General features: G+C 68.2%; 112 protein-coding genes, 4 tRNA genes, 1 other RNA gene and 1 pseudogene. 50 read left to right on the forward strand and 68 right to left on the reverse strand.

Annotated elements, in window-relative coordinates; genetic code table 11:
- The 3 genes and pseudogenes from BLT27_RS10185 to BLT27_RS19105 form a co-directional block, all read right to left on the reverse strand.
- A pseudogene (locus tag BLT27_RS10185) lies at positions 1-254 on the reverse strand (IS5/IS1182 family transposase); the annotation flags it as partial.
- A gap of 45 nt (positions 255-299) precedes the next feature.
- On the reverse strand, positions 300-1,358 hold the full coding sequence (locus tag BLT27_RS19100; RefSeq protein ID WP_139172300.1) for a hypothetical protein: 1,059 nt from the start codon (positions 1,356-1,358) through the stop codon (positions 300-302).
- An 87-nt stretch (positions 1,359-1,445) separates the two neighbouring features.
- Positions 1,446-1,931, reverse strand: a complete 486-nt coding sequence (locus BLT27_RS19105) for a hypothetical protein (RefSeq protein WP_217639127.1) — start codon at positions 1,929-1,931, stop codon at positions 1,446-1,448.
- A gap of 211 nt (positions 1,932-2,142) precedes the next feature.
- Here BLT27_RS19105 and BLT27_RS19110 point away from each other — a divergent pair, with 211 nt between their 5' ends.
- On the forward strand, positions 2,143-2,829 hold the full coding sequence (locus BLT27_RS19110; RefSeq protein WP_139172302.1) for a hypothetical protein: 687 nt from the start codon (positions 2,143-2,145) through the stop codon (positions 2,827-2,829).
- A 177-nt stretch (positions 2,830-3,006) separates the two neighbouring features.
- On the opposite strand, the gene BLT27_RS10195 is transcribed toward BLT27_RS19110, so the two are convergent.
- Positions 3,007-3,264: a DUF7692 domain-containing protein gene (locus BLT27_RS10195; protein ID WP_089733507.1), complete on the reverse strand. Its 258-nt coding sequence runs from the start codon at positions 3,262-3,264 to the stop codon at positions 3,007-3,009.
- Between the two features lie 342 nt (positions 3,265-3,606).
- Here BLT27_RS10195 and BLT27_RS19115 point away from each other — a divergent pair, with 342 nt between their 5' ends.
- On the forward strand, positions 3,607-4,479 hold the full coding sequence (locus tag BLT27_RS19115; RefSeq protein WP_139172303.1) for a hypothetical protein: 873 nt from the start codon (positions 3,607-3,609) through the stop codon (positions 4,477-4,479).
- A gap of 278 nt (positions 4,480-4,757) precedes the next feature.
- Here BLT27_RS19115 and BLT27_RS10200 read toward each other — a convergent pair whose 3' ends face one another.
- From BLT27_RS10200 to BLT27_RS10215, 4 genes are all read right to left on the reverse strand, one after another.
- Positions 4,758-6,374, reverse strand: a complete 1,617-nt coding sequence (locus BLT27_RS10200) for a DUF7845 domain-containing protein (RefSeq protein ID WP_089733509.1) — start codon at positions 6,372-6,374, stop codon at positions 4,758-4,760.
- A 91-nt stretch (positions 6,375-6,465) separates the two neighbouring features.
- Positions 6,466-6,705 (reverse strand): hypothetical protein, encoded by a 240-nt coding sequence (locus tag BLT27_RS10205; RefSeq protein WP_089733511.1) that lies wholly within the window; start codon positions 6,703-6,705, stop codon positions 6,466-6,468.
- Positions 6,706-6,876: 171 nt separating this feature from the next.
- Positions 6,877-6,987: transfer RNA gene (locus BLT27_RS10210), tRNA-Ile, on the reverse strand.
- Between the two features lie 362 nt (positions 6,988-7,349).
- A tRNA-Asn gene (locus BLT27_RS10215) sits at positions 7,350-7,422 on the reverse strand.
- A gap of 118 nt (positions 7,423-7,540) precedes the next feature.
- Between BLT27_RS10215 and cca the strand changes: the two genes are divergently transcribed.
- The gene (cca, locus tag BLT27_RS10220) at positions 7,541-8,908 is read left to right on the forward strand and encodes a CCA tRNA nucleotidyltransferase (RefSeq protein ID WP_089733513.1); all 1,368 of its coding nucleotides are present in this window, start codon (positions 7,541-7,543) and stop codon (positions 8,906-8,908) included.
- Between the two features lie 30 nt (positions 8,909-8,938).
- On the opposite strand, the gene BLT27_RS10225 is transcribed toward cca, so the two are convergent.
- Together BLT27_RS10225 and BLT27_RS10230 are read right to left on the reverse strand one after the other, a co-directional pair.
- Positions 8,939-9,946 carry a histone deacetylase family protein gene (locus BLT27_RS10225; protein WP_089733515.1) on the reverse strand — a complete coding sequence of 336 codons (1,008 nt, stop codon included), beginning with the start codon at positions 9,944-9,946 and terminating at the stop codon, positions 8,939-8,941.
- Between the two features lies 1 nt (position 9,947).
- Positions 9,948-10,379, reverse strand: coding sequence for a histone (locus tag BLT27_RS10230; protein ID WP_089733516.1), 432 nt, complete (start codon positions 10,377-10,379; stop codon positions 9,948-9,950).
- A 274-nt stretch (positions 10,380-10,653) separates the two neighbouring features.
- Here BLT27_RS10230 and BLT27_RS10235 point away from each other — a divergent pair, with 274 nt between their 5' ends.
- A complete protein-coding gene (locus tag BLT27_RS10235) occupies positions 10,654-11,034 on the forward strand; it encodes a truncated hemoglobin (RefSeq protein WP_089733519.1) in 381 nt (126 codons plus the stop codon).
- A gap of 157 nt (positions 11,035-11,191) precedes the next feature.
- On the opposite strand, the gene BLT27_RS10240 is transcribed toward BLT27_RS10235, so the two are convergent.
- Both BLT27_RS10240 and BLT27_RS10245 read right to left on the reverse strand, forming a co-directional pair.
- Positions 11,192-12,646: a single-stranded DNA binding protein gene (locus tag BLT27_RS10240; protein WP_089733521.1), complete on the reverse strand. Its 1,455-nt coding sequence runs from the start codon at positions 12,644-12,646 to the stop codon at positions 11,192-11,194.
- Positions 12,647-12,799: 153 nt separating this feature from the next.
- Positions 12,800-13,444, reverse strand: coding sequence for a hypothetical protein (locus BLT27_RS10245; protein WP_089733524.1), 645 nt, complete (start codon positions 13,442-13,444; stop codon positions 12,800-12,802).
- Positions 13,445-13,601: 157 nt separating this feature from the next.
- Here BLT27_RS10245 and BLT27_RS10250 point away from each other — a divergent pair.
- Positions 13,602-13,674, forward strand: a tRNA-Arg gene (locus tag BLT27_RS10250).
- A gap of 420 nt (positions 13,675-14,094) precedes the next feature.
- Positions 14,095-14,712, forward strand: coding sequence for a DUF309 domain-containing protein (locus BLT27_RS10255; protein ID WP_089733526.1), 618 nt, complete (start codon positions 14,095-14,097; stop codon positions 14,710-14,712).
- Between the two features lie 6 nt (positions 14,713-14,718).
- On the opposite strand, the gene BLT27_RS10260 is transcribed toward BLT27_RS10255, so the two are convergent.
- The 8 genes from BLT27_RS10260 to BLT27_RS10295 all read right to left on the reverse strand — a co-directional run bounded on the left by BLT27_RS10260 (position 14,719) and on the right by BLT27_RS10295 (position 22,391).
- Entirely contained in the window at positions 14,719-15,624 is a 906-nt protein-coding gene (locus BLT27_RS10260) for a diacylglycerol/lipid kinase family protein (protein ID WP_089733528.1), read from the reverse strand.
- A gap of 60 nt (positions 15,625-15,684) precedes the next feature.
- Complete coding sequence (locus BLT27_RS10265) at positions 15,685-16,350, reverse strand: HD domain-containing protein (RefSeq protein ID WP_089733530.1); 666 nt, start codon at positions 16,348-16,350, stop codon at positions 15,685-15,687.
- 185 nt (positions 16,351-16,535) lie between these two features.
- Entirely contained in the window at positions 16,536-16,772 is a 237-nt protein-coding gene (locus BLT27_RS10270) for a hypothetical protein (protein WP_089733532.1), read from the reverse strand.
- 139 nt (positions 16,773-16,911) lie between these two features.
- Positions 16,912-17,664 (reverse strand): NAD-dependent glucose-6-phosphate dehydrogenase Azf, encoded by a 753-nt coding sequence (azf, locus tag BLT27_RS10275; protein WP_089733534.1) that lies wholly within the window; start codon positions 17,662-17,664, stop codon positions 16,912-16,914.
- Between the two features lie 54 nt (positions 17,665-17,718).
- A complete protein-coding gene (locus BLT27_RS10280) occupies positions 17,719-18,030 on the reverse strand; it encodes a DUF8106 domain-containing protein (RefSeq protein WP_089733536.1) in 312 nt (103 codons plus the stop codon).
- A gap of 95 nt (positions 18,031-18,125) precedes the next feature.
- Positions 18,126-18,968: a ZIP family metal transporter gene (locus BLT27_RS10285; RefSeq protein ID WP_089733539.1), complete on the reverse strand. Its 843-nt coding sequence runs from the start codon at positions 18,966-18,968 to the stop codon at positions 18,126-18,128.
- A 414-nt stretch (positions 18,969-19,382) separates the two neighbouring features.
- Positions 19,383-20,246: an aldo/keto reductase gene (locus BLT27_RS10290; RefSeq protein ID WP_089733541.1), complete on the reverse strand. Its 864-nt coding sequence runs from the start codon at positions 20,244-20,246 to the stop codon at positions 19,383-19,385.
- A 102-nt stretch (positions 20,247-20,348) separates the two neighbouring features.
- A complete protein-coding gene (locus BLT27_RS10295; protein WP_089733544.1) occupies positions 20,349-22,391 on the reverse strand; it encodes a beta-propeller domain-containing protein in 2,043 nt (680 codons plus the stop codon).
- Positions 22,392-22,495: 104 nt separating this feature from the next.
- Between BLT27_RS10295 and BLT27_RS10300 the strand changes: the two genes are divergently transcribed.
- The 3 genes from BLT27_RS10300 to BLT27_RS10310 all read left to right on the forward strand — a co-directional run bounded on the left by BLT27_RS10300 (position 22,496) and on the right by BLT27_RS10310 (position 23,807).
- Positions 22,496-22,864, forward strand: coding sequence for a universal stress protein (locus tag BLT27_RS10300; RefSeq protein ID WP_089733546.1), 369 nt, complete (start codon positions 22,496-22,498; stop codon positions 22,862-22,864).
- Entirely contained in the window at positions 22,861-23,409 is a 549-nt protein-coding gene (locus BLT27_RS10305) for a GNAT family N-acetyltransferase (RefSeq protein WP_089733549.1), read from the forward strand. Before BLT27_RS10300 ends, BLT27_RS10305 begins: the two co-directional genes overlap by 4 nt.
- Positions 23,410-23,483: 74 nt before the next feature.
- Positions 23,484-23,807, forward strand: a complete 324-nt coding sequence (locus BLT27_RS10310) for a hypothetical protein (protein ID WP_089733551.1) — start codon at positions 23,484-23,486, stop codon at positions 23,805-23,807.
- A gap of 25 nt (positions 23,808-23,832) precedes the next feature.
- On the opposite strand, the gene BLT27_RS10315 is transcribed toward BLT27_RS10310, so the two are convergent.
- Positions 23,833-24,285, reverse strand: a complete 453-nt coding sequence (locus tag BLT27_RS10315; RefSeq protein WP_089733553.1) for a universal stress protein — start codon at positions 24,283-24,285, stop codon at positions 23,833-23,835.
- Positions 24,286-24,519: 234 nt separating this feature from the next.
- A complete protein-coding gene (locus tag BLT27_RS10320; RefSeq protein WP_139172304.1) occupies positions 24,520-24,837 on the reverse strand; it encodes a hypothetical protein in 318 nt (105 codons plus the stop codon).
- A 234-nt stretch (positions 24,838-25,071) separates the two neighbouring features.
- On the opposite strand from BLT27_RS10320, the gene BLT27_RS10325 reads away from it, so the two are divergent.
- Both BLT27_RS10325 and BLT27_RS10330 read left to right on the forward strand, forming a co-directional pair.
- A complete protein-coding gene (locus BLT27_RS10325; protein ID WP_089733557.1) occupies positions 25,072-26,154 on the forward strand; it encodes a geranylgeranyl reductase family protein in 1,083 nt (360 codons plus the stop codon).
- Between the two features lie 38 nt (positions 26,155-26,192).
- Positions 26,193-27,092 (forward strand): metallophosphoesterase, encoded by a 900-nt coding sequence (locus BLT27_RS10330; protein ID WP_089733559.1) that lies wholly within the window; start codon positions 26,193-26,195, stop codon positions 27,090-27,092.
- Between the two features lie 21 nt (positions 27,093-27,113).
- Here BLT27_RS10330 and ygfZ read toward each other — a convergent pair whose 3' ends face one another.
- The 3 genes from ygfZ to BLT27_RS10345 all read right to left on the reverse strand — a co-directional run bounded on the left by ygfZ (position 27,114) and on the right by BLT27_RS10345 (position 29,863).
- Positions 27,114-28,205 (reverse strand): CAF17-like 4Fe-4S cluster assembly/insertion protein YgfZ, encoded by a 1,092-nt coding sequence (ygfZ, locus tag BLT27_RS10335; RefSeq protein WP_089733561.1) that lies wholly within the window; start codon positions 28,203-28,205, stop codon positions 27,114-27,116.
- 106 nt (positions 28,206-28,311) lie between these two features.
- Positions 28,312-28,701 carry a DUF5611 family protein gene (locus BLT27_RS10340; RefSeq protein WP_089733564.1) on the reverse strand — a complete coding sequence of 130 codons (390 nt, stop codon included), beginning with the start codon at positions 28,699-28,701 and terminating at the stop codon, positions 28,312-28,314.
- 37 nt (positions 28,702-28,738) lie between these two features.
- The gene (locus BLT27_RS10345; protein ID WP_089733565.1) at positions 28,739-29,863 is read right to left on the reverse strand and encodes a DUF7093 family protein; all 1,125 of its coding nucleotides are present in this window, start codon (positions 29,861-29,863) and stop codon (positions 28,739-28,741) included.
- Positions 29,864-29,989: 126 nt separating this feature from the next.
- Here BLT27_RS10345 and BLT27_RS10350 point away from each other — a divergent pair, with 126 nt between their 5' ends.
- Positions 29,990-30,289, forward strand: coding sequence for a DUF6432 family protein (locus BLT27_RS10350; protein WP_089733568.1), 300 nt, complete (start codon positions 29,990-29,992; stop codon positions 30,287-30,289).
- Here BLT27_RS10350 and BLT27_RS10355 read toward each other — a convergent pair.
- Positions 30,286-31,719, reverse strand: coding sequence for a ribonuclease FAU-1 family protein (locus BLT27_RS10355; protein WP_089733570.1), 1,434 nt, complete (start codon positions 31,717-31,719; stop codon positions 30,286-30,288). The two genes, BLT27_RS10350 and BLT27_RS10355, sit on opposite strands and share 4 nt — an antisense overlap.
- Positions 31,716-32,090, reverse strand: a complete 375-nt coding sequence (locus tag BLT27_RS10360; protein WP_089733572.1) for a DUF7532 family protein — start codon at positions 32,088-32,090, stop codon at positions 31,716-31,718. Before BLT27_RS10360 ends, BLT27_RS10355 begins: the two co-directional genes overlap by 4 nt.
- A gap of 456 nt (positions 32,091-32,546) precedes the next feature.
- Here BLT27_RS10360 and BLT27_RS10365 point away from each other — a divergent pair, with 456 nt between their 5' ends.
- Positions 32,547-33,584, forward strand: a complete 1,038-nt coding sequence (locus BLT27_RS10365; protein ID WP_089733574.1) for a PrsW family intramembrane metalloprotease — start codon at positions 32,547-32,549, stop codon at positions 33,582-33,584.
- Between the two features lies 1 nt (position 33,585).
- On the opposite strand, the gene BLT27_RS10370 is transcribed toward BLT27_RS10365, so the two are convergent.
- From BLT27_RS10370 to BLT27_RS10400, 7 genes are all read right to left on the reverse strand, one after another.
- Positions 33,586-34,179 carry a riboflavin synthase gene (locus tag BLT27_RS10370; RefSeq protein WP_089733576.1) on the reverse strand — a complete coding sequence of 198 codons (594 nt, stop codon included), beginning with the start codon at positions 34,177-34,179 and terminating at the stop codon, positions 33,586-33,588.
- Positions 34,180-34,277: 98 nt separating this feature from the next.
- Complete coding sequence (locus BLT27_RS10375) at positions 34,278-34,868, reverse strand: AsnC family transcriptional regulator (RefSeq protein WP_089733578.1); 591 nt, start codon at positions 34,866-34,868, stop codon at positions 34,278-34,280.
- 95 nt (positions 34,869-34,963) lie between these two features.
- Positions 34,964-35,428 (reverse strand): transporter, encoded by a 465-nt coding sequence (locus BLT27_RS10380; protein ID WP_089733580.1) that lies wholly within the window; start codon positions 35,426-35,428, stop codon positions 34,964-34,966.
- A 78-nt stretch (positions 35,429-35,506) separates the two neighbouring features.
- Complete coding sequence (locus BLT27_RS10385) at positions 35,507-36,046, reverse strand: metalloprotease family protein (RefSeq protein WP_089733581.1); 540 nt, start codon at positions 36,044-36,046, stop codon at positions 35,507-35,509.
- 60 nt (positions 36,047-36,106) lie between these two features.
- On the reverse strand, positions 36,107-36,388 hold the full coding sequence (locus tag BLT27_RS10390; RefSeq protein ID WP_139172305.1) for a hypothetical protein: 282 nt from the start codon (positions 36,386-36,388) through the stop codon (positions 36,107-36,109).
- 64 nt (positions 36,389-36,452) lie between these two features.
- Positions 36,453-37,364, reverse strand: a complete 912-nt coding sequence (locus BLT27_RS10395; protein ID WP_089733587.1) for a winged helix-turn-helix domain-containing protein — start codon at positions 37,362-37,364, stop codon at positions 36,453-36,455.
- 10 nt (positions 37,365-37,374) lie between these two features.
- On the reverse strand, positions 37,375-38,181 hold the full coding sequence (locus BLT27_RS10400) for a hypothetical protein (RefSeq protein WP_089733588.1): 807 nt from the start codon (positions 38,179-38,181) through the stop codon (positions 37,375-37,377).
- Between the two features lie 157 nt (positions 38,182-38,338).
- Here BLT27_RS10400 and BLT27_RS10405 point away from each other — a divergent pair, with 157 nt between their 5' ends.
- Together BLT27_RS10405 and BLT27_RS19740 are read left to right on the forward strand one after the other, a co-directional pair.
- Positions 38,339-39,541: a hypothetical protein gene (locus tag BLT27_RS10405; protein WP_089733590.1), complete on the forward strand. Its 1,203-nt coding sequence runs from the start codon at positions 38,339-38,341 to the stop codon at positions 39,539-39,541.
- Between the two features lie 137 nt (positions 39,542-39,678).
- Positions 39,679-41,352: a hypothetical protein gene (locus BLT27_RS19740; protein ID WP_175526432.1), complete on the forward strand. Its 1,674-nt coding sequence runs from the start codon at positions 39,679-39,681 to the stop codon at positions 41,350-41,352.
- Here the strand turns inward: BLT27_RS19740 and BLT27_RS10415 are convergent, their stop codons facing one another.
- Positions 41,353-41,907 carry a hypothetical protein gene (locus tag BLT27_RS10415; protein WP_089733595.1) on the reverse strand — a complete coding sequence of 185 codons (555 nt, stop codon included), beginning with the start codon at positions 41,905-41,907 and terminating at the stop codon, positions 41,353-41,355.
- A gap of 151 nt (positions 41,908-42,058) precedes the next feature.
- Here BLT27_RS10415 and BLT27_RS10420 point away from each other — a divergent pair, with 151 nt between their 5' ends.
- Positions 42,059-42,301 carry a glutaredoxin family protein gene (locus BLT27_RS10420; RefSeq protein WP_089733597.1) on the forward strand — a complete coding sequence of 81 codons (243 nt, stop codon included), beginning with the start codon at positions 42,059-42,061 and terminating at the stop codon, positions 42,299-42,301.
- Here the strand turns inward: BLT27_RS10420 and BLT27_RS10425 are convergent, their stop codons facing one another.
- The gene (locus BLT27_RS10425) at positions 42,302-44,044 is read right to left on the reverse strand and encodes a MutS-related protein (RefSeq protein ID WP_089733599.1); all 1,743 of its coding nucleotides are present in this window, start codon (positions 44,042-44,044) and stop codon (positions 42,302-42,304) included.
- A gap of 267 nt (positions 44,045-44,311) precedes the next feature.
- On the opposite strand from BLT27_RS10425, the gene BLT27_RS10430 reads away from it, so the two are divergent.
- From BLT27_RS10430 to BLT27_RS10450, 5 genes are all read left to right on the forward strand, one after another.
- Complete coding sequence (locus BLT27_RS10430; protein ID WP_089733600.1) at positions 44,312-46,267, forward strand: hypothetical protein; 1,956 nt, start codon at positions 44,312-44,314, stop codon at positions 46,265-46,267.
- Between the two features lie 75 nt (positions 46,268-46,342).
- The gene (locus BLT27_RS10435) at positions 46,343-47,239 is read left to right on the forward strand and encodes a ribonucleotide-diphosphate reductase subunit beta (RefSeq protein ID WP_089733602.1); all 897 of its coding nucleotides are present in this window, start codon (positions 46,343-46,345) and stop codon (positions 47,237-47,239) included.
- Between the two features lie 171 nt (positions 47,240-47,410).
- The gene (locus tag BLT27_RS10440; RefSeq protein WP_089733605.1) at positions 47,411-47,755 is read left to right on the forward strand and encodes a dihydroneopterin aldolase family protein; all 345 of its coding nucleotides are present in this window, start codon (positions 47,411-47,413) and stop codon (positions 47,753-47,755) included.
- On the forward strand, positions 47,752-48,198 hold the full coding sequence (locus BLT27_RS10445) for a MaoC/PaaZ C-terminal domain-containing protein (protein WP_089733606.1): 447 nt from the start codon (positions 47,752-47,754) through the stop codon (positions 48,196-48,198). Before BLT27_RS10440 ends, BLT27_RS10445 begins: the two co-directional genes overlap by 4 nt.
- 132 nt (positions 48,199-48,330) lie before the next feature.
- On the forward strand, positions 48,331-48,741 hold the full coding sequence (locus BLT27_RS10450; RefSeq protein WP_089733608.1) for a DUF5790 family protein: 411 nt from the start codon (positions 48,331-48,333) through the stop codon (positions 48,739-48,741).
- Positions 48,742-48,746: 5 nt separating this feature from the next.
- Here BLT27_RS10450 and BLT27_RS10455 read toward each other — a convergent pair whose 3' ends face one another.
- The 7 genes from BLT27_RS10455 to BLT27_RS10480 all read right to left on the reverse strand — a co-directional run bounded on the left by BLT27_RS10455 (position 48,747) and on the right by BLT27_RS10480 (position 55,763).
- Positions 48,747-49,469, reverse strand: a complete 723-nt coding sequence (locus BLT27_RS10455) for a creatininase family protein (RefSeq protein ID WP_089733610.1) — start codon at positions 49,467-49,469, stop codon at positions 48,747-48,749.
- Positions 49,470-49,552: 83 nt separating this feature from the next.
- On the reverse strand, positions 49,553-50,203 hold the full coding sequence (locus tag BLT27_RS10460; protein ID WP_089733612.1) for a hypothetical protein: 651 nt from the start codon (positions 50,201-50,203) through the stop codon (positions 49,553-49,555).
- A gap of 206 nt (positions 50,204-50,409) precedes the next feature.
- The gene (locus BLT27_RS19745) at positions 50,410-50,586 is read right to left on the reverse strand and encodes a DUF7501 family protein (protein WP_175526433.1); all 177 of its coding nucleotides are present in this window, start codon (positions 50,584-50,586) and stop codon (positions 50,410-50,412) included.
- Between the two features lie 77 nt (positions 50,587-50,663).
- Complete coding sequence (locus BLT27_RS10465) at positions 50,664-52,373, reverse strand: sensor histidine kinase (RefSeq protein ID WP_089733614.1); 1,710 nt, start codon at positions 52,371-52,373, stop codon at positions 50,664-50,666.
- A 63-nt stretch (positions 52,374-52,436) separates the two neighbouring features.
- Positions 52,437-54,380 (reverse strand): ABC transporter ATP-binding protein, encoded by a 1,944-nt coding sequence (locus tag BLT27_RS10470; protein WP_089733617.1) that lies wholly within the window; start codon positions 54,378-54,380, stop codon positions 52,437-52,439.
- Between the two features lie 558 nt (positions 54,381-54,938).
- Complete coding sequence (locus BLT27_RS10475) at positions 54,939-55,208, reverse strand: DUF7538 family protein (RefSeq protein WP_089733619.1); 270 nt, start codon at positions 55,206-55,208, stop codon at positions 54,939-54,941.
- A 45-nt stretch (positions 55,209-55,253) separates the two neighbouring features.
- Complete coding sequence (locus BLT27_RS10480) at positions 55,254-55,763, reverse strand: DUF192 domain-containing protein (RefSeq protein WP_217639128.1); 510 nt, start codon at positions 55,761-55,763, stop codon at positions 55,254-55,256.
- A 67-nt stretch (positions 55,764-55,830) separates the two neighbouring features.
- Here BLT27_RS10480 and BLT27_RS10485 point away from each other — a divergent pair.
- The 3 genes from BLT27_RS10485 to BLT27_RS10490 all read left to right on the forward strand — a co-directional run bounded on the left by BLT27_RS10485 (position 55,831) and on the right by BLT27_RS10490 (position 57,673).
- Positions 55,831-55,904 (forward strand) — tRNA-Val (locus BLT27_RS10485).
- A gap of 484 nt (positions 55,905-56,388) precedes the next feature.
- Complete coding sequence (locus BLT27_RS20410; RefSeq protein WP_257299722.1) at positions 56,389-56,523, forward strand: hypothetical protein; 135 nt, start codon at positions 56,389-56,391, stop codon at positions 56,521-56,523.
- Positions 56,524-56,578: 55 nt separating this feature from the next.
- Complete coding sequence (locus BLT27_RS10490; RefSeq protein ID WP_089733621.1) at positions 56,579-57,673, forward strand: aminopeptidase; 1,095 nt, start codon at positions 56,579-56,581, stop codon at positions 57,671-57,673.
- A gap of 74 nt (positions 57,674-57,747) precedes the next feature.
- Here the strand turns inward: BLT27_RS10490 and rnpB are convergent.
- An RNA gene (gene rnpB / locus BLT27_RS10495) (RNase P RNA component) lies at positions 57,748-58,171 on the reverse strand.
- Positions 58,172-58,289: 118 nt separating this feature from the next.
- On the opposite strand from rnpB, the gene BLT27_RS10500 reads away from it, so the two are divergent.
- Entirely contained in the window at positions 58,290-58,898 is a 609-nt protein-coding gene (locus tag BLT27_RS10500; RefSeq protein WP_089733623.1) for a TIGR00296 family protein, read from the forward strand.
- Here BLT27_RS10500 and BLT27_RS10505 read toward each other — a convergent pair.
- Genes BLT27_RS10505 through BLT27_RS10515 form a run of 3 tightly spaced genes read right to left on the reverse strand, consistent with a single transcriptional unit; the run spans position 58,895 to position 63,079 of the window.
- On the reverse strand, positions 58,895-60,040 hold the full coding sequence (locus BLT27_RS10505) for a nicotinate phosphoribosyltransferase (protein WP_089733626.1): 1,146 nt from the start codon (positions 60,038-60,040) through the stop codon (positions 58,895-58,897). The two genes, BLT27_RS10500 and BLT27_RS10505, sit on opposite strands and share 4 nt — an antisense overlap.
- Positions 60,041-60,070: 30 nt before the next feature.
- The gene (locus BLT27_RS10510) at positions 60,071-61,504 is read right to left on the reverse strand and encodes an Hvo_1808 family surface protein (RefSeq protein ID WP_175526434.1); all 1,434 of its coding nucleotides are present in this window, start codon (positions 61,502-61,504) and stop codon (positions 60,071-60,073) included.
- Positions 61,505-61,546: 42 nt separating this feature from the next.
- Positions 61,547-63,079, reverse strand: a complete 1,533-nt coding sequence (locus BLT27_RS10515; protein WP_089733628.1) for an Hvo_1808 family surface protein — start codon at positions 63,077-63,079, stop codon at positions 61,547-61,549.
- Between the two features lie 84 nt (positions 63,080-63,163).
- On the opposite strand from BLT27_RS10515, the gene BLT27_RS10520 reads away from it, so the two are divergent.
- Positions 63,164-63,745 carry a cysteine hydrolase family protein gene (locus BLT27_RS10520; protein WP_089733630.1) on the forward strand — a complete coding sequence of 194 codons (582 nt, stop codon included), beginning with the start codon at positions 63,164-63,166 and terminating at the stop codon, positions 63,743-63,745.
- Positions 63,746-63,922: 177 nt separating this feature from the next.
- Here the strand turns inward: BLT27_RS10520 and BLT27_RS10525 are convergent, their stop codons facing one another.
- Positions 63,923-64,825 (reverse strand): DUF8155 domain-containing protein, encoded by a 903-nt coding sequence (locus BLT27_RS10525; protein ID WP_089733632.1) that lies wholly within the window; start codon positions 64,823-64,825, stop codon positions 63,923-63,925.
- A gap of 54 nt (positions 64,826-64,879) precedes the next feature.
- Between BLT27_RS10525 and BLT27_RS10530 the strand changes: the two genes are divergently transcribed.
- Together BLT27_RS10530 and BLT27_RS10535 are read left to right on the forward strand one after the other, a co-directional pair.
- The gene (locus tag BLT27_RS10530) at positions 64,880-65,566 is read left to right on the forward strand and encodes a lipoate--protein ligase family protein (RefSeq protein WP_089733634.1); all 687 of its coding nucleotides are present in this window, start codon (positions 64,880-64,882) and stop codon (positions 65,564-65,566) included.
- Between the two features lie 39 nt (positions 65,567-65,605).
- Positions 65,606-66,892, forward strand: coding sequence for a dihydroorotase (locus tag BLT27_RS10535; RefSeq protein WP_089733636.1), 1,287 nt, complete (start codon positions 65,606-65,608; stop codon positions 66,890-66,892).
- 6 nt (positions 66,893-66,898) lie between these two features.
- Here BLT27_RS10535 and BLT27_RS10540 read toward each other — a convergent pair whose 3' ends face one another.
- From BLT27_RS10540 to BLT27_RS10560, 5 genes are all read right to left on the reverse strand, one after another.
- On the reverse strand, positions 66,899-67,240 hold the full coding sequence (locus tag BLT27_RS10540) for a DUF7268 family protein (RefSeq protein ID WP_089733638.1): 342 nt from the start codon (positions 67,238-67,240) through the stop codon (positions 66,899-66,901).
- Between the two features lies 1 nt (position 67,241).
- A complete protein-coding gene (locus tag BLT27_RS10545; protein WP_089733641.1) occupies positions 67,242-68,210 on the reverse strand; it encodes an ABC transporter permease in 969 nt (322 codons plus the stop codon).
- Positions 68,207-69,217 carry an ABC transporter permease gene (locus BLT27_RS10550; protein ID WP_089733643.1) on the reverse strand — a complete coding sequence of 337 codons (1,011 nt, stop codon included), beginning with the start codon at positions 69,215-69,217 and terminating at the stop codon, positions 68,207-68,209. Before BLT27_RS10550 ends, BLT27_RS10545 begins: the two co-directional genes overlap by 4 nt.
- Positions 69,218-69,235: 18 nt before the next feature.
- A complete protein-coding gene (locus BLT27_RS10555) occupies positions 69,236-70,858 on the reverse strand; it encodes an ABC transporter substrate-binding protein (protein WP_089733645.1) in 1,623 nt (540 codons plus the stop codon).
- An 81-nt stretch (positions 70,859-70,939) separates the two neighbouring features.
- Entirely contained in the window at positions 70,940-73,369 is a 2,430-nt protein-coding gene (locus tag BLT27_RS10560) for an ABC transporter ATP-binding protein (RefSeq protein WP_089733647.1), read from the reverse strand.
- 138 nt (positions 73,370-73,507) lie between these two features.
- Between BLT27_RS10560 and BLT27_RS19750 the strand changes: the two genes are divergently transcribed.
- Entirely contained in the window at positions 73,508-73,987 is a 480-nt protein-coding gene (locus tag BLT27_RS19750) for a DUF7529 family protein (protein WP_089733648.1), read from the forward strand.
- A 6-nt stretch (positions 73,988-73,993) separates the two neighbouring features.
- Here BLT27_RS19750 and BLT27_RS10570 read toward each other — a convergent pair whose 3' ends face one another.
- Genes BLT27_RS10570 through BLT27_RS10595 form a run of 6 tightly spaced genes read right to left on the reverse strand, consistent with a single transcriptional unit; the run spans position 73,994 to position 78,007 of the window.
- On the reverse strand, positions 73,994-74,665 hold the full coding sequence (locus tag BLT27_RS10570) for a DUF5806 family protein (RefSeq protein WP_089733650.1): 672 nt from the start codon (positions 74,663-74,665) through the stop codon (positions 73,994-73,996).
- A 49-nt stretch (positions 74,666-74,714) separates the two neighbouring features.
- Positions 74,715-75,344 (reverse strand): DUF7546 family protein, encoded by a 630-nt coding sequence (locus tag BLT27_RS10575; protein WP_089733652.1) that lies wholly within the window; start codon positions 75,342-75,344, stop codon positions 74,715-74,717.
- A gap of 1 nt (position 75,345) precedes the next feature.
- The gene (locus BLT27_RS10580) at positions 75,346-75,561 is read right to left on the reverse strand and encodes a hypothetical protein (RefSeq protein WP_089733654.1); all 216 of its coding nucleotides are present in this window, start codon (positions 75,559-75,561) and stop codon (positions 75,346-75,348) included.
- Positions 75,558-77,303: a b(o/a)3-type cytochrome-c oxidase subunit 1 gene (locus BLT27_RS10585; protein WP_089733656.1), complete on the reverse strand. Its 1,746-nt coding sequence runs from the start codon at positions 77,301-77,303 to the stop codon at positions 75,558-75,560. The genes BLT27_RS10580 and BLT27_RS10585 overlap by 4 nt, the downstream gene beginning before the upstream one ends.
- The gene (locus tag BLT27_RS10590; RefSeq protein WP_089733658.1) at positions 77,300-77,809 is read right to left on the reverse strand and encodes a cytochrome c oxidase subunit II; all 510 of its coding nucleotides are present in this window, start codon (positions 77,807-77,809) and stop codon (positions 77,300-77,302) included. Before BLT27_RS10590 ends, BLT27_RS10585 begins: the two co-directional genes overlap by 4 nt.
- Before the next feature lie 6 nt (positions 77,810-77,815).
- The gene (locus tag BLT27_RS10595) at positions 77,816-78,007 is read right to left on the reverse strand and encodes a cytochrome oxidase (RefSeq protein ID WP_368086034.1); all 192 of its coding nucleotides are present in this window, start codon (positions 78,005-78,007) and stop codon (positions 77,816-77,818) included.
- A 140-nt stretch (positions 78,008-78,147) separates the two neighbouring features.
- On the opposite strand from BLT27_RS10595, the gene BLT27_RS10600 reads away from it, so the two are divergent.
- From BLT27_RS10600 to BLT27_RS10635, 8 genes are all read left to right on the forward strand, one after another.
- Positions 78,148-78,345 carry a DUF8131 family protein gene (locus tag BLT27_RS10600; protein WP_089733660.1) on the forward strand — a complete coding sequence of 66 codons (198 nt, stop codon included), beginning with the start codon at positions 78,148-78,150 and terminating at the stop codon, positions 78,343-78,345.
- A gap of 3 nt (positions 78,346-78,348) precedes the next feature.
- A complete protein-coding gene (locus BLT27_RS10605; RefSeq protein WP_245707720.1) occupies positions 78,349-79,173 on the forward strand; it encodes a sulfite exporter TauE/SafE family protein in 825 nt (274 codons plus the stop codon).
- A gap of 7 nt (positions 79,174-79,180) precedes the next feature.
- Entirely contained in the window at positions 79,181-81,604 is a 2,424-nt protein-coding gene (locus tag BLT27_RS10610; protein WP_089733662.1) for a heavy metal translocating P-type ATPase, read from the forward strand.
- Between the two features lie 44 nt (positions 81,605-81,648).
- Positions 81,649-81,891 carry a hypothetical protein gene (locus tag BLT27_RS10615; protein WP_089733665.1) on the forward strand — a complete coding sequence of 81 codons (243 nt, stop codon included), beginning with the start codon at positions 81,649-81,651 and terminating at the stop codon, positions 81,889-81,891.
- 60 nt (positions 81,892-81,951) lie between these two features.
- Positions 81,952-82,443 carry a GNAT family N-acetyltransferase gene (locus BLT27_RS10620; RefSeq protein ID WP_089733667.1) on the forward strand — a complete coding sequence of 164 codons (492 nt, stop codon included), beginning with the start codon at positions 81,952-81,954 and terminating at the stop codon, positions 82,441-82,443.
- Between the two features lie 110 nt (positions 82,444-82,553).
- Positions 82,554-83,585 (forward strand): ring-cleaving dioxygenase, encoded by a 1,032-nt coding sequence (locus BLT27_RS10625; protein WP_089733669.1) that lies wholly within the window; start codon positions 82,554-82,556, stop codon positions 83,583-83,585.
- Positions 83,586-83,587: 2 nt separating this feature from the next.
- Positions 83,588-84,238, forward strand: a complete 651-nt coding sequence (locus BLT27_RS10630) for an alpha/beta hydrolase (RefSeq protein WP_089733671.1) — start codon at positions 83,588-83,590, stop codon at positions 84,236-84,238.
- Between the two features lie 46 nt (positions 84,239-84,284).
- Positions 84,285-85,175, forward strand: coding sequence for a winged helix-turn-helix domain-containing protein (locus BLT27_RS10635; protein ID WP_089733673.1), 891 nt, complete (start codon positions 84,285-84,287; stop codon positions 85,173-85,175).
- 30 nt (positions 85,176-85,205) lie between these two features.
- Here BLT27_RS10635 and BLT27_RS10640 read toward each other — a convergent pair whose 3' ends face one another.
- The 3 genes from BLT27_RS10640 to uvrA all read right to left on the reverse strand — a co-directional run bounded on the left by BLT27_RS10640 (position 85,206) and on the right by uvrA (position 91,023).
- On the reverse strand, positions 85,206-86,162 hold the full coding sequence (locus BLT27_RS10640) for a WD40/YVTN/BNR-like repeat-containing protein (RefSeq protein WP_089733675.1): 957 nt from the start codon (positions 86,160-86,162) through the stop codon (positions 85,206-85,208).
- 56 nt (positions 86,163-86,218) lie between these two features.
- Positions 86,219-87,640, reverse strand: a complete 1,422-nt coding sequence (locus BLT27_RS10645; protein WP_089733677.1) for a sulfatase — start codon at positions 87,638-87,640, stop codon at positions 86,219-86,221.
- 392 nt (positions 87,641-88,032) lie between these two features.
- Positions 88,033-91,023: an excinuclease ABC subunit UvrA gene (gene uvrA, locus BLT27_RS10650; protein WP_089733679.1), complete on the reverse strand. Its 2,991-nt coding sequence runs from the start codon at positions 91,021-91,023 to the stop codon at positions 88,033-88,035.
- A 113-nt stretch (positions 91,024-91,136) separates the two neighbouring features.
- Here uvrA and BLT27_RS10655 point away from each other — a divergent pair, with 113 nt between their 5' ends.
- Positions 91,137-91,718 carry an LURP-one-related/scramblase family protein gene (locus BLT27_RS10655; protein WP_089733681.1) on the forward strand — a complete coding sequence of 194 codons (582 nt, stop codon included), beginning with the start codon at positions 91,137-91,139 and terminating at the stop codon, positions 91,716-91,718.
- Positions 91,719-91,736: 18 nt separating this feature from the next.
- Here the strand turns inward: BLT27_RS10655 and BLT27_RS10660 are convergent, their stop codons facing one another.
- Complete coding sequence (locus tag BLT27_RS10660; RefSeq protein ID WP_089733683.1) at positions 91,737-93,932, reverse strand: PAS domain S-box protein; 2,196 nt, start codon at positions 93,930-93,932, stop codon at positions 91,737-91,739.
- A 135-nt stretch (positions 93,933-94,067) separates the two neighbouring features.
- Here BLT27_RS10660 and BLT27_RS10665 point away from each other — a divergent pair, with 135 nt between their 5' ends.
- The 4 genes from BLT27_RS10665 to BLT27_RS10680 all read left to right on the forward strand — a co-directional run bounded on the left by BLT27_RS10665 (position 94,068) and on the right by BLT27_RS10680 (position 98,957).
- A complete protein-coding gene (locus BLT27_RS10665) occupies positions 94,068-95,045 on the forward strand; it encodes an ROK family protein (RefSeq protein WP_089733685.1) in 978 nt (325 codons plus the stop codon).
- Positions 95,046-95,169: 124 nt separating this feature from the next.
- Entirely contained in the window at positions 95,170-96,723 is a 1,554-nt protein-coding gene (locus BLT27_RS20415) for an LVIVD repeat-containing protein (RefSeq protein WP_089733687.1), read from the forward strand.
- A 126-nt stretch (positions 96,724-96,849) separates the two neighbouring features.
- Positions 96,850-98,379: an LVIVD repeat-containing protein gene (locus BLT27_RS10675; RefSeq protein ID WP_089733690.1), complete on the forward strand. Its 1,530-nt coding sequence runs from the start codon at positions 96,850-96,852 to the stop codon at positions 98,377-98,379.
- A 206-nt stretch (positions 98,380-98,585) separates the two neighbouring features.
- Positions 98,586-98,957 carry a NifU family protein gene (locus tag BLT27_RS10680; RefSeq protein WP_089733692.1) on the forward strand — a complete coding sequence of 124 codons (372 nt, stop codon included), beginning with the start codon at positions 98,586-98,588 and terminating at the stop codon, positions 98,955-98,957.
- A 147-nt stretch (positions 98,958-99,104) separates the two neighbouring features.
- Here the strand turns inward: BLT27_RS10680 and BLT27_RS10685 are convergent, their stop codons facing one another.
- Positions 99,105-99,464: a cell division protein SepF gene (locus tag BLT27_RS10685; protein ID WP_089733694.1), complete on the reverse strand. Its 360-nt coding sequence runs from the start codon at positions 99,462-99,464 to the stop codon at positions 99,105-99,107.
- Positions 99,465-99,672: 208 nt separating this feature from the next.
- On the opposite strand from BLT27_RS10685, the gene BLT27_RS10690 reads away from it, so the two are divergent.
- Positions 99,673-101,481, forward strand: coding sequence for a S8 family serine peptidase (locus BLT27_RS10690; protein ID WP_089733696.1), 1,809 nt, complete (start codon positions 99,673-99,675; stop codon positions 101,479-101,481).
- Between the two features lie 84 nt (positions 101,482-101,565).
- Positions 101,566-102,273 carry a DUF1028 domain-containing protein gene (locus tag BLT27_RS10695; protein ID WP_089733698.1) on the forward strand — a complete coding sequence of 236 codons (708 nt, stop codon included), beginning with the start codon at positions 101,566-101,568 and terminating at the stop codon, positions 102,271-102,273.
- On the opposite strand, the gene BLT27_RS10700 is transcribed toward BLT27_RS10695, so the two are convergent.
- Positions 102,270-102,749: an RNA-binding protein gene (locus BLT27_RS10700; protein ID WP_089733700.1), complete on the reverse strand. Its 480-nt coding sequence runs from the start codon at positions 102,747-102,749 to the stop codon at positions 102,270-102,272. The genes BLT27_RS10695 and BLT27_RS10700 overlap by 4 nt on opposite strands.
- 129 nt (positions 102,750-102,878) lie before the next feature.
- Here BLT27_RS10700 and BLT27_RS10705 point away from each other — a divergent pair, with 129 nt between their 5' ends.
- From BLT27_RS10705 to BLT27_RS19755, 3 genes are all read left to right on the forward strand, one after another.
- Positions 102,879-103,169: a DUF7562 family protein gene (locus tag BLT27_RS10705; protein WP_089733702.1), complete on the forward strand. Its 291-nt coding sequence runs from the start codon at positions 102,879-102,881 to the stop codon at positions 103,167-103,169.
- A gap of 63 nt (positions 103,170-103,232) precedes the next feature.
- Complete coding sequence (locus BLT27_RS10710) at positions 103,233-104,528, forward strand: RNB domain-containing ribonuclease (RefSeq protein WP_089733704.1); 1,296 nt, start codon at positions 103,233-103,235, stop codon at positions 104,526-104,528.
- Between the two features lie 82 nt (positions 104,529-104,610).
- Entirely contained in the window at positions 104,611-104,784 is a 174-nt protein-coding gene (locus BLT27_RS19755; RefSeq protein WP_175526435.1) for a hypothetical protein, read from the forward strand.
- A gap of 20 nt (positions 104,785-104,804) precedes the next feature.
- Here the strand turns inward: BLT27_RS19755 and BLT27_RS10715 are convergent, their stop codons facing one another.
- The gene (locus BLT27_RS10715; protein WP_089733706.1) at positions 104,805-105,233 is read right to left on the reverse strand and encodes a DUF8147 domain-containing protein; all 429 of its coding nucleotides are present in this window, start codon (positions 105,231-105,233) and stop codon (positions 104,805-104,807) included.
- Positions 105,234-105,339: 106 nt separating this feature from the next.
- On the opposite strand from BLT27_RS10715, the gene BLT27_RS10720 reads away from it, so the two are divergent.
- Both BLT27_RS10720 and BLT27_RS10725 read left to right on the forward strand, forming a co-directional pair.
- Positions 105,340-105,573 (forward strand): DUF2061 domain-containing protein, encoded by a 234-nt coding sequence (locus BLT27_RS10720; RefSeq protein WP_089733708.1) that lies wholly within the window; start codon positions 105,340-105,342, stop codon positions 105,571-105,573.
- Positions 105,574-106,060: 487 nt separating this feature from the next.
- Positions 106,061-107,536, forward strand: a complete 1,476-nt coding sequence (locus BLT27_RS10725; protein WP_089733710.1) for a SipW-dependent-type signal peptide-containing protein — start codon at positions 106,061-106,063, stop codon at positions 107,534-107,536.
- 241 nt (positions 107,537-107,777) lie between these two features.
- Here BLT27_RS10725 and BLT27_RS10730 read toward each other — a convergent pair whose 3' ends face one another.
- Positions 107,778-108,803: a tyrosine-type recombinase/integrase gene (locus BLT27_RS10730; protein WP_089733711.1), complete on the reverse strand. Its 1,026-nt coding sequence runs from the start codon at positions 108,801-108,803 to the stop codon at positions 107,778-107,780.
- Between the two features lie 335 nt (positions 108,804-109,138).
- Between BLT27_RS10730 and BLT27_RS10735 the strand changes: the two genes are divergently transcribed.
- Complete coding sequence (locus BLT27_RS10735; RefSeq protein ID WP_089733713.1) at positions 109,139-109,381, forward strand: helix-turn-helix domain-containing protein; 243 nt, start codon at positions 109,139-109,141, stop codon at positions 109,379-109,381.
- Between the two features lie 5 nt (positions 109,382-109,386).
- On the opposite strand, the gene BLT27_RS10740 is transcribed toward BLT27_RS10735, so the two are convergent.
- The gene (locus tag BLT27_RS10740; RefSeq protein ID WP_089733715.1) at positions 109,387-109,635 is read right to left on the reverse strand and encodes a hypothetical protein; all 249 of its coding nucleotides are present in this window, start codon (positions 109,633-109,635) and stop codon (positions 109,387-109,389) included.
- Between the last annotated feature and the right edge of the window lie 100 nt (positions 109,636-109,735).

Genomic DNA, 109,735 nt, shown 5'->3' on the forward strand with positions numbered 1-109,735 from the left:
CAGAGCGCGGATGGGCCGGGGAACTCGCCGCGCTCGAGAACGAGCGCGGCTCGTACCCGCTCCATCTCCTCGGCCCAGTCGAGGACTTCTTGGAGCGTTGCGTCCATGTGAAGCCGGAGAAAGTGCAGGACGGCGTGCTTCCAGCCGGCAACCCCGTTGCCGGCTGGATGGCTGATCTGCATTAGCGCAGCATCAGTAAGTTTTCGTGCTATCGAGACAGCTTGTTTAACGAAGCGGAAGAGGACCTTTTGCACAACTGTACTCTCCCGCTTCACTTCCAACGTTCTGACGGCTCGTCCCTACGCCGTCCGTGGATTCAATAGAGCCGTTTCATCTGGAACTCCAACAGCGCTGGGGATTAATGATTCGGTTTCGAGCTTGGAATTATCCTCGCTCATTAGGTCATTTGCCAATTGGCGCGCGACGCGACCGAGTGAATGTGGAGTCGGAGTGCCACCGTAAATGTCTAAATCGTGCTCGTCCGGGTCAAGATCCATCCGCATCGCGATGCGTTCTTTCCAAAGCGAGAAAGTCAACTCAGACTCTCCCTCAATAACGGTCAGAGAGGCGCTGTCGAACTTTTGTTGTTCGATACTGCCGTAATCAAAGTCGTCCACATCGTTACTCCGGACAAGACCCTTGACAAATTCTCGGAAAGAATCTTCATTGCCTTTAGGACTCATGGTCTGTTCAACACTAACCTCCAGCTGACCACTAAGATCTTGATTCGTCCTCTCCACGTCTTGACGATCGGCGTACTTATCTCGGGCAGGGATTGTACTGTTCCCACGAAAACTAACTCGGCCGATTGAGTCCGCTTCTTCTATCTTTTTGATGACCTCGTCGGAATAATGAGGCTCAATAGTCATGTATGCGTCACCAGTATCTATATCACGACCATTGGTATTGAAAAGCCCAGAAAATAGAGTTTTGACGCCTTTGCGTTTGTACTTACTCAGAATAAGTAACGCCTGATCTGAATCGATATCCGGAATGTGGAACAAGAAATAATATGAGATCTCTTCCGCATGGTTCTCTTCTCTTGCATCGACTATCCTCTCATGTTCGTCGATATCCCAGAAGTCCGCATTTCTACCCCATTCGCCTGACTTTATTCTCCCTTCGATTGTATTTCCTTCTCTCCTGACCGGTTCTTCAATGGTGAATGTCTTCTCGTTCTCCTCATCTTTATGAACTTCTTCAAGATACTCCTCGATGAAGGATTGGAAATAATCGGCCAAGTTATCGTGCGGGAACTTCGGTTCGTTCGCGTGAATATTGGTCTGGTCCCAACGCGTTTGTGGCTCCTCAACTTCTCGAACTCTAATCCAATATGGAATTAGTTTATGTACACCCATATCACTCATCCCGAACTACAGAATAAAAAGAATTGTTGCGAAAGTCCACTAATCTGAATCCTCAGTTCGACCGGGATAATCGAGAGCCTACGAATCTGCACTAGAGTTAGTTACAAAATGGAGAACTAGAAGTGACCAGTAAACACGGGCGAGTATTTTTTCATAAGAATCGATTGTTGTGTCTTGAGCGATCAGGGGGAAGATTACATTTGCGACCAGTATGGTGATCATGAAACGTGTTCCTTCAGAGGCAATCAACTCTTCAGCAAGAATTGACAAAGCCTTCCCTGTGAATAAGAGCCTCTGTGGAGCAGAAAGTGTGGTTGAAGTAGATCCGCCAGAAATAGCAGCGTCGGGTGGCGCCTCAAGTTTTTGTGATTCAACTGAACTAAATTCTGATTCAATGATTTTGAAATTCTCTTGCTCGTAGCCGTTTACAAGAATTTCAGTATATCTATTAAGAACATCCCCCGACAGATCGCGAACTTCTGCTTGGACCTCAAAATTGTCAGCCTGAAGTTCCTGAATATGCTCGTCCAGTTCTTCCATTGAATCTCCAGGAGATGGACCCATATCAACTGTCTATTTGAGCACAGTCATAAAATACCTCGATTTATTTGCTCTACTAGGGTTCCTACAGCCGCGATGCGGACTGCTTAGATTTTTCAAACGGTGTAAATGGTCCCGATTTCACTAGAACCACCTTCTCAAACTCTGAATCGCTTGACGACCAGCAAAACAACTATCAGTATCGATGGACAATAGCTTGATGTTGATATGACAGGTGAAGGAGTTCAATCGGCTTACGGATTCTGTTGAGATAATTGAGCGTGAGGAGTCGGTTCTACTCCGAATAAACGATAGTACTCTAGGAGTCAACTTCTCCACCGACGGGTTTGTATTGACACCGGATTGGAACAGCCGGCATTTCACCCTCGCGATAACGGATGAGTCTGTCCTTTACCACATGGTTCGGGAAGATGAAGATGACCGAACTGGCGGTGAGGGTGACCTACAGCCTGAGGGATTCGTTGCGGACATGTACACGGCTATCAGGGCGCTCACACCTTTAGAACCCGTTTCAGAGACAGGTATCCAGCAGGTTGGGAGAATCAACGTTGACGAGGCAGAAGGCTGGCTACGTGACCAGGCAGTAATCGAAGGTGAAGGGAGAGACTTCACAATCGACAATGAGAGGAAAAACGAGCTTGAGTTTGAATATAACAATGTGACGAGCGTTCGTAGAGACTTCGCAACCCGTTTTCTCGAAGTGATTCCCCTAGAAGATGCTATAGAATCTGGGGAAATCGTATTTGGAGCAGTTGATGAAGACTACTACCTATACTTCGTATTCTTGTTTCCAGATCGGTATATAGGCATAGTACGTCCTAACAAGCTGCTAAATATCATGTCTCATTTGAGGGGGTCAAGTGTATTCCACTATCTTCAGCGCTCAATGACTGACGAGTAGTATTGAGGATAATTACGTAATCCACTGATGGACGGCGAAGGGGAGTAACAACCCGGCACAAACAAGTGCAATCACTAGAATCGTAATTGGTTGAATCATATCCACAATAACAATCTCTTCAAGAAAATACTTTGTACGCTAGCGGCTTCCGGGTGTTGAAAATCCTCGTGTTCGAGGTTACTTCCCCGTATCAGATGCAATTTCTTCGTGTACGTTGAAACTTACTGCCCGTGTCGAGAGTGTTTCTGCGATCTCGCGCTTCTGCTGCATGGTCAGGTCATCGCGTTCGAGCACGGCCTCAGCCGCGCGGACGAGCTGGGGCACGTCCTCGCAGGCGGAGACGACGGCCGTCGTCTTGTTGCAGTCATAGAACCGGCTCGCTTTCTCGATGGCGTCTCGTCGATACACTTTGTCACCGTCGGTTCGGATTCGCATGGTCGTCTCGTACACACGAACCCCAGAATCCTAGTTTTTTCGAGTGACTGGAACCCCTATTTCGGGGTGAATCGCCCGGTTCGTGTCGCCCAGTCGAATAGAGAGGCGGGTCCAGGCGACGATGGTCGGGGCTGTGTGCACACGCTGATCTCCAGCTCGTGTGCATATTCGGGAAACCGGATCTCTCGACGTGGGACCCCTGGGGGAAGTGAGTAGAGAGAAGACATATCTTGTACGTATAGGGTCAAAATGTATCGGTCAATAAAATGAAGTAGGGAAGTAACCAATTTCAGCCCAACATGATAACTCAGCCAGTGGATATTCTTCGATGGGTGTCCCAGTATGAATGACTTCTGGAATTTGGTACGAGATGGACCTCTGCGTATTAGATTAGTCGTTGTTTTTGGCTCTGCGGCACTATTGTTCATAACAATCGGTATCGCTGGAGCAGTGGGACTCGGATATACGATTGTAGGACAGGGACCGCAATTTATTTCGCTATTAATTAGTGCACTTGGTGCCTTCTCAACCGTTCTTCTTGTCGGAGTGACCTCGATTACTTTCCTTGAAAACCGCATGATAGAATACGCCGAGCGTCAGCGTCCGCTTGTGAGGGAAGAAATCAACAAAATAGTACGACCAGCGATTACCCGTCTTTTCTCAAACCGCGATAGGATTGAGAGAGGATTAGTGAAATGGAGACACTTAGATTTTGAAGAGGCCATCAGCACAGTCGGTGGAAATGAGAATATAGAGCTGTTGTCTGACTCATTTGATAGAACGATATATGATCGATTCGGAGAACGAAAGCCCGGGGTAAAAAATCAGATTCGAGCTCACGATAATGAGCTTAAGAAACTGTCTAGATTTGCAGATACTCTAATTGACGAACTAGCGGAACCACTAGAACAATATGTTCAACACTCAGATAGTGTTGGTCAATCGATAAGGGACCCCGACGGAGAAATACTTGCTTCTATAGTTCTGAACAACCCTCCGGGGCTAGGTAACAACCATAGTTATGCAAAATTATGGGAAGAATATAACACTAACCTCCGAAGGGTTGCATACGCTGAAGTTGGAGACGAGCTTACAGATTTTTATGAAGGTAAGTCAGATTATAAATATACCACTAACAGTTTATCGAATACTCTCGTTCAAACTCGGGATAGTATGCAAAGGGACTATCATGTATCTTTAGAGGAGTCAGTATAACGCGTTCTAAAGCACCCCCCTGTCGAGAATGTCGGGTTGAACCTACGAAAACTCGGGCGGGGGCTGAGTATTTTTCTGCTTTGTGCCCTTGGGCACACTCTCCAAGGGGATGTTCCCGCTACGCAGGAACGACCCGCACGGTCGCCGCCCCGATCTCGAGCTCGACGAGCCACCCCATGACCAGATGACCAACCAAAATTGACCGAAAACCCCGAAATAGGCAACTCAGGTAGGGTAAACAACAGTGCGAGACAGTGATGCCTCTACTCGGGGCCGCGCTACCCGGCGAGCGCGGCGAACACGCCCCGTTCGCGCTCTCCGTCGATCTTCGCGACGACCTCCGCACCCGTCAGGTCGACCACGTCATAGCCGCTCTTGTGCCACGCCGTCCGGCCCTCCGCCAGCACGTCTTGGATGCGCGGCTTCGCCGTCGCTTTCAGCTTCGACAGCATCGTGTCGATACGCACCGTCTCCACGCTCCCGTCGTCCGCGACTGTGACCTCCGCCCCATACTTGTTCAGCCAGAGCTGGAACGCCGACGAGGCGGCCTGACGAGCATCCATCCCGAGAATCTTCGCCGCGCGGTCGGCCGCGTTCTTCACCTGGTGCTCGGTGCTCTCGATGATGCCCTTCAGCTCGTCGTGGAACTTCCGCGACGCGAAGCTCACCGTCCCGTTGTCGTTGTCGAGCACCGCGCCCAGACGCTTCAGCGCCCGGTAGATGGTGCTCACCCCGCGGCCGGTCTTCTCGGCTATCTCCTCGTAGTGCTGGCCGTCGCCGTCCTGGATGAGCTGGTCGAGAATGTCCACGTCCGCGTCCGTCATCTCGCGCAACGAAGTGACCAGGAGATGTTCCTGTTCGGCCTCGATCTGTGGCGTCGGGTCGTCGTACATCGCCACCGTCTCCTCACGAGCCGCCGGGCGGAAATGGTCATCCTCGATGTACGTAGTCGGGTCTGGTTCCGTCGGTACGTCGCCCCACTCCAGAAAGTTCAGTAGCGTCTCCTCGATCTCGCGCTCGGCGTCGTCCAGGTCGCGCCACACGATGGGCTCCCCGCCGTTGCGCTGCTGGTTCACCAGCACGCCCAGCTTCGGGTGATATAGCGGGTCCTCGGGGTCGCTGTGGACGTGTTTCGGGTGGTAGTGCTTGAACTGGAACCCGTAGCGATGACCCGGAATCAGCTTCTGCGCGCTCTCCGGGCCGACCCACAGCCGGTGCATGTAGCCCACGATATCCTCGTTGTCGGCCTTGTACTCGAACTTCGAACCCTTCTCGTCGGCCAGCAGGTGCATCGCCTGCATCATCGTCCCGCTCGCGAGCAGCTTCGACGCCATCGACCGACGCACACGCACGTACCGCTCGTACGCTGTGACCCGCGAGTGCGCCGGGCTCGGCTCGTCCGTGAAGTACCGCGAGTTCATCGACAGGCCCGCGTGCGTCGCGACCGCGTCGATGACCTCGTGCATCAGCTTCGGCACCTCCTCGGGCTCGACGTTACTCGCTTTCAGCTCGACGTCGACACCCTCGGTCCCGAACCGCTTCCACCAGCGTTTCCCGAACCCGAGTTCTTCGCCGGTCTCGCGATGACGCATGTTCTGGAACCGGGGCTCGATTATCGGCGAGAACTTTCGTCGGCCTTCACCCGTGCAGGTGATATCCCACGAGTACAGCGCGTCTCCCCCGACGTTGTCGCTCGGACGGGGCGCGATACCCGTCTCGGAGTAGTTGCACTGAATCTGCCAGCGTTCCCCGTCTATCTCCGTTTCGAACTCGGCGTACCCGTCGAACCGACCGACGATGGCCTTCGCGAGCAGCTGGTACGGACCCAGCCCGTACTGTGGGTACTTCAGGTACGCCTCCAGCTCGTGCGGGCTCGTCACCGTCTGCCCCGTCACTGTGGACTCTCCGACTCGTCAGGGTGGGGCCAGTTCCAGCGCGTCGTCTCGCCGCTCTCCGCGTCGTACAGTCGGGACGCACGGACGAACGTCACTCGCCGTCACCTCGGTCAAGGTCATCCAGCGACGGGCACACGCGCTCGTCACCGGTTCGCTGGAGCCGGCGGGAACAGTCGTAACGGTGGCCAGCCTCACCACCCTCGGTCAGCCGCGTGCAGCGCGCGCCGCACTCGTCGCATCGGAACTCGCGCGACGTGGTCGGTCCGGGGTTCGACTGCTCGCGGGCGCGGAGCTCGTCGAGCGAGATACCGAGCAGCTGCTCGGCACTCATGCGGCCGTCACCTCGATTTGTGAAACCGCCAGACAGCGAAGGAGGCCGTTTAGCAGCTTGTTGGGCTCCAGTATTTCGAGCGCGTTTCTGAAACGCTCAAACGCCGATACCAGGCCATAGAAGTGGCTATAACCCCGGTTTACGAGAATCCAGAATCGTGCAGGAAGTGTATGGGCCCTGACGGATTCGAACCATCGACCACTCGGTGTCCCACGACCGGACCCGGTACGAGTCGACGGTCGATATGAGCCGAGCGCTCTAACCAGGCTGAGCTAAGGGCCCTCTCGGTCGGTAGTTCCGCACCAGGCATAATAGACGTGTCGAAAATGCCGGCCGGGAGGAGTTCCGGCCGGGCGTTCGTGGTGCCATCGGAAACGCGCGGCCGCTCGAAGGCGACGCTCATCGTGGTGTGAGACGTCGAAAAGCGCCGTCACCAGGGCTCGAACTCGCCGAGACGTTCCTGCTCGCTCGGCTCCACGGCTCGCTGGCGCTCACCGTTCCGCTGTGGAGACGCTCCCTTGCGGTCACGTCTCCCTCTCGCTGCGCGGGCTGGGACTCGTCTGCTCGACCCCTGGTGTGTCTCGCTTCTGGCGATTCAGGCGTTGCTCGGAGATGGAACTCCTCGAGTACTGAATCGCCAGAAGCGCCGTCACCAGGGCTCGAACCTGGGACCACCACGTTAACAGCGTGGTGCTCTACCAACTGAGCTATGACGGCTCGTCGCGTTCTCAGGTAGGCCTGCCGGATATAAAGAGACTTTCGCTTTACCGCGGCCGGGTGCCGTGTCACCATCTCATCGACATCCGTTTACGCGACCGCCGAGTATCCCGCGAGCATGAGCGAGGACGCCTTCGAGGCGACGGTCGCGGCGGTCCGCGAGCGGGTCGACCCGTCGTCGTCGGAGCGAGAGCGGCTCCGGGCGGTCGCAGACGAACTGGTCGAGCGGGCCGAGGACGCAGCCACGGAGCGCGTCGCGGACGCCGACGTGGTCCAGGTCGGGAGCACCGCCCGAGGCACCTGGACGGCGGGCGACCGGGACATCGACGTGTTCGTGCGGTTCCCGACGGACATCGACCGGGAGACGCTGGAGCAGTACGGCTTGGAGGTCGGCCGCGAGGTGCTCCCGGACGGCCACGAGGAGTACGCCGAGCATCCGTACGTGAAAGGCGAGTACGAGGGGTTCGACGTCGACCTCGTGCCGTGTTTCCGGGTCGACGCGGCCACCGGGATCAGGTCCGCGGTCGACCGGACGCCGTTCCACAACGCCTACCTCCGCGAGCGACTCGACGACGAGCTCGCGGGGGACGTGCGCGTCGCGAAGGCCTTCTGCAAGGGGATCGGCGTCTACGGGAGCGACCTGCGCACGCAGGGGTTCTCGGGGTATCTGGTCGAACTCCTGGTGCTCGAGTACGGGGGGTTCCGCGAGCTCGTCACGGCGGCGGCGGAGTGGCACCCGCAGGTCGAGCGCGACCCGGAGAGCCACGGCACGCGGTCGTTCGAGGACCCACTCGTCGTCGTCGACCCGACGGACCCCGAGCGCAACGTCGCGGCCGTGGTCTCGCCGGCGAACGTCGCGCGGCTCCAGCACCACGCGCGGGCGCTGCTCGCGGACCCGGACCCGGAGCGGTTCGAGCCCCGCGAGCCCGACCCGCTCTCGCCCGCCGAGGTGCGGGCGCAGCTGGCGGCGCGCGGGACGACACCGGTCGCGGTGCGCTTCGACCCGCCGGATGTTGTCGCGGACCAGCTCTGGCCGCAGCTCCGGAAGTCGCTCGACGGCGTCACGGACGCGCTCGACCGGCGCGGCTTCGACACGTTCCGGGCGACCGCGCTCGCGGACGGGACGGCGGCGCTGTTCGTCGAACTCGCCGTCGCGGAGCGGCCGGCTGTCGAACGCCACGACGGGCCGCCGGTGCACGTCCGCGAGCACGCGACGGGCTTCTACGAGAAGTACGCCGCGATGGCGGAGACGCCGCCATACGGCCCGTTCGTCGACGGCGACGACCGGTACGTGGTCGAGCGGGCGCGTGAGTTCACGACCGCGGCCGCGTTCCTCCGGAGCGACGCGCTGTTCGACGTGGCACTCGGGTCGGGTGTCGAGCGCGCCCTGGCGGACGACTACGAGGTGCTGGTCGGTGACGAGGTCGCGACGCTGGCAACGGCGTTCGGGACCGAGCTGGCGGCCTACTTCTCGCCACGGCCCTGACGACGGCTGTCGGCCCGCGGGACGGCCCAGTCAGTCGAGGTCGTGGGCCGCGCGGACCTCGTCGAGCAGGTCGGCGACGTCCGCCGAAACCTCGTCGTCGGGCTCGATGGGGTCGCGTCCGTCGAACGTCTCGTGGACCATCGCGACCCCGTCCGCGAGCACGTCCAGGCCGTACCCTCCCTCGAGGATGAACGCGATGGGGGCGTCGACGCGCTCGCAGAGCCCCCGGAGCCGGTCGGTGAGGACGGCGTAGCCCTCGGTCGAGAGCCGCATCCGCGAGATTGGGTCGTGGCGGTGGGCGTCGAAGCCCGCGCTGACGAGCAGGAGTCCGGGGTCGAACCGCTCGACGGCGGGCTCGACCGCGCGCTCGAAGACGGCTGCGTAGTCGCTCGTGTCCGCGCCGGCCGGCAGTGGGACGTTCAGCGTGGTGCCGTCACCGGCTCCCTCACCGGTCTCCTCGACCTCGCCGGTCCCGGGGTAGAGGCCGTCCTCGTGGAGCGACGCGAAGAACACGTCCTCGCGGTCGTAGAAGATGTCCTGGGTGCCGTTTCCGTGGTGGACGTCCCAGTCGACGATGGCGACGCGGTCGACGTCGCGCTCGTCGATGGCAGTCTGGGCGGCGACGCCGACGTTGTTGACGAAACAGAAGCCCATCGCGTCGTCGTAGACGGCGTGGTGCCCCGGCGGCCGACCGAGGGAGAACGGCGTGTTCCGTCCCTGCTCGCCGTCGAGCGCGCTGGTCGCGGCCCACTGTGCGCTCCCCGCGCTCTTCAGCATGGCGTCCCAGGACTCCTCGACGGCGGTCGTGTCGGGGTCCCAGTCGCCGCCGCCATCCGCGCAGAACTCGCGGACCTCCTCGATGTAGTCGCGCTCGTGGACGGTCGCCACGGCGTCGACCGTCGCCGCGTCGGGGTCGACGTACTCGACGCCGTGCTTGCGCTTCAGCCCCTCCCGGATGGCCCGCAGGCGGTCCGGCGTCTCCGGGTGCCGTGGGCCGGTGTCGTGTTCGAGGCAACGGGGGCTGTATCCGAACTTCATCTCACTCGAAGAGGGCGAAGTACGTCTCGATGTCTTCGGCCTTGATGGTGCGTCTGTCTGCGTGGCGCGCGAGCGTCGCGGCGGCGGCCGCGACGTTGTCCGCGTAGTCCTCCAGGATGTCCGCGAGTGCGATCCGGGCGTCCATCGCGACCCTGTACGAGTCGTCGATGTCGAGGCGGGCGATGCGGTCGACCGGGGCGACCGGGAGCTCCAGTTCGTCCTTGTCGATGGTCGCCTCGACGCCGAAATCACTCGCCATCAGCGTCTTCCGCCCGTCCGCCGTGGCGACTTCGGCCGCGTCCTCGGCCAGGTCGGCACCGTGGAGCTGGATGCGTCGCGCCAGCTCCTCTGCGGCACCGGCGCTGACCCGAAGGTCGCCTGCGTTCCGTCGGATGATGGAGTCCACCGGGGCGAACGGTAGCTCAACGCTCATACCGTGAACCGAGTCCGCCCGTCCCTTTGTAGTTTTCCGTCACGCCAGCATCGGCCGCGAAACGGCGACCGGAACCGCGGTTCGGGCCATGTCGGTCCCGGCAGCGTGTCAGCGCCCCCGACTGCAGTCGTGGGCTACCGACAGGGACCGCCGTACGTGCAGCGGTTCGGGACCGGGGCAGCGCACTGGCGCGGGAGAGAGCGACTGCTCCGCATCGAGCCCCGCGTCCGTCGTTCCACAACATACATCCGTGGTTCACTCGCGCGTACAACACATGCCAGAGCGAACGCTGTACGAACGGCTGGGGGGCCGAGAAGCGATACGCGCCGTGGTCGATGACTTCTACGACAGGCTCATCGCTGACGACGAGCTGGGGCCGTTCTTCGAGACGGCGAATATGGAGCGACTCAGGCGGACACAGACGGACTTCCTGTGCGAGGCGGCGGGCGGTCCGGAGACGTACGACGCCGAACCCGTCCGTGAGGCTCACCTGCACGTTCCGTTCACCCCGTCCCACATCCAGCGGGCCGTCGAGCTGCTGTACGAGAGTCTGGACGCCTTCGACGTTCCCGAGGAAGACGCGGACGCCGTTGTCCAGGCGGTCGCCGCGTACGAAGAAGACCTGCTGGCGAGACCGGAAGACCAGGGGGAGTAGCTGCCACACCGTTCCGGTGACCGCCCCGGGACCGGCCACCGATGCGCTCCCCCGCCTCTGCTGTAGAAGGCGCGTCCTGTTTCCAGCAGGGTCGCTGCGACGCATCGCACGTCGACGGTACCATACGGTCGCGGTTCCCGGTCGCGGGTGACCGCGTTCAGAACACGTCGTCGGCGTCGAGGGTGCCGTCGGAGACCGTTCCGCGGACCGTGACCTCCTGTCCGAGGTGGACGTCGGCGTCCGTCTCGACGCTCATCGTCTCCTCACCGTCGTCGAGGATGACCGGCGAGCCCGCCTGCACGACGGTGCCGGTGAACTCGACGGCTTCGCCCTGGAGCGACGCAGTCGCGGAGCCACCCGAGCCCCCCGAGTCGGCGACCGCAGCGCTTGCGTCGTCGCCGTCGGCCGCCTCGACCGCGTCGGCACCGTCCCCGTCCGCGAACGCGTCGAGACCGGTCGCCTGCTCGTTGGCCCCGTCGCCCTCGTCGCCGCCGGGGGCATCGCCCGCCCCGTCGAGGACCGTCACGCTCGACCGCCAGCCGGCGGACGCCTCGAGGTCGTCCTGCCAGCCGTCCTGAACTTCCACGTCCGCGAAGGCGACGCGGTCGCCGGGCCCGATGTCGTAGTCGGCCTTGTCGCCCCAGAGCGCGACGCGGATGTCGCCGGTCTCGTCCTGGACGCGGACGTTCCGGACCTGTCCCTCGGAGCCGTCGTCCCGGTCGAACGTCCGCTTCGGGTCCGCCGACCGGACGACCCCCGCGATGTCGACGGTGTCGCCCATCTCGAGCGCGTCGATGGCCGTGCTCTCGGGCTCGTACTGTATCTCCTCGTCCAGCTCCTCGATGGCGCCGCGCTCGCCGACGTGGAGCTCCAGACTGCCGTCGCGCTCCCGGACGTAGCCGTCGACGACCTCGACGCTGGTCCCCGCGGCGAGCGCCTCGACGGTGTCGGCCTGGCCGTCCCACATCGTCACGCGGATGCGCCCGGTCGGGTCACCCAGGGTGAGGTTCGCGACCTTGCCCTCGGAGCCGTCGTCCCGGTCGAACGTCCGGATGGACTCCGTATCGAGGATGCGCCCCTTCGTGTTCACGTCCGAGAGCCCCAGCGAGAGGTCCTCGACACGGTAGGAGTCACGGATCTGCACGTCGATCTCGGCGTCCTCGTCGACCTCGACCTCGTCGACGTTCACCTCGATGCCGTTGTAGCCCTCCTTCGGGCGGCCCTTCACGCGGAGAACCTGGCCGACCTCCAGTTCGTTCTCGGCCGCGTCGGCCTTCTCGTCCCAGAAGGCGAGCCGGAGCGAGCCCGTCTCGTCGGCCACGTCGACGTTGACGACGCGACCGTCCTCGGCGTCGTCGCCGTCGCGCTCGAACGTCCGCACGTCGCCGACGGCGGTCACCTTCGCGAGGAACTTCACCTCGTCCATCCCCGGTGCCACGTCGGCGATACCGTTGACCTCCTCGTCGCGCAGCTCGTGCGCGATGAGCATCGCCGCGGTCTCCTCGTCGGCCAGTCCCCCCATCTGCTCGACCTTGGCCTCGACGGCCTCCTCGAACTCCTCGAAGGAGACGTCGGCCTCGAGGTCCTCGTAGACGTCCTCAATCGCGCCCATTATTCTAGAATTTCGCAGGGTTGGGCGTCGCTTAAGCGTTGTCCTTGCAGTAGGAGGTCGCCTCCTGCGGGTGGTTTCCTCGCCGGTGAGCGCGTGTGCATAGCCGACGCTTGAGGCGGTATCCTACAAGAACTCCGTGCCGTGCGACACCGGTCAGTGCGGCTGGACCCGGCGCGACTCGGTCGTCACCGTCGTCGTCCCGTCCTGGCTCGCGTGCCGGACCTCGACGGTGGTCGGGAGCGCGTCGGCGAACGCGAAGCGGGCCTCGTACTGGACCTCCCCGAGACACTGCTGGCACGCGTCGGCGTCGTCCGCTTCCACATCGACGACGACCGTGAGCGCGCCGTCGGACACCGCGGCGCGCTCGACCGTCGCGACGTGGCAGGGGTCCGACGCCATGATGGAGCCGTCGACGCTCACCGTGGACGAGCCGCCGTCGAACGCCACGACGGCCTCGTTGGCCGACCCGCAGCCGGTGTCGGTCGTGGTGATGTTCCGTGACTGCACGCTAGCGCTGCTCGATCCGCCGTCCTCCGAGATATCCGAACTCGCCGAGTCGTCGTCGGTCGTGCCGTCGCTGCCGGAGTCGTCGCCGTCGGTCGTGCTGTCACTCCCTGAGCTGTCGCCGTCGGAGCCGCCACCGTCGCCGTTGGCCCCGCCTGACCCGTCGGTCGGCGTGCTCGTGTCCTCGCCCCCGCCGCCGGGCGAGTCCTCGGTCTCCAGAGAACCGATACAGCCCGCTATCGACCCGATAGCCGCCACTGTCCCCGCCTTGGTGAGTAGCTCTCGTCGCTTCATACCTGGGCAGACGGTTCCTAATTTCAAAGCCCTTTCCCACGGTGAAAATGCCCTTTCAGCTTGGCCGCCCGTGCGAACGTCGTGCCAGGTGCACCCACACGCCGCAGGCCCATGACATCGTAACCCTCTTATCCCTCTCCGCGGAAGGTGTAGTTGAGTCCGGGTAGGGTAGTGGACTATCCTCTTGGCTTGCGGAGCCAGGGACCGGAGTTCAAATCTCCGTCCGGACGTTTCTCTCGACGCAACGACGACGAGCGCAGCGAGGAGTCTGCGTCGAGGAAACTCCGCGCGGAGATTTGAGCAGGGAGCAAATCTCTGATTTGCGACCGAGTTCAAATCTCCGTCCGGACGTTCCTTCGTTCCTTCACTTCGTTCAGTCACTACGTCACGTCCGGCCTGCCCCCGCTCGCCCTGCTCGCGGGGACCCCGACCGACCGCGAGCGGTCAGTCGTGCTCTACGCTCACTGCGTTCGCGTAGAACTCCGTCCGGACGTTTCTCTCGACGCAACGACGACGAGCGCAGCGAGGAGTCTGTGTCGAGGAAACTCCGCGCGGAGATTCGACCAGGGCAGACGGCCGCAGGGAGCGAGTACTGCTGGGTGCGACGACCCGCACGACATTTCACGCCTCGCGCTCGTACATCGACACGAATGCGCGAGCATCTCCGAGCGGGCATCGCCGTCTTCAACGCGGGCGACTTCCACGACGCCCACGACGCGTGGGAGGAGCACTGGCTCGACCTCGAATCGGGCACCGACGACGAGCAGTTGCTCCACGGGCTCATCCAGTTCACCGCCGCGGTCCACCACGGCTACCGCCGCAACTGGACGGGCTGTGTGGGGCTGGCGGAGAGCGCCGAGGAGTACCTCGCCGGGCTTCCCGACGAGTACCGCGGCGTCGACGTGGCGCGCGTGCGGCGCATCCTCGCCGGGGTCGGACGGGACCCCGAGGTGCTGTACCGGCGCGGCGCGCCGCGGCTGACCCACGGGGGCGAGCACGTCCTGCTCGCGGACCTGGCGTTCGAGAGTGCGGCCGTCGCCGCGGGGGTCTACGCCGGGCGCGGGGGCTACGACGCGGCGACCATCGACCGCGGGGTCGCCTACGCACACGAGGACCTCGAGGACGGGAAGGAGAACAGCCGGTTCGTCCACCTCGTGCGGGACTTCGCCGCCGACCCCGCCGATCGGGGAATCATCCATCAGCGGCTCGCCGGTCACGTCGAACAGCGGCGGCACCGCGAGCGGGACGTAGAGGGGCTGTTCGACTGACCGGCACTACTCGGGGGTCGGCGTGTAGCCGGCACCCACCCGGAGGTCGAGCGCTCCCGCCGACACGTCGAGCGCGAGGTGTTCGTGCTCGCTCAGCTCGCCGTCGCGGCTGAAGGTGATGGGTTCGCCGTCGGTGTCGCTGACGGCCACCCTGTTGGCCTGGAAGTGCGTGACGTTCTCGCTGCCGGAGCCGAGCAGCCGGTGCTGGACGGCCTCGGCGACGAGGTTGCTCGTCGGCATCTGCTCGACGACCGCCACGTCGAACAGCCCGTCCTCGAGGTCGGCCTGCCCGCCCTGCTCGACGAACTTCCGGGCGTTGCCGACGAGCACGCAGAGCGCCTCGCCGGACCAGCGCTCGTCGCCGTCGTCGGTCGCCACCTCCATCTCGATCGAGAGCGGCTCGAACTCCAGCGCCTCCTGTGCGCCCGTGACGAGGAACGCGAGCGTCCCGAACCGTGCCTTCAGGTCGCTCGACGCCGCGACGCTCGCCTCGGCCGGGAAGCCGGCGATACAGGAGACGGCGAACGGCTGGCCGTCCGCCATCCCCACGTCGATAGTCCGCACGTCGCCCGTGTCGGCGATCTCGACGGCCTGCGCCAGGCTCTCGATGCCGATCTTCTCGGCCAGGATGTTGGCGGTGCCCGCCGGAACGACCGAGAGCGTCGTCTCGCCGAGGTGGTCTGCCGCGGAGAGCCCGCGCAGCACCTCGTTCACCGTGCCGTCGCCGCCCACGACGGCCAGCTCGGAGACGCCGTCGCGGCCGGCCTCCAGCGCGAGCTCGACGCCGTCCTCCGGCCCCTCGGTCTCGTGGACCGCGAAGCCCCGGGCTTCGAGCAGTCGTCGCGCGTAGTCCGCGTGCCCACCGCCGCCGCTGATGGGGTTCACGATGGCACGCCGGGACCCGACCTGCATACCGGGACGGAGGGCCGCCTGCTATTTAAGCACGGGCGGTCGGCGGTGTCGGCCGGTGCGTCAGTGTGTCCCGTCGACGCCCGCCTCGCGCTCGAACCGGTCGAAGAACGTCTCGACGAACTGCCAGCGTTCCCGCCCGAGCCGACGGCCGGGGTCGGTGTGGAGGGCGTCCAGCCGCTCCCGCGTCCAGTGGCGGAGGAGCGAGACGTCGCGGCCGTCTTCGGGGGCCATCCTCGCCTCCGACGCGTCGTCGATGACGGCGTGCCGTTCGCCGGCCCGCCCCGAGCGCTCGCCGACGATGCAGGCGAGCCGGACGATGCCCCGCGCACCGGCGGCGTCCAGCTTGTCCGCGTCGAACAGCAGTTCGGCCTCGACGGTCGCTGGCTCGGGCGAGCTGGCCCGGATGCTGTGCGCTCGGATGCAGTGCTCGACGGCGTCGACGGTGGCCGTCGGCACGCCCTCGGAGTCGAGCAGGTCGACGGCCTCTATCGCGCCCCACACGTCGTGGTCGTCGATGTCGCCGGTGCGCTCCAGTGGCCGGCCGATGTCGTGGAGCCACGCGGCGGCGGCGAGGACGTCCCTGTCGACGGGTCGGTCGCAGTCGTCGGCCAGCCGGAGCGCCACGTCGCGGACGCGCTCGGCGTGATAGCGGTCGTGTGCCGGGAGGGCTGCGTCGTAGTACGGGAGCGATAGCTCTCGTGCGAGGGGACCGAGGTCGGTCGTCATGGAGGGGCGCGGAAGTCGCTCCGGTGGCAGTATAGTGGTTGTGGAGTCGTCACTCGTCGGTCCAGTCCGTCGAGTCGTCCAGCGGCTCGTAGCCGAGGACCTCCTTCGCGTTCTCCAGCGAGTAGTACCTGGGGCCGTCGTCGGACGTACGCGAATTCGTGAATCGATACGTACAGAGAGTAGGCTTAACGATATTGGCGATTGGGAATTGGCCCACCCTGACCTGGATTCCGCTTTTGAAGGTACAGCATACCAACGATTACTGCACCGACAATTGGTGGAATAAACATCCCAACGAAGAACCCAACAGCCCACATATCCGCAGTCTCGATATTTCGTTTTCGGCCATCAAGAAATATCCAGACTGCACCAAGAACACCAAGAAATACTGCTAAAATTCCTGGTATTTCGATTCCGACCATGAATTATTGCTGTTCTCCTGAGTGATATTTTTTGGGTGTGTCGAACGCTAACGTTAGATAAGTACACCTACGTACCGGACGTTTCAGCCCGGACTGGTGTCGTAGCAACGACTCTCGATTGCGCCACCGAAACACACTCTCACTCCTCGTTCCAGTCGGCCGAGTTATCGAGCGGCTCGTACCCCAGCACCTCCTTCGCGTTCTCCAGCGAGTAGTACTTGCGGTCGTTGTCGGAGATGCCGTAGACGATCTCGTAGTCGTAGTCCGCCGTGAGACAGCAGTCGAACAGGTGCGCACAGTCCCGGTACGAGAGCCACATCGCCTGCCCACGCTCGTAGTCCTTCGGCGGGTGGTCCTTCGTGAGGTTGCCGATGCGGACCGCGACGAAGGAGAGGTCGTGCTCGTCGTGGTAGTACCGGCCCAGCAGTTCGCCGCTGGCCTTGGAGACGCCGTAGAGGTTGCCCGGTCGCGGCAGTTCGCTCCCGTCGAGCCGGAAGTCGTCGTGGGTGCGGTAGAGGTCGGGCTTGCGCTCGGTCTCGTAGTGCTTGACGGCGTGGTTCGAGGAGGCGAAGACGACGCGTTCGACGCCCGCGTCGATGGCGGCCGAGAGCACGTTCTGCGTGCCGTCGATGTTGTTGGCGAGGACGCTGTCCCAGGGCGCGGTCTTCCGTGGGTCGCCGGCGAGGTGGACGACGGCGCCACAGCCCTCGACGGCGTCGCGGATGGCGTCCTCGTCGGTCACGTTGGCGACGACGAACTCGCCGGGGTAGTCGTCGGGGTCCGTCGGCGGGTCGCGGTCGAGGCACCGCCACTCGTAGTCGCCGGCCAGCTCGTCGAGGATGGCGGTGCCGACGTGGCCGGACGCGCCGGTGAGGAGGACGGGGTCGTCCATTCGGTCGGAGGAACGACGGGCGACAGTAAGTAGGATGTGGTTTCGGCCGGCGGCTCAGTCGCCGGTGGTCCAGACGCTCGCGGCGCGCTCGACGGCCGCGGCGTAATCACTGATGATGCGGGCCGGGGCGGCGGCGAGAGTCGCGATGGCGTCGCGGTCGCCGGCGTCGTCGCCGGGGCCGTAGGACCGGCGGACGGTGAGGGTGTGCTCGCAGTCGGGGCAGACCAGGGCGGTGCCCCCGGCGCGGTCGGCACGGAGCCAGTCGCCGTCGACCGGGCTCTCGTGGTCGCAGGCCCCACAGAACAGCGTGGCCTTGCGACGTGTGCGTGTGCCGTCGCCGGGTGCGTCGACACGGATATCGCTCATACTCCGGATAAGGGTTTCCAGGCGTATAAGCCTCTCTTGCGTGTGTGTACCGATAGCAACGGAGCCGTTCACATCGCTCGTGAGGGTGGTGTCTCTCACCCGAGTGCGACGTCCAGCGAGAGCATCACGAGCACGCCGACCATCGTCCCGAGGGTGGCGACCCGTTCGTTCCCGCGGGCGTGGGTCTCCGGGACGATCTCGTCGCTGATGACGAACAGCATCCCGCCCGCGGCGAAGCCCATCGCGTACGGGAGGATGGGCGCGGCGACGCTCACAGCGAGCGCGCCGAACAGCGCGAGCGGAATCTCCACCAGCCCCGCCCGGATGCCCGCGAACGCGGCGTAGAACCGCTTGCCCAGTCCGGCGTTGACCGCGGCGACCGACACCGCGAACCCCTCGGGGATGTTCTGGATGCCGATGGCGAACATCAGCGAGATGGCGTTCCCGAGTGCGGACTGCCCGTCGACGGTCGCAGTCGGGTCCAGCGCCGCCGAGCCGAGGCCGACACCGACCGCCAGTCCCTCCGGCATGTTGTGGAGCGTGATGGCGACGATGAACAGCAGGACGGAGGCGACCCGGGCGTCGTCGCCCCGGCCCTCCTCACGCGTCCGTCCCGTGACGAACACGTGGACGTGTGGCACCCACTCGTCGGCCTGGTCGAGCAGGAGCACGCCGAGCCCGAAGCCGACGACGACCGGGACGAGGCTCCCCCCTGCGAGCTCGATACCGGGCAGGATGAGGCTCGTGTAGCTCGCCGACAGCATCACGCCCGCCGCGAAGCCCAGCAGCCCGTCGAGCTCGGGCTCCGAGGGGTCGGGCCAGACGAACACCAGGCACGCGCCGAGGAGGTTCATGCCCGCGATGACGAGCCCCCCGACCAGCCCCCAGACCAGCGCGTTCGTCCCGAACAGGTCGACGAACTGGGATTCGAGGCTCACGCCGCCCGGCCTCCGGGTTGCATTACGCGGACGGTTCTCCGTGCGGGCGTTTCAGTGTTGTCCCCCAGTATCACCTGCCGGCATCGTTGCGACAGGGGGCCGACGGCGAGAACAGCCCGAAAGCCTCGTCTGTCGTGGGACTCTCTGGGAGCAAGAACAGCCAGAAAGCCCCGACCCTTTCAGTCCCGCCCGCAACAGCACCGCACCTCAGGCCTCCCCAGCCGACTGCGATGCTCGCTGCGCTTCTCATCCCTCGCGCGGATGGCTCACGGTCTCGCTGGCGCTCACGGGTCGCAAGCTCCCCGTTCGCAGTCGCGGTTCTCGCTCGCTAGCGCTCACTTCGAACCGCGCACCGCTCGACACGCTCGCCAGCCGCGCGCCGGGAGCGAAACTGTGGGAATCGGAGCCGGGCCGTTACTCCTCGCCGACCGCGTCCAGTTGGGCCATCTCGTCGTCGGTCAGTTCGAGCGCCGAGGCGGCGACGTTCTCCTCGAGGTGGCCGACGCTGCCGGTGCCGGGGATGGGGAGGGTCACGTCGGAGTGGCCGAGCAGCCACGCGATGGCGACCTGTTGCTGCGAGGCGTCGTGGGCGTCGGCCACCTCGTCGACGGCTGCGGCCACGTCGTCGTTCAGCTCGCTCGCGCCGAGGGGGTACCACGGGATGAAGCCGACGCCGTGGTCCTCGCAGGCCGCGAGCACGTCTGCCTCCTCGCGGTAGCCGACGTTGAACCGGTTCTGGACGGTGGCGACGTCGACGATGTCGAGTGCGGTCTCGAGCTGGTCGACGCTGACGTTGCTCACGCCGACGTGGTCGACGACGCCGTCGTCCTTGAGTTCGGCCAGCGCGTGGATGGAGTCCTCGAACGGGGTGTCGGGGTCGGGCCGGTGGTACTGGTAGAGGTCGATGCTGTCGACGCCGAGGCGGTCGCGGCTGCAGAGCACGGCGTTCCTGAGGTAGTCCGGGTCGCCGTGGGGGAGCCACTCGCCGTCGCGGTTCCGCAGCAGGCCGCCCTTCGTCGCCACCACGAGGTCGTCGCGGGTGCAGTCGAGCGCCTCGCTGAGGATGCGCTCGGAGACGCCGGGGCCGTAGGAGTCGGCGGTGTCGACGAAATCCACGTCGAGTTCGACCGCGCGCTGGGCCACGCGTCGGGCCTCCGCCTCGTCTGCCGGCGGCCCGATGATGTCCTCGCCGGTGAGCCGCATCGCGCCGAAGCCGAGGCGGTTGACCGTCGTCTCGCCGTCGAGGTCGAACGTCTCGGACTGGTTCTGTGTCGCCATGGAGTGACGTGCGACCGCCTCCCTCAAGAGTGTCGGTGTCCCGGCCACAGCCACCGTCTCTCCGGGGCGAGCCAGGGCAGTTGGCCGTCGTCGCTGGCCGCGTCAGCGGTGCGGTCCAGCCGGCCACTCCGCGTCGACGGGCCGGACCGGCTCGTCGGGGCCGGCCGGGCGCGGTTCGGGGGCAACGGGCTCTTCGACGGCCTCCGCGGTCACGCGGTCGAACGGGAGCTCGGAGACCGGCTCCCACGTCTCCTCGTCGACGACGGTCAGCCCGTCGTTCGAGAACACGTAGAGGTAGTCACCGACGTACGCCGCGCGGGTCGCCGGCTCGTCCGTCTCGACGAACGCCTGCTGGTTCAGCTCCGTGTCGAACACGTAGCCGCCCCGGTCGGTCGGCAGGAAGAACACCTCGTGGCGCTGGTCGTAGAGGAACGCGTGGTGCGTCTGCGCGACGGCGGACCAGCGCGCGTCGAGGATGCGCGACTCCGCGACGGTCGGGTTCTGCGGGTCCGACACGTCGAACACCGTCGCCTTCACCCGCCCGTCCTCCTCGCCGATGCCGAGGACGCGGTCGCCGGACAGCGGGTGGAGGTACCGCGAGAAACCGGGGAGCTTCAGCTCGCCCTGTATCTCGGGGTTCGCCGGGTCGGAGAGGTCGAGCGTGTAGAACGGGTCTATCTGCCGGAAGGTGACGACGTACGCGGTGTCGCCCTCGAAACGGACCGAGTAGATCTCCTCCGTCTCGCCCATGTTCCGGGCCGAGCCCTGGACCTCGAGCGAGCCGTCCAGCGTGTAGACGTCGTTGACCGAGGTCGCGCCCATCGGGTCGACGGTCGTCGCGATGCGCAGCGTGCCCTCGTGCTCGTCGAGCGCCCACTGGTTCAGCGGGCGGCCGGGTACCTCGCCGGTCTCGGCGACCGAGAGGGAGTCGCCGTCGCGGTCGATGCGGACGATGCCCGACCGCAGCAGGTCGCGCTTGCGCTCGTCGACGTACTCCTCGTAGCCGGACCGGAGGTCCGAGCGGAGCTGGTCGCGCTCCTCGGCGGGCTGACGGGCGAGCCAGTCCTGGACGACCGCGCGGAGCTCGGTCATCCGCGCGTTCGCCGTGAGGTCGTACGTCGCCAGCTCGTCGAGGCGGTCGTGCGCCTGCTCGTCGAGTAGCTCGCTGCCCTGCAGGTACGCCTGGTACGTCTCCGCGTAGGGCGTGCGCTGCGTGTAGGTGAGGTACACCGAGTCGTTCGTGACGTACGTCGCGGAGTGCTGACGCGTCCCGAGGAACGTCACGCGGTCGTGCTCGTCGCCGGTGTGCGGGTCCATCGAGACGACGGTGTAGGTGACGGAGGCGTCGGCGTCCGCACCGGGGTGGTACACGTCGGTGCAGGCCGTCCCCGGCCGGTCGGTGAACGGCTCGACGGGACACGGGTCGTCGAGCGTGACGCCCTGCTGGAGCACGAGGACGAGCCGGCCCTCGGTCATGCGGGCGGTCTGGATGCGCGCGTTCAGCCCGACCGACCACACCTGCTCGGGGCTCGCCCGGTCGGCGACGTCGTAGCCCGTGACGCGGTCGTTCGAGAGGACGACGAGCGTGTCGTTCACGAGCAGGAGCTGGCCCGAGTCGTCGATACCGCCGACGAGTTCGGGCGCGGCGGGGTCGCTCGCGTCGAGTATCCTGGTCCGACCGTGGCCGTCCTCGCGGACGTAGCCGCCGCCCCAGTACCGCCCGTCGGCGTAGTACAGCGTCTGTTGGCCGGTCTGGAGCCGGTCCGGTTCGGCGACACCCCGGACCTGGACGTTCGTGTCGGAGATGCGGGTCTCGCCGCCGCCACCGCCGCTGCCGCCCGCACGCTGTCCGTTCGTCGCGGCGTCGGCGGTCTCGACAGCGACATCGACATCGCCCTGGAAGGTGACCCCGCCGCCGCCGAGGGAGACACGGCTGTCGCGCTGTGCCGCGGCGACGTACGCCTCGAACGCCGCCTCGGAGTCGAACTGTTCGACCGACGCGTCGTCACCCACGGTCGGCGGGTCCGTCGCCGAAGGGTCGGTCGTGTCGTCGGGACTGTCCGTCACGAGTGCGAATGCACCCACGCCGACCGCCACCGTCGCGATGGCGGCCAGTAACACCACTACCTGGAGGGAACGTCGCATACACGGAGCAACGACAGCGTGGATAAAGGCCGTATCGCTGGCTGAAACGCCGGTTTCAGCTTACGAGGGTAATCGTTTTCACGGTTCGGGCGGAGTGAGTGGATATGAAGGTGCTGCTGGGAATCGACGGGAGCGACGAGTCGATGAAGACGTTGCGCAAGACCATCGACCGTGCCCGGGAAGCCGGCGACGACCTGACGGTCGTCGTCGTCCCGAAGGAGGAAGCCAAGCGCTCGCAGGACGAGATGGCGGCTGCGGCCCGCGACCTCGTCACCGAGGCCGGCCTCGATGTCGACGTCCGCGTCGTCGCCGGCGACCCCGGGAGCACGCTCGTCGACATCGCGGAGCGCGAATCGTTCGACCAGCTCGCCATCGGGGGCGGCACGGAGAGCCCGATGGGGAAGATACGGCTCGGGCCGATCACCGAGTTCGTCCTGCTCAACGCGAACGTCACCGTGAGGCTCGTCCGATGACCCGCGAGCGAGTCTACCCCGAGGAGCCCGCCGGCCCGTTCCCCGAGCCGCCACAGTCGTTCGCGGACAGGGAGGACCGGGAGATATCGATCGTGACCGCCGACGAGGCGGACGTCGACGCCGTCACCGACATGTACTGCGACTTCGACCCCGCCGACCGTGCCCAGGGCATCCCTCCGACCGGCGAGACGCGCATCCGCGAGTGGCTCGACACCATCTTCGACGAGGGGATCAACGTCGTGGCGCTCGACGACGACACCGTCGTCGGCCACGCCACGCTCGTGCCCGACACCGCCAACGGCGAGGGCGACGAGTGCGCCTACGAACTCGCCATCTTCGTCCTCCAGTCCCACCAGCGCGCCGGCATCGGCCGCCAGCTGCTCACCACGCTGCTCGGCTACGGGAAACGCGAGGGTATCGAGCGCGTCTGGCTCACCGTCGAACGCTGGAACCGCGCGGCCGTCGAACTCTACCGCGACGTCGGCTTCGAGACCTGCGGCTCGGAGAGCTTCGAGCTGGAGATGTCGCTGCGGTTGAGCGGCTGACGGGTCCGGCGCCGACTCCGGCAGTATCGCCCGGACCGGCGAGATTTTTACTCCGGGAGGACCTCGCACGGGGTATGGCAGTGCACAGCGAGCCGACAAGCGGCGACGGCGGTCCGCAGCTCCCCCCGGCAGTGCCGTTCACGCTCCAGCACCTCTCCCGGCTGAGCTGGGAGCTCGGTTCCCGGGTCGTGGACGACGGCGCGGCGACACGCGAGGGCGTCTGGGAGCGAGCCGACGGGGGCTGGCGACTGTCGGTGTACCGGGTGACGAGCGCGACCGACGTCCTCTGCGTGCGGTCCCCGACCGGCCGCGAGCGCTTCTACGGGACGCCGCGGTCGTCGCTCGAGACGGCACGCCGGCGGCTGGCGGCGTCGGCCGACTGGCGACGGAGCCGGTAGTCGCCGGGCGAGAAGCGGGTCGCTGCTACACCGACAGCAGCGGCTGACTCGCGTACAGCAGCACGTACTCGGCGGCCTTCGCGAGCACGTCGCCGGCGTCGTCCGCCATCGACTCGCGCGGGACGACGATGAAGTCCGCGCCGACCTCCTCGGCCGTGTCGAGCACGACGCTGCCGGGATGCTGTGTCTTCCGGTGCGTCGAGAAGCCGTAGGCCGTCGAGGTCGACAGGTCGACGTCCTCGTCGGCCGCCACCGACACGGTGTCGTCGACGAACGACTGGGCCTCCGCCGCGACCTCCTCCTCGTCGACGGCACCCTCCTCGATGGCCCGCGAGACGTCCTGTCCGACGACGTACACCGCGTGCACCCTCGCGTCGTAGCTGCCCGCAATCGCCACCGCGTACTCGACCGCCGTGACGGATTCGTCGCTCCCGTCGACCGGCACGAGTACGAGGTCTACGTCGAGCGCCTCGGTCATGTGCGGGAGTGCGTCGGCACGCACCAAAAACGTGCCCCCTCGCGAGTCGGTGGGCTCGGGTCCCGGTGCTCCACGGCGCAGGAGTGCACGTCTGGTGTGAACTCCACGCGTGAGGGGACCGCTCTCGAACCGAGGAGGAGTGACGCCCGGCGGCGTGACGCTACGAGGCCACTCCGGGCCGGATGGGACACGGGTCCGACCAGGCAGTTCCCTGCACTCCGTCCCGGGAGTGCGTCAATCCTGCGTGACGACAGGCTGGCTACGGTCGGTGGCCCGTGTTGCGGTAACCGCATCGGGGAGCCACGTTTCGGCGGGTGGTCGCCATTCTGCCGTCGGGAGCCGGTCGAAGTTGGCCTCCGAGACGATGACCTCCTCCGCCTCGGCGACGACCTCGTGCTTCCGCAACGCGGCCTTGCTCTCGTCGAGGGAGTGACCGGCCAGATGCGCCTTCGCCTTCGTCCGCAGTTCCTCCTTCGAGTGGTTGTCGATGGTTCCGGCGAGCGCGACGGCCGAGCCACACATCGGGCAGGAGAGTATTACAGCGCGAGACATGCGCAGTAATCCGCAAGGGCGGTACAAGGCTTCTACTAGTAGCCCTATAGCGTAATAAATAATCAATATAGATTTCCTGCGTCCGTGCAGTAGACCGATGAGAGAGCGGTCCCGGCCCCGGAGCGGTCCCACGGCCCCCGATACAGCGTCGGTCGATCGGACTGCGTCCGGCGGATCGGACCGTCCGAACACAGACGAGGAAGGTATTTACCCACGACCCGCTAGCCGACGGACATGTACGACTTCGTCGTCGTCGGTGCCGGACCCGCCGGCTCCCGATTCGCCCGCCGTGCCAGCGAGGCGGGCCACGACGTGCTCGCGCTGGAGCAGGGCCGCGTCGGCGAGCCGCTGGCGTGTTCGGGCCACGTGAGCACGGACATCTGGGAGTTCACCGGGCCCGCGGCGCGCGACGAACTGCTGCAGAACGAGGTGTACGGCGCGCGATTCCACGTCGGCGGACCGGGCTCGGGTGCCCACGAGTTCTACAAGCGCGAGGTGGTCTCGAACGTCATCGACCGCGTCGGGCTGGACCGCCACCTCGCAGAGCTCGCACGCGAGGCGGGCGCGGACCTCCGCGAGGAACACACCGTCACGGCGGTCGACGAATCGCGTGACGCGGTCGCCGTCACGGCCCGCGGCCCGGACGGCGTGGAGACGCACACGGCGAAGATGGTCGTCGGCGCCGACGGCCCCACGTCGCGGGTCCGGAAGGCGCTCAACCTGCCCGAGCCGGGCGAGCTGCTCCACGGCGTGCTCGGCTTCGACCCCGACGCCGACCCGCAGGACTTCGTCGACGTCCACCTCACCGCGCCGCGCTTCTTCGCGTGGCGCATCCCGCGGGCCGACGCCGGGGTGGAGTACGGGCTGGCCTGCCCCCCGGGCGAGCAGGTGAACGAGCTGTTCGACGAGCTGGTCGCGGGCTACGGCGCCGACATCGAGAAGCGCTGCTCGGGGCTCATCCCGGTCGGCCCGCCGGACGTGGTGACCACGCGCCGGGGGCTGCTGCTCGGGGACGCCGCCGCGCAGACGAAGCCGTTCACCGGCGGGGGTATCCTCTACGGGATGACCGCAGCCGACCACGCCGTGCGCACGGTCGACCCGGACGACCCGCGCACGCTGGCGGACTACGAGGCGGCGTGGCGCGACGACCTCTCGACGGAGATCCGGCTGGGCCATCTCATCCGGAAGGCGTACTCCCTGCCGGAGCCGGTCCAGACGCTCGGGCTGGCGTCCGTCTCGGGCGAGATCGGCGTCCACATGGACCGCCCGACCAGCGTCTTCTCGCTCGACCACCTGAAGAAGATGCTCCGCCCCTGAGCAGGGCGCTTTTGTCGGATGGCGAGCAAGGCCAGGATATGAGCGACGAGCACGACGACCCGACCCGCCGCGACTCGGTCGCCGCCCTCCCCGGAACCCCGACCATCGTCAGCCTCAGCGACGTGCACGGCCACCTGGACCGGTTCCGCAGCGCACTCCTGACGCTCTCGGACCACGCCGGGGTCGACCCGGTCGTCGAGGAGCGCGCGGACGGACTGTTGCACTGGGCCGGCAACGACTACGTGCTCGTGTTCAACGGCGACGCGGTCGACCGCGGCCCCGACTCGGCGGGCTGTCTCGCGCTGCTCGAACGTCTGCGCGCCGAGGCGCCCGAGGGTCGCGTCCGGTACCACCTCGGCAACCACGAGTGGTTCTGCCTGCTCCCGAACGACCCGGACGGCGGCCGCTGGTTCTGCGACGAGGTGTCCGACCAGCGCCGTCGGGAGCTGTACGACGACATCGTCGCGGGCGACCTCGCCGTCGCCTACGAGGGCTACGGCTACACCTACAGCCACGCCGGACAGCAGGACGGCGTCGACCCGGCCGCGGTCAACGACGAGGCAGCCAGGGCGGCCGAGCGTCTGGGCCCGATGGTCGGCGACGAGGACGAGCACACCGACGCCGTCCTCGACATCTACCACGGCTATCCCATGTTCGACGCCGGTATCGACCTCCGCGGCGGCGAGGGCGACGTGAAGGGCCCCGACGCTGGCCCGCTCTGGCTCGGCTTCGACAACCTGCCGGCCGACGCCCCGCCGCAGATCGTCGGCCACAGCCGCCACGAGGAACCGACGAGAACGGGCACCGTCGTCTGCCAGGACGTGGTGTTGAAGAACAGGGAGTCGCCCGGCGGCGAGGCCGTGCTGGTCGAGACGCCCGACTCGCTGCGGGCGCTGGTCAGGCAGGGAGACGGCGATGTCGAACTGCGGGAGGTGTAGGCGAGCCGACAGTGCCGGCGCTCAGTCCTCGGGGTACGTCGGCAGCCGCGCCGAGCGGTCGGTCCCGTCGACGAACGGCAGGTCGACCACGTCGGCCGCGACCTCGTCGCCCTCGTAGCGGACGGTCAGGTCGTCGGCCACCGCGTCCCACTCGACGTAGGCCAGCGCGATTGCGCGTTCGAGCATCGGGCTCTCGACGGCCCGCGTGACCTCGCCGACGGCGGCGTCGCCCGCGAACACGGCCGCACCGGACTCGGGCACCACGTCGGGTTCGAGCCCGACCAGCCGCTTGCTCGGCCGGCCGCGGTTCTCGACCCGGGAGACGACCTCCTGGCCGACGTAGCAGCCCTTCTCGAAGTCGAGCGCGTTCCGGATGCCCGCGACGTTCGGGATGCGCCCCTCGAGTTCGGTGTCGAACGTGGGCGTCCCGGCTTCGAGCGTCAGGGCGTCCCACGTCCGGTAGCCGAAAGGTGCGGCGTTCAGCCCGTGGTTGACGAGCGTGTCGAAGACGCTGGCGGCGGCGTCGGCGCTGCAGACGACTTCATAGCCCTCGTCGCCGGTGGGGGCGTCGCTGGCGATGACGGTCACGCCGTCGTCGCCCATCGAGCCGCGGTCGAAGTGGAGGTGGCCCTCCGGGCTGCCCGGGCCGTTCAGCACGCTGGCTATCTTCTCGGTGGACTTCGGGCCGTGGACGCCGAACGTGGCGAACTCGTCCGTGGCGACGCGGATCTCGACGTCCTGGATGAACACCTTCTCCGACCAGTCCGCGACGAGCGGGTCGGCGCGCTGGGGCGGCGTGAACAGCAGGAGGCGCTCCCCAGCGTTGTAGACGTACATGTCCGTCTCGATGCCGCCCTGCGGGTCCAGCAGGAGCGCGTAACAGCCCTGGCCGTCGGTCTCGGGGACGTCGTTGGAGACCGCGTTGTCGACGAACTCGACGCGGTCGTCGCCGCCGACGACGACCACCCCGTAGCCGAGTTCGAGGACGCCGACGACCCGGCGAACCGCCTTGTGGACCCGCTCCGGGCGGCCGTAGTGGTCGACGACCCGACGGCCGCCGCGCTCGGTGAAGGTGGCTCCGTGGTCCGCGTGGACCGACTCGATGACCGTCATTCCTGACCCGTGTTTCGGGTCGTTCGCGGGTAAAGCCTGCCATTCCGGCCGGCCGGCACGCTGGTCGGTGCAGGCCGGAACGGGGAGCGCGGCGGCGAGAAGGCGTCTACGCGTCGACGTCGTGGTCGGGGTCGTCCTCGACCGCGCGCTTCATCGACTTGCGGCGGGACTTCGCGTCGCGGCCGGTCGCCTCGAGGAGGAAGTCGTTCTTCTTGTCGACGGCGTCGCCCGCGGCCTCCAGCTCGTCCGGGCCGAGGTCGGCGACGTCGCGCTCGTGGAACTCGACGGCCAGTTTGTCCTTCTTGCCGGAGTAGGCGACGGCGCCGGCGACGACGCGCTCGAAGACGGGGTTGTCGGGCTCCGCGATGACGAACAGGTCGCTTCCCTTGTACTCCTCCGTGCCCGTGATTGGGCCGAAGTACTCCTCGACGGTCGATTCGAGGTCCGGGATTCGTTCCTCGAGGTACTCGCCGCGTCGCATCTTGTACTCCTTCATGGGTGGGTCAACGACAGGGGACCGTTTACTTGTTTCGTCACTCGTCGGCCTCCGCCAGGTAGCCCCGTTTGCACTCGGGGCAGATGTCGCCGGCGCGCAGCGACGTGCGCGACCGGCTCTCGGCGTTGCCACAGGCCGGACAGGCCAGCTGGGCGTCGGGGCTCGTGCTCGTACCCTCCGAGGGCGCGGTGACCTCGCTCGCGCTGGTGATGCCGGTGACGCTCTCGCCGTCAGTCGGACGGCTCGACTGCTGTTCGGTCCGTTCCTGCTCGGGGGCGCGTCCGACGGCGTTGTCGACGAACTCGGCGTCGTGGCCCGCCTCGGCGTCGACGGTCTCGCCCTCGGCGTCCGCGTCAGCGCCGGTCTCCGGGGCGAGCCCGCCACCGAACTCCACGTCGGCTGCCTCGTCGTCCGGGACCTGTGCGTCGTAGCCGCCGTCGTCGCCCTCGTGTTCGGGCCAGGCCTTCGACTCGCTCGGGGCCTGGGCACCCGCCTGCTCGTGTTCGGGCCACTCGCCGTGGCCGCGCTCGTCCGCCTCGGACGACGGCGCTCCCTCCCCCGGGAGGATGACGCCGTCGTCCGTCTCGGCGTCCTCGTGGGGGTCGCCCGGCTCAGCCGCAGCATCGGCGGTGGTCTCGGGTGTGTCAGCAGCGGTCTCCGGTGCGCCGGCGTCGCCCGGCTCGTCGTCCGTCATCACCACCGCGTCCTCGTCGGCGGGGTCGACGGCTCCCGACCCTGCGTCCGCCGGCTCCGCGGGCGGCTCCGGGGCTCCGTCGTCGTCCCCGGTCGCTCCGTCGTCGGTACCGTCCTCGGCGTCGACGATGATGGCGGCGTCGTCGCCCTCGACGGCCGCGTCCTCGGCCCCGGAAGCTTCGACGGCATCGTCGACCGGGTCGTCGGCGGACTCGGCCGCGGGTGCTGCCGGCTCCTCGGCGGTCTCCTCCGGCTCGTCGTCGCTCTCCGCGTCGTCGCTCGTCCCGTCCCCGGTGCCCGCGACCGTCGTTACCTCCGTGTTCTCGCTGACGAGGTTCCGCGAGTCACAGCGCGAACAGACCTCGTACTCCCGGACCGTCAGCACGACCTCGTTCCCGCGCTCGTCGCGCTCGTCCTCCAGTTCCCTCTCGCTCCAGTCGTGACCGCGGAGCGAACACATGAGACCCATTGTGACCGCCTACCCTGCCCGTGCCTAAAAGGCTACTGCCGCGCCACTCGGCGTCTGACACGCGTCCGACGGGGGCCCGCCACGCAGGGACAAACATCAAATCGTATCCACGCTAACTGTGAGGTGATGAAGGCAAAGCGGGAGTACCGGGACCGGGACGAGATCGACGTTTCGGTGCTCGACGCCCTCGTCGACCGCCAGCACGACGGCATGACGGTCTTCGAACTACGGTCGCACGTCGAAGTCGAGATCGACGCACTGGAGGACGCGCTGGCAGGGCTGAAGGAGGACGACCTCATCGTCGTCGAACAGCCGTCGCGCTCGCGGACCGTCATCAAGCCGGCCGACCGGGTCGTGCCCGACCCCGAAGACCTGGCGGACGACCCCTCGCTCGTCGAGGAGCTCCGCCGCCGGCTGCCGTTCTAGTCGAGCGCCCGCTCGACGGCGGTGGCGACCTGCCGTGCCCGTTCGGCCAGCGGTTCGGGGACGTGGCCGGCCGCGACCGCGTCGTCGAGCTCGTCGTCGTCCACCCGTTCGACCGTCCCGTCCCCGTGTTTCACCACGTCCACGTGCAGGTCGACGTACCGGGCCGCGTCGGGGAACAGCTCGACCGGCGTGCAGATGTTGACGTACGTGCCCTTCGACTCGCCGTCGGCGTCGCGGTACACCGTCGGGTACCACCAGCGGCCCTCCTTCAGCTTCGTGACCGCGATGTCACCCGACTCCCGTTTCGTGCCGAGCGCGTCGTAGGTGCCCCCGCCGGTCATCGAACGCTCGACGGTGAGCGTGCCCGCGTCGGGGTCGCACTCGGTGACCTCGCCGCGGCCGAGCGTGAACGCGCGGCCCTCCGGCTTGCCGTGGTGGATGCCGAGCCTGTCGCCCAGCCGCGGGCCGAACCCCTCGCTGACGGCGCGGAACGGGAACTCGCCGTCGCCGGGGTCGTCGCAGACGGCCTCGACGAAGTCGACCGCCGTGTTGGCCGACCGCGCCGCCGCCTTCACGCGGTGGTGGCCGTGCATCGTGGATTCGACCTCGCGCCGGGCCTCGTCCAGCCCGAACCGGCTCTCGCGGCCGAACCAGACCCAGACCGTCGACTCGCCCGCGGCGACGACCAGGTCGTCGCTCCCCAGGTTGTCCTCGATGGGCGGCGCGTCGGCGACCGCCGCGTCGACGGCCTCGGCGCGCTCGACGGCCTCCGCGAGCGCGTCGCCCAGTGCACCCATCTCGGCGTCTTCGGCGGCGCGCTGCCAGCGGAGCCCCCAGCCGTCGGGCACGTCGGCCGAGAGCAGCTCGACCGTCCGCACCAGCTCGGTGGCGCGGTCGCCGGGCACGTTCGCCGACGCGCCCGAGCGGCCGCGAGAGAGCTCGACGAGCCCGGTCTGGACGGTCAGCTCGGTCGTCAGCTCGGCGCGGTCGTCGCCCCAGGGCGGCGTGGGGTCGACCACCTGCACGCGGAGCGCGTCGCCGTCCTCGACGTAACCGTCCGTCACCCCGAACGGGAGGAACCCCTCGAAGTCGCCGCAGTCCACGACCGCGCCGGAGCCAAGCGTCTCGGTGACCACGCCGTCGACGACCGCGCCGCGGCCAGCGGGGTCGGTCCACGCGAGCGCGTCGCGCCCGACACCGGTACAGACCTCGCGGACGGCGGCCACGGTGTCGTCGTCACCGTGGATGCCGACCCCCTGTCTGTCGTCGGTCGTCGCGACCGCCGCGGCGTCGGGGACGGCGGCGAGGTCGGCGTCGTGGTCGGCGAAACGACGCCGGATGGGCGGTGACGCCTGCACCACGTCGAGACCCGCGTCGAGCAGGCGCTTGGTGAGCGCGGTCGTGTAGATGCCCCTGACTCTGACCGTCATAGCGCGTCGCGGGTCGGCGCGAACCGCACCCGGTCGTTCACACTCGGGCCCAGCGTCAGCTCGACGGTGCCGTCGTCCAGCACGCGGCCGTCCTCGACGTAGACGCCCCAGGTCGAGAAGCGGAGCCAGCCGCGCATCTCGGCAGCGTGCGTCGTCAGGTCGCAGTACTCGACGGTGTGTTCGGGGAACTCGGCCGTCGAGTGCGCCTGGTCCATGTCCGAGTACACCACGTCGTTCGTCTCGAAGAACTCCTCGAGCGCGGCCGCGCTCTCGGCGACGCGCTCGACGACGCCCTCCGAGGCCGCCTGTAGCTCCTCGGTCGTCAGCCCCACGTCGCGCAGGGCGGCCTGTGTCCGCTGGTCGAAATGCATACCCGCCGGTACTCGCAGCAGCGTCTTGAACCTGGCTTCCGCTGGCCGGTCAGTCGTCGGCGGGCGTGCCGCTCCAGGCTGGTGAGTCAGTCGTCGGCGGGCGTGCCGCTCCAGGCTGGTGAGTCAGTCGAAGTCGGGCGAGAAGTAGGGGGGTCGGCGGTCGGGACGTCGGTCGGTGCGTCGGCGGCCGATGGGTTCGGGTCGTCACTGAACCCTTTTAGTGTCGGTACTGGTGTTCGAAACCCGTCGTCCTCCGCTGTGGGGAGGGGGGTGTAGAGCATTCCTCGGCTGTTCTGGTCTGCCATTGGAACGTACACAGGGTTTCTCGTTGATAAACTATCCCTAATACGGATACTGTGAATCAATGTCATACTAAGATGTACCGCGAGTCCTTAAGGACAGCGTCGAGAGTCCCAGGGGGAACCATTACGGGGCCGTTCCCCCAAGCCGGAGCCAATGAGTCCACGACGGGACCCGATAGAGCGGGCCGCCGAACGGGGGCGTGACCTGTACGAGGTCGCCACCTGGGACCAGCGCAGCGAGTTCGACGGCATCGCCGTCGCGGTCTACGAGGGGCTTCGTCCGGCCGCACGCTGGGTCGTCATCGGCGTCGCGACGATAATCACGGTCGCGCTGTTCGCCTTCGGCGGACTCGCAACGATCTCGAACCCCATCGTCGGGACGTTCGTCCTCCTCTCGCTCGTGCCCGCACTGTTGCTCGCCGGCTACGTCTACAGCAGCGACGTGACCACGCGCGAGCCCCTGCCGATGCTCGCCGGCACGTTCCTGCTCGCCATCGTGTTCTCGACGTTCGCGAGCATCGTCAACACGTTCACGAGCTCCGTCTTCACCGGTGTCGGCCTCCCCACGCAGGGGTTCATCGGTGGGGTGCTGTTCTTCGTGTTCATCGTCGGCCCCGGCGAGGAGTTCGTGAAGTGGCTCGCGGTGCGCATCTACGCCTTCCGACGCGCCGAGTTCGACGCGGTCATCGACGGCGCGGTGTACGGTGCCGTCGCCGGGCTCGGCTTCGCCACCATCGAGAACGCCTTCTACATCACCCGGTTCATCGAGGCGACCGGTACCACCGTCTCCATCGTCGAGGCGGGCTCGAACATCGCCGCCCTGCGCGCGCTCGCCGGGCCCGGCCACGTCATCTACTCGAGCATCGCCGGCTTCTATCTGGGCCTCGCGAAGTTCAACCGCGAGCACTACGGCCCCATCGTCGTCAAGGGGCTGTTGCTCGCCGCGCTGTTCCACGCCACCTACAACATCACCGTGGGCTACGTCCCCGGCATCATCTCGCTCGTCTCGCCGCTGGACGACTTCGCAGCGAGCATCGTCTACATCGTCGCCTACGACACCCTCATCGGGCTGTTCCTCTACCGGAAGCTCCGGAACTACAAGCGCGCCTACCGCGACGCGGGGGTGCTCGAACACCGCAACCGGCCGAACAACCCCGAGCTCACCGAGTTCGACGGCCCGCCGCGGCCCTGACTCAGGCCCGCTCGCCCAGCATGTTCTCGACGTACTTCGCGATGACGTCGACCTCCAGGTGGACCGGGTCGCCCGGCTCCTTCGCCGAGAGGTTCGTCAGCTCGTACGTCGTCGGCACGATGGCCACCGCGAACCCGTCCTCGTCCCGCTCCGCGACGGTGAGGCTGATGCCGTCGAGCGTCACCGACCCCTTCTCGACGACGTACCGCCCGTAGCCCGCGGGCAGGTCGAACGCGAACCGCCAGTCCTCACCCACCGACTCCACCGAGCGAACCGTCGCCGTCGTGTCGACGTGGCCCTGCACCACGTGCCCGTCGAACCGCCCGTCGGCCGGCATCGCCCGTTCGAGGTTGACGGGGTCGCCGACCGCCACGTCGCCGAGGTACGTCTTCGCGACGGTCTCCTCGGCCAGGAACACCTCGAACGTCTCCTCGTCGTACGCCTCGACGGTCAGGCAGACGCCGCTGACGCTGATGCTCGCGCCGTGGCCCACGTCCGAGAGCACCTGCTCGCCCGCGATACGGAGGCGACGACCGTCGTCGGTGTCGGTGACCCCGACGATCTCGCCCGTCTCCTCGACGATTCCCGTGAACATGGCCGGTGCTTGGGTTCGGGGACGCAAAACGCTCCCGTTCCTGGCGGCACTCCCGGCACAGACCGACTCGCCACCCACGCCCGGGACCGCGCTCGAAACTACACCCCGGCGTCCAGCTCCTCGTAGCGCTCCCGGAACCGGGCCTCGCAGGAGCCACAGCAGAACTGGTAGACGTCGTCGCCGATGCGGGCCGAGGTGCCCTCGCTGGTCACGGTGTTGTCGCACTCGGCACAGGAGAGCGCGAAGTCGACGCCGCCGACGCTGGGGGACCACTCGGAGTTCGCGACCAGCTCCACGTCGACGTCCCGCACCAGCGACGAGTCGACGACGCTGTCGAGCCAGCGGTGGACCGCGTCGTCGGGCACGCGGGCGTGGACAGTCACGTCGCCGTCGGCGGTCGTGAACACGTGCTCGACGGCCTCGGCGGCCCGGAGCGCGCCCGCGACCTCGTCGCTGGCACCGGGTTCGAGGTCGAGGCGGGCGAGGACGGGCGTGCCCTCGCGGAGCTGCGAGCGGTCGACGTCGACGGTGAACCGGCGGACGACGCCGACCGCCTCCAGCCGGGAGACGCGGTCGGAGACGGCGGGGCCGGAGAGCCCGACCTCCTCGCCGATGCTGGCGAAGGAGCGGCGGGCGTCGGCGGCGAGCAGGCGGAGGATCTCGATGTCGGTGTCGTCGAGGTCGCGCATACCGGGAGAGACGAGCCGGGTATCGAAAACTTTTGTGCGGTTTCGGCCTTGGAATCGAATGCGGAACGTGGTTCGACCCGCGTACTCGAACGTGGTCAGTAGACGATGCCGCCGCCGTAGACGATGAGCGTCGCGTCGACGAGCAGGAGCACGGCGACGACGCTCGCGGCGTAGAGGAACGGCTTCGCCTCGCGGGCGGGCGAGCGGACCTTCTGCTCGTCGAAGCCGCGGTCGAGCTTCCCGCCCGCGACCTCCACGAGACCGGTGAGGACGAACCAGAGCGCGAGCATCGTGAGGACGAGGTGGCCGCGGCCGCTACCGGTGAGCGAGTCGACGGTGTAGAGGGTACCGGCGAGGTGGCCGCCGGTGAAAAAGAGCAGTGCGGAGCAGCCACGCGAGAGCCAGCGGAGCCGCGAGACGATGGCCTGGGAGGGGCTGGCGTTGAGCGAACCGTCGAGCGCGGACGGGAGCACCCCGAACGCGACGAACAGGACGCTCCCGACCCAGACGGCCGAGGTGATGCTGTGGACCATCCGGACGACGACGTCGATGGTGGACATGCTCGTCGGTGACGGAGCAGGGGACAAAAGGGTTGCCGAAGTCGGCAGGGCGGCGGAAGCGGCCCGGTCGTTGCCCCCTCAGCTCGGCGGGGTGGGCGCGGCGACGCGCTCGGGGTGTCGCCACGCCGTGACGGCCGGGTCGACGTCGGTGCCGACGAGCAGAATCCCGACGATGCCAACGAACGTCGCCAGCGCGCTCCCCGTGGCGAGCCCGACCGCGGCGGGAAGGAGCCCCAGCAGCAGCGTCGGCGCGGCGAGGCAGAGCCAGTACGCGGTGCGGCGGACCGGCCGCGTCGGGTGGACCGAGTGGTGGACGGGGTCGAGGCCCTCGCCGAACTCGATGCCGGCCTCGACCCGTATCTCGTCCCACGAGCAGCGCCCGACCGTCGCGTAGGCGGCGGCGTGGACCGCCTCGTGGGCGACGAACACGGCCGCGATGACCGCGAACTGGAGGAGCTCACCGGCGGGGAGCGCATCCGTGTAAGTGAGGTACTGCGCGAAGCCGTGGGTCGCGACGTAGGCCCCGCCGACGGCGAGGGCGGCGGTCGCACCGACGGCGGTCGACCGCGCCGCACCCCAGCCGTCCTCCCGGCACTCGGGGTCGGGATCGACGTACATACGTGGCGGATCGTGTGACGGATTGCGTGGCGAGGGTCGTAAGCGCTCGGGCGTGGCGGGCTACGCGTCGACCTCGCAACGTCGGCGTGGCTCGCTGCCTCGGCGCCTGCGGTAGTACGCCAGCGCGAGGAGCTGGGCGTACAGCAGCGCCAGCGCGATGGGGAACAGGGCCAGCGCGTCGACTGTCTGCGACGCGTAGCCCCCCGACACGAGTAGCTCGGCGAGTTCGTTCGCCACGACGACCGTGACGGCACCGACGTACAGCAGCGGGGAGGCGGCCATGGCACGCGCCGACCGGTACAGCGAACGGAGACCGTGGTCTGACTGTCCGTTCTGCGTCATCGACTCACCGTACGATGGCCGGCCACTTGGGCGCTCGGCGAACGGATTTTCTATCCAGAATCCGTCAGTTCTCCGCGACCGCGACGACGCGTCCGTCGGCGTCGAGCGTGGCGGTGAGGCTGTCGTCGTCGATGGCGACGGTGACGACGAGTTCGCCACCGTCTGCGGTCGTGCAGCCGTCAGCGGCGTCTGTCGCACTCTCGGCGTCCCGGGCGTCGACGGCCTCGACGCTCGCGTCGTCGCCGACGAACGGGAACTCCCAGACGTGGTCCTCGCGGAGCGTGTAGCCGTGTGCGCGGCACCAGCCAGCCACGTCGGGGTCGACGAGCAGGGGGAAGGTGATGGGGCCGACGAGCCTGGCGGGGCAGGTGTCACAGGCCGCGCGGAAGCCCGGCTCCGACGGGTCGCCGACGGTCGTCTCGACGCTGTCGTAGCACTGCGTACAGACGCCGGCGAGCGCCTGCTCGATGGCCTGGAACGCGAGCAGCTCCGCGAGGTCGACCACCTCGGCCAGCGTGGCGTCGGTGGTCGCGTTGGCCGGCACGTGCCACGAGAACAGCGGGTGGTCCTCCGCACAGGAGACGACGCACTGGCCCTCGCGGACCGTCGCGACCGCGGGGGTGCCACAGAACGGGCACGTGCTGTCGAGCTCGGCCGGCCCGAGCGAGACCGACTCGGTGTAGGTGCCCGCGAGGATGGCACCGGCGACCCGCGCGCCCGTGGCGGTCAGCCGGTAGCCGTCGTCGGTCCGCTCGACGAACCGGGCGCGGAGCTGGTTGAGGTGGTAGCGAAAGCGGCCCGAATCTCGGACGCCGACGCGACGCCGCAACGCCGCGAAGCCGATGGGGTCGTGCCCCTCGTCCCGGTGGTGCTCGGTGAGCGCGTCGAGGATGTCGAGCCTGACCGGGTCGCTCAGCGCCGCGAACGCGTCGGCGGGCGCGGGCTCGTCGTCGGTGTCGGTCTCTGGGTCGGGCATCGGCCGCGGATCACTCCGCGTCGGCGGCACAGCCAGCACAGAGCAGCTCGATGGTCGCCGTCTTCGAGCCGATGACGGTCTCGAGGTCGTTGACGGGGTGGCTGTCGCCACAGCGCTCGCAGTCCGCCGTCGGCTGGGACACCTCGCCGAGGAGGTTCTCCACGTCGAAGGCGTCTTCGCCGAGGTCCTCGCTGCGCTCGTCGGCCGTCCCGCCGCGCAGGAGGGCGTCCTCGGCGGGCTCGCCGTCGGGGTCGGGCTCGTCGGGGTCCTCGTCCACGACCGACCGCATCGCCTCACCGAAGAACTCGCCAGCGAGGTCGTCCGGCAGGCCGGCGTTCCCGTACAGCGTCGAGACGAGGTCGGTCCGGAGGTCCTCAGGCGAGACACCCTCGCGGCGGGCGACAGCCGCGACGGCGTCTGCCTCGCGCTCGTCGTGACCGGCGTACTCGTTCGGGTTGTGAACGTAGCGGTCGACGACCGCGTGCAGCCGTCTGCGGACGGTCGGGTCCGCGTCCCACCGGGCCGGGAACGCCTCGTCGATACGCTCGACGAGGTCGCTCCGCGGCCCCGGCGGGCTCTCGGGCTGGCCCGTGGCCTCGGCGGTCCGCCCGTCGTCCGCGGTTGCGCGCCCGTCGGCGTCGGCCGGTGCCGGGTCGAGTCGCCCCTCGGCCAGGTCACAGAGCACGCTCAGACTCTCCTGGGCCGACGCGGGCTCGTAGCCTCGGCAGTCCACGAAGATGCGCTCGATGCGGTCGGCCACCGCCGCCGGTATCTCGACCTCGACGGCGTCGCCGTCGAGGTCGTCCCGCTGTTCCATCGTCCATTGTGTTGCCCCCGAGACGTATAAATTCCACTGAACGAAGCCGTGGGGATTGGGTGACGGGAGTTCCGAACGGTTATTGGCTGTGGTGCCCGGGCGTTAGACGGGTAGTGTTATCACCCGCGGTCCACTAGGGGAATGCAACAGCTGAGCCATGTGGACTCGCAACCGGGTACTCGTGCTGGTGTTCGCGGTAGCCATCCTGCTGCTCGGCACCACGTTCGTCTCGCCCTCGGTCCAGACGCCGCCGGACGACCCCGAAGACGACGACGCGGCGCTGGTCGAACTCGGGAACACCGAGACGGACGTCTGGCCGTACGTCAGCAGCCGCGAGGCGTTCCGGGGGCGCGCCAGCGCGCTCAACCTGCTCGTCCGTGGCAACCCCGAACAGGTGAAGGCGCGGCTCCAGGCCGGCGGCGACGGCTGGAACGAGACGGAACCGGTGTTCACGGAGGAGGCGGACGAGAACCCGCAGTTCGGCAACGACGTCCGCATCGTCTGGGCCGACGCCGCGGGGGCGAAGCGCTACGTCTACTCCGAGCACGAGGAGGGCCAGGGCGAGTGGACGCCCCAGTCCTACCAGCTCCACCGTGGCGACTACTTCGGCGGCCAGTCACACATGCGGGCGTACGAGATCGAGACCGAGAGCGGTAACTGGACGGCCGTGCAGGCCCACGCGGAGCACTTCGACTGGTTCACGCTGACCCACACCGTCGACAGCCTGGAGGAGGCCCGGACCGACATCGAACGCGACTTCATCGACTCCACCTCGCCGGGCGACGTCCAGCGGGTGTACCACGACAACGGCGACACCCACGACCACGACGGCTGGACCACCGTCGTCTACCTGCTCGCCCTCCCGCTGCTGGGTAGCGTCTCCCTCGGCTCGGCGCGGACGACCGCTCGGTCCATCTTCGACGGCGTCTGGACCTACCGGACCAGGCTCCGGGTCGCGGTGTTCGTCGGGCCGGCAGCCGTCGTGCTGGGAGTGCGCCTGGCCGGCATCGCCATCGAGAACGCGATGGCGGTCGACCCCAACACGATCGTCGCCACGCTCTACCCCGTCCTCGTCTTCGGGACCCCCGCCGCGGCCTACGTCGCCGGCCGGAACCTCGACCCCGTCGACGGCTTCATCTTCGGCACGCTCGGGTTCGGCACCGGCGTCGTCCTCGACTACGGGCTCATCGGCGTCCGCGTGCTCCCCATCGAACTCGTGCTCCACCGGGTCGGCCTCGCGGTCGGCATCGGGCTCGTCGCCGCCGGCGCGAGCGCGTTCCACGACTTCGAGCTGCGCCGGTCGCTCGTCGCCGGCGGCCTGCTCTGGTACGGGCTCGTCGTCGCCGCGCACTACGTCTGAGCGACCGGCTCCCCGCCGTCGAACCGGGATTTTCCGAGCCAGCAGCCATCGGAGCGATTTAACTGGGTCGCGGGCCACGCTCCGGGTATGCAACAGTCTCCCCGCCCCGCGAGACGGCCCGCGCCGTGGTGGTCCCGGTGAGAGTGGCCCCCAGGCACGTCCGTCGCATCGCCCGGACGGAGTTCAGGCGGACCCGCCGCAAGCTCGGCGACAGCACCGTCCAGGTCGTCGCGCTCGCCGTCGCCGGGCTGTTCTTCAGTGCCATCTCGTTCGGGGCCGCCTCCCTGTTCGCCATCCTCGGCCGCGAGCTCCGCACCGGGGAGCTCGCCGACTTCCCGATATCCGGAGGCGTCGTCGTCGGCCTCCGCGGTGCCATCGGCCTCGCGGCCGTCGGGCTCCTCGCGCTGGCGACGTTCCGGACCATCGCCCAGCGTGGTAGCGTCGACGAGCCCGAGACGCTCCTGCTTGCCGCCCGCGTCCGCGACGTCGTCCCCGGCATCCTCGTCGCCGAGACGGTGGGCTACCTCGCGTGGCTGGCCGTCCCGGTCGTACTCGCGGTCGGCGGCTTCACCTACGGCGCCCGCGCGCCGCTGGTCCTCCTCGTGCTCCCCGTCGTGCTCCTCGGCGTGCTCCTGCCCGCCATCTGGCTGGGCTTCTGCCTGGGGCTCGTCGGCCGCCACCTCGTCACCCGGTACGAGCCCATCGCCCGCAACCGGACCGCCATCGGGCTCGTCGCCTTCCTCGTCTACATGGGGCTCGTCTTCGGCAACGGCTTCGCCGTCCTCACCGAGCTGCTGTTCGAGCCGCTGCAGTCGACGCCGCTCTCTGGCTACGCGGACCTCCTGTTGCTCGGCGCGCCGAACGTCGATACCTCACCCCTGCGGGCGGGTGGGGCGGTCGCGACCACCGTCGGCCTCGTCGCCGTCGGCCACGTCGTCTCGGTGCGGCTGGCGAACTACCACTGGTTCTCCGACCCCGCGACGGAGACCGAACACGAGCGCGTCGAGGGCGAGTCGGGGGTCGCGGTCGGGGACCGGCTGCTCCGCATCGTCGACCGGCCCACCCGGAGCGTCGTCCGCGTCGTCTGGACCCGGACTCGCCGCGCACCCATCAAGCTCGTCTACGCCCTCTACCCGCTGTTCTTCCTCGTCTCGGACGTCCAGACCATCGTCCGGACCGGGGCCATCCCCTCGCACCTGCCCTGGGTGCTCGGGCTCTACGTCGCCTGGGGCGTCGCGCTCGCGTTCGCGCTCAACCCGCTCGGCGACGACGGGCCCGCGCTCGAGGCGACGCTCACCGCGCCAGTCTCCGGCCGGCAGTACGTCGTCGGGCACGTCCTCGCCGGGGCCGCCGTCGGCATCCCCGCCGCGGTCCTCGTCGTCGCGCCGGTCGCGTTCCTCAGCCCGCTCCCGGCCGCCGAGGCCGCGGCGGCCATCGGCGTCGCGGTGCTCGGCACCCTGCTCGCGCCGCTGCTGGCCATCGGCGTCGGCATGACCTTCCCGCGCTTCGGCAGCGTGCAGGTCGCCGGCAACAAGCAGGCGGTCGTCCCGAGCAAGACCGCACTCGCCGCCTTCTCCCTCGCGCTCGTCACCATCGCCGGGAACGTCGCGCTCGCGACCGACGCCGGGACCCGTCAGCTGCTGGCCGCGCTCGCCAACGGCCTCGTCGGGTTCCTCACGCCGTGGACGCTCGGGCTCGACCCCGCGTGGCTCCTCCCCGTCAGCGCCGTGGTCGTCGCGGCCGGAATCGTCGCGCCGCTCCTGTCGTACGTCTACGCTGTCCAGCGGTTCGAGCGGTTCACGCTCCCCTGACTACCGGAACCGCTCCGGCGTGATATCGGGCAGGCGCTTCCGGATCACCGTGTACGCCAGCGAGATAACCAGCCCCGCCAGCGCGGCCTGTTCGACCCAGCCGTCGAACACGGCCAGCCCCGGGAGCGCGAACGCCGCCCCCACGAGGAAGTCCTCGGGTGCGCCGTCGTACCTGACCACCCGTCTCGGCCGGAGCCAGCGCCGCTTCGGGTGGACGTACACCGCCTTCTCGCCCGTCGCCTCCCACGGGCGCAGTTCGAGTCCCCCGCCGAGCACGTCGCTCGCGGAGTGGACCGCCGCCGCGACGAGGAAGAGCGCCACGGCGACGGTGGCGGTCGTCGGGTTCAGCAGGGCGAGAAGTCCGGCGGGGACGGCGGCGGCGCTGTAGTACACCGGGAAGTGCAGCGTCTTCCGGTGCGCGGCGGCGAGGTCCAAGTCCGGGAAGACGCCCCCGGCGAGCGCGCCGGTGGCCGCGGCGACGCCGAACTCGGGGGCGACCAGCGCCACGGGCGCCGCCAGGGCGAGTCCGACGAACGCGTGCGTCGTCGCCATCATCGTTGCTTCGTGAATGGGTCCTCGTTCCGTATGAGGTTGTCGTCGGGTGGGTCTCCGAGAGCGTCCACTCTCGACGTGCGATGCGGCGGCAGACGGTCGTCCCACCCGACGCGGCGGTGCCACCAAGTCCCTCCGCGACCAACCCGGGACCATGAGCCTGACACTGTACCAGCTCGACGGCTGCCCGTGGTGCGAGACGGTCGCGGACGAGCTCGACGAGATGGGGCTCGACTATGAGAGCGTCTGGGTCGAGGCGCTGCACTCGGAGCGGGACGAGGTCAAGCGCGTCTCGGGCCAGCGCGCGGTGCCGGTCCTGGTCGACGACGAGCACGGCGTGACGATGAACGAGTCCGCGAACATCGTCGAGTACCTGGAGACGACGTACGGCGGCTGACTACTCGGTCCACTCGGCGTCCGCGAGCGTCTTCTGGACCGTCTCCTCGCCGACGGCGGCCGCGAGCGTCTCGAAGCCGGCGCGCTCGACGCGGTCGTCCGCGTCGGCGACCAGCCGGGAGACGATGAACTCCGGCGTGGAGCGTCCGAGCTGATCGAACCGTGGCTGGTAGTCGACCTCGAGCGCCAGGTCGGGCGTGAGCCCCTCGGCGAAGATGCCGTCGACCCGGGCCGCCTCGGGCAGCGGTTCGAGGTCGTCCGCGAGGTGCGTGACGAACGCGCCGACGGCGTCGCGGTCGACGGTCAGCGTGACGAGCCCGTGGAGCAGGTCCGCGGCGCTGCCGGGCTCGGTGATTGCCTCGAACTCGTCGACGAGCATGAGCGTGCGGCCCTCGCCGGTGAGCGGCGGGACGACCGACTTCAGCGTGGATTCGAGCACGCCGGCGTTGAACGAGGCGTGGCGGCGGTGGAACACGACATCGTCGAACAGCGTGAGTTCGGCCGATTCGGCGGGGACGGGCAGGCCCATGTGCGCGAGGACGACGATCTGGCACACCGTCTCCAGCAGCGTCGTCTTCCCGCCGGAGTTCGCCCCGGTGAGGACGGCCACGCGCTCGTCGCCCGGCGGCGGCGTGAGGCCGTGTTCGCCCAGCGCGTAGCGAACCGGCTGGACGTCCGCGTCGCCCGCGAGCAGGTCCAGGTTCCTGGCCCCTTCGACGGCGACGGTGGCGTCGCCCTCGCGGAAGGACGGGGGGGTGAGGTCGTACGCGGCGGCGAACCGCGCCAGCGAGAGGTCGAGCGCGATGTCGTCGACGGCCGAGACCGCGCGGTCGATGTCCTCGCGGGCGTCGCTGATGGCGTGCTGGAGGTCCACCCGGACCTCGCGCTCGCGCTCGTCGACGGCGCTGGCGAGCTCCTGGGTCAGCGCGCGCAGCGCGGAGCCCACGAAGTCGGTGGCGTCGCGTGCGTCCGTCGGCACCGCGTCGCGGATGCGCTCGGCGTCGACCGTGGCCTCGCCGCGGACGTAGTCGACGAACGCGCTGCGGAACTCGTCGGGCGAGCGCGCGCCGGCGTCCCGCACCGCCTCGATGACGTCCACCGCGTTGGCGTCCATCGTCTCCACGGCGGCGCGGGCGTCCCGCAGCCGGTCGAGGCGGTCGTCCGCGCCGGACGCGACCCGCCCGTCGGAGAGCGCGCCGAGCGCGTCCGCGGCGTCGGCCAGCCCCTCGCGGTCGAGGGTGCCGAGCGGGCCGAACGTCCCCTCGGTCAGCTCCAGGTCGAGCAGTGTGAGCGCGGTCTCGACGGCCGCGAGCTCGTCGCCGCCGGCCTCGTCGTAGTCGGCGAACGCGTCGAGGATGGCCTCGCGGTCGTCCTCGGCGAGTGCCTCCCAGGACTCCCGTGCCGTGGTCACGTCGTCGAGTCGCTCCGCCATCGCCTCGCGGTGCGCCAGCGGCGTCAGCACGCGGATGCTGTCGGCGGCGTCCTGCGTGACGGCGTGGCGGCGCGCGAGCTCGATGCACTGCTTGTACACCGAGCGCGTGTCGCCGGTCGCGAGGATACCCATGCCCTCGCCGCCGCCGGCCCGACGGAGGATCCGTGTCGCCCGGCCGCGCGAGAGCCCCGCCTCGGCCAGCGTCCGCACGTCCGCCGACTCGATGGCGTCGACGCTCCGCTCGACGCCGAGCTCCCCGACGAGCAGCTCCCGGGTCTTCGGCCCGACGCCCCAGTAGTCTTCGAGTCGCATACTCGCCGGCAGGGCCCCCGCCCCCAAGAGCCTATCCGAAGCGGCCGGGGGCGAACGCCGTCGTCTCGTCCCGCGGCGGGACCATCGTCCGGGGAGAGCAAGCCCGACGGGAGCGAGGACCGTGAACTCTCGGCCCGGAGACCGGGATAAGTTAAAATTTCGATGAACTAGACGCAAATCTGCCGAAGAAAGTGTCCTCGTGCCCGACTTTCAGAGCCTGAAACTCTGTCGGTTCATTTATTTGTTTTCCAGTCAGACGTTCGATGTATGCAGGACAGTCCCCGCAGACAGGTCCTCCGCAGTATCGGTACAGCCCTCTCCATCGCCACCCTCGGCTCCGTCTCCGCGGCCGCGAGCGACGGCCGTCCCGTCCGGTCGACCGTTCTCGACCGCACGTGGGCCGACGCCGCCGAGTTCGGCGAGCTCTTCGACTACGTTCCGGCGTCGGCCGCCGAGGACGAGTTCGTCTTCGGTGGCATCGACTACGCGGCGATGCGCGAGTCGAACCGCCAGGGGTCGACCTCGGTCCCCGTCACGGGCCTCGACGTCGACACCGACGCGCTCTCGAAGGGTGCCGTGCTCCAGAACGGCCAGAGCGGCGCCTCGGTCGACCTGCTGGTGCTGACCGGCGACGTGTCCCTCGACGGCGAGGGCGAGGTCGTCGAGGGGCCGAGCGGCACGGAGTACGAACGCTACGAACGCGGCGAGAACGTGGTCGCGGCCGTCGACGACCGGCTCGTCGTGGCCGCCTCGACCGACCTGCTGACCGACGCGCTCGCGGCGAAGGCCGGCGATACCGAGCGCCTGCTCGATGCCAACGAGGCTGTCTCGGAGGGTATCGAGGCATTCGGCGACGCCGACACCCGCGCCGTCATGGTCGGCGACGAGTTCGGGTACGGCCAGTCGGTCGACGCCGAGGTCCGCTACTCGGGCTACGCGACGACCGTCCGTGACCCCGACACGCTGGAACGCACGTTGCTGTTCGGCCTGGCGGACGAGTCCGACACCGAACAGGTCGCCGAGACGCTCCGGGCGGACGGGCTCTACGGCGACGGCGAGAACACCACCGTCGAGACCGACGGTGCGGTGGTCACCGTGACGACGGTGATCGACCTCGCCGCCCGTCGGCGTGCTCGCGAGCACGACAGTCCGGGCGGCCTCCGGGTCGACCGCGAGAACCTCCGGAGCAACGACGAGTACGTCACGGTCGAGGTGACCGACGGCGACCCGACTCCGGTCGACGAGCTCACCCTCGAGGTCGGCGGCGAGACGTACGACCGGTCCGTCTGGGCCGGCGACCAGGAGACCATCGCCGAGGGCGACACCATCCGCTTCCGGGCGGCCGACGTCGAGCCGAACCTCGAGGTCACCATCACCCACGAACGGGAGTACGGCACGCGTTCGAGCACCACCTACGTGCTCGGGTCGCTCGAGTTCGACTTCGACTACGCGTTCGACAGCCGGACGCTCGACCTCGAGTACCGCGACACGTTCGCGGTCGACGGCGACGAGCTCTCCGTCGTCGTCTTCGAGGGCCGACAGTGGTGGCGCCGCGACGACGACGACGAGACACGGACGGAGACGCCGTGGGCCGACGAGACCGTCACCGAGGGCGACGCCGCCTCGCTCGACGAGGTCGACCCGGGCGAGACCGTCGTCGTCACCTACGGCGGCACCGAACCCCAGGACGGCATCGCCTACTTCAGGCCGGAGCCCCCGGGCCAGGCGAGCCTCGAGTACGACTTCGCCGAGCGCACGGTGACGGCGACGCTCAGCCTCGACGAGCCCCGGCCCGCCACCGAGTACGAGGTCCGCGTGGACGACGAGCCCGCGGACACGCAGTGGGCAGACGCCGGCGACACCGTCGCGGATGGTGACAGCCTGACGGTCGAGGACGTGCCGGTCGGCACGAGCGTGGCCGTGGTCTGGGGCGAGCATGACGCCAGGCTCGCGGTCGAGCGCACCGTCCCCACCATCGAGCTCGACCTGGCCTTCGGCGACGAGGTCTCGCTCGAACACGTCGAGGGCGACGCGGTGCCGGCCTCGAAGCTCACCGCACACGTCTGGAACGACGACCGGACGCTCGTCGACGTCGGCGACGAGATCGACGGCGAGTTCGCCCCGGGCGACAGCGTCCCGCTCGGCGTCGAGACCCTCGAGCACGTCTCGCTGCTGTACGACGACGAGTACTACGTGGGCTACGCGTCGGCCCGGGACCGCTGACCGTCGGGGTCCGCCGAGCTGCAGGCAACCCTCAACGCCGGTACGGTTTTTTCCACGCCCCGCGTACTCCGGGGCATGACGGATGCCTTCGACGGTGCCGACCGCATCGACACCGACGCCCGGTCGTACCGCTACTACCGCAACGCGGTCGAACGTCACTGGGACCCCACCGACGTCGACCTCCAGCAGGACCGCGTGCGCGTCGCGGCCCTCGACGACGACACGTTCGACCAGCTCCGGGGGACGCTCGCGCTGTTCGGCGCGGGCGAGGAGGCAGTCACCGAGGACCTCGCGCCCCTCGGGGTCGTCCTCTCCGACCTGAACGACCAGCTGTTCGTCACCACGCAGCTCTACGAGGAGGCCAAACATGCCGACTTCTTCCAGCGCTACTGGTCGACCGTCATCGCGCGGGAGGAGGACAGCCGCGGACAGACCCGCACGAACCCCCGCGACCCGAAGTGGTACTCCGACGCCTACGTCGAGCTGTTCGAGCGCACCGAGGCCGCCATGCACCGGCTCCTGACCGAGGACACCCCACAGACCCGTGCGGAGGCGTACTGCCACTACCACCTCACCATCGAGGGCATCCTCGCACAGACCGGCTACTACGGCATCCAGACCTCGTTCGACGGCAGCGTCCCGGGCGTGCCCGAGCTTCCCGGGCTCGTCGAGGGATTCGGGAACATCCGCGCCGACGAGGGTCGCCACGTCGGCTTCGGCATGGCCAAGCTGGAGGAGCTCGTCGAGTCCGGCGCCGTCGAGGCCGAGGCGCTCCACGAGCTGACGGCCGAGCTCGCTATGCTCACCCAGGAGGCCGTATCCGAGGCCGCGACCGACGGCCAGACCGGCGTCGATCCCGACGAGCTCGCGGAGTACGCCGCGACGAAACACGCCGAACGCATGACCCAGATCACCGACGACGACGTCGAGATTCCCGACGTCGAGGAGCTCGTGGACATCGGGACCGACTGACGGCGGGAGGTCCTCGATTCTTCAGCCGGGGGCGCGCGGCCGACGGGAGAGCCGGACGCGGGACAGCGGCCCTGCGAGGGAGTCCGCGTGCCGTCGAACAGCGCACCGCTTCCACACCCCGCCTCGTTCCGGGACCACAACGAACTTCGCCCGCCCACACCACCCCCGAGTATGGACGCGACGGAGTCGGAGACAGCCTGCTTCGAGGCGGGCATCAAGTTCGGGACGCTCTACCACCAGTTCGCGGGGACACCGGTCTCCCCCGAGTCGGCGGCCAGCCTGGAGACGGCGATGGCCGACGCCATCGAGAACCAGCCGCACTGCGTCGACGTGACGGTGGACGTGCTGGAGGACGCCATCGCCGATGCCCTCGCCGAGCAGTCGGCGGACTATCTGGAGCTGACGGGGCGGTTCATGGAGGTCGAGATGGTCGTCGAGTACGAGGGCACCCGCGTCGAGACGAGCATGTCGATGGCGGGTGACTACCCGATGATGCGGGTCGACAGCGTCGAATGAGGTACTTCGAGGACCTCGAAGCGGGCGAGTCCCACGACCTGGGGACGGTCTCGCTCTCCGCCGACGAGATCCGGGAGTTCGGCGAGCAGTACGACCCGATGCCGATGCACGTCGACCCCGAGGTGACGGAGCCGTTCGGCGGACTCGTGGCGAGCGGCTACCACACGCTGGCGGCGGTGAACCGTGTCGTCGTCGACGAGTTCCGGTCCGGCGTCGCCGGCATCGCGGGCATGAGCATCGAGAACCACCGGTGGCACGCGCCGGTCTACCCGGACGAGGAGCTGACGGTGACACTGGAGCTCGCCGAGCGACGCCCGTCTGCGGGGCGGCCGGGGACGGGCATCGTCCGCGAGTGCGTCACGGTCACGCGCGACGGGGACGACGGCCCGGAACCCGTCCTGACGTACGACAGCGTCGGGCTGGTCCGCCGGCGCGAGGACTGACACCGGGCCGACACGTCGGGGCCGGGCGTTCCGGTTCGGCTGAGCTACCCGGGCGCGAGGGCGCCCAGGGCAGCCGATTTCACTTTCACTTTCAGGCAGGTACTTAACCACCTCCCGCTCGAACCGTGAGCCATGAGCCAGTCCACCCTGAACGACGACGAACTGTTCGGCGAGGCGGCCAGCGAGATGCGCGAGGACGTCGAGGACTCCCTCGCGGAGGCGTGGGACGAGCTCCCCGACCCGGACGATGTCTGGGAGACCGACGCCGACAACGTGCTGGGCGTGCTCAACGGCCTCCGCTCGGCGTTCGATGTCGGCGACGCGGAGGAGCACCTGCGGGACGCGAAGAAGTGGTTCACGATGGGCCAGCGCGCCGACGCCTTCGACGACGCCGACGACCTCGAGGCGGAGCTCGCGGAGCTCGAGGGCGTCATCGAGGATATCTCGTCCGCCGGCGAGCAGGTCGGCGAGCTCACCTCCACGGTTCCGGGCCTCCGGAGCACGCTGGAGGAGGCGGCGGGCGACGAGGACGACGACGAGTAGCGCGCCTACCGCGACCGCTCCCTGAGCCCGTCGACCAGCGCCAGCAGTTTCTCCGCCGCGTCGTCGAGCACGGCCTCGCCGCGCTCTGGGCTCGCCGCGCTCGGGTCGCCGACGTTGCCGCCCTCCGCGAACTCGCTGAAGTCGTAGGCGACGTTCACACCCGCGACCCAGTCGCCGAAGCCGTCGCCAGCGCCGGCTGCGGCCGCGTCGTACCGGTCCGGGTGGACGAGGCCGCTGTCGATGGCTGCGACGACGCTCGTCTCGACGGGACCGCCGTGGCCCAGCCCGTCGAGCAGGTCGCCGTCGACGGTGTCGAACCAGGTGAACGGGACGGCGTCCGTGGTGCCGTCGCGGGTGACACGGGCGCAGACCTCCCGCACCGCGGCGGTGTTGCCGCCGTGCCCGTTGACGACGACGACGTAGTCGACCCCGTGGTGTGCGAGACTCTCGACGGTCTCGCGGACGTACGCCCGGAACGTGTCCTCGCTGACCCAGAGCGTGCCGTCGAACTGCCGGTGCTCCTCGGCGATGCCGACCGGGACGACCGGCGCGACGAGCGGGTCGAAGTCGGCTGCCGCGGCCGCCCGTGCGGCGATCTCGGCGGCGCTCATCGCGTCGGTGCCCAGCGGCGCGTGCGGGCCGTGCTGTTCCGTGCTGCCGACGGGGAGGAAGGCGACGTCGGCGTCGGCGTCGCGCACGTCCGTCCACGCAACGTCTGTGAGCTGCATACCGGAACCGACGGCCGGTCGGCTCTTGTATCCGCCGTCTCGGTGTGGTCACACCGGGCGCGGGGTGGAACGGTCAGTTGGGGTCACTTCGAGGGCACCCGGCGAAGGTAGAGTGCAACGCCGACGAACCAGAGGCCGACAGCACCGAACACGAGCAGCACGAGCTCGAACCGTTCGGAGACGGCCGCCGATGCGACGACCAGCGCGACGAGGAGCACGAGGAGCACCATCCGGAGGAATCCGAGGGTCTTCACGACCTCACGGACCGTCCCGGGGTCGACCTGGACATCGTCGTCGCCGCGCGTCCGCGGACGGACGACGAAGGCGAAGTCCCGGAGTCCGAGCCGCGGTGCCGAGAACTTCCGCTGTCTGACTCGCCAGCCGTCCTGGAACCGCGGCGGGAGCTCGTGGAGGTACACCAGCAGGTAGTTGTAGCGGTCGCTCTGGGCGGGCAGGCGGTGGTCGAATCGTCGCATCCGCCCCCGGTTGAAGTCCGTCACGAAACGGATGCCGATCGCGCCGTTGACCACGATCTCGCACCCACCGGACTGGGTGCCGAGGGCGACGACGTCCTCCTCCCACGGCGTCTCGGCCTCGGCGTTCAGGTCCCGCTCGAGCTTCTCCTGGAGCCGTCTGACCGGGTCGCCGTCCGGGGAGCTGTCGCGGTTGGCCCACGACCGGACGCTCTCGACGACCGACTCGAACGTCGCCGGGCCCTCACCCTCCGGGGGCATGGTGGGCGAGGGACGCGCCTGCGCCGCACTCGTCGTGGAAGGTGCCGACACAGCGCCGGTGACCGGGCGCGGGAATCGCGTCGCTCGACCGCCCCTGCCTCACGAATATGAGAAGCATCACGGCATAGGTGAACGATACAAGAGAATAAGAGTTGTCCCAAACCGCTTTGGCGGCCGCCACTCGACGAGGCCACCCCGCGACCGGCTCAGGCCCCGCCGAAGTCGTCGGTGAGGTGGAAGCGCCAGGCGTCGAACCCGGAGCTGCACTCGGGGCTGGTCTTCAGGTGGTCCATGAAGCCCGCCCCCGGATTGGGGAGCGTGGCGTCACAGAAGGGGCAGGTGTTCTCGTCGGTCCAGTTCGCGGTGGGCGTGCCGACTGACATACACGGGAGTTCCCGCGCTTCACGTATGAATCCTGCCTACAAAGTAATAGGATACACTAGTGGTGGTTAAACACGTTTTAATAATCTTCGGCGACCGGGGACCCGACCGGGGTGTCCCCCGTGGCGTCGGCGAGCTGGAGTTCGACGACGAACACGGCACCGCCCTGCTCGGCGTCCTCGACCCAGACATCGCCACCGAACGCGTCGGTGAGCGTGTCGACGAGGTAGAGCCCGACCCCGGTCCCCTCGCTCTCGATGCCCTTCTCGCCGCGACCGAAGATCTCCTCGCGCTGGCCCGGCGGGACGCCGGGGCCGTCGTCGGTGATCCGGACCCGCGCAACCCAATCCGCGACCGTGCAGTCCACCCGGACCTCGGGCTCCGCGTCGTCGTTGTGGACCACCGCGTTGTTCAGCAGGTTCGTGAAGACCGAGGCGAGCATCTCGTTGCCGTCGACGCGAACCGACGGGATGTCGCCGAGGTGGAAGCTCGCGTGCGGGAAGTTCGAGCGTGCCTTCTCGACCTCCGTCGTGAGGAGGTTGCCGAGCGCGACCGGCTTGAGCGTGAGCGTGCCGTCGCTGGTGATCGTCTCCATCAGCTCGCGCACCGTCTCGGTGATCTCGATGACGTGCTCCGCGCTCTCCATGACGAGCCGGTAGTCGTCTTCGCCCGCGGGGTCGACGTGGGGCTCGAGCAGCTGGCCGCGCCCGTGGAGCACGTTCATCTCGTTGCGGATGTCGTGGCGGACGATGCGGTTCAGGATGGTTATCTCCTCCTCGCGGTTCCGGCGCTCGCTGATGTCGTGGAACACCGCCACCGCCCCCGTTCCGTCGGGGAACCGCGAGAGCTTCAGGTCGTAGTAGCGTCGCTCGCCGTCGCGCTCGAGAGTCACCTCGCGGTCCGCGATGCGCTCGCCGTCCGCATCGTTCCCCGCCTCGACGAGCGCGTCGGCGACCGGCACGCCGAGCACGTCGTCGATACTCTCGTGGGTGACGTGACGGCCGCCGACGAGCGCCTCCGCGGTGGGGTTCACGTCGACGATATGGCCGGTGTCGGTGAGCACGAACACCGCCGCCTCCATGTTGTTGAAGACGGTCGCCCGGGCGACCGGGAGCGTGTCGAGCAGCTGGAGGCGCTCGACCGCGAGGTAGAACGCGAGCACCTTGACGGCGCTCGTGAGCGCGAGCGTGTCCAGCGGGACGGCCCGGAGCCACCAGAACACCACGCCGCCCATCACCAGCGTGATGGTGCCGACGAGCACGCCCGTCTGGAGGGCAAAGCCCCGTCGCGACCGGAACAGGCCGAGCAGCAGCCCGACGCCGACGACGATGCAACCGACCATGAACGTCGCGTACGCCCAGTAGAGCGGCCCGAACGCGGGGACGAGCAGGCCGTTCTGGAGTTCGCCGGCGGTGTAGAACAGGCCGTCGGTGCCGTTGGTCCAGACCACGACCTGCACGGCCGCGACGACCGCGACGAGGCCCGCGACCACGCGACGCGTGAGCACGTGCTCGTTGTCGGTGTACTGGATCGCCATCAGCATGTAGCCGATCGACATGAACGACACCGCGAGGAACCGCCAGTTCCACCAGAACAGCTTCGTCGCTGGGTCAGTCGCGCTCACCTTCAGCGCGACGACCGCCGACAGGAGGACGACCCCGGTCACGTCGAGCAGGAAGCCCTTCGCCGCGCGCCGCTCGCGGTGTCGCCACAGTAGCACCCAGAGTCCTGCGGTGAGGACGAACGCGGCGACGTAGGGGAGGGCGAGGGATGTCAGCTCGTAGGGCACAGCGGAACACCGACGTGTGTCGTCCGGACGAACGGGCGACAGCGACTTTAGCCTACGGGCTGGTCAGTCGTCGTTCTGCGCCTCGACGCGGTTCTCGCGCTCCCTGGCCCGCTCGATGAACTCCTCGGGGAGCTCGTCGATCTCGCCGGCCTGCACGCCCCAGAGGTGCGCGTAGAGGTCGTCGTTGCCGAGCAGCTCCTCGTGGGTGCCGCGCTCGGCGACCCGACCGTCCTCGAGGACGAGGATCTGGTCGGCGTCCTTGATGGTCGAGAGGCGGTGTGCGATGGCGAACGTGGTGCGGTCCTCGGCCAGCTCGTCGATGGAGCGCTGGATGAGCATCTCCGTCTCCGTGTCGACGTCGGAGGTCGCCTCGTCGAGCACGAGGATGTCGGGGTCCTTGAGGATGGCTCGCGCGATGGAGATGCGCTGGCGCTGCCCACCCGAGAGCTTGACGCCGCGCTCGCCGACCTCGGTTTCGTAGCCGTCCGGGAGGTTCTGGATGAACTCGTGGGCCTCGGCCATCTTCGCGGCCTCGACGACGTCCTCGCGGTCGGCGTCGAAGGTGCCGTAGGTGATGTTCTCCTCGACGGTGCCGTAGAACAGGAACGTGTCCTGGCTGACGTAGCCGATGTGCCGGCGCAGGCTCGGGATGGTCACGTCCCGCAGGTCCTGCCCGTCGATCTCGATGGCACCCTCGTTCACGTCGTACATCCGGAGCAGCAGCTTGAGCACCGTCGACTTCCCGGCTCCTGTCGGGCCGACCAGCGCGAGCGTCTCGCCGCCCGAGATGTCGAAGCTGATGTCCTCGACGATGGTCTCCTCCTCGTCGTAGCCGAAGCTCACGTCGTCGTAGGTCACGTCACCGTCCGTGACGACGAGGTCGTCGGCGTCGGGGTCCTCGGCGATGCGCGAGGGCTCGTCCATCAGCCCGAAGATGCGCTCGCTGGAGGCACGGGCGCGCTGGTACATGTTGATTATCTGCCCGAACTGCGCCATCGGCCAGATGAACCGCTGGCTGAGGAGGATGAACGCGACGAACTCCCCGGGCGAGAGTGTGCCCGTGAAGAACCACGGTGCGGGCTCGCCGTTCAGCGTGTTGAACACCCAGACGCCGCCGACGAAGAACGTGACGACGAAACCGACGCCCGCGAGCACGCGCAGCGCGGGGAAGAACTTGATGCGGGTGTTGATGGCGTCCCAGTTCGCGTCGTAGTAGTCCTGTGAGACGTCGTCGACGCGCTCGGACTCGAAGTCCTCGGTGTTGTACGTCTTGATGACCTGCACGCCGCCGAGGTTGTTCTCCAGCCGGGAGTTGAGCTGGCCGACGGAGGAGCGCACGTCGGCGTACTTCGGCTGGATGATGTTGACGAACTTGTAGGTGGTGTAGCCGATGAGCGGGACGACGACGAGCGTGACGAACGCGAGCTGCCAGTTGTAGTAGAAGAGGATACCGGCGATGCCGAGCACCATCACGCTCAGGCGGAACGCCGAGTTCATCCCGTCGTTGAGGAACCGTTCGAGGCGGTTCACGTCGTTCGAGAGGATGGACATCATCTCGCCTGTCTGCTTGTCGGCGAAGAAGTCCATGTTGAGCCGCTGCATCTTGTCGTACGTGTCGGTGCGCACCTCGTGCTGGATGTGCTGGGCGAAGGAGTTCCAGCCCCAGTTCCGCGTCCAGTGGAACGCCGCACCGCCGAAGAAGGCGGCGGCGATGATCCCCGCCGAGATGAGGAGCTGTTCCTGTGGGTCCGTCGGGAGCCACGACTGGGGGACCATCCAGAGCGAGAACTGCTGCTCACCGTTCGGGTTGAAGGTCGTGTCCAGCGCCATCGCGAGGATGACCGGCGGGAGGAGGTCCAGCAGGCGGGCGACGATGCTGGAGAGCAGGCCCACCACGAAGGCGAGCTTGTTGTCTGACCCGTACTCGAGGAACAGCCGCTTCATCGGGTTCTCCGCCTGTTCCCGTTGTTCCTCGAACGGGTCGTCGTCGTCAGCGTCGATGCTCATTGTGTGAGGTGTGGTGTTTCGAACTCAAAAGAGTTGTTACGTTTCGAAACAGTTGCCGGGACCGACGAAACCAGCTTTTAATACCCCGGTTCGAAAGAAGAATTTTAAACATGAATCGGAGGGGATTCGTCGCAGCCGTGGGTATTCCAGCAGTGACACTGCTAGCAGGTTGTACATCTTCACTACCATCTCCGGATAGTTCGTCGGAAAGCAGACGGTTGGGAGCGCTGGGGGTCCGGAACGAGGACGATACGGTTCACCGGGTGCGTCTCAGCATCTACCGCGACGGTGAGCAGGTTCTATCCGATACGGTCGAACTCCGTCCACGTGGCGAACCCGGGTTCTCGGCAGCCCTAGAGCACCGATTGGACCGGCGTACAGGTCGTTTCGAGATCCAGGCGACACTCGAAGACGACGGAAGCTACATCCGGTACGACGCGACTGGGAGCACCCACGGGTCGTGCTACGGGGCCGAGATATTCGTCACCGAGGACGGTGAACTGGCGGTCCTGCAGACCAACAACGCCGGTTGTGAGTCCGAACTATACTCGCCGGGAATCAGAGTTCTCGCCGCTCGACCGCGGGGTCGATACCGGCCGCCTGCAGGTCCTCGCGGATGCGCGCCCGCAGCGGGTCGGGGACGGTGCTCCGGCCAACGGGGACCGCGGTCTCGCCGTCGCCCTTGACCTTCCAGTAGAGCACGCAGTCGCTCGGCGCGTAGAACTCGATGCTGTAGCGGTCGCCCGCCCCCTCGTAGTGGACCCGGGCAGCGAACCCTTCCGCGCGCCAGCCGTCGCGGTCGGCCAGCGCGGCAACGGCGTCGGTCATGGGGAGCACTGGGACCGGGGGTGGGGTAGGCGTTGCGGTCGCGGCTCAGGCCGAGCCGTTGTAGCGCGGTTCGACGTAGTCCCCGACCTCCATCCCGGTCTCGTTGGCGTAGCCACGGGGGACCTCCAGCACGTACTGGCCGGTGCCGGTCGCGGTGATCTCGTTGCCGTCCTCGTTCGGGCGGGGGGCGCGTCGGTGGTGGATGCTGTTGATGCGGCCGTCCGCGCCGACGAAGATGATGTCGAGCGGGAACTCCATCCGGCGCATCACGTACGTGTGCTGGCTCTCGCCGTCGTAGACGAACCACATCCCCTCGCCGTCCGCGAGCGTCTCGTGGTCGCTCAGTCCGGTGAACCGCTCCTGACGGGTGTCCGCGACCTCGACCTCGATGACCGCCTTCTCGGTGCCGTTCTCGTCGGACACCACGACCGTCGCGGGGCCGCTGTACTGGTCCTCGCCCGGGAGCTCGACGACCCCCAGGTACCAGAACATGGCGACGATGAGGAGGGCGGCAGCTCCGACCAGGGCGACCTGGAAGAGGCGTTTCCGATTCACGGTCGCCCTTCGGACCCCCAGGAAAAAAGGGAAGCGTTATTCCGACGGGTCGGCTACGGCCGATTGCGGGGTGGTGGTCTAGCCGGTTATGACATCTCCCTTACAAGGAGAAGGTCGCCAGTTCGAACCTGGCCCACCCCACTGACTGTTTTCGTGAGGCTGTGTGACGGTCCGTGCTGAGCTGTGTCTGTCCTCGTCGCGATTGCGAGCATCTCGAAAGCTCCCTGCTCGCCCTTCGGCAGCGACTCGGTGGCCTCGAACAGCCGGAAAGCCCCTGCTCGCTCTTTCACACCCGAATAACTGGACTCCAACACCCAGAAAGCCCCTGCTCGCTCGACTCCCGGGACCGCGACTGCGCTCCTCACTCCGTTGCGGTGCTTGTCGGGTCCGGGTTCGTCGAGCGAGCAGCCCCTTTCAGTCCCGGCCGACCGCAACCGCACCGCACCTCACGCCTCCCCAACCTCTTGCGCTCCTCGCTTCGCTCCGGTGCTCATCCCTCGCACGAGCGTCTGCGAGCGGCCTCGCAGGGCTCGGCACGCTCGCCAGCCGCGCGCCATCCCGTTGACGGGTATCGTCACGCCAATCCGTCACACACTTTACCCCCCGCCAAGTAGTGACGGCGACGATGGCAGAGTACTACGTCGTGGTGGACGGGCACGAGTTCGAAGGGCCGTTCGACGACCGGAAGTCGGCGAAGAAGCGGGCGGACGAGCTGAACACCAACGAGGTCGGCGGGCGCTACCGGGTCACGTCGAAGTAGCGGCCGGATGACCGACTCCGCGGCAGTTTTGTGTCGGTGGGTCGTCCGCTCGACCATGGACGAACGCATCCGCGAGCACGCCGCAGTGCTCGTGAACTGGAGCGCCCGCGTCGAGGCCGGAGACAACGTCGTCGTCAGCGTCGACGAGGGGGCGCACGACCTCGCCGTCGCGGTCGCCGAGGAGCTCGGCGACGTCGGTGCGAACATGTCGGTGCAGTACGGCTCCGACGAGGTCGGCCGCGCGTACACGAAGGCCCACGACGGCGAGTTCGAGGAGAGCACGCACGAGCTGGCGCTGTACGAGGAGAGCGACGTGGTGCTCCGCCTCGGCGGCGGGCGCAACACCAGCGCGGACGCGGACGTGCCCCCGGAGAAGCGACAGGCCGCCGCGCAGGCGAGCCAGGGCATCCGCGAGGCGCTGATGGACACCGACTGGGTGTCGACGGTCCACCCGACGCGGTCGCTCGCCCAGCAGGCCGGCATGGCCTTCGAGGAGTACCAGGAGTTCGTCTACGACGCCGTCCTCCGCGACTGGGAGACCCTCGCCGACGAGATGGCGGAGATGAAGCGTATCCTCGACGCGGGCAGCGAGGTCCGACTCGTCAAGGCCGACACGGACATCACGATGTCCATCGAGGGGCGCACGGCGGTCAACTCCGCCGCGAGCGTCGCCTACGACAGCCACAACCTCCCCAGCGGCGAGGTGTTCACCGCCCCCTACGACGTCGAGGGCGAGGTGTTCTTCGACGTGCCGATGACGCTCCGTGGCACCCGGGTCCAGAACGTCCACCTCACGTTCGAGGACGGCGAGGTCGTCGACTACAGCGCCGACCAGGGCGAGGCCGTCCTCGGCGAGATTCTGGACACGGACGCGGGCGCACGCCGGCTCGGCGAGCTCGGCATCGGCATGAACCGCGGCATCGACCGCTTCACCGACAGCATCCTCTTCGACGAGAAGATGGGCGACACCGTCCACATGGCCGTCGGCCGGGCCTACGACGCGAACCTGCCCGAGGGCGAAGCGGGGAACGACTCCGCGGTCCACGTGGACATGATAACCGACGTGAGCGCGGACTCGCGCATGGAGGTCGACGGCGAGGTCGTGCAGCGTAACGGCGTCTTCCGGTGGGAGGACGGGTTCGAGGAGTAGGGCGAATCGAGCCGGGTCACAGCGAGAGCCTCCGAAATGCGAGCGAGCCGGCGGCTCGCTCGACGAAAGGTGGTGGTTGAGAGGAGTAAGCCCCCTTCTGTTCGTCCCGGCATTCGGCTGAGCGTCCGTCGCCTCGTCCGGACTACCTAGCGGCGCGGACTTGCACCGGTGGGGATTCGCCGTTCCATCCGTTCTCGCCCGTCGACACGCGGCTGCGCCGCGTGCCCGGGCGTGGTCGCGGATGCGACCACACGCGCTCGGCGGGTCAGCTTCCTTCCCTTGCGGGTCGGTTCGCGCGCTCGCGGCTCACGCCGTTCGCGCCGGGCGGTGACTCGCGTCACCGTCCGCGCCTCATCGCTCGGGGCGAGGGGTCTCGTTTCTGTTCCAGAGCCAGCGGTCTCCCGCTCCGGACTTGCGTCCGGCCACCTGTCCGGACGGTGGGGGGACTTTCCTCACGTCGTGGCAGGGCCACGTCGCGGCGGCCGGGCTCTCTCTACCGTCAGAACGTAGCCCCGTTCCGCGTTTAAACCTCTCGGTCGGAGCGACGGTAGGAGCGTCCTACCACCGTCGAATCGAAACGAAAGCGTTCAAGAGCGTGTCCCACGATATACGTTCTATGTCGCAGGCAAAAGGCGTCCAGTTGACGTACGATGACGGGGCGCGTGCCGTCGAACTTGCGCGAGAAGCGGTCGAGGGCTTCGTCGTGAACGGTCGACGTGAGCAGCCCGGCAGCATGATCGACGCCTTCTACAACCGAACCGGAGCGTTCGTCCGGCTCGAATCGACCCGGGGTCGTGGGAGCCTCCGGGGCTGTGCCGGTGGCTACGAGTCCGACGACCAGCTCGGTCACGTCATCGTCGACGCCGCCATCGAGGCCGCCAGCGAGGACTCCTGTGGCTCCGAGGTGACGCCGACCGAGCTCTCGAGTCTCACCGTCTCGGTCTGCTGTGTCTGTAACCTCGTCCTCACCGACGACCCGGTCGCCGACATGGAGCTCGGTACACACGGCGTCGCCATCGACACCGGCAGCGAGCGCGGCTGGCTCTACCCGACCGTTCCGGTCGAGCACGGCTGGTCGAAGAAGGAGTACCTCGGCCGTGTCTGCCGGAAGGCCGGCCTCCCGCCGATGGCGTGGCAGCAGGAGGACGTGATGGTGACGCTGTTCGAGGGCCAGATCTTCCGCGAGCGCGACCCCGAAGGCAGTATCGAAGAGCTGACCGGCTAGCAGTCGACCAGCTCGGCGTCGCGGACCGCCCGTGCTGCTGCCGCGTCGATGTCGAACTCGCCGACGATCTCTCCATCCCGTAGCACCGGCTCCAGCAGCGGCTCCGCGTCGGCGGGCCCCTCGCGGTCGGCCAGCCCGACCGCGTGTGCGCCGTCTGCGGTCCGGTACACCTGCTTCGTCCCGGAGAGCTTCCCGCGCTTGGCCGCCGGCTCGCCGTCCACGGTCACGATGTCGAGCGCGAAGTCCACCGGGTCCGCGTTGGTGACGTGGCTCCCGACGCCGAAGCCGTCGGCGAGGTCGCGCAGCTCGCGGATGCGGTCGGGCGTGAGCCCGCCGCTGACGAAGATGCCCACGTCCTCGTGTCCCCGGACGTCGAGCTCCCAGCGCACCTCGCGGACGATGTGTTCGAAGTCCCCCCGTCGCGAGCCCGTCGTATCGAGGCGCACGCCGTCGAGGTCGTCGCCGAGCTCGTCGACCGCCCGCAGCACCTCGTCCACCTCGTCGCTGTAGGTGTCACAGAGCGCGATGCGGGGCACCTCGGGCGGGGCGGCCTCGTGGAAGGCCCGCCACGCGTCCTCCTGTTTCCCGCGCCCCATGCAGATGACGAGCGCGTGCGGCATCGTCCCGCCGGCCGCCCGGCCGAGCAACTCGCCCGCGGCCACGTGCGAGAAGCCGTCCAGTCCGCCGACCAGTGCGCTCCGCTCGACGACGGCGGCGATGGCGGGGTGGACGTGGCGCGCGCCGAAGGAGAGCACCTGCGACTCCGGTGCGGCCCGTTTGGCCTCCAGCGCGGCCGTCGCGAAGCCCGATGCCTGCGAGAGGAAGCCCAGAATCGAGGTCTCCTGACTGGCGAAGTCGAGATAGCGCCCCTCGATGCGCATCACCGGGCCACCGTCGAACAGCCGCCCCTCGGGTATCGCCTGCACGTCGACCGGACGACCCTCCAGCAGTCGTGCCACGCTCTCGACGCCGGCCAGTACCTCGAACTCGCCGGACGGGAACTGGTCGGCCGTCACCTCCACGACCACGCGGGGATTCACGCCGGCGTGTTCGAGCGCCTCCTCGGTCCGCTCGAAGTAGGCGTCCGTCGCGGTGCCGTCACGTATCGCCTCGGTGGGAATCACGTCGAACGAATCGTCCATACCGGGCGCTTCTCGTCCCCGGGCAAAAGTCTAGGCGGTGCCGGCTCGGTGCGCTGTCGTCGCGCCCGCGAGCGACGACGGTGCCCGTCCGGCTTCCGCGTCGGCGAGTGCGACGGGGGCGTGCACGTCGTCGAGGTCGTCAACGGTCGGCGCGTTCACGACGAGCACCGTGTCCCCGTCGCGGACCACGCGGAACGCGTCGGCGAAGCCGCCGTCGGGGACGACGTACACCCCGTCGCCCCGGGATTCGGCCCCGTTGGCGGCGAGCAGCTCGCGGTAGGCGTCTGCGAACTCGCGGGCCTCGTCGACCGACTCCCACTGCGACCGCCAGACGTACGCGCCCTGCTCCCCGTCCGTGTAGAACACCAACCGGTCGCCGGCCCAGCCGGTCGAGTACGGGTGGTCGTACCTGTACCGGTTCACGCCCTCCCCGCTGGTGTAATGCTCGCGGGGGAGCGTCTCGCCGTACCAGAACATCGAGTAGATGTGAGCCTCGCCGGCCGTTTCGAGGACGGACTCGCCGCCGACCGCGATCCGCCGCCAGCTATCGTCCGACCGGTCCGGAACCGTCACCGTGGCGGGTCGCTCGTCCGGGTACCGCTCGGGGTGGACCAGCTGTTCGGTGCTGACCGGACGGGTCTCGAACGCTGCGTCGACGGCACCCCAGCCACCACGCTCGTACAGCGCCGCGACGAACCGCTCCCCGGCCGCATAGGGCGTGTACGTCGCCACGGAGAGCCCGGCGTTCACGTCCCTGCTCCCGGCACCGCCCTCCGCCTGTGGCACCTCGACGCAGTCCCAGGTACCCGCCGCACAGCGCTGCTCGTACAGCCCTTCGACGTAGTTCGCGTCACCCTCCACGACGCCGGTCGCGGCCAGCCGGCCGTCCCGAGTCGGCGTGCTCGCGCCGAGCCCGAACTGCTGATCCTGCAGCGCGTGTTGGAGTTCGTGCACGAGCGTCCCCCGGGAGAGCCGGAGCTGTTCCGAGCCGTCGCTCACGATGACGATGTCGCCCGACGAGTAGTAGCCGAGCACCGACGAGCCGTACAGCTCGCCGAACGCCTCGTCCACCGTCGTGTCCTCGTCGACGACGAACAGCGCCTCCCAGAACTGCTCGCGCCACTCGGGCGAGGAGCCACCGCCCCCGCGTTGCTCGCGGTAGGTCTCCCGCGAGATAATCTCGACCGAGACCGACTCCTCGAACTCGTGCCCGCGGATGCGTTCGATGCGGGCCATCGCTCTGGCGGTGACCGCCTCTATCTCGGGCTTGCTCAGGCCGTCTTCGGCCGCGACGGGGAACGAGTCGTTCCACCAGTAGCCGTCCTCCCAGCCGCGGACGTCGGTGTCCGGGTCCGGACGGTTCGACTCCGGTTCGGCGAGGCGCGTCTCGCCGAACCCCAGCCCGAGACAGCCCGCCAGGAGGACCAGGGCGAGGAGACAGGTGACCGGGAGGATGCGTCTCATGGCGGGTGGTTCGGCGCCGCCGACAAAGGAGTTTGGCCTCCCTCAAGCCGCGACGATGCTCGCGTTCGTCGTGCCCGCACCGCTGCGGACGCCGCTCAGGTCGTCGACGGTCGGCGCGTTGACGACGACCACCGACGTCCCCTGCTGGACAACGTAGTACGCGTCGCCGTACGCCGCGCTGTCGTCGATGCGATACGTGTTCGGTCGGTCGCTCACCGCCTGTGCGTCGTGGTGCTCGAGCAGGTCGCGGTAGGCGTCGGCGAACTCGCTGGCGTCGCTCTCGCTGTCCCACTCGGTCTGCCAGACGTACCCCGTCTCGTTCGTGCGCATCGAGTCGTCGGTGACGTAGGGGAGGAGCCGGTCACCGGCCCACCCGTCGGTGATGGGGTGGTCGTAGTTGAACGGGTCCGTCTGGTTGAGCTGCTGGCCGTCGTAGTTCAGGTGGTTCCGGTACGGGATGACGACGTCAGTCAGCTGGCCGGTCGCCTGCGTCGTCTCGTACGACGGGTACCAGAACATCACGTACAGGCCGGCCTCGCCGAAGGACGCGTGGTCGACGCCGCCCTCGATGTCGAGCACCTGCCAGTCGTCGTTGCTCCGGTCCTCGATGGTCGGGTAGTCGGGCGCCTCGTCGGGGTAGCGGTCGGGGTGGATGGTCTGCTCGGTGCTCGCCGGCGGGGTCTCGTACACGGCGTTCACAGCGTCCCAGCCACCCCGGTCGTAGAGCTGCTGGACGAAGAGCACGCCGTCGCTGTAGGGCTGGAACGACACCTGGTACAGTCCAAGATGGATGTCGCTCGAGCCACCCCCGCCCTGCTGTCCCTGGGGCATCAGGCAGTCCCAGTCGGACTCACAGCGTTCCTGGTACAGCTGGTCGACGAAGTTGCCGTCGCCCTCGATGATGCCGTCCCGTGCGTTGTGGAGTTCTTGGGTGGACTGGTCGAAGGAGCTGATGTCGAACCGCTGGTCCTGCAGCCCGTGGAACAGCTCCTGCGAGAGCGTGATCTCGTTCATCTCCGGCGTCTCGGAGTCGGAGATGATGACGATCTGCTCCTCGCTCGGGGAGTAGTAGCCGCCGACGCTGCCCCCGAAGTTCCGGTTCTGGACGGCGACCGCGTCGGTCGACTCGTCGACCATCAGCATCGCCTCCCACTTGACGTTCTGGTGGAGCCGGCTCGTGGCGGTCGTGTTGCCGGCCGCGACCTGCTCGCGGTACTCCTCACGCGAGATTATCTCGACCGGGACGCGGGTCTCGAACTCGAGGCCACGGACCCGCTCGACGCGAGCCATCGACCGGGAGACGACCCTGTCGAGTTCGGTGTCGTTCAGCCCGTCGCTCCGGTCGACGGTGATGCTCTCGTTGTACCAGTAGCCGTCTTCCCAGCCGAGGACGTCCTCCTCGGGGTCGGACGGGGCGGCGGAGCCGTCGCCGCTTGTCGTCGTCGGTTCTGCCGTCGTCTGCATCGTCTCCGTCGGTGCCGTGGTCTCGGCGTCGGGCGCACTCGAGCCAGTGAGCGCGCTACAGCCCGCGAGGACCACCAGCAGGGCGACGAGGACACTCGCCGTTGCTCGCATACTGCACGCGACGGACTGCGCGGAAATAAACTGCGTGGTGCGACTGTCGCAACCGACTTTGGGCTACCACACGAAGGGGCCGCTATGGAGTTCGACCCGACCGACACCGCACTGGTGGTCGTGGACATGCAGAACGGCTTCTGCAAACCCGATGGAAGCCTCTACGCGCCCGGGAGCGAGGCGGTCGTCGACCCGGTCGCGTCGCTGGTCGACCGGGCACACGACGCCGGCAGCCGCGTCGTCTTCACGCGCGACGTGCACCCGCCGGAGCAGTTCGACGGCGCGCACTACTACGACGAGTTCGAGCAGTGGGGCGAGCACGTCCTCGAGGGGTCGTGGGAGGCAGATCTGGTCGCGGAGCTGGACGTACGCGAGGACGACCACGTCGTCGAGAAGCACACGTACGACGCGTTCCACGAGACGGAGCTGGACGGCTGGCTCACGGCCCGTGGCATCGACGACCTCGTCATCTGCGGGACGCTCGCGAACGTCTGCGTGCTCCACACGGCCGGGAGCGCCGGGCTGCGGGACTACAGACCGGTGCTCGTGGAGGACTGCATCGGGGCCATCGAGGCGGACCACCGGGAGTACGCGCTGGACCACGCGGACTGGCTGTTCGGCGAGGTGACCCGGGCCGAGGACGTGACGTTCGTGAGCGGGGCGTAGCGGCCGCAGCGAGTCCCGGCGACGCTGTCGCTGGCGTGGCTGTGGCGGACAGGCGACGCGGAGCTGCTCGGCCGACGGGGCGTCGCGCACCCGCGGAACCGACGGCCGACGGTGTGTCAGCGCACGCCGTCGCTGGCCGCGGCATCGTAGTTGAATCCCCGGAGCGGCCGCGCCGGACTACGTCGGGTCGACGGCGACCGTGACCGAGTCACCGACAGCGAACTCGCGGTCTGGACAGACCAGCTTCGCGCCGAACCCGGCGTCGCGAGCGAGGAACAGCGAGAGGCCGTGTACCGGCTCGCCGTTCGCGGTGACGGTCACGTCGTCCCAGACGACGCTTCGCCCGTCGGCGACGCCGACGCGTTCGCCGAGGAAACGGACGGGGCCGGTGCCATCGCGACGGGAGCCGCGTTCGTCGAACAGGCCGCCGCAGTCGTAGTGCCGGAACCCGCCGTCGAGTGCGACACGCGTTCCGTCGCTGTCGGTGGCTTCGAGGCCGACGAACCGGCCCGGAGCCGGATGGTCGGGCGCATCGAGCATCGCCCACGTGTCGCCGGTCGCGACGACCTCGCCGGTGCCGTCCCACGGCACCCCTTCGACGGGGATGTCGGCGACGAGCGGGAGCGAGCCCGATGCGCGCCGGAGGTGCTGGTCCGGCCGGCGGAAGCCGACGTGGAGGTGCGGGTCGACCCACGGCCCGAAGAAGCCGGGGAAGACGAGCTCGCCGAGGTCGTCGCCGACCGCGACCCTGGTACCGGGGTCGAGCGGGGAATCGACGTGCATGACACGCGCGACGACCGCAGGTGGCCCGGAGCCGTCGTTCCCGGCGACCGACAGCCCCGGCGTCGCGGAAACGTCCACGTCGACGAGCAGGAGGTGGTCCTCGTCGTCGGCGTAGTCCCGGGGCGGTGCTCTGACGGTGAGCGTCTCGCGAACCGTCCCGGCGACCGGGCTCGGTGCGGCGTCGTCGCCGGGGTAGCAGTCGACCGCGTGGCCCGCGTCGTGAGCAGGGTACGGCGAGTTGTACAGCGACAGCCGGTCGTACTGGTCGAGGACGGTCGGGCCGAGCGTGACCTCCATCGGGGACGGCTTCGGACCCGATGGATTTAGACGCGTCGCCCCCAACCCGGAGCCATGCGCGTGGTTCGCGGCCGCGGGGAGGACCCGGCGGCCGACGGCGAGGTGACGGCACGGCTGCTCGACGAGGTCGGCGAGCGCGGCGAGCCGGCGGTGCGTGTGTGGGCCCCGCATCGCATCGTCGCGTTCGGACGGCGTGACGCGAACGACCCCGGATACGATGCGGCGGCGAGTGCGGCGAGGGAGCGCGGCTTCGACCCCGTCACGCGGAGCGTCGGGGGACGCGCCGTCGCCTACGACGGCGAGACGACGCTCGCCTTCGCCCGCATCACGTCCGTCGACGACGTCCGCGGTGGGCTGGACGAACGGTACGAGGCGCTCACGGTCGACGTCCGGCGCGCGCTCCGCCGGCTCGGCGTGCCCGCCGAGCGCGGCGAACCGTCCGACTCCTTCTGTCCCGGCCAGCACTCGCTCCAGCGCGACGGCAAGCTCGTCGGCATCGCCCAGCGCGTCCGTGCCGACGCCGCCATCACCTCCGGCGTCTGTCTCGTCCGGAACCACGAGGAGCTCGCGGACGTACTCGACGCCGTCTACGGCGCGCTCGACGCACCGTTCGACCCGGATTCGGTGGGGAGCATCGAGCGAGCAGGCGGGACGAGCGACCCCGAGACGGTGCGGGCGACCATCGAGGCGGAGTTGGTCGGTGACGCGGACCCGACAGTCGAGTGTCTCGACGAGGCGTAGTTCGGGAGACTTAGGACGCCCGACGCGGGAGAGGGAGGTATGCTCATCGGCAATGCGACGCTGCCGGACGGGACGACCGCCGACGTGCGCGTCGACGGCGAGACCATCGACGCGGTCGGCGACCTCGGCGGCGAGGCGGACGTGGACGCGACCGGAAAGCTGCTCATGCCCGGCGCTATCGACGTCCACGTCCACTTCCGCCAGCCCGGCTTCTCGCACAAGGAGACGTGGGCGACGGGCTCGCGAAGCGCCGCCGCGGGCGGCGTGACGACCGTCGTCGACCAGCCCAACACCAAGCCACCGACCGTGACGGGCGACGCCTTCGACGAGAAGGCCGCCCTCGCCGGCGAGTCGCTCGTCGACTGGGGCGTCAACGGCGGCGTCACCGGGTCGTGGGACCCCGACTCTCTGTTCGACCGGCCCCTGTTCGCCCTGGGCGAGGTGTTCCTCGCCGACTCCACGGGCGACATGGGCATCGAGGCCGCCCTGTTCGACGACGCCGTCGAGCTGGCCGCGGACCACGACGTGCCGGTCACCGTCCACGCCGAGGACGCCGACCTGTTCGACGAGGCGGCGCTCGAAAACGCCGGTGACGGCGTCGGGAGAGCGGCCGACGCGGACGCCTGGTCCGCCTACCGCACGCCCGAGGCCGAAGCCGCCGCGGTCGAGCGTGCCTGCGAGGTTGCCGCCGACTCCGATGCGGACCTCCACATCGCCCACACCTCGACGCCGGAGGGCATCGACGCCGCCGCCGAGGCCGGCGCGACCTGCGAGGTCACCCCGCACCACCTGTTCCTGTCGCGCCTCGACACCGCCGAGCTCGGTACCTACGGGCGGATGAACCCGCCGCTTCGCTCCGAACCGCGCCGCGGGGCCGTCTTCGAGCGCGTCGCCGACGGCACGGTGGACGTCATCGCGACCGACCACGCCCCGCACACCATCGAGGAGAAGGAGGAGAGCGTCCGCGACGCGCCGTCGGGCGTCCCCGGCGTCGAGACGATGGTCCCGCTCCTGCTCGTCGAAGCCACCGCCACCGACGGTGCGTTCGGCTTCGAGCGCGTCCGCGACCTCGTCGCCGCGAACCCGGCCGAGATATTCGGACTCGACGGGAAGGGACGGGTCGCCGAGGGCTACGACGCGGACCTCGCGCTGTACGACCTCGACGACAGCCGCGAGATCAGCGGCGAGGAACTGCACTCGAACTGCGGGTGGACGCCGTTCGAGGGCTGGCGGGGCATCTTCCCCGAGTGGACGACGGTCCGCGGGACGGTGGTCTGGGACGGCGGGGCGTTCGGCGAGCACGACGGGCGGAACGTCCGTCGCTAACCCGGCTCAGAGGAGTGCGGTCGCGAGCGACGCCGCGAACATCACGCCGACGCCGAACCCGATGATGCGGGTCATCGCGCGCCGTGAGTCGCTCTCCGTCCAGTCCGAGCCGGTGTCCATGTACCGCTGCATGTTCTCGATTCCGCGGCCGGCCATCACGGAACCCGACCAGCCGAGCAGCCCGACGCCGAGCGCGAGCGCCCCGAACGCGAACGTGGTCTCCGTCGCCCCCCGGAGCGTGCCATCGAGCGTGAGCCCGCCGACGGCGACGAGGCCGACGGCGACGCCCGCGGCCGCGGCCGTCGCCAGGCGGCGGACGGGCGCGGCGAGCCCCGTGTCGGGAGCCACGTCAGTCGACGGCGTCCTGCATCCGCGGGTCCAGCGCGTCGCGCATCCCGTCGCCGAGCAGGTTGAACCCGAGGACGGTCAGCGCGAGGAACAGGCCGGGGAAGAACGACATCCACCAGAGACCGTTGATGAGGCCGTTCTCGACGCCCTTCGTCAGCATCCAGCCCCACGAGGGGGTCCCGGCGGTCGCCCCGAAGCCGAGGAACGACAGCGCGGCGAGGTCGATGACCGCCAGCCCGAAGTTCAGCGTGCTCTGGACCGTGATTGGTGCGAGCGAGTTCGGCAGCACGTGCCTGACGATGACCCGCCAGTCCCGTGCCCCGAGCGCGACCGTCGCGTCGACGTACTCGTCCTCGAGTACCTTCAGCGCGGCCCCCCGGACGACGCGGGCGAACCGCGGCGTGTAGACGAGCGTTAGCGCGATGACGGCCTTCCACAGCCCGGTGCCGAAGATGGCGACGACCGCGAGCGCAAGCAGCAGCGACGGGAACGACAGCAGCACGTCCATCGTCCGCATGACGACGTTGTCCAGCCAGCCGCCGTAGTACGCCGCGAGCGTCCCGAGGCCGACACCCAGCACCGTCGAGGCGGCGACCGTGACGGTGCCGTACTTCAGCGCGAGCCACGCGCCGTACATCGTCCGGAGGAACACGTCGCGGCGCTGTGCGTCGGTCCCGAACGGGTGCTGGCACGACCCGACCGAGCCGAGCCAGCCGGTGATTGTCGGGTTCCCACACGGCGGGTGCTTCCGCGGCTGGGCGAACTGCGTGTCGAGGATGGTGCCGAAGTCCAGCACACCGACGAACACGGCGAGCCGGGTGAGCACGCCCATGAGCGTGATGAGCAGTATCAGCGACAGTCCGAGTATCGCGAGGCGGTTCGACAGCAGGTCCGAGAGGAACGGCGACGCCAGGAGCCGGTCGAGGAAGCCCCTGTCCTCGTGGGTCGTCGAGGCGGTCTCCGTGCTCATTGTTCGATCCTCGGGTCGAGGTAGGTGTAGGTCAGGTCCACGAACAGGTTCACCATGGTGAAGACGACGGCGAACAGCAGGACGATGCCCTGCACGACCGGGTAGTCACCGTCCGTGATGGCGTCGACGAGCAGCATCCCGATACCACGGATGTTGAACACGGTCTCGGTCAGCACCGCACCGCCGAGCAGGCTGCCGAACTGGATGCCGATGACGGTCACGACGGGGATGAGCGCGTTCCGGAGGCCGTGTTTCAGCAGGGTTATCTTCTCGCCCTGCCCCTTCGCCCGGGCAGTCCGGATGTAGTCCTGCCGGACGACCTCGAGCATCGACGAACGCATCATCCGGGAGATGAGCGCCATCGAGTAGATGCCGATGACCATCGAGGGCAGGAACAGGTGCCAGGCGGCGTCGACGAACATCACGATGTCCCCCTTGATGATGGAGTCGATGAGCAACACCCCGGTTATCTTGGGCAGCGGCCCGTTCGAGAGGAGTCCGTTCGTCGGGAACCAGTCGAGATGCACCGCGAAGAGCAGGATGATCAACGGGCCGCTCCAGAAGATCGGCACGCTGATTCCGGTGAGTGCCCCGATTCTGCTGATGTGGTCGGTGATGGTGTCCTGCTTGACCGCACTGATGATGCCGATGGGGATGCCGAAGACGATACCCGCGATCTGCCCGAGAACGGCGAGCTGAAGCGTGATCGGGAACTTCCAGCGCAGGATGTCAGTGACGGGCTCTCCCTTGTTGTGGACCCAGGACTCACCGAGGTCGAACTGGACGACCTCGACCATGAACCGGACGTACTGCACCCAGATCGGGTCGTCGAGCCCGAGCCGTTCCTCGATTCGTTGGATTTCAGCTGCGTCGGCCTGTTGTGTCGCGATGACTGTGGCCGGGTTGCCGGGCGAGAGGTGGAGGATAGAGAACACCAGCGTCGCCACTCCGAACAGCACGGGGATCAACAGCACCAACCGCTTGATTACGTATCTCGTACTTATCATGAGGGCGGTGACGAGACGTTACTCGAGCTCCACCCGGTTCAGGAACGGCCCACCGATGACGCCGACGGTGAAGTTCGAGACGTCGGGGCCGATGCCACGGACCTCCTCCGTGTGTACCAGGGGGACCCACGGACACTCCTCGTGGAAGATCGCGCCGGCCTCCCGGTAGAGCGACTGTCGCTCGCTGGTCTCGTAGGTGGACTGCCCCTGCTCGACGAGCTCCATGAACTCGTTGTTCGCCCAGGCGGCACGGTTTGTCTTGTTTATCCCTTCCGTGCTCCACTCGACGTAGTCCTGGTCGGGGTCGGACTCCACCTGCGGGTGGAGCAGCGCGTAGTAGAAGTTGTCGGGGTCGCCGTTGTCGGTCATCCAGCCGAGGAAGCAGGCATCGTGGCTCCCCTGGGCCGTGTAGTTGAGGTAGGTCTCCCACGTCTTCTGCTCCAGGTTCGCGGTGATGCCGACCTCGCCGAGGTACGAGCGGACCGTCTCTGCGGCCTCACCGGGCGACGGGTTGTAGGCCCGAGGGTTCTGGAACGTCGCCAGCTCGAACTCGAAGCCGTCGCCGTAGCCGGCCTCCTCGAGCAGCGTCTGGGCCTGGTCGGGGTCGTACGGGTACGGGTCGAGCTCCTCGTTGTATCCGGTGACCAAGTCGGGGATCGGCTGGCTCGCAGGGGTTGCGATCCCCTGGTAGACGGTGCTGGCCAGCTCCTCCGTGTCGATGGCGTAGTTCATCGCCTGCCGGACCTTCTTGTTGCGGAACGGCTCGAACGTCGCCATGTTCATCGCGAGGTAGCCGACGTTGATACCACCTCGTCGCTTGATCTCGCCCTCGCCGTCCTCGACCTGCGTGATGGTCTGCGGGCTGAGCCCGTCGATGATGTCGAGTTCACCCGCGTTGAGCGACGACGCGCGAGTCCCGTTCTCGCCGATGACCTCGAACGTCACCTCTTCGACGTGAGGGCCCTCGCCGTAGTAGTCGTCGTACGCCGAGAGCCGGATGGTGCCGGTCCCCTGGTCCGCGCTCTCGAACTGGAACGCGCTCGTCCCGATCATCTCCGAGGAGAAGTCGGTCCCGGACTCTATCTCGGACTTCGGCAGGACGGCCATCGCGAACGCCCCGAGATTCGCCAGGAATGGGGCGTACTTCTTCGCGATGCTGAACTCGACGGTGTAGTCGTCGGGCGCCGAGACGTCCTCGACCGCGCCGAGGAGGTACGGGCCGTAGCCCGAGCGGTCCTCGAAGTGGTACTCGTACTCGGGGTCGACGAAGCGTCGGTACGTCGCGATGAAGTCCTCGGCGGTGAACTCGTCGCCGTTGTGGAACGTCGCGTCCTCACGTAGCTGGATGGTCGCGGTCGTCCCCTCGATGGTGAAGTCCGTCGCGAGCGACTCTACCAGCGCCGACCCACCCGGCTCGAACCCCATGAGCTTGTCGTAGACCTGGTTCGTCACCTTGGCAACCTCGCCGCTGGTGGACGCCTGGGGGTCTAGCGTCGCCGAGGGTGCCCCTCGGCCGTACGTGAGTGTCCCGCTCCCACCACTACCCACGAAGTCGCCGACGCAGCCGGCCGTCATCGTGGTCGTCGCCGTCGCTGCGCCTGCCGCCTTCAGGAAGTTCCGCCTGTCCATGTCGCGTGCCATAGGATGCCGTGCATGGTAATGACCAATAAATATAACGAAAGTACGTAAAACGGTAACAAACGGTCAGCGCGGAACAGGCTGTCAGTCCTCCCGCTCCAGATGGCAGGCAGACTGGTGGACGCCGGCGCCGAGGGCCGGCTCCTCGCGCTCGCAGACGCTCCCGAACTCCTTGGCGAGCAGTTCCTCCGCCGTCTCGTACTCGCCGTCTGCGACGAGGCGGAGCGACTCGTCGACGACCTGTCGCACCTCCGGTGGGAGCGTCGTGTCGAAGAGCTCCTCGCGTGCGTCCGTGACCGCCACGCCGCCGTCCGTCGCTGCTTGTGCGTTCTCCTGGCCCGTGGCCATCAGCAGGGTCTCGGGGACAGAGCGCTCGGCGACGCGCTGTCGGAAGTCGATCAGCTCCCGGTACGCCGCCTGCACGATGTCGAGGTCGTCCGGTGGGATGACCTTCGGGCAGCGCGTCCGGAACCGACAGCCGCTCGGCGGGTCGATGGGGCTTGGGACGCTGCCGGACAGGAGTATCCGGTCGTCGGTCTCCGCGGCCGGGTCGGGGTCGGGGATAGACGAGAGCAGCGCCTCGGTGTAGGGGTGGCGCGGGTCCGCGAACAGTTCGCCGGTCTCTGCAATCTCCACGACCTTCCCGAGGTACATCACCGCGACGCGGTCGGAGATGTGCCGGACGACGCTCAGGTCGTGTGCGATGAACAGGTAGGTGAGCCCGAACTCCTCCTGGAGGTCCTCCAGCAGGTTCAGGATCTGTGCCTGGACACTCACGTCGAGCGCGGACACCGGCTCGTCGGCGACGATGAAGTCCGGGTCCACCGCCAGTGCCCGGGCAATGCCGACGCGCTGGCGCTGGCCCCCGGAGAGCTCGTGCGGGTAGCGGTCGCGCTGGTCGACCTCCAGTCCGACGGCCTCGATGAGCTCGTCGACCCGCTCGCGCGTCAAGGCACCGTCGCCCTCCGGGAGGCCGTGTATCTTGAGCGGCTCGCGGATGGTCTGGGCGACGGTCATCCGCGGGTCGAGCGACGACATCGGGTCCTGGAAGATCATCTGGATGTCCCGGCGGCGCTCGCGCAGGTCGTCGTCGTCCAGCGAGGCGAGGTCCTCGCCCGCGAACAGGACCCTGCCGTCGGTCGGTTCGAGCAGGCGGAGCAGGGTGCGTCCGGTGGTCGACTTCCCGCAGCCGGACTCGCCGACCAGTCCGAGCGTCTCGCCCTCGTACAGCTCGAGGTCGACGCCGTCGACCGCCCTGACGGGGCGCTGTTCGTCAGCCAGCAGCCGGTCGAGGAAGTCGTCCGCCTGCGAGAAGTGCTTCCTGAGCCCGTCAACCTCGAGCAGCGGCTCGCCGTCGAATCGCTCCGTCTCGGCGGCCATCGCGTCCTCGTCGGTCCCGTACACCGACGTGTCGAAGTCGTCGAGGATGCACCTCGAGCGGTGGTCCACGTCGTCGGGACCGTGCTGTCGGTACTCGATTTCGCCCTCGCGGCACTCGGGTTCCGCCCACGGACATCGCGGTGCGAAGTGACAGCCCGAGGGCATGTCGACGAGGTCGGGCACGTTCCCCTCGATGGGGGTGAGCCGGTCCGTCTCGTCGGTCGGGATGGACTCGAGCAACGTGTACGTGTACGGATGGCTCGGGTTCTCGAAGATCTCCTCGACGGGGCCCTCCTCGACGATCTCGCCGGCGTACATCACCGCGACCCGGTCGCACGTCTCCGCGATGACGCCGAGGTCGTGCGTGATGAAGAGCACGGACATGCCGATGTCCGCCTGCAGCTCGTTGATGAGCTCGAGTATCTGCGCCTGGATCGTCACGTCGAGCGCCGTCGTCGGCTCGTCCGCGATGAGCAGCTGTGGCTGGCAGGCCAGCGCGATGGCGATGAGGACCCGCTGGCGCATCCCGCCGGAGAACTCGTTGGGGTAGTCGTCGATCCGCTCGCCGGGGTCGGGGATACCGACCTGCTCGAGGATGTCGACGGCCGACTGCAGCACCTCCTCGTCGATGCCGCCGCCACGCAGCGACGGCAACACCTCGCGGACCGCGTTCCACCAGGTGTCCTCCTTCCGCCCGCCGTACTGGTGCAGCTGCAGGCTCTCGGCGACCTGCTCGCCGACGGTCAGGGCGGGGTTGAGCGAGGTCATCGGGTCCTGGAATATCATGCTCATCTCGCCGCCGCGGATGGAGCGCATCGCCGGCTCGGGGGCGGCGGTCAGGTCCACGACACCCCTGTCCGGGTCGACGAAGTCGCCGTCCGGGTACCGGTCGGCGAGGTCCGAGGCGAACGCCGCGTCGTGGAACTCGACGGTGCCGTCGACGACCTCTCCCGGGTCGTCGACCAGCCCCATCGTCGACAGCGCGGTGACGCTCTTGCCGGAGCCGCTCTCGCCGACGAGTCCGACCGTCTCGCCCTCGCGGACCGTCAGGTCGATGCCGTCGACGGCCTTCACCTGCCCGCGGTCGGTCGAGAACTGCGTCCTGAGACCGGAGATGGAGAGTACGTCGTTCACTATCTCCGTAGGCGATGGCCAGGGGTAAAATAAGTTTCCACACGAGTCGAGGGAACACCCCACACGACTGCGCGGTGCGTCCGGGACTCCCCCGTCGAACGGGAACCCTTTTCACAACTCCTGCACCCACGTACCGGCATGGAGCAGCCCGGTGTCAGCGACGCAGCAGTCGAGTCCTGGGAGCGCGTCGTCGAGGATATGGAGGCCACGGCCGCCGAGTACCGCGACGACGGGTGGGAGGTCGTCGAGCTCCACCCCGGCGACGTGACCGCCCTGCCGCCGGACCACGACCGCTTCGGCCTCGACGTCCTCGTCGGCGGCGACGAGTTCGAGACGGTCAGCGAGATGGTGACCGACGAGGGCGCGGCCTTCGACGAGTTCGAGGTGTTCCGCGCGGTCCACGCCGGCCACGTGTTCCTCGTCGTCGCCGTCGAGGACGCCGCGCGCGAACAGGTCGTCCTCGTCCCGGCGTACTACGGCATCAAGGACGCCGAGGAGACCATCGAGGCGGTGCTGGAGCAAGGGCGATTCCCGATTCACATCCGCCCGCTCACCATCGAGGACGTCGTCACGGTCGAGCCCTCGGAGCCCGAGCTGTTGCTGCCGCCGACGGAGTGACCGGCGCTACTGGCTCTCCTCTTCCTCCCGCAGCTCCGCGCTCGCCTCGCGCACCTCGCGCATGACCGAGGAGATGCGCTCCTCGGCCTCCAGCTCCTCCTCGACGCTCAGGTCGACGCCCTCGACCTCCAGCAGGAACTTCGCGACCTCGGTCGACTCGTACATCACGTCGTCCAGCTCCTCGGCGGTGAAGAAGTCGCACATCGCGCCGTAGAGGAACGTCGCGCCCGCGGTCCGTATCTTGTCCTCGAAGGCCGCGCGGGCCTGGTTGACCGCCTGCGGCGTGTACGTGTCGGTCATGAACGGGACAAGCTCGGGGAGGTTCTCGCCGATCTTCGTCATCTCGACGCCGGTCTCCGTGCGGAAGTCCGAACAGAGCCGCGCGATGGCCCACTCCCGGGCCGTGATGTAGGTGCGGTCGCGCAGGAACTCGTTGACCCGCTCGTACTGCGCGCCGTCCATCTTCTTGAAGCGGTCGTAGGTGGCGACGTCCTCGGGGACGTCCAGCGTCTCCTCGTCGGGGACCCCCGGCGTCGGCTCCGCGCCCTCGTCCACGGTGGCGTCGGCCGGCGACGCGTCCCGGTCCTCGGCCGCGGTGTCGTCCGCTGGGTCCGTCTCCGAGACCGGTGTCTCGCTCCGTGCGTCGTCCCCATCCGTGCCCGGCGACTGCTCGGTCATGCCCTGCCCTACCTCGCTCTCGGCTAAAAAGGTTCGGCGGCGACCGCGCTCAGACCGCGGTCCGCCGGAGCACGGCGGCGAAGCCTCCGATAGAGAGCAGGAACGCCGCCGTCGCGACCGGGTACTGCGCGGTGCTGAGCGTCGCCGCCAGCGAGCCGGCACCGAGCGAGCCGGCGAGGGTGGCGACCAGCGGCGCGGTGCAGCTCACGCAGGCGAGCAGGCCGACCGCGCCGGGCATCGTCGCGTTCCACGACCGGTCGACGGCGACGGCCGCGAGCAGTCCGAGCGTCGCGTAGCCGCCGACGAGGAACGGGACGACCGTGAGCGCGACCACCGGGCCGACGTAGTGCACGGCCGGCCCCCAGCCCGGAATCGCGAGATGGACCGAGAGCTCGGGCGCTGACGCGGCCGGTGCCAGCAGCCCCGCGGTCCACAGCAGCGCGACGGTGTACGCCGCGCCGCCGAGCGCCGGAAGCGGCGAGAGCGAGCGTACCCCGGCGTCGACGGCCACCCGGACGCCGACCGCGCTGGCCGCCAGCCACAGCAGCGGGTAGCCGACCTGCGCGGCCGACTGGACGACCGGGTCGACCGCCAGCCAGTAGCCGACCGTCACGCCCGCGACCACGGCGAGCGCGACCCACGACAGCGGCAGCCGGGGCCGGCCATCCACGACGGACATCTCAGGCCTCGCCCTGCGCCGACGTGCGCTGGAAGTCCGCCAGCACGGCGAATAAGGTCAGCACCACCGCCAGCGTGCCCAGATACGGGACCGCCGGCACGTCGATGCCCAGGAACAGCCCGAGCGCCGTCCGGAGCTCGAACCCGAACACGAGCAGGAACGCCCAGGCCACGAGCAGTCCCCCGCGGGTCTTGACGATGGGACCGCGGCCGCTCATCGTCCCACCCCCAGGAGCTCGAGGACGGCGTCGAGCCCGTCGAACGTCCCGAGCACCGACACCGGGTAGGCGTCACCGCCGGTGCCGAACAGGCCGCCGTTCTGGATGATCGCCCCGAGCGGCAGCACGTACGCGAGCACGACGAGTACCAGCGCGATGCCCGCCCAGAGCCGCATGTTGTCCAGCACGCGCGGGCTGTCCTCCGCGCCGGAGAGCGGTTCCGGGAGCGACTGGCCCAGCCCCTCGACCTTCGGGTTGCCCAGCGAGAGCGTGAGGTTCCCGAGGAACAGGAGCGTCGAGACGAACAGCAGCGTGCCGCCGACGGCGAGCTGGATGTTCAGCTCCGCCATGCTCCCGAACGCCGTGTTGAAGTCGAAGCCCGCGTACTGCGGCTCCGCGGTCCGGCGCGGCACGCCGTACAGGCCGGCGACGTGCATCGAGTTGGACATCAGCGCCATCCCGCCGAACCACATGACGACCTGCAGCAGCCCGATGGGCCGGGAGTAGAGCCGCCGGTTCGTGAGCTGGGGCCAGAGCCAGTACGTCCCCGCCATCATCGTCAGCGCGACCGCCGTGCCGACGGTGAGGTGGAAGTGGCCGGGCACCCAGAGCGTGTTGTGGATGAGGTAGTTGATGTTCATCCCGGCGTTTATCATGCCGGAGAAGCCGCCGGCGGCGAACATCAGGCCGGCGAGCGCCATCCCGGTGAACGCGGGGTCGCGCCACGGGAGGGCGGTGAGCCAGCCGAACAGACCCTCACCGCCGCGCTGGCGCGCCCCGTGTTCCATGCTCGCGACGACGGTGAACGCGGTCAGCAGGCTCGGCAACAGCAGGAACATCGTGTTCGTCATCGCGATGAACTTGAACCCTTCCGCGATACCGGGATCGACGTACTGGTGGTGGATGCCGACCGGGGTCGACAGCAGCACGAACAGCACGAAGACGACCCGTGCGAGTGGGTCGCTGAATAGCCGCCCGCCGGCGAGCTTCGGCAGCACCGTGTACCAGAGCATGTACGCCGGCAGCAGCCAGAAGTAGACGACCGGGTGTCCGAAGAACCAGAACAGCGTCCGGGTCAGCAGCGGGTTCACCGTGTCGATGAGCCCGAGCGACCACGGCAGCAGGAAGAAGAGCACGGCGATGGCGACGCCGATAGTGGCGATGTACCACATTATCATGGTCGTCAGCACCATGAACGTCTGCAGCGGGATGCGCTCGTCGGGGTTGTCCTGCTTCCAGTGCAGCCACGTGCGGAACCAGTCGACGCCCGCGAGCCAGGTCCCGATGATGAACACGACGAGGCCCGTGTAGAACAGCGGGTGGGCCTGCAGCGGCGCGTAGAACGTAAAGAGCACGTCCGCGCTGATGCCGATCTGGTCGACGAACCCGAGCAGGATGGTGACGCCGGTGATGGCCGACCCGACGGTCATCAGCGTGAGCCACGCCCGGGTGAAGTTGATGTTCGTCGGCGACCGGTCGAGGCTACGCGTGACGGCCCACTGGTACAGCCCGACGAGGTAGAAGATGGTGAAGACGATCGCCAGCAGCACGCCGTGTGCGGTCAGTGCCGTGTAGTAGTCGGTCGACGGGATGATCCGCAGGACGTTCGTCCGGTGGAGCGCCTGGAAGATGCCGAACAGTGCGCCCAGTCCGAGCGCGGTGAACGCGACCAGGAACGCACGCCGGACGAGCTCTGCCTCCTGCGGGTACCGGTCCGCGAAGGTCTCCTGGTCGACGCTCATTGCTCACCTCCGTCGCTGCTGTTGTACTCGCCCTCGGGCACCACCCGGAGCATGCCCTCCATGCTGTGGTGGCCGGCGCCGCAGTACTCGTGACAGACGATGCCGTACTCGCCCGGCTCGCCCACCTCGACGGTGACCTCGGCGACCTCACCCGGGATGACCATCGTGTTGGCGTTGGTCCCCACGACCGAGAAGCCGTGGACGACGTCCGCCGACGTCACGTAGAACGTCACCGTACTGTTGGCGGGGACGACGATGGGGTCGGGCTGGAAGATGAACTGCCTGGCGACGACGTACGCCTCGTACTCGTTCTCACCGACCTTCTCGACGCCGGGGTCGCTGAACTCGGGGTGCTCGTCGAGGGCGTTCGGGTCGACGTTCCCGCCGCTGTCGTCTATCATCGTCACGCCGACGCCGACCGCGCCGTACGTGATTGTCGCGATGAACCCCACGATGAGCAGCAGCGACATGCCGAGCCAGAGTTTCTCGTACTGGTGAATATGCATCCGTGATCACCCCACGACGATGAGATCGTTGCCCAGGAACTCGACGAAGTACATGAACACCCACATGATAGCGAGCACCGCGAAGTACGTCAGTATCAGCGCGAGCGTTCCCTTCGGGTCGAACTCCTCGTGGGTGAGCTCCCGTTCCGGTTCCTCCTGCGTCACAGGTGCCGAGACGCTCTGTTCGCTCCCCGGCACTTCCTCCTCGTCTTCGACTGCTGGTACACCCCTACTCATGAGCGTCACTTCTGTATTCTCGTGTCTTAACTCCCTGGGTCGGTGCCGTGAGGCGAGAATCGGACCAGCATTTATACTCACGCACTTCCACACCCCTCACCATGGACGTTACACCGCGAACGGTCGGGTTCATCTCCCTGGGCGCTCTGGCTCCGGCGGTGGCTTTCATCGCGTTGAAAGGCGAGACCATCGCAGCCATCACACTCCTCAACGTGCTCATCATCACCGGCTGTCTGGCACTCGCGCTCTCGCCACACGAGGACGAGCACCACGACGAGGCGAGCGCGAACGGGGTGTGATAGGTGAACGGGTGGGTCGAGCCCGTCGCGCGAGGCCTACAGACCGGCGGCGTCACCGCGAACGCCGACTTGCTTCTGTTCCTCGTCATCGGCGCGCTCGGCGGCGCGCACTGCCTCGGGATGTGCGGGCCGCTGGTGTCGACGTACGCCGACCGCATCACCGCGAGCGGCGACGACCGCCGGCGGGACCAGCTCACGATGCGCGACGTCCGCCAGCACGGCCTGTTCAACCTCGGCCGGACCGCGGGCTACGCGTTCGTCGGTGCGGTCCTCGGACTCGCCGGGAGCCTCGTCGTCGGGAGCGTCACGGCCGTCACGTCGCTCTCGGATGTCGTACGCGGGAGCATGGGCATCCTCGTCGGCCTGTTCATCCTCGCCGCAGGCGTCGGCTACCTGTTCCGTGGCACCGCCGGGGGTGCGGCCGTCGGGAACTCCATCCCCGTTCTCTCGGGGGTGTTCCGACGGGTCAGTGGCGTGTTGACGGGCCACCTCGACCGCGCGACGAACTCGACGGGCATCGTCGGACTGGGGGCGGTCCACGCGGTACTCCCCTGCCCGATCACCTACCCCGCGTACCTGTACGCGTTCGTCATCGGCGACCCGTTCCGGGGGGCGCTCGCGCTCGCCCTGCTCGGTGTCGGGACCGTCCCGACGCTGCTGGCGTACGGGCTCGCCATCGGCTCGCTGTCGGTGCGGCACCGGACGCTCCTGCACCGCACGATGGGCGTCGCCTTCCTCGCACTGGGCTACCTGCCGCTGGCCCACGGCCTGATGCTGTTCGGCGTCCACCTGCCGCACCCGCCCGTGCCGTACTACCAGCCGCTGTGAGTGAGCTATGACCGGCTGCACGCTCTGTGACCTGGACCTGCCCGCCGAGCCCGTGACCGACCCCGAGGTGGAGGGCGAGTTCTGCTGTCGGGGGTGCCTCGCCGTCGCGCGCTCGCTGGACGACGTCGAGGACATCGACGCGGCCTCGCCCGAGGAGCTACTCGACGCGGGCGACGACGACGCGGACGGCGAGGTCTGCTACCTCTCGGTCGACGGGATGCACTGTGCGACCTGCGAGCTGTTCCTCGAGTCGACCGCGACCGACAACCCGGGCGTCGAGGGGGCGTCGGCGAGCTACGCGACGGACACGATGAAGCTCGTCTACGACCCCGCCGCCGTCGACGCCGCCGACCTGCCCGACCTCGTCTCGACGGCGGGCTACGAGGCGCGCGAGCGGGCCGTCGCCGAGGAGCACGAACCCGACTCGCCGACGGCGACGTTCCTCGTCGGGGGCGGCTTCTTCGGCATGATGACGATGCTGTGGTATGTGCTGTTCATCTACCCGCAGCACTTCGGCTTCGCGCCGGTCGTCGACTTCGGCTCGTTCGGCCGGCTCTACCTGCTCGCACAGATCTGGCTGTTCACGACCGTCGTGCTGTTCTACAGCGGCTTCACCCTCCTCCGTGGGGCCTACGTGAGCCTCCGGGCGGGCCAGCCGAACATGGACCTGCTCGTCTCGCTCGCGGCGACGAGCGCGTACGTCTACAGCACCGCCGTGATGCTGACCGGCGGCATCGACGTCTACTTCGACGTGACCGTCGCCATCGTGCTCGTCGTCAGCGCGGGCAACTACTACGAGGACCGCGTGAAGCGCAACGCCGTCTCGCTGCTGTCGGACCTCACCGCGGCGTCGGTCGAGGAGGCCCGGCTCCGCGACGGCCGCACGCTCCCGGTCGAGGACGTGGCCCCGGGCTCCGAACTGCTCGTCCGGCCGGGCGAGCGCGTCCCGCTCGACGGCACCGTCGTCGAGGGCGTCGCGGCCGTCGACGAGGCGCTCGTGACCGGCGAGTCACTCCCGGTGACGAAGCGCCCGGGCGACGCGGTCGTGGGCGGCTCTGTCGTCACCGACACCCCGCTCGTCGTCGCGGTGAGCGAGGACGCGACGAGCACGCTCGACCGCATCGTCGGCCTGCTCTGGGAGGTCCAGAGCGCCCGCCCCGGCGTCCAGCGCCTCGCGGACCGGCTCGCGACGGTGTTCGTTCCGACCGTGACGACCGTCGCACTGCTGGTCGCCACCGGGACGCTCGTCCTCGGTGGGGGCCCGACCGGCGCGCTGCTCGTCGGGCTGACCGTCCTCGTCGTCGCCTGCCCGTGTGCGCTCGGCCTCGCCACGCCGCTGGCAGTCGCCGCGGGCATCCAGCGCGCCGCCGAGTCCGGCGTCGTCGTCGCCTCGGAGACGGTGTTCGAGGTGCTGCCCGACGTCGACACCGTCGCGCTCGACAAGACCGGGACGCTGACCAGCGGCGAGATGACCGTGACCGACGTCGCGGTCGCGGACGGCGACGAGACGCGGCTCCTCGCCCGCGCCGCCGCGCTGGAACGGTACTCGAACCACCCCATCGCCGACGCCGTCGTCGCGTTCGCCGGCGGTGAGGGCGTTCGACCCGTCCCTGGCGGGGAACCCGCGACCGACGGCGGCGAACCGGCGGGGGCCACCGCGACGGGCCGCGACGCGGCCGCCTGGGACGACCCCGCGGCGTCGGTCGACGTGCGCCCGACGGGCGTCGTCGGCGACGTCGACGGCGAGCGGACCGTCGTGGGGAACCACGACCTCCTCGACGCCGAGGGAATCGCGGTCCCGGAGCCGTTCCGCGAGCGGGCAGACGCGGTCGCGGCCGACGGCGGCGTCCCCGTCCTCGTCGGCTGGGACGGTCAGTTTCGGGGACTCCTCGCCGTCACCGACCGGCCCCGCGACGACTGGGACGAGACGGTCCGGGCGCTCGCCGACGACGGGCGCTCGGTCGTCGTCCTGACCGGCGACGAGGGCGCTGCCGCCGAACGGTTCCGGGACCACCCGGCCGTCGACGAGGTGTTCGCCGGCGTCCCGCCGGACGGGAAGGTCGCTGCGATCCAGCGACTCCGCGCACAGGGGACCGTCGCGATGGTCGGCGACGGCGACAACGACGCGCCCGCGCTCGCTGCGGCGGACGTCGGGGTCGCCATCGCCGGCAGCGGCGGACTGGCTGCGGAGGCGGCCGACGCGGTCGTGACCGACGGTCGGCTCGACGCGGTCCCCGTCCTGTTCGACGTGGCCACCGCGACCAGACGGCGCGTCCGCGAGAACCTGACCTGGGCGTTCGGCTACAACGCCGTGGCCATCCCGCTGGCGGCCACGGGGCTCCTGAACCCGCTGTTCGCCGCGCTGGCGATGGGCACCAGCAGCGCCCTCGTGGTGCTGAACTCGGCGCGGTCCCTCGTTCCCACGGAGTGAAAATCTGGAGACCGGGTTTATATGTAGCACGCGTATCCACTGGTATGACTCAGTACCCGAAGCAGACGAACGATGGACTCCCGACCGAAGAGCGCATCCTCTGGGTCTCCGGTGCACTCGGCCTCCTCGTGGCGTTCCTGCTGACGGCCGCCGTGGTGTTCGCGACCGTCGGAACCGGCACGCTCACGACTGGCTACGTCCCGGTGGCGCTCGTGTTCACCGCCCTGCTGGCCGTCGTCGTGTTCGCGATGCGCCGGCTGGGAACCAAGCGCTCGCGCCCGCGCTGACTGACAGCTCTTCCTGCGAAACCGGTAGTTTCAGCGTCGAGACGGTTCTTGAGGATAGCTATGCGCGTGAGACCAGCGGAGTCCGGCGACGCCGAGGCGATTCTGGCGGTCCACGAGGCAGCCATCGCCGAGCGGGGACCGCGCGCGTACGACGACGGCGTCGTCGACGCGTGGCACGACGGCCGGAGCGTGGACGACTACGAGTTCGACGGCGACGGCACGTTCCTGGTCGCGACGACCGACGGCGGCAGCGTCGTCGGGTTCGGCACCGCCCTCCCCGAGTGCCGCAACCACCTCGACGCCGACGTCGACGCCGAGGTGACGGCCCTGTACGTGGACCCGGACCGGGCGGGCGAAGGCGTCGGGACAGCACTGCTCGAGGCGCTCCACGAGCACCTCCGTGCGGCGGGCGCGGCCTCGGCGGCGTGCTGGTCCTCGGCGAACGCCGCTGGGTTCTACGAGCGCCGGGGCTACGAGCGGGTGGCCACCCACCGCCACGAGTTCGCCGACGGCGTGACCGGCGACGTGGTCGAGATGCAGACCCGGCTGTGACCGACCGTGCCGACCCCGACGCGGGCCCCCTCGACAGTCACGTGACACGAGTGTAACCTGCCGACACGGGGGTCCACACGCTATTTCCTCGCCGGGCCCCTACGACCGGTATGACCGATACGGACAGACTGCACGGCATCCACCACGTGACCGCCGTCGCGGCGGACCCGACCGAGAACGTCGCGTTCTACACCGACGTCCTCGGCCTGCGACTGGTCAAGCAGACCGTCAACTTCGACGACGTGACGACGTACCACCTCTACTACGGCGACGAGACGGGCACACCGGGCACGGCGATGACCTTCTTCCCCTTCGGCGGGACACGCCAGGGCCGAGTCGGCAAGGGCATGGCGAGCGCGACGGCGTTCCGCGCGCCCGACGGCTCGCTGCCGTACTGGCAGGACCGACTGACGGAGAGCGACGCCGACGTGACCCAGCCGGTCGAGCGCTTCGGCGAGACCGTGCTCCCGTTCCGCGACCCGGACGGCCAGCCGCTCGAACTCGTCTTCGGCGACGACCCGCACGACGACGGTGCGGTCGAGCCGTGGAGCGACGGCCCGGTTCCTGCCGAGCACGCCCTGCGCGGCTTCGCCGGCGTGACGCTGCTGCCGACGGACCCCGAGGCGACCGCGGACGTGCTGGCGACGATGGGCTACGAGGCGGGGGAGACCGTCGGCGACCGCACCCGCTACGAGGTGCCCGACCGCGCCGGCGTCGTCGACGTGCTCGACCGACCCGACGCACCCGCCGCCCGGCCCGGTGCCGGCACCGTCCACCACGTCGCCTTCCGGACGCCCGACTCGGAGACGGAGCTCGCGTGGCGCGAGACCCTGCTCGACGCCGGTCAGCGCGTCACCGAGCAGAAGGACCGCCGCTACTTCCAGTCCATCTACTACCGCGAGCCCGGCGGCGTCCTGTTCGAGATCGCGACCGAGGAGCCCGGCTTCACCGCCGACGAACCCGTCGAGGAGCTCGGCAGCGAGCTCCAGCTCCCCCCGTGGCTCGCGGACGACCGCGAGGGCATCGAGGCGAACCTCCCGCCGCTGGCGACCGACGCGAGGGCCCAGCTGCCGGACGGCGGCGTCGCCGGCGAGGCCAGCGGTGACACCGACCCAGACGACGACCGGGCGGGTGAGCGGTGACCATGCTCGACGGCCCCCACGCCGACGCGCAGGTACTCACGGCCGGTGCATCCCTCGACGAGGCCCGTGCCGCTGTCGTCGCGCTCCACGGTCGGGGTGCGACGGCCCGGAGCGTGCTCGGCCTCGCGAGCGAACTCGACGTGGACGACGTCGCGTGGCTCGGGCCACAGGCCACCGGCAACACCTGGTACCCGTACTCGTTCATGGCCGACACGGCGGACAACGAGCCCCACCTCTCGTCGGCGCTCGAACTCGTCGACGAGACGGTCGCACGGGCCGTCGACGCCGGCATCCCGCGCGAGCGGGTCGTCCTGCTCGGCTTCTCGCAGGGGGCCTGCCTCGCCAGCGAGTACGTCGCGCGGAACGCGACCCGGTTCGGCGGCCTCGTCGCCTTCAGCGGCGGCCTCATCGGTCCCGAGGGCACGCCTCGGGAGTACGACGGCGACCTCGACGGCACCCCCGTCTACCTCGGCTGTGACGCGAAGGACCCGCACATCCCGAAGGAACGCGTCCACGAGACACGCGACGTGCTCACCGACCTCGGCGCGGACGTGACCGCACAGATATTCGAGGGGATGGGCCACACCATCATCCCCGAGGAGGTCGAGGGCGCGCGGGACGTGCTCAAACGTGCTGTCGGCGACGGGGAGTAGCCCAGCCCGCGAAATCCTCTTTGTCTCGCTCCGTGAAGCTGTCACCATGAGCGACTCCGACATCGTCGTGGAGCAGCTCCCGCCGGACGAGGCGTTCGGACTGGTGGCCCACGAGACCCGGGTCCGCGTGCTCGAGGCGCTACTCGACGCCGACGAACCGCTCTCGTTCAGCGAGCTCAACGACCGCGTCGGGATGCGCGACACCGGCCAGTTCAACTACCACCTCGGGAAGCTCACCGACCGGTTCGTCGCGGAGCACGACGAGGGGTACGTACTCACCCGCGAGGGCGCCCAGGTCGCCGGCGCTGTCCTCTCGGGCGGCTACACGAAGGCCATCGACGCCGACCCCGTCCAGATGGACGCCACCTGTCTCGACTGCGGGTCGCGGATGACGGCGACGTTCGAGGATACCAGGGTCGACATCACCTGCCGCGACTGCGGTGAGGACTTCGCACAGGTCGCGGTCCCGCCGGGTGCGCTCTACGACTGCACGCCCGAGGAGGCCATCGACGTCGCCCACCGCTGGGCGATCCGGAACCACAACACCGCGGAGCTCGGCTTCTGCACGCGCTGCGACGGCCGCATGGACCGCTGGGTCATCGACGCCACGGCCGACGACTCGCCGGACTGGCTCGTCGAGGGACCGTTCGAGGCGTTCGTCCGCTACGGCTGTGAACGCTGCAACGCCGGCTGGTTCACCGACGTCGGGCTCGCACTCATGTCACACCCTGCTGTCGTCGCCTTCCACTACGACCACGGCATCAACACGCGAGAGACGCCGCTCTGGGAGCTGGAGTGGGTGAGCGCCGACGCCTCGACGGTCGTCGACCGCGACCCGCTCCGGGTCGCCATCTCGGTGACGCTCGACGACGAGACGCTGACGCTCACCGTGGACGACGAGCTAGCCGTCCTCGACGAGGAGCGGACGCCCGCCTGAGCGCGGACCACTGGCGGCTCGCCCGCCGCGTCAGTGCACAGCGAGCCCCCGCACCGGCCCCGTCTCGTCCCACGCGACGACCCGGTTCCACGAGCGCCCGGCGTCCGTGCTCCGGTAGAGTCCGTCGTCGGCCGCCGCGAGGAACGTTCCGGGACCGGCAGGTGCGAGGACGGGCCGACGGAACCCCTCGGGGTCGGGCAGGCCGTCCATCGCGACCTCCCACGGGTCGTCACCGTGCTTCCGGTAGACGTAGCTCTCGGCGGTCCCGAGGCGATGGGCCCGGGACGCGCCGCTGGCGGCCGACACGACGCGAAGGTCAGGGTTCTCCGGGTCGACTGCGACGCTCCAGCAGTAGCGATGGTCGAGTCCCGACTGTGGCTGGTCCCAGGTCCGGCCGTGGTCGGTGCTCTCGGCGTAGCCGTCGCCGGCCGCGCTGTACACCCGACCGACCGCCTCGGGATGCGTCGCCAGCTGGTGGTTGTCGCGACGGCTCCCGTCGGGTCGCTCGGTCCACGTCTCGCCGCCGTCGTCGGTGACGACGAGCGCGCCGGCCTCGATGCCGACGTAGCACCGACCCGCCCGGTGCGGGTCCGGTTCGAGCCAGCGGACGTGGTGGGTGTCGGGTCGCGGCGGGAAGTACCACTCGTCGGCCGACGGCAGCTCGGCGAGGCCGGAGCGCTCGGTCCAGCTGTCGCCCCCATCGGCGGAGTAGAAGACGCGGCTCGGCTCCGTGCCGACCCAGACGCCGTCGGGTTCGTGCGGGTCGAGCGCGACCGCCGTCACCGAGTCCGGCAGGGACTCGCCGACGCGGTGCCAGTCGTCGTCGCTGCCGGTGACGTCGCGGCGGGACAGCCCGGCGTCGAACGTCCCGACGAATGCCCGGTCCGGCCCGACGGCCACGCACTCGAACTCGTGGCCCTCGTCCCGGTCGCTCACCGTGTCGTCGTCGACGGTCAGGAGCGCGTCGTCCAGTGCGACGAACTGCATGGCTCCGGATACGCGCTCCCGAACAAAAACCTCGGGTGCCGGCTGGCCGACGGCGTCTAGCGGTAGCCCAGCGCGCTGAGGCGGTCCTCCAGCTCCTCCGGGACCTCCTCCTCGTCCTCGTCGTCGTGCTCGCCGGCGACGGTCGCCAGCGCGTCGAGCCGTCGCTCGGCGGCCCGGCAGAGCGCCGCGACGCCAGCCTCGTCGGCTGCCTCGTCCCACCGGTTCTCCCGTTCCTCCGGGTCGACGGTCCGGTCGTAGAGCTCGCGCTCGTCGGCGGCCGGGCACTCGATGTACGTCCAGCGCTCGTCCCGGACGCTGACGACCGTGTCGCCGTCCCCCAGGTTGCGGGGAATCGGCTGCTGGGTGACGGAGTCGCCACGGACGGTCACGGAGACGATGGGCCCGGCGTCCGGGTCCTCGCCGTCGCGGAGCGTCGGCACGAGGCTGTCCGCGGTGAACCCCTCGGGGCGCTGGACGCCGTGGAGGTCGCACAGCGTCGGCGGGATGGCGTCGAGCGCGACCGGCGACGCCACCCGCTGGCTCGGCGTGTCCGGTGCGTCTACGATGAACGGCACGTGCGTCAGCTCGCGGTAGAGCTTCGGGTAGTGCGAGAGGTGGCCGTGCTCCATGAACTCCTCGCCGTGGTCCCCGGCGACGACGACCGTCGTCTCGTCGCGGATGCCCGCGCGTTCGAGCGCGTCGAGCACCCGGCCGATGCTCTGGTCGACCTGATGGGCTGCCGCACGGTACAGCGTCCGCAGGTCCGCGAGCGTCTCGGACCCGACCTCGCGCCCCAGCCCAGTGCGCAGGTGGGGGCTGAGCATCCGCAGCGTGCCGTAGTCCTCGCCGGTGACGGCGCGGACGTTCACCGGTGCGGGGACGTACGGCGTGTGGGTGTCCATGTAGTGTATCCAGCAGAAGAACTCGCCGTCCTGGCCCTCGATGAACGAGACCGCCGCGTTCTCCACGTCGCGCATCCGCGAGGTGTTCTCGGCGGGATAGCTCTCCTGCCCGCGCAGGCGTCGCGCAGCAGCCCGGAACGGCTGGGTGGCGAACTGGGTCCACGCCTGCCAGGTCGGGTGCGCCGAGAGGAACTTGCTCACCGGATTCGAGGCCTCGGCGTGGTACGTCTCGAACTGCTCGAACCCGCGGTCGTAGCCCCAGTACGCGGTGAGGAACCCGTTCGAGGCGTTGAACCCACCCGTGGCCATGCCGGACCGGCCGAGCGTCTCCGCGAGCGTCGGGCCGTTCCCGACGCCGATGCGTGGCCCGTCAGCGAACACCGGTGCGCCGCCGAGGATGCTCGGGAAGGAAAAGGGGGTCCAGTTCCCCTGCGCGAAGGCGTTCTCGAACACGGTCGCCTCGCCGGCCAGGTCCCGCAGTGCCGGGGTATGTGACGAATCGGATGTCAGGTCGAGTGCGTCCGCTCGCAGCGAATCGACGGTTATCAGAACGGTGGCTCGTGCGTCCTCACTCATACGTGTGCGGCCGGGTACACCCCGGCTTCTCGCCTACTCCTAGCGCTGGTGCCCCAAAATAGCTATCGGGGGGAATATATATAGTTGTCCGGAGCTGGCGTGGTGGCGAGCAGGCGACACTCGACAGCCCTCCGACGACGTGTCGCACACCCGCTCCCCGTCGGAGGCGACGGTCAGCGCATCGCCGACACTGACCTCGTCCCCGTACGTAAACCCTGGCCGGTGCCGCCGGTCAGCGCGCCCGCTCGACGAGGTTGCCCAACCGTTCGTACGGCAGTTGGTGCGTGCGCTCCTTCTCGCGCGGCGACGCGGCGCTCGGCGGCGCTCGTCAGCTCGCGGGTCTCCAAACCCGACTCCACTGCCCCGCGAGAACAATCCCGTCCGGCGCGGGCTCAGTCGTCGTCCGTCGGCGTCGCCATCTCGCGCGTCTCGGGCTCGACGCGCTGGCCGCGTGGCCCCTCGACGTCGACGTCGGGGAGCAGGTCACGCAGGTAGCGGCCGGTGTGGGAGGCGTCGACCTGCGCCACTTCCTCCGGCGTGCCGGTGGCGACGACCTCGCCGCCGTGTTCGCCGCCCTCGGGGCCGAGGTCGAGGACGTGGTCGGCGTTCTTCACGAGGTCGAGCTCGTGCTCGATGACGACGACGGTGTTGTCGTTGTCGACCAGGCGGTGCAGCACGTCGATGAGCTTCTTCTCGTCCGCGGAGTGCAGGCCCGTCGTGGGCTCGTCGAGCAGGTAGAGCGTGTTGCCGGTGTCGCGCTTGCCCAGCTCCTCGGCGAGCTTGATGCGCTGGGCCTCGCCGCCGGAGAGCGTCGTCGACGGCTGGCCGAGGGTCATGTAGTCCAGCCCCACGTCCTTCAGGAGCTTGAGCCGGCGACGAAGGCGCGAGGAGGACTCGAAGAAGTCGTGGGCCTCCTCGACGCTCATGTCGAGCACGTCCGCGATGGTCTTGCCCTTGTAGGTCACGTCGAGCGTGGCGTCGTTGTAGCGCGCCCCCTCGCACTCCTCGCAGGGGACGTACACGTCCGAGAGGAAGTTCATCTCTATCTTCACCGTCCCCTGCCCGCCGCACTCCTCGCAACGGCCGCCCTTGACGTTGAACGAGAAGCGGCCCTTCTCGTAGCCGCGCTGCTTCGAGAGCTTCGTCTCGGCGAACAGCTCGCGGACGTAGTCGAAGATGCCGGTGTACGTGGCGGGATTCGACCGCGGCGTCCGGCCGATGGGGCTCTGGTCGATGAGCCGCACCGTCTCGACCCCATCGATGCCCTCGATGTCGTCGTGCTCGCCGGGGTTGACGGAGGTGTTGTCGTTCATCCGGCGTGCGAGCCCCTTGTACAGCACGTCGTGCATCAGCGTCGACTTGCCGGAGCCGGAGACGCCGGTGATGGCCGTAAAGCTGCCCAGCGGGAGGTCGACATCGACATCCTTCAGGTTGTGCTGGCGTGCGCCGAGGACCGACAGATGGTCGTCCGCGGTGCGGCGCGTATCGGGTACGGGAATCTGCCTGCGCCCGGCGAGGAAGTCACCGGTGACGCTCTCGTCGGCGTCGACGACGTCGTCGAAGTCACCCTGGACGACGACCTCGCCGCCGCGCTTTCCCGGCCCGGGGCCCATGTCGATGACGTTGTCCGCCCGACGCATCGTCTCCTCGTCGTGCTCGACGACGATGAGGGTGTTCCCGAGGTCGCGCAGCCCCTCCAGCGTGTCGAGCAGCTTGTCGTTGTCGCGCTGGTGCAGGCCGATGGAGGGCTCGTCCAGCACGTACAGCACGCCGACGAGCCCGGAGCCGACCTGCGTCGCGAGCCGGATGCGCTGCGATTCGCCGCCGGAGAGGGTCGAGGCCTCGCGGTCGAGCGTGAGGTACTCCAGCCCGACCTCGGTCATGAAGCCGAGGCGCGCGCGGATCTCCTTCAGTATCTCCTCGGCGATGGTCGTCTGGCGCTCGTCGAGCTGGGCCTCCATCCCCTCGAAGTGCGCCAGCGCGTCGCCGATGCTCATCCGGTTGACCTCGCTGATGGCGGTGCCGGCGACGTAGACGGAGCGCGAGGCGGGCTTGAGTCGGGTGCCGTCACAGGCGGGACACTCGGTGACGGACATGTAGTCCTCGATGTGGTCGCGGGTGCCCTGCGAGTCCGTCTCGACGTAGCGCCGTTCGAGGTTCGGGATGATGCCCTCGAACCGCTTCTGCTTGCGCCGGGTGCCGTTCTTCGTCTGTCTCTTGAAGACGACCTCGTCGTCCGTGCCGTAGAGGAACTGGCGCTGGACGTCCTCGGCCACCTCCTCGAACGGCGTGTCGAGGCTCACGTCGAAGTGCGCCGCGACCGCGTCGAGGCGCGTCTGGTAGTACGACCGGTTGTAGCTCCAGGGCTCGAACACGTGCTTCAGCGGCTTCGACTCGTCGACGACGACGCGCTTCTCGCTGACCTCCTTCGTCTCGCCGATGCCCTCGCACTCGGGACACGCGCCGTGGGGCGAGTTGAACGAGAACGAGCGCGTCTCTATCTCGGTGAAGTCGATGCCGCAGTGGGTGCAGGCGAGCTCCTCGGAGAACTCCAGCACGAGGCGGTCCTGGCTCGCGTCCTCGTCCCCGTCACCCGCCACGGCCGCGAGGTCGCCCGTCGAACGGGCCTCGCTGCCACCGATGTCCGGCTCCTCGGGCGGGTCGGGCAGTATCAGCTTCATGACGCCGCCGGCCTCCTCGAGTGCGGTCTCGACGGAGTCCGTGATGCGCGGGCGGGCGTCGCTGCTGAGCTTCACGCGGTCGACGACCACGTCGATGGTGTGGTCGTAGTTCTCGTCGAGGTCCGGCCGGTCGACGGTCAGGTCGTACTCCTCGCCGTCGACCTCGACGCGGGCGTACCCCTCGCTCACGAGCTCGTCGAAGCGGTCCTCGAACGCGCCCTTCTGGTCGCGGACGACCGGCGCGGCGATCTTCGCGCGGGTGCCCTCGGGGAGGTCGAGGACCCTGGAGACCATCGTGTCCGCCGACTGCTCGCCGACCTCCCGGCCGCACTCCGGGCAGTGCGGCGTGCCGACGCGGGCGTACAGCAGGCGGAGGTAGTCGTGCAGCTCGGTCACCGTCCCGACGGTCGAGCGGGGGTTGTTCGCCGCGTTCTTCTGGTCGATGGAGATCGCAGGTGAAAGCCCCTCGACGGTCTCGACCTGCGGCTTGTCCATCTGCCCCAGGAAGTTCCGGGCGTACGCCGACAGCGACTCGATGTACCGTCGCTGCCCCTCGGCGTACACCGTCTCGAACGCGAGCGAGGACTTGCCCGACCCGGACAGCCCCGTCACCACGTTGAACTGCTCGCGTGGGATGCGAACGTCGAGGTCTTTCAGGTTGTGCTCCTCGGCACCTTTGACCTCGATGAAGTCCTTGCTCATCTGGTCGTAGCCTGGGGCGGGACGACCCTTAGGGTGTCGGTTCCGGGTGGTCCGCGTGGACACGGGCCGGCGGATGTCCGGGTTTAAAGGCCAGGCGGCGGGCAGTGAGGGTGATGAGCACACCAGCACGCTACGACATCTCCGGCGTCGAACTCACGGACGACCGATACACGGTCATCCAGAGCCTCATCCGGAACAAGTACAGAGCCGAGGACGCGGCCGGTAACACGGTGCTGAAGGGGAAACAGAAGCTGTTCAAGATGAAGGAGGAGTTCCCGTTCACCGACGCGAACGGACAGGAGGTGTTCACCGTCAAGGCCGGCGGCATCATCGACGTGGCTGGCAACTACATGCTGTCCGACGCCCGGACCGGCGAGGACATCGTCGTGCTGGACAACGACTTCTCGCTGCTGCAGGACACCTGGCGGATTCGGGACGCGAGGACCGAGGAGGTCCTCGCCCGCATCGACTCGCGCGGCGCGGCGGTCACGCTCGCCCGGAACTTCCTGCCGTTCGGCGAGCTCATCCCGCACAAGTACGAGATCACGGACGCGAACGGGGACCACGTCGGCAAGATAAGCGGCCAGTTCTCGCTGAAGGACACGTACGACATCGTCATCGACGACGCCGACAGCGTGCCGAAGGAACCCATCATCGCGGCCGCGATGGTCATCGACGCCATCCAGGGGAACTGAGCGTCCTCGCGGGAGGCCTCAGGCCGGGCGAAGGTGGACGACGACCTCGGTGCCGACCTCGGGGTCGCCGAAGCTGACCTCGCCGCCCAGCGACCGCACCACCCAGTTGACGACCCACAGCCCGAGTCCGTCACCGTGTTCGACCTGCGAGACGTCCCGGTCGCCCGTGAGGAACGCCCGCTCGTGGGCCGGGATTCCCGGGCCCTCGTCGGTGACGTGGATGTCGACACCGGCTCCGTCGGCCACGACGCGGACGCCGACCCTCGGGGCGGGGACGTGCGTGTGCTGGATGCCGTTCTCCACGAGGTTCTCGACCGCGAGGTCGAGCCGCTCGTCGGCGTGGGCGACCGCCGTCCCGGGCGCGTCGACCTCGATGGTCGCCCGCGGGTAGCGGTCGCGGAGGCCGTCGACGAGCGGTTCGAGCCGCTCGACCACGTCCGTCGGTCCGGGCGTCAGGTCGGTGTCCTGCTGGATGACCTGCTCGAGCTGATGGACCTTGTCGGCGAGCCGGGCCACGTCCTCGGCACGGCCCGTGACGCGCTCGATGAGCGCGTGGTCGTCCGGGTCGTCGAGCCGGTCGTCGAGCTGGTCGAGGTAACCGATGACGACGCCCATGTCGGTGCGGAGGTTGTGCCGGAGGACACGGTGCAGCACCTGGAGGTGCCGTTCGCGGTCGTGCTGGTCGGTGATGTCCGTGTAGATGCCGAAGGCGTGGGTGCCCCGCTCGTCGGCACGGTACGGGATGCCGCGGAACAGGAAGTACCGGTCACCATCGGCGGTCTCCCGGCGTACCTCGGCCGAGACGGGACCGCCGTCCCCGGCGAAGGTCCGGCGGTCGAGCTCGCGGCCGGTTCCCTCGTCGTCGGCCGGCACGAGCACGTCGTTGACCGACTCTCCGACGATCGCGTTCCTATCGTGGCCGAAGACGCGCTCGAACGCCGGGTTCACCGTGTCGATGACCGGCTCATCCCCCTCGAAGCGGGCATCCACGATGGGGTCCGGGAGGTGTTCGAACAGCGAGCGGAAGCGGTCGCGCTCCTGGGCCAGCCGCTCCTCTGTCTCGACGAGGTCGGAGATGTCCCGCACCGCGCCGATGGTGCCGCGGAACTCGCCGTCGTCGCTCGGGAGCAGCGAGACCTCGACCTCGATGGGGACGTTCGTGCCGTCGGCCCGGACGCCCACCGTCCGATACGTTCGGCTCCCGTCGTCCCCGGAGTCGTGCAGCTCGGCGACGAGTTCGGTGCCGCGTTCGAACCCGCCCTCGTCGAGGAACCTCGAGACGTGTTCGCCGACGAGCTCGTCGCGTTCGTAGCCGGTCGCCTCGACGATCTGGCGACTGACGAGGACGATGCGAGCGCTCTCGTCGAGGACGTACACCATCTCGCGGACGTTGTCGACGACGGTGCGGTACAGCTCCAGCGTCTCCTCGCGGGCGGTGCGCTCGAAGGCCGCGGAGGCGTTCGCCGTGAGTATCTCCGCGAGCTGGACGTCCGACTCCTCGACGTCGGTGACGCTGCCGGTCCCGACCGCGAGGACGCCGTGGTCCCCGAGCGGGAAGTACAGCGCGGCGTCGTCGTCACGGCGCTGCACGGTCGGCTGGCCGGTCTCGAACACGCGCCCGACCGGCGGCTCGCCCACATCGTACGCAGGGTCGTCGCCGCCCGCCGCAGGGGTCAGACGCTCCTCGTGGTCGTCGACGAGCCAGACCGTCGTCCACTCGAAGTCGAGCGTCTCGACGGCGGCGTCGACGATCACGTCGGCGATCTCGTCCGGCGAGTGGATGGTGAGCAGCTGTCGCGCGGTCGCGAGCAGTCCGCTGAGCGTCCGCTCGTCGGGTCTCGTCGGGTCCTGCTCCTGTGAGAGGACCGTGACCCGCTCGGCGAGCCGGCTCGGGGGGTCGTCCCAGATGGCGAGCGGGAGGTACTCCGACGCAGTCCCGTCGGCGACCGCGGCGGCGACCTCGTCGCTGGGCTCGTCGGTGACGAGGATACTGGGGACGTGTGGGTACGCGCCACGCAACCGGCCGAGGAGTTCGAGCCCGGACAGCCCGTCACGCTCGTTCGGGCAGACGACACAGTCGACGGGGTCGGTCGCGAGGTGGTCGGCGGCGTCGGCGTGGTCGTCGACGACCGTGGCGGCGACGTCCGGATGGTCCGACAGGAGCGGCTCCTCGCCGGAACCACGGACCGACAGGACCACCGGACGCGAGCTCATGCGGGTGAAGTCACTCGGACGATGGGCAGGCGCCTACATGAAACTGTCTCCCCTCACACACCAACGGGGGCAGCAGTACTCGAACACGAGTAAATCTAACCGCTTAAGTGCCAGCCCGTCCGTGTCACTCGTAGCATGGCCACCTACGCGGGCGTCGACCTCGGCGCGACGAACGTCCGGGCGGTCGTCGGCGACGGCGACGCCCGTATCCTGGGGTCGCACCGAACGAGCACGCCACAGGGTCCGACCGGAATCGCTGTGACCGAGGCGGTCCTGGACACGCTGAAGAACGCCTGCGCGGACGCCGGCCTCGACCCAACCGACGTCCGCGCCTGCGGTATCGGCTCCATCGGTCCCCTCGACCTCGCCGAGGGTGCGGTCGAGGACCCGGCGAACCTCCCCGTAACGGTCGAGCGCATCCCGCTCTCGGGCCCCATCGGGAAGCTCATCGCCAGCGACCAGGTGTACCTCCACAACGACACCGCCGCCGGCGTCATCGGCGAGCGCTACCACGCCGACCGAAACCCCGACGACATGGCGTACATCACCATCTCGTCGGGTATCGGCGCGGGCGTCTGCGTCGACGGCGACGTCATCGCCGGCTGGGACGGCAACGCCGGCGAGGTCGGCCACTACGTCGTCGATCCACGGGGCCGACTCACCTGCGGCTGCGGGAAGGACGGCCACTGGGAGGCCTACTGCTCCGGCAACAACATCCCGAACTACGCACGGCTGCTGGCCGAGGACGACCCCGAGGTCGACACCAGCCTGCCGCTCGAGGACCCCGATTTCACCGCGAAGGACGTGTTCGACGCCGTCGGCGAGGACGCGTTCGCCGACCACGTCGTCGACCAGCTGGCGCACTGGAACACCATCGGCGTCAGCAACGTCGTCCACTCGTTCGCCCCGATCGTCGTCTACATCGGCGGCGCGGTCGCGCTCCACAACACCGAACTCGTCCTCGACCCCATCCGCGAGCGCATCGACGAGATGGTGATGACGAACGTCCCTGACATCCAGCTCACCACGCTCGGCGACGACGTCGTGGTCAAAGGTGCGCTCGCCAGCGCCCTCACCGGCGGCACAGGTGACAGGTCACGGACACGTCACTGACACGACGGTGGAACCGGCTCGGTCGGCCCGACGACCGTCTCCCCTTTCGACGCGCGAACTAGTAACAAAAAGACATCTTTGAGCTTCCTGAAGCTTTAGTTAGGGGGGGCCGTTGGATGCGGGTATGGAGCGAAGAGATGTACTCCGTGCAGGTGCAGGCGCGCTCGCACTGGGTGCGGTCGGAGGGACAGTTTCCGCAGCAGGACAGCAGGACGCCTACGAGCCACTCGGCAGCGTCGACATCGAGGGGACGATGGAGGTCGCACCGACCGAGGACGGGCAGTTCGCCTTCGTCGCGACCGGCGACGGGTTCGTCTCGGTCGACATCTCGGACGAGGCGAATCCGAGCATCGCCTTCGAGGACCGCGACCTGCTCGCCGACCGCGACGCCGGCCCGATGCAGGCCGTCGCGGACGTGAAGGTCGACGGCGACCGCCTGCTCGTGGTCGGCCCCAACCAGGCCGGCGAGGTCATCAAGGCAGCACTCCTCTACGATATCTCCGACCCCGCGAACCCCGAACAGCTGGCGGTCCAGACCGTCGACCACGCCATCCACAACAGCATCTTCGTGGACGGCTACGCCTACCTGACCAAGGGCGACCGGTTCCGCATCATGGACACGTCGAACGACGAGTTCAGCGCGGTCTCCGAGTGGGGCATCCACCAGACGGCGGACATCTGGAGCGAGGTCAACGCCGCGTTCCGGAACGTCCACGACCTGTGGGTGCAGGGCGACTACGCCTACCTCGCGAACTGGGACGCCGGCACCGTCATCGTCGACATCGCCGACAAGGCGAACCCGTCGATGGTCAGCCGGCTGGGGGGCGCGGACCCCCAGAAGCTGGCACAGGTCCAGCAACAGGACCTCACGAGCATCTTCTACCAGCCGCCCGGTAACGACCACTACGTCACCGTCGACGAGAACGCGGAGACCCTGTACGTCGGCGCGGAGTCCTGGGACGCCAACCCCGAGGACGACCGTCGCGGCGCGAGCGGCATCGACGTCTGGGACATCTCCGACAAGACCAGTCCCGAGAAGCTCACCACCATCCACGCGCCCGGCGCGGAGGACGAAGGCTTCCAGGGACAGTTCACCACCTCGCACAACTTCGCTCTCAGCCGAGACCGCCTCTACACCTCCTGGTACTACGGCGGCGTGATGATCCACGACGTCTCGGACCCCGCCAGCCCGGAGCGCATCGCCTGGTGGCGCGACCCCAGCAACACCCAGTTCTGGGGCGCGAAGTACGCCCGCTCCAACGGTCCGGACGCCACGGGCATCTTCGTCGCCGGTAACATGGGGCCCGGCCAGGACAACACCGGTGGGCTCTACGTCTTCCCCGACACCGACGGCGAGATGGCGGAGCCGCCGGGCGTGTTCACCCCGCCGGAGGAGACCAGCATCGTCACGAGCGTCGACTGGCCGGACTACGTCGACGCGGAGAGTCCGAACACGCAGACCCCGACCGAGACCCCCACCGAGACGCCGACCGCGACCCCCACCGAGACGCCGACCGCGACGCCGACCGAGAGCGGGACGACCGCGATGGACGGCACCACCGCCGGCACGACCGAGAGCGGCGACGACGGTGGCTCGCCCGGCTTCGGCGCAGTCACCGCCCTCGCAGGCCTCGGCCTCGGTGCCGCGCGCTTCCTCCGCAGCAACGACGGGGAGTAGCGAGAGTTCGAGCGCCAGCGAGAACCCTCGAACCGAAACGGCGAGTCTCGTGAGTCGCGGAGCTCCGGAACGTCCTTCGGTCTACGTTCCGGCAGTCTTTTTTCGATTCGAGCGTTTCAGGAGTGTATGCAACGACGAACCCTCCTTCGCGCCGGTGCCGGCGCGGTCGCAGCCAGTACGCTCTCCCGTGCCGTGGCCGCCCGCGGGACCACCGCGTACGAGCCGTCCGGTGAACTCCAGATCGACGGCGCGGCCGAGGTCGTCCTCGGCGACGACGGCTCGACGGCGTACGTCGCCGCGAGCACCGGGTTCGCGACCGTCGACGTCACGGACCCGACCGACCCGACCCTGCTGGCCGAGGAGCGCCCGATACAGACCAGTGGCGGGAGCGCGGCCCGCGAGATCCTCGACATCAAGGTCGACGGAGACAGGCTGCTCGTCCCGACCGCCGCACAGGGTGGCGGGCCGCTGGGATTCTTCCTCTACGATATCTCCGCCCCGACCGACCCGACGCAGATCGGCGACTTCTTCGATACGCCCCACGGCAACCACAACTCGTTCATCGAGGACGACGTCGTCTACCTGACCGGCAACACCCAGCGGGCAGCCTACCTCAGCATGATCGACGTCTCGGGCGATGAGTTCGAGCAGCTCGGCCGCTGGTCGCCGAGCCAGGACCTCGATGCGGGCTGGAGCGAGGTGCTCGGCAAGGTCCTCCACGACATGTACGTCCAGGACGGCATCGCCTACTGTGCGTACTGGGACGCGGGCACCTTCCTCGTCGACGTCTCGGACCCGGCGAACCCGGAGTTCCTGGTCCGCATCGGCGACTACCAGTTCCAGGAGCTGCGCGAGTGGAGCCGGTCCCGCGCGAGCACCGACTACACGGAGCCGCGTGGCAACTCACACTACGTCGCGGTCAACGACGACGCGAGCGTCCTCGGCGTCGGCCGCGAGACGTGGGACTCACAGACCGACGACGACCACGGCGGGCCGGGCGGCATCTCCCTGTACGACATCTCCGACCCGACGGACCCCACGCACCTGTCGAGCATCGAGCCGCCCATGCCGACCGACGGCGACACGACGCAGGCAGGAACCTGGACCACATCGCACAACTTCCAGTTCGTGGGCGACCGCCTCTACACCTCGTGGTACCAGGGCGGCGTGAAGGTGTTCGACATCGCCGACCCGACGAGCCCGGAGCAGCTCTCGTGGTGGCGTGACCCGTCCTACGCGTTCTGGACGGCGGTGACGACGCCCGACATCGACTTCTACGCCGCGACGAGCTACAGCAGCGTGCCCGGCGCGGAGAACGACGCCCTGGTGCTGTTCCCGGACGAGGCTGGCGAGCAGTCCTCGGCGCCGTCCAGTCTCGTCGATGCGGACCCGCTGGTCCGCGCCGAGAACGAGTTCTCCGTCGACCTCCCGGGCGCGTTCGACGGGAGCGACGACGGCACGACGACGCAGCCCCCGACGGCCACGCCCGAGCCCACGGCAACGCCCGAGTCGACACCCTCGTCCGAGCCGACCGCCACCCCGATGTCGACCGAGAGCGGTGACGACGGTGGCTCGCCGGGCTTCGGCGCGGTCACCGCCCTCGCAGGCCTCGGCCTCGGTGCCGCGCGCTTCCTCCGCAGCGACGACGGGAAGTAGCGAGGGTTCGAACGCCAGCGACTCGAACCGAAACGGCGAGCGCAGCGAGCCGTGAAGGAGTAGGGGGATTCGGAGCGAGCGCAGCGAGCACCGCCGCAGGAACCACCGTGGCCCGTGGTGCGGGAACGTGGTTCCTCACGGTCGTTCCTGTCGAATCGTGCGACAGAGACCCAAAGCTTTCTCACCGTCGGAGTGCCTAACAGTGAATGATGAGTACCGACGCGGCCGAGACGGACGACGCGCTCGCCGAGCGGGTAGAGCAGTGGCTGGTGCGGGAGATGCCGATAATCCAGATGCACGGCGGGACCAGTTCCGTGCGGCGGGCCGACCTCGAGACCGGTGAGGTCGTCGTCGAACTCGGCGGCGGCTGTTCGGGCTGTGGCGTCGCCGATATCACCACGGGTAACATCGAGGCGGAGCTGCTCCAGTGGCCGGAGATCGAGGAAGTGACGGTGCGCGTGCCCGAGAGCGGTGAGTCACTCGGCGTCGACCAGGCCGAGTCCATCATGGGCGTCGACCGGACCGAGGGTGGCCGTGGCGACTGGGGCTCCTCGAACCCCGGCAAGGACCACCTCTGAACTGCGCAGCCGCTGTCAGCAGTGGCGAACAGGCGGTGCATCGGCTCCCGCGCGGGGCGCACCGCACTCCCGCCCAGACCGCCGCGCGGCCGAGTCGTGGCTGACGCTGGCTCTGGGTGCGGCTTCGGCGATAAAGGCTGGTTCCGCTCAGTCGCGGCCGAGCTTCTCGCGGCTGATCTTCACGCCCGTCGGCGTGACGATGAGCTGGTCGTCCCCCTTCTGAACGATGTCGCCGTCGACCTCCTGGGCGACCTGTCTCAGTTCGTCGACGATGTGTTCGACCGTCCTGTCCTCCGTGCGCAGGCGTGTGATGTCCGCGATGACGAGGTCGCCGTCGTAGACGGCGTCCTTGATGTCGATCGCGTCGGCCTGCCCGGCGACCTCGGCGATGTGAACCTGCATCGCCGCGTCGCCCGAGACCGTGTCGAAGTCGTCGAGGTCGAGTTCGAGATAGTCCTCGGTGCTGTGAGAGTTGTTTCCGCCGAGGATCTTGCTCATGAGGCCCATGAGTGTCTACCTACGGTGGCGAGCGTTTAGTTCTTACGTCAGACACGGCCGGCGCCACCGGAGTTGCGGGCGAGCGCGAACCGTCAAGTCCTGTCGGGGGCAGAGAAAATTTTGGAAATTCGCAATGATTGATGGAAATTCCACCTTACCTAATGCAAGTGCCAGACATAGTTAACTATTTAAGCCATGGTGCGTGACACCTGTCCGCATGGTCAGAGACACCAATGGCGTTTCCCGGCGGAAATTGTTGAAAGGGGTCGGCGCTGGACTGGCAGCGACGACGATGGCGGGCGAAGTCGTCGCGGGCGAGGGCGCACAGGACGTAATCGTGGGCGTATCCGACGACCACGGGCTCCAGACGGCCCGGGAGCGAGCGTCGTCGGTCAGACACGAGTTCGACTTCGACGACATCGGGCAGGCCGTCGCAGGGCGGTTCCCGGCCGAGGCCATCGACGCGCTCCAGAACAACCCACACGTCCGGTACGTCGAGCGTGACGGCGAGTACCACGCGCTCGCCCAGACGCTCCCGTGGGGTGTCGACCGCGTCGACGCCGACGTGCTACACGGCAACGGCGACACAGCCAGTGGGGCAGACATCGCCATCCTCGATACGGGCATCGACAGCGACCACCCCGACCTGGCCGACAACATCCAGGGCGGGAAGTGCTTCACCGACAACTGCTGTGGCGAGGCCGGCGGGGGCGGCGGCCCGTTCGGTTGTGACACGAACACCAACGACTGTCCCAACGCCTGGGACGACGACAACGACCACGGTACACACTGCGCCGGCATCGCGGACGCGGTCGACAACACGGAGGGTGTCGTGGGCGTCTCGACGCAGGCGAACCTCTGGGCCGGGAAGGTGCTCGACGGCTGTGGCTCGGGCTCCCTGTCGGCCATCGCAGCCGGCATCGAGTGGGCGGCCGACCAGGGCTTCGACGTGGCGTCGATGTCCCTCGGTGCCTCCTCGGGCGACCAGACGCTGCAGGACGCGGTGCAGTACGCCGCGAACCAGGGGCTGCTGATGGTCGCCGCAGCGGGCAACGACGGCCCGTGCTCCGACTGCGTGGGCTACCCGGCCGCCTACCCGGAGGTCATCGCGGTCTCCTCGACGGCCAGCGACGACAGCCTCTCGGACTTCTCCTCGACCGGCCCGGAGGTCGAGCTCGCGGCACCGGGCACCGACATCTACTCCACGGTCCCGAGCGGCTACGCGACGTTCTCGGGCACCTCGATGGCCTGCCCGCACGTCTCCGGCGCGGCCGCCCAGGTGATGGCGACGGGCGCGACCGCCTCGGAGGCCCGCACGATACTCCAGGACAGCGCCGAGGACATCGGGCTCGCCGGGAACGAACAGGGCTACGGGCTCGTCGACGCCGAGAACGCCGTCGCGGCCGCCGGCGGTGGGGATGGTGGTGACGCCGCACCCAGCGTCTCCTGGGCGAACCCGGCCGGCGGCGACACCGTCAGCGACACCGTCTCCATCCAGCTCAGTGCTTCGGACGCCGAGGACAGCGACGACAGCCTGATCGTCGAGTGGAGCGTCGACGGTGGACCGGCACAGACGGCGTCGTACGACAGCACCTCGGGCTACTACGAGGCCAGCTGGGACAGCACGGGCGTCGCCGACGGCGACCACACGCTCTCGGCGACGGCGACCGACGCCGCCGGCAACACCAGCAGTTCGTCCATCACCGTGACGACGGACAACAGCAGCAGCGGCAGCACGGCGCCCGCCATCGACGAGTTCGCGGTCACCAACAACAGCAACGGTGGCTGGGCCCGCTTCGACGTGGACTGGGCCGTCTCCGACGCCGACGGCGACCTCGCGTCGGTCGACCTCGTCCTCGACCAGAACGGCACCGCCGACTCGGCGAGCGACAGCGTGAGCGGCTCCAGTGCCTCCGGCTCCACCCGGCTCCAGGACAAGAAGGGCTCGGGCAGCTACGACGTCACGCTGACCGTAATCGACGCGGCCGGCAACACGACCAGCCAGACGAAGACGGTCACGGCCTGACGGCTCCGTCGGGGCCACGGTCACGGTCCCGCCTCGACTTCCGGCACACCGGCTTTTTTGCTCGGCTCGCCCCAGCACCCGGCTATGACGTTCAGTATCTGCGTCCACGAGACGTACACCGACGAGGATGGCGAGGAACGGGACCGCTTCGGCGTGGCGGTCACTACCCGGCTCCCCGGCGTCGGGACGCTCTGTCCGTTCGCCAGCGAGTCCGGCGCGGTGGCGACACAGAGCCTCGTCAACGTCGAACTCGGCCGCAAAGGTATCGAGTACGTCGACGGCGGGCTCGCGGTCGAGGACGCGCTGCAGTCACTCCTGAACGCCGACGAGGGTGCCGAGAACCGCCAGCTCCACGGCGTCGACGCCGACGGCACCTTCGTCTTCTCCGGCGAGGAGTGCAAGGACTGGTACGGCCACGTCGAGGGCGAGCACTACACCGTCGCGGGCAACCTGCTGACCGGCGAGGCCGTCATCGACGCCGTCGCCGACGAGTACGAATCGAGCCGCGAGGCGGACCGCCCGCTCGCCGAGCGACTCGTCGACGCGCTGGCCGCGGGCCACGAGCAGGGCGGCGACAAGCGCGAGGAGCTGCACGTCCAGAGCGCCGCGCTCCTCGTCGAGTCGACCGAGGAGCGCGTCGTCGACCCCTACTACGAGGACCTGCGGGTCGACGCGACGGAGACGCCCATCGCGGACCTGCGGGAGACCTACGAGTACGCGGTCGAGGGGTACGAGATGGCGATGGAGCTGTACGAGGACGGCCTCGACTCGGTCGACGGGGACGAGGACTAGCCGGAGAACTGGAAGAGGTCGTCGCCGACGTGGTGGATGGACTCGACGACCTTGCCCGAGTCGCCGACCATGTCGTCGCCGTCGACCTTCGCGCGCCCGACCGCGAGCACCTTCCCGTGGGTCTCCTCGGCGATGACGACGAGGTCGCCCGGCGCGATGTCCGCGGTGGCCTCGACGATGCCGGGCCGCATCACGTCGGCGCCGTCCGAGACGAACGAGATGGCACCGGCGTCGACGGTGACGACGCGGCTGGTCGGTTCGGTCGCGTTCGCACCCGCGACGGTGAGGAACGGTTCGTCGTCGACGTAGAAGACGGCGGGCTCGCCGTCGACGAGGACGACGTCGAACTCGCTGTCCTCGAACTCGACCAGTTCGTACGTGTCGCCGTCGAGGTCGACGCCGAGTGCGTCGGCCACGCTGCTTTCGACCTCCCTCACGTCGTCGCTCCGGAGGTGGTGTCGGGACTTCACCTGCATATCCCAACCCTCCACCGGGAGCCGCATAAACCGGTCGTTCTCGGCGAGCGGTCCAGACGGGCGGCCGCACTTAAACAGGGTGAGAAACTCGCGGTAACGTCTTTATACGGGCCCGCCGTTGGCCAACCCATGTGGGGTTCCCGGCGAGACGGCGACGACGGCCCCGTGACGTGCATCGCGTGCGGCGACGAGGTCCCTCGCGACGACGCCCGCGAGTACGACAAACACGGCAACCGGTGGGAGCGCACGGACAAGCAGTTCGAGTACCTCTGCAAGCCCTGCGACCGGGCCTGCTGTCACCAGCCGCGGAAGGGCCTGGAGTCCATGCTCGTCGACCTCGGTGCCGGAGAGGTCTCCCGGGAGGAGTTCCTCGCCCGCTTCCACGACGCGACCGTCGAGGCACAGGAGCACTCGGACTGAGCGAGCGGTCGCCGACGCGGCCACCCCGATACGTTTTCCCGTGCCCCCGACGTAGCCCGGCCCATGACCGACGACGCCAGCGCGCAGGCCGCCGCGGGCACCGCCGAAGGACAGGGCCCGGTCGAGATCGACGAGGAGCTCGCGCGGCATCTCGAGAACAAACGGGAGGAGCTGTTCGAGAAGTTCGAGATCGCCGACGCGTTCCCACCGGAGGTGCTGGAGGAGGCCGAAGAGCGCACCGAGGGCGTCCAGCAGGAGATAGAGGACGAACTCGACGAGCGCGAGGACCTGCGGGACCTGACGACCTGGACGACCGACCCCGTCGACGCACAGGACTTCGACGACGCCATCTCCATCCGCGAGAACGAGGAGACGTTCACGCTGTGGGTCCACATCGCCGACGTGACCCACTACGTCCACCCCGAGAGCGCCATGTGGGCCGAGGCCGTCGAGCGCGGCAACACCGTCTACCTCCCGGCGTACACCATCCATATGCTGCCGCCGACGCTCGCGGAGACGGTCTGCTCGCTCGTCCCCGAGGAGGACCGCCTCGCCCACACCGTCGAGATGGAGCTCGACAAGGAACACCTGAGCTACGAGTCCATCGACATCTACAAGTCCGTCATCCACTCGAACGAGCGGCTCACCTACACGCAGACGGAGGACCGGCTCGAGGAGCCGGACGCCGACCTGCACGACGAGATCTCGCTGGTGTTCGACGTGGCCGACCGGATGCACGAGCAGCGCAAGGAGGACGGCTCGCTCGTGCTCAACCCGCGCCGCGACCGCGCCCACACCATCATCGAGGAGTGCATGCTGAAGGCGAACAAGGCGGTCACCCACGAGCTGATGTGGAACCGCGGCGTCGAGGCGATGTACCGCGTCCACCCCCAGCCGACGCCCGACGAGTGGGACAAGGCTCTCGTCGAGATCCAGGACCTGGACGGCGTGAGCATCCCCGGCGAGGCCTGGGACGACCCCCGGAAGGCGGTGAACGCGACGCTCGAACAGGCCCCCGGCCGCCAGCTCGGGAAGATACAGTGGGCGGTCATGAAGGTGATGCCCCGGGCGAAGTACATGAGCGACCCCTTCGGCGGCCACCACGCGCTCAACTTCGACATCTACGGCCACTTCACGAGCCCCATCCGTCGGCTCTCCGACCTCATCAACCACTGGATCGTCTACACGAACGACGTGCCCGAGGACCTCGCCGCGCTCTGTTCGCGCGCCTCCGACAAGCAGAAGGCCGCCGAGCAGTGCGAGCGCGAGTACAAGGGGTTCCTCCAGGAGGTCGGCCTCGACCCCGACGCGGTCAACAACCGCGGCATCGAGGTCGTCGACGACCCCGACGAGGAGTGACCTGCCCGTCGACGCGCGCTCGTGGCCCAGCTCTGCCGCCGTCGGCGGTATCCCTATCCTCGATGCGGTCGTACCGACAGCTATGTACCGTGTCGTCCTGCCGGAGGGTGTCATCGAGTGCGACGACTACGAACACGTCGAACACGGCCTCGAGTGCTACATCGACGGCACGTTCGCCGCGTTCGTCCCCTACGAGAACTGCTACGCGCTCGTCGACGAGGCGGTCGTCGACGGGGACGAGCGCTCGGTCTGGTAGACGAACGGAAGTCGGACGGCTCAGGCCGTCGGCGGACGCCGGACGGAAACCGTCCGCCGGGCCGTGACGTACGCGACGACGGCCACGACGAGGACGGACGCCGGCAACCCGAACACGAGGACGGCGACTCCGAACTCGCCCACGTCGAAGACGATGGTGGCGGTCCCGAGCGGAACGACGACCAGACAGGTCGCGACCGCGACGACCGCCGCCCGGTACGCTGCGACAGCGCCGGCGTCCAGCTCACCGACGCGGCGGCGCTCACGGTAGCGCAGCGTCGCCACTGCCGCGAGGAGCGCGGTTACTCCGACGGTGACCGCGACGGGCGCGCCGACCAACAGCGACGGCCAGATGTACGGGTCGAGCACCGCGGTGACCGCGATTCCTGTCGCGAGGAACGCGAGTAATCCGACGGCGAGGCTGACGAGGGTCTTCGAGAGTATGCTCATACCCGGCTAGACGGCTGCTCGAGCGATATACCCGGACGCTGCTTCTCGCCCCACGGGAACGAGGGCACCCCAACCGTCATGCGAACACCTCACGTAGGCAGCCGACATGGGCGCGTTCTCCTCGCTGCTGGCCCGGACGCCGAACCAGCTCCGCTCGCGAGCCATCGTGAAGACGCTGCTGTACCGGGTGCTGATGGTCGGCATCACCATCGTGGTCGCCTTCGCGGTTACCGACGACGTGCTGGCCTCGGTGAACATCGGGCTGGTGACGAACGCCGTCAAGACTGGGACGTACTACGGCTACGAACGCCTCTGGGACCGCATCGCCTGGGGTGTCTGAACGCGGGACGCACCGCTCGCTGGGCGTGCAGGTGCCCCGGAGAACGCTCCACTACGAGCCCTTGTCGCGAGAAGCACTTAAACGCCCCCCGCTGGTCGGTCCGGCTCCACGACCGACGTGGAGTCAGCGTCGCCCCCGGCGGACCGGGGCAGTGGCGGGGTCGCACGGGCACTCCGAACACGCCGCCCCACGTCGGGCCAAGGAACCGTTACCGCTCGCCGCCACCGCCACTCGTACTGGGCCGGGTACCGACTCCACTGGTGGGACCACCGAAACTACCGATTATCGCGTGACTGCGTCGGGCGTCGACCACGGTCTCAGGGTGATGCTTCGGCCGGGCGTGCCATCCTATTGGCGTATTTGAAAGTCCCGTTCGATTTAATTTCTCCGTTGAACGGTGACGTGTCGCCGTATAACTACGGGGCTACTGGTGCTCGTCTCTCCCGTCCGAACTGCCCCACGTATCGGGGGTTCGGGGGGACTACTCATGACAGACGAACACACGACCGGACTGACGCGGCGACGCATCCTCGGCGGCATCGGCGCCGTCGGTGTCGCCTCCGTCGGAGCTGGACTGGGGACGAGCGCGTACTTCAGCGACACCGAATCGTTCGAGAACAACACGCTCACCGCGGGCGAGCTGGACCTCAAGGTCGGCTGGCAGCAGGTGTACTACGGGCCGAACGGGTCGGAGCCGCCTGCGGGGCCGGTACGCCCACGGAACGAGGACCTCGGGGAGTTCGTCAACGCCCACCCGGACGAGGGTGCCGGCGACGAGGGCGACGACGGTGAACAGTCGGTCGTCGTCGACGGCGAGACCGTCACCTGGAACGACGGTGGGCCGACGGGCGGAGAGACCGACGTGACCGACGTCGTCAGCTGCGACACCATCGACGAGAACTACGCGGACGACTACGGCGACCAGGAGACGCTCGTCGCACTCGACGACGTCAAACCGGGTGACGGCGGCCAGATAACGTTCAACCTCTGTCTCTGTGACAACCCGGGCTACATCTGGCTCACGCTCGCGAACTTCACCGAAGGCGAGAACGGCATCACCGAACCCGAGGGCGAGGTCGACGACACAGGCGACGACGGCGAGCTCGCCGAGAACATGAACGTCTACGTCTCCCTCGACGAGAACTGCGACTCGCGGTTCAACGACGAGGACACGACAGTCTGGTCGGGCACCCTCGCCGAAGCGCGCGAACTCGTCGAGGCCGGCTCGAACGGGCTACTCCTCTCCGAGGACTGCTTCGAGGGCGGCGAGTGCCACTGCGTCAACGTCGGCTGGGAGGTGCCCGAGGATGTCGGCAACGTCATCCAGACCGACTCCGTCGGCTTCGACATCGGCTTCTACACCGAGCAGTGCCGGCACAACCCCGACCCGTGCCCGTGCCTGACCGACGAGTTCGTCGTGGAAGCCGGCGGCGAGCAGCACTGCGTGACCGCCGTCGAGGGAGACATGTCGGTCGAGGAGTTCTACAACTACAGTCCGCATCAGGCCGGCGAGCCGGCCATCGGCTACACCGAGAGCGACCGCAGCCAGCTGTTCCTCTACCGGAACACCGACTCGGGCGAGACGCACCTCGTCATGATCCACGACACCGTGAGCGACGGCACCGGTGGCGCGGTCACCTTCGAGTTCGACTTCGAGGGCATCGCCCCGGGCAGCTGGGCCGTCCAGGACGACCCCGAGGACGTCTACACGACCGACAGTGGCGTCATCTCGCAGGCCGACTGGACCTGGGCCGGCGGTCCCACCGACGGCGGAGTCATCCCCGTCGACGGCGACCCGTTCAAGATCGACATCACGCCCGCGTTCAACGACGACGCCAAGCGTGATCCGCTCACCGACGGCGACATCACCTCGTGGGTCGCCCTCTCGGGCGACGACGCCGCCGTGGAACTGCCGATGGACGGGTCCGTCAGCATCTACCCGTGCGACGGGAGTGACCTCTGACGGAGCGGTAGCCATCCGTCACCGGGTGACCCACCGTCGACATCCCCGTCACGCTTTAAGTACTTCTCGCGACAACGGCTCGTAGTGAGGAGTTCTGCGGGGACTACGACGGCGAGCGACAGTTCTGTTCCGGGAAGTAGTCCACCACCGGAGTCCGTGGCTCGCAACGTAGTCCGTCGAGAATCGGGATGGACTCGCTGGGGTTCGGTCAGCGAGACCGCTATAGGAGGGCCGATTTTCCTCAGACATTGTTCTTCACCTCCCGCATGATGCGGCGACGGACCTCCATCCGCTCCCGCTCCGTCCGCGTATCGTAGTGCTTGTCGAGCACGTCGGGCGACACATCCATGCGGTCACTGGTCACCTCGACCGGAACCCCGTCGGCCAGGGCTTCCGTAATCGCACCGCGACGAAGCGGGTGCGCGCTCGTCGACGACGGGCACTTGCTCGCCGTCTTCTGCGACTGCATCGCCTCGCAGTCCTTCGGATCACGGTCATGGGGGCAGTCCGCCCACACGCAGGGCCGCGTCACCCGGTAGATCGTCTCGCGGATGCTCGTCTTGCTCAGTCGCCCGCCGTGGGCCGACGTGAAGAACGGTTTCCGGCCGTAGTCGTCAGTCCCACCGTGGCGCGAGTGCGCCAGGTAGTCGTCGAGGACCGCCGCGACCTCGGGCGCGAGGGCCACGTCCCGCTCCCCGCGCTCCTCGTTCTTCAGCGGCGTCCCCTGGTCGGGACGATGCCGGAGGCACAGACACGGCTCGCTCTGGTCGTAGTCCGACACGTCGAGCGAGTAGAGCGCGCCCATCCGCATTCCGGTCTCCCAGAGAATCAGGAACATCGCGTGGTCCCGGCTCGCGTACCGGAAGGTGTCGAGGAAGTCGAGCACCTCGTTCGCGCGCTCGGCGCGGAGCACGTCGTCACGCACGTCCTCGCCCACGCTGATGTTCGGCATCGGTACCGACTCGCGCAGGCCTTCCTCGACGGCGTCGATATCCGCCCAGTGGTCGAGCGCGACGCGGAGGGTAGCGAGGTGGTTCTTCAGCGTGACCGCCTTGACCACGCCCTTGCGCTTGTTGTAGAACTGGTACAGGTGCCGGCCCGTCAGTTCGTTCAGGTTCTCAATCTCCCGCTCCTCGCAGAATTCGAGGAACGGCTTCAGTCGGTACTCGTGGTTCGCCAGCGTCTGCTCGCTCACGTTCCCCTTCCGGACCTCCAAGTACAGCTCGACACCCTCCTCGGGCGACAGCGGTTGCAGCTCGTCGCTCATCGCGCCACCTCGGGGGAGACAGCCGAATGGAGGGCTCTAACAGCAGTCGAGACAGCCGATACTCCAGCATCGTGCGGGGATTTATCCCCCGCGTCATCGTTCGCGTACATGGTTTCCGTACTCAGGCTACGGAAGCCCGCGCGGACCGGTGTGCCAGCACCGGGTCCGCTCGTTTTCATGCAGGGACCCATCGGCCAGCGACGGGTCCGCGAGTAGCTTCCGTTACAGCCACTATCTAATGCGTTGTAGTTAACTATTGTGCTATAACCAGCTATTCCGCTGGCGTCTTTGACAGACAGATTATAGTCCGGTCGGACTGAACCGCGTCCATATCCATGGGAGGCCGAAAGCCGACGGTGTCGGACAGGGAGATACTCGGTATCTTTGCCGAGACGACCGAGCCCGTTCTTTCGGCCAGCGAGGTAGCCGACCAGCTCCCAATCGGTCAGACGGGGACCTACCAGCGGCTCCGTGAACTCCACGACCGGGGCCTGCTCGACACGAAGAAGGTCGGGCAGGGGCGGGCATGGTGGATCACCGACGAGGGCCGCACGTTCGTCGACGAGGAATCGGACTGAGTGCATCATGGCGCACCCTCCTCGCCGTACACGTCGTGGTACGGTCCCCACTCGGTGACCAGCTCTAACTCGTCGCGGTCGTAGTTCTCACCCGTCCGCTTGTCGTGGAGTTCCTGGAAGACTGCTTCCTGATCTCCTCGGGCGCACGCTTGACACCAGAAGTGGTTGTTCGTCGGCTCCCAGTTCCGGTGTCCGTTCGGGCAGGTCCATCGCCAGCGATCCAACTTTTCGTCGAGATTGATTCGAAATCCCATCCGACCGGGACTGAGGGGAGTTTATGTAAAAGTCCGAATCCTTGCGTACAGTGAAAGTGAAACTGTAATCGAGAGCCCGTAGACTCCTTGATATTCGGTA

The sequence above is a fragment of the Haloarchaeobius iranensis genome, from assembly GCF_900103505.1.
Classification (GTDB): Archaea; Halobacteriota; Halobacteria; order Halobacteriales; family Natrialbaceae; genus Haloarchaeobius; species Haloarchaeobius iranensis.

Bases quoted from the DNA above. Each gene is read 5' to 3' on its own strand.
- BLT27_RS10635 (WP_089733673.1), top strand. From the start codon at position 84,285: ATGAGCGACTCCGACATCGTCGTGGAGCAGCTCCCGCCGGACGAGGCG.
- BLT27_RS10445 (WP_089733606.1), top strand. From the start codon at position 47,752: ATGAGGTACTTCGAGGACCTCGAAGCGGGCGAGTCCCACGACCTGGGG.
- BLT27_RS20410 (WP_257299722.1), top strand. From the start codon at position 56,389: ATGGCAGAGTACTACGTCGTGGTGGACGGGCACGAGTTCGAAGGGCCG.
- BLT27_RS10630 (WP_089733671.1), top strand. From the start codon at position 83,588: ATGCTCGACGGCCCCCACGCCGACGCGCAGGTACTCACGGCCGGTGCA.
- BLT27_RS10680 (WP_089733692.1), top strand. From the start codon at position 98,586: ATGATGAGTACCGACGCGGCCGAGACGGACGACGCGCTCGCCGAGCGG.
- BLT27_RS10355 (WP_089733570.1), bottom strand. From the start codon at position 31,719: ATGACGGTCAGAGTCAGGGGCATCTACACGACCGCGCTCACCAAGCGC.
- BLT27_RS10440 (WP_089733605.1), top strand. From the start codon at position 47,411: ATGGACGCGACGGAGTCGGAGACAGCCTGCTTCGAGGCGGGCATCAAG.
- BLT27_RS10320 (WP_139172304.1), bottom strand. From the start codon at position 24,837: ATGTCTCGCGCTGTAATACTCTCCTGCCCGATGTGTGGCTCGGCCGTC.
- BLT27_RS10370 (WP_089733576.1), bottom strand. From the start codon at position 34,179: ATGTTCACGGGAATCGTCGAGGAGACGGGCGAGATCGTCGGGGTCACC.
- BLT27_RS10385 (WP_089733581.1), bottom strand. From the start codon at position 36,046: ATGTACGTCGATCCCGACCCCGAGTGCCGGGAGGACGGCTGGGGTGCG.
- BLT27_RS10295 (WP_089733544.1), bottom strand. From the start codon at position 22,391: ATGCGACGTTCCCTCCAGGTAGTGGTGTTACTGGCCGCCATCGCGACG.
- BLT27_RS10700 (WP_089733700.1), bottom strand. From the start codon at position 102,749: ATGCAGGTGAAGTCCCGACACCACCTCCGGAGCGACGACGTGAGGGAG.
- BLT27_RS10570 (WP_089733650.1), bottom strand. From the start codon at position 74,665: ATGACCGAGCAGTCGCCGGGCACGGATGGGGACGACGCACGGAGCGAG.
- BLT27_RS10245 (WP_089733524.1), bottom strand. From the start codon at position 13,444: ATGAAGCGACGAGAGCTACTCACCAAGGCGGGGACAGTGGCGGCTATC.
- cca (WP_089733513.1), top strand. From the start codon at position 7,541: ATGAGCGAGGACGCCTTCGAGGCGACGGTCGCGGCGGTCCGCGAGCGG.
- BLT27_RS10300 (WP_089733546.1), top strand. From the start codon at position 22,496: ATGAAGGTGCTGCTGGGAATCGACGGGAGCGACGAGTCGATGAAGACG.
- BLT27_RS10730 (WP_089733711.1), bottom strand. From the start codon at position 108,803: ATGAGCGACGAGCTGCAACCGCTGTCGCCCGAGGAGGGTGTCGAGCTG.
- BLT27_RS10280 (WP_089733536.1), bottom strand. From the start codon at position 18,030: ATGAGCGATATCCGTGTCGACGCACCCGGCGACGGCACACGCACACGT.
- BLT27_RS10530 (WP_089733634.1), top strand. From the start codon at position 64,880: ATGCGCGTGGTTCGCGGCCGCGGGGAGGACCCGGCGGCCGACGGCGAG.
- BLT27_RS10610 (WP_089733662.1), top strand. From the start codon at position 79,181: ATGACCGGCTGCACGCTCTGTGACCTGGACCTGCCCGCCGAGCCCGTG.
- BLT27_RS10535 (WP_089733636.1), top strand. From the start codon at position 65,606: ATGCTCATCGGCAATGCGACGCTGCCGGACGGGACGACCGCCGACGTG.
- BLT27_RS10715 (WP_089733706.1), bottom strand. From the start codon at position 105,233: ATGAGCATACTCTCGAAGACCCTCGTCAGCCTCGCCGTCGGATTACTC.
- BLT27_RS10265 (WP_089733530.1), bottom strand. From the start codon at position 16,350: ATGACGACCGACCTCGGTCCCCTCGCACGAGAGCTATCGCTCCCGTAC.
- BLT27_RS10585 (WP_089733656.1), bottom strand. From the start codon at position 77,303: ATGAGCGTCGACCAGGAGACCTTCGCGGACCGGTACCCGCAGGAGGCA.
- BLT27_RS10520 (WP_089733630.1), top strand. From the start codon at position 63,164: ATGGAGTTCGACCCGACCGACACCGCACTGGTGGTCGTGGACATGCAG.
- BLT27_RS10290 (WP_089733541.1), bottom strand. From the start codon at position 20,246: ATGGCGACACAGAACCAGTCCGAGACGTTCGACCTCGACGGCGAGACG.
- BLT27_RS10500 (WP_089733623.1), top strand. From the start codon at position 58,290: ATGTCGCAGGCAAAAGGCGTCCAGTTGACGTACGATGACGGGGCGCGT.
- uvrA (WP_089733679.1), bottom strand. From the start codon at position 91,023: ATGAGCAAGGACTTCATCGAGGTCAAAGGTGCCGAGGAGCACAACCTG.
- BLT27_RS10460 (WP_089733612.1), bottom strand. From the start codon at position 50,203: ATGCCCCCGGAGGGTGAGGGCCCGGCGACGTTCGAGTCGGTCGTCGAG.
- BLT27_RS10415 (WP_089733595.1), bottom strand. From the start codon at position 41,907: ATGATGGCGACGACGCACGCGTTCGTCGGACTCGCCCTGGCGGCGCCC.
- ygfZ (WP_089733561.1), bottom strand. From the start codon at position 28,205: ATGACGGTCATCGAGTCGGTCCACGCGGACCACGGAGCCACCTTCACC.
- BLT27_RS19750 (WP_089733648.1), top strand. From the start codon at position 73,508: ATGGAGCAGCCCGGTGTCAGCGACGCAGCAGTCGAGTCCTGGGAGCGC.
- BLT27_RS10475 (WP_089733619.1), bottom strand. From the start codon at position 55,208: ATGACCGACGCCGTTGCCGCGCTGGCCGACCGCGACGGCTGGCGCGCG.
- BLT27_RS10660 (WP_089733683.1), bottom strand. From the start codon at position 93,932: ATGAGCTCGCGTCCGGTGGTCCTGTCGGTCCGTGGTTCCGGCGAGGAG.
- BLT27_RS10255 (WP_089733526.1), top strand. From the start codon at position 14,095: ATGCGCGAGCATCTCCGAGCGGGCATCGCCGTCTTCAACGCGGGCGAC.
- BLT27_RS10315 (WP_089733553.1), bottom strand. From the start codon at position 24,285: ATGACCGAGGCGCTCGACGTAGACCTCGTACTCGTGCCGGTCGACGGG.
- BLT27_RS19100 (WP_139172300.1), bottom strand. From the start codon at position 1,358: ATGGGTGTACATAAACTAATTCCATATTGGATTAGAGTTCGAGAAGTT.
- BLT27_RS10640 (WP_089733675.1), bottom strand. From the start codon at position 86,162: ATGCAGTTCGTCGCACTGGACGACGCGCTCCTGACCGTCGACGACGAC.
- BLT27_RS20415 (WP_089733687.1), top strand. From the start codon at position 95,170: ATGGAGCGAAGAGATGTACTCCGTGCAGGTGCAGGCGCGCTCGCACTG.
- BLT27_RS10400 (WP_089733588.1), bottom strand. From the start codon at position 38,181: ATGGAACAGCGGGACGACCTCGACGGCGACGCCGTCGAGGTCGAGATA.
- BLT27_RS10380 (WP_089733580.1), bottom strand. From the start codon at position 35,428: ATGTCCACCATCGACGTCGTCGTCCGGATGGTCCACAGCATCACCTCG.
- BLT27_RS10405 (WP_089733590.1), top strand. From the start codon at position 38,339: ATGTGGACTCGCAACCGGGTACTCGTGCTGGTGTTCGCGGTAGCCATC.
- BLT27_RS10625 (WP_089733669.1), top strand. From the start codon at position 82,554: ATGACCGATACGGACAGACTGCACGGCATCCACCACGTGACCGCCGTC.
- BLT27_RS10695 (WP_089733698.1), top strand. From the start codon at position 101,566: ATGACGTTCAGTATCTGCGTCCACGAGACGTACACCGACGAGGATGGC.
- BLT27_RS10710 (WP_089733704.1), top strand. From the start codon at position 103,233: ATGACCGACGACGCCAGCGCGCAGGCCGCCGCGGGCACCGCCGAAGGA.
- BLT27_RS10645 (WP_089733677.1), bottom strand. From the start codon at position 87,640: ATGAGTGAGGACGCACGAGCCACCGTTCTGATAACCGTCGATTCGCTG.
- BLT27_RS10545 (WP_089733641.1), bottom strand. From the start codon at position 68,210: ATGAGCACGGAGACCGCCTCGACGACCCACGAGGACAGGGGCTTCCTC.
- BLT27_RS10550 (WP_089733643.1), bottom strand. From the start codon at position 69,217: ATGATAAGTACGAGATACGTAATCAAGCGGTTGGTGCTGTTGATCCCC.
- BLT27_RS19745 (WP_175526433.1), bottom strand. From the start codon at position 50,586: ATGTCAGTCGGCACGCCCACCGCGAACTGGACCGACGAGAACACCTGC.
- BLT27_RS10525 (WP_089733632.1), bottom strand. From the start codon at position 64,825: ATGGAGGTCACGCTCGGCCCGACCGTCCTCGACCAGTACGACCGGCTG.
- BLT27_RS10420 (WP_089733597.1), top strand. From the start codon at position 42,059: ATGAGCCTGACACTGTACCAGCTCGACGGCTGCCCGTGGTGCGAGACG.
- BLT27_RS10430 (WP_089733600.1), top strand. From the start codon at position 44,312: ATGCAGGACAGTCCCCGCAGACAGGTCCTCCGCAGTATCGGTACAGCC.
- BLT27_RS10515 (WP_089733628.1), bottom strand. From the start codon at position 63,079: ATGCGAGCAACGGCGAGTGTCCTCGTCGCCCTGCTGGTGGTCCTCGCG.
- BLT27_RS10240 (WP_089733521.1), bottom strand. From the start codon at position 12,646: ATGGGCGCGATTGAGGACGTCTACGAGGACCTCGAGGCCGACGTCTCC.
- BLT27_RS10615 (WP_089733665.1), top strand. From the start codon at position 81,649: ATGACTCAGTACCCGAAGCAGACGAACGATGGACTCCCGACCGAAGAG.
- BLT27_RS10350 (WP_089733568.1), top strand. From the start codon at position 29,990: ATGAAGGCAAAGCGGGAGTACCGGGACCGGGACGAGATCGACGTTTCG.
- BLT27_RS10435 (WP_089733602.1), top strand. From the start codon at position 46,343: ATGACGGATGCCTTCGACGGTGCCGACCGCATCGACACCGACGCCCGG.
- BLT27_RS10620 (WP_089733667.1), top strand. From the start codon at position 81,952: ATGCGCGTGAGACCAGCGGAGTCCGGCGACGCCGAGGCGATTCTGGCG.
- BLT27_RS10505 (WP_089733626.1), bottom strand. From the start codon at position 60,040: ATGGACGATTCGTTCGACGTGATTCCCACCGAGGCGATACGTGACGGC.
- BLT27_RS10270 (WP_089733532.1), bottom strand. From the start codon at position 16,772: ATGGTCGGAATCGAAATACCAGGAATTTTAGCAGTATTTCTTGGTGTT.
- BLT27_RS19755 (WP_175526435.1), top strand. From the start codon at position 104,611: ATGTACCGTGTCGTCCTGCCGGAGGGTGTCATCGAGTGCGACGACTAC.
- BLT27_RS10345 (WP_089733565.1), bottom strand. From the start codon at position 29,863: ATGGGTCTCATGTGTTCGCTCCGCGGTCACGACTGGAGCGAGAGGGAA.
- BLT27_RS10235 (WP_089733519.1), top strand. From the start codon at position 10,654: ATGCCAGAGCGAACGCTGTACGAACGGCTGGGGGGCCGAGAAGCGATA.
- BLT27_RS10655 (WP_089733681.1), top strand. From the start codon at position 91,137: ATGAGCACACCAGCACGCTACGACATCTCCGGCGTCGAACTCACGGAC.
- BLT27_RS10230 (WP_089733516.1), bottom strand. From the start codon at position 10,379: ATGAGCGTTGAGCTACCGTTCGCCCCGGTGGACTCCATCATCCGACGG.
- BLT27_RS10580 (WP_089733654.1), bottom strand. From the start codon at position 75,561: ATGAGCGGCCGCGGTCCCATCGTCAAGACCCGCGGGGGACTGCTCGTG.
- BLT27_RS10330 (WP_089733559.1), top strand. From the start codon at position 26,193: ATGAGCGACGAGCACGACGACCCGACCCGCCGCGACTCGGTCGCCGCC.
- BLT27_RS10705 (WP_089733702.1), top strand. From the start codon at position 102,879: ATGTGGGGTTCCCGGCGAGACGGCGACGACGGCCCCGTGACGTGCATC.
- azf (WP_089733534.1), bottom strand. From the start codon at position 17,664: ATGGACGACCCCGTCCTCCTCACCGGCGCGTCCGGCCACGTCGGCACC.
- BLT27_RS10310 (WP_089733551.1), top strand. From the start codon at position 23,484: ATGGCAGTGCACAGCGAGCCGACAAGCGGCGACGGCGGTCCGCAGCTC.
- BLT27_RS10555 (WP_089733645.1), bottom strand. From the start codon at position 70,858: ATGGCACGCGACATGGACAGGCGGAACTTCCTGAAGGCGGCAGGCGCA.
- BLT27_RS10305 (WP_089733549.1), top strand. From the start codon at position 22,861: ATGACCCGCGAGCGAGTCTACCCCGAGGAGCCCGCCGGCCCGTTCCCC.
- BLT27_RS10260 (WP_089733528.1), bottom strand. From the start codon at position 15,624: ATGCAGGTCGGGTCCCGGCGTGCCATCGTGAACCCCATCAGCGGCGGC.
- BLT27_RS10225 (WP_089733515.1), bottom strand. From the start codon at position 9,946: ATGAAGTTCGGATACAGCCCCCGTTGCCTCGAACACGACACCGGCCCA.
- BLT27_RS10425 (WP_089733599.1), bottom strand. From the start codon at position 44,044: ATGCGACTCGAAGACTACTGGGGCGTCGGGCCGAAGACCCGGGAGCTG.
- BLT27_RS10720 (WP_089733708.1), top strand. From the start codon at position 105,340: ATGGGCGCGTTCTCCTCGCTGCTGGCCCGGACGCCGAACCAGCTCCGC.
- BLT27_RS10685 (WP_089733694.1), bottom strand. From the start codon at position 99,464: ATGGGCCTCATGAGCAAGATCCTCGGCGGAAACAACTCTCACAGCACC.
- BLT27_RS10590 (WP_089733658.1), bottom strand. From the start codon at position 77,809: ATGCATATTCACCAGTACGAGAAACTCTGGCTCGGCATGTCGCTGCTG.
- BLT27_RS10740 (WP_089733715.1), bottom strand. From the start codon at position 109,635: ATGGGATTTCGAATCAATCTCGACGAAAAGTTGGATCGCTGGCGATGG.
- BLT27_RS10725 (WP_089733710.1), top strand. From the start codon at position 106,061: ATGACAGACGAACACACGACCGGACTGACGCGGCGACGCATCCTCGGC.
- BLT27_RS10490 (WP_089733621.1), top strand. From the start codon at position 56,579: ATGGACGAACGCATCCGCGAGCACGCCGCAGTGCTCGTGAACTGGAGC.
- BLT27_RS10195 (WP_089733507.1), bottom strand. From the start codon at position 3,264: ATGCGAATCCGAACCGACGGTGACAAAGTGTATCGACGAGACGCCATC.
- BLT27_RS10205 (WP_089733511.1), bottom strand. From the start codon at position 6,705: ATGAGTGCCGAGCAGCTGCTCGGTATCTCGCTCGACGAGCTCCGCGCC.
- BLT27_RS10455 (WP_089733610.1), bottom strand. From the start codon at position 49,469: ATGCAGCTCACAGACGTTGCGTGGACGGACGTGCGCGACGCCGACGCC.
- BLT27_RS10390 (WP_139172305.1), bottom strand. From the start codon at position 36,388: ATGACGCAGAACGGACAGTCAGACCACGGTCTCCGTTCGCTGTACCGG.
- BLT27_RS10325 (WP_089733557.1), top strand. From the start codon at position 25,072: ATGTACGACTTCGTCGTCGTCGGTGCCGGACCCGCCGGCTCCCGATTC.
- BLT27_RS10340 (WP_089733564.1), bottom strand. From the start codon at position 28,701: ATGAAGGAGTACAAGATGCGACGCGGCGAGTACCTCGAGGAACGAATC.
- BLT27_RS10575 (WP_089733652.1), bottom strand. From the start codon at position 75,344: ATGTCCGTCGTGGATGGCCGGCCCCGGCTGCCGCTGTCGTGGGTCGCG.
- BLT27_RS10360 (WP_089733572.1), bottom strand. From the start codon at position 32,090: ATGCATTTCGACCAGCGGACACAGGCCGCCCTGCGCGACGTGGGGCTG.
- BLT27_RS10510 (WP_175526434.1), bottom strand. From the start codon at position 61,504: ATGAGACGCATCCTCCCGGTCACCTGTCTCCTCGCCCTGGTCCTCCTG.
- BLT27_RS10450 (WP_089733608.1), top strand. From the start codon at position 48,331: ATGAGCCAGTCCACCCTGAACGACGACGAACTGTTCGGCGAGGCGGCC.
- BLT27_RS10365 (WP_089733574.1), top strand. From the start codon at position 32,547: ATGAGTCCACGACGGGACCCGATAGAGCGGGCCGCCGAACGGGGGCGT.
- BLT27_RS10675 (WP_089733690.1), top strand. From the start codon at position 96,850: ATGCAACGACGAACCCTCCTTCGCGCCGGTGCCGGCGCGGTCGCAGCC.
- BLT27_RS19105 (WP_217639127.1), bottom strand. From the start codon at position 1,931: ATGGGTCCATCTCCTGGAGATTCAATGGAAGAACTGGACGAGCATATT.
- BLT27_RS10735 (WP_089733713.1), top strand. From the start codon at position 109,139: ATGGGAGGCCGAAAGCCGACGGTGTCGGACAGGGAGATACTCGGTATC.
- BLT27_RS10600 (WP_089733660.1), top strand. From the start codon at position 78,148: ATGGACGTTACACCGCGAACGGTCGGGTTCATCTCCCTGGGCGCTCTG.
- BLT27_RS10665 (WP_089733685.1), top strand. From the start codon at position 94,068: ATGGCCACCTACGCGGGCGTCGACCTCGGCGCGACGAACGTCCGGGCG.
- BLT27_RS19115 (WP_139172303.1), top strand. From the start codon at position 3,607: ATGAATGACTTCTGGAATTTGGTACGAGATGGACCTCTGCGTATTAGA.
- BLT27_RS10690 (WP_089733696.1), top strand. From the start codon at position 99,673: ATGGTCAGAGACACCAATGGCGTTTCCCGGCGGAAATTGTTGAAAGGG.
- BLT27_RS10375 (WP_089733578.1), bottom strand. From the start codon at position 34,868: ATGCGCGACCTCGACGACACCGACATCGAGATCCTCCGCCTGCTCGCC.
- BLT27_RS10470 (WP_089733617.1), bottom strand. From the start codon at position 54,380: ATGAGCATCGACGCTGACGACGACGACCCGTTCGAGGAACAACGGGAA.
- BLT27_RS10395 (WP_089733587.1), bottom strand. From the start codon at position 37,364: ATGCCCGACCCAGAGACCGACACCGACGACGAGCCCGCGCCCGCCGAC.